The organism is Enterococcus sp. DIV1206 (assembly GCF_051712485.1).
Lineage (GTDB): Bacteria > Bacillota > Bacilli > Lactobacillales > Enterococcaceae > Enterococcus > Enterococcus faecalis.
The window spans coordinates 1,077,202-1,192,544 of record NZ_JBIOOZ010000001.1; the positions used below are offsets into that span (position 1 = coordinate 1,077,202).

The window sequence follows — 115,343 nt, forward strand, 5'->3', positions numbered from 1 at the left end:
ATTTAGTTTAGCTGGAGGGATTATTTTTGGTGTTGGCCCAGCACTCCAAATGATGACTGATTTCATTTTGGAAGAGGGCATGAATTATCAAGCAATCACCGTTAAACGAGCATTTGAATCATGGAAAGCACATTTTAAAAGAAGTAACTGTTATTTTTTACTTTTTCTCTTCACTTTAGGATTTGTTTTTTATAATATTTATTTAGCCGTTCAATTTACCGGAATAATGTGGTTAATTATTACATTTATTTTATTTTTTGTTTCCCTAATACTCGTTATTTTTTACATTTATATGCTACTATATGAAGGAAGCTATTTTATCTCAACTATTGATTTAATGAAGCTTTCATTTATCAGTATCTTTTTAAACCTCGGTGTATTTTTTAAAGTCTTATTCGGTGTAATTAGTATCGTTGCTTTAACTTGGAAAATGAAAGGACTGCTACTATTTGCTTCGTTTGCCTTAATTATGATGTGGTGTGCCTATGTCACGCGCAAAAATCGCCAGTTTATTGATGGAAAGTTGGAACAAAATGAAGCAAATCTTCAAAAAACTGTTTAAAAAAAAATATTTATTAAATCGATTAGTACAAAAATACAGTCTACTGTTAACAAGTATTATTTTGTTAACGGTGGCTGCTTTGTGCGTTTATGTTACTTATACAATTAACTTATCAATTGATTCACAAAAAAATAACGCCGTTTCCCAAATTGACAGCTATGTAACGAATAAAAATAATGCGGCGACGAATATGATTAATGAATTAGCTGGCTCTGCAAGTAAAATTGAAAACATGCGAAAATATATGGAACTTTCTCCTCCTGAGTATTTTGACTATACGTACAGCCAATGGTCGGAAGATCGGGTCAGTACCCACTTTGGAAATAATTTAAGTACATTATTTAGCACCTTTCCTGACTTAGAAGAAGTGATTATTCGCTTAGATGAATTTGATCAGGTTTTGTTCGCCAATCGCACAGCTACAAATGGGAAAAAAATGGATATGTCATCAATTAAAAAACATGGCTTTCAACTAATGCGAATTATCTCCGATCCTTATACAGGACAACCACTGGGAGAATTGTACACTGTGTTTTCAAGTCAAGAATTGCTAGGCAACCAAGCAGACTTATTGAAAAAATCAGGTATTAATGCGTTTATCTATGATAGTGCTGGAAATCAAATTTTTTCTGAAAAAGCACAATTTACCAAAGAAGAAGAGCGGCAACTAGATAAAAGAATGCACACCGATAGTGACATTCAACAGGTTTTTCATAATCGCTACGATATTACGGAAATAGAAAGCAGTGGCCGGAGTACCATTCTCTTATTAACAAGCCGCCGAGTCTTATTTCAGCAATTGTTTATGAATTATGCGGCCATTTTAGGGATTGGGTTACTTTTGATTGTTATTTTATTAGTGGGCTTAAACCGCCTGTTTAAACGCTATTCTCAACAAGTCCAATTAATTTTAGAAGCGACACGAGCCATTGGCGATGGCAATTTAAAAGAACGAATTGACACGAATCAAGTTCAGGAAGAGTTGAATGATATTGCTTCCGCGATTAATTTTATGGTAGACAGTTTAGATCAATACATTCACGATATTTATACTTTAGAAATTAAGCAACGCGATGCTCACATGAGAGCGTTACAGTCGCAAATTAATCCTCATTTTCTTTATAATACGTTGGAATATATTCGTATGTATGCCTTGAGTCGGCAACAAGAAGAACTAGCTGATGTTGTCTATGCTTTTTCAACGTTACTTAGGAATAATATTAACCAAGAAAAAACCACGACCTTGGCAGAGGAAATCTCATTTTGCGAAAAATATGTGTATTTGTATCAAATGCGTTATCCCGACCAATTTGCCTATAAGTTCGAAATAGAAGAAACAATTGCTGATGTTGAAATTCCTAAGTTCATCATTCAGCCGCTTGTCGAAAATTATTTTGTGCATGGAATTGACTATCAACGACAAGACAATGCTATCAAGGTCCATGCCTACCGAGAAGGCGAAAAAATTATTGTGGCTGTTGTGGATAATGGAAAAGGAATTACCGCCAATCGGTTAGAGGAAATTCGCGAACGTTTAAATCAAACAGAAATAGAAACGGAACAATCCATTGGATTAAGAAATGTTCATGAACGTTTACAACGCTTTTTTGGGGAGAGTTATGGTTTAACCATTGAAGGGAAAGAAGGAGAAGGGACGACAATTCGTCTTTCGTTTGTAGCATAAGGGGTGAAAAGATGTATCGAGTGATGTTTGTTGATGATGAATATATGATTTTAGAAGGCTTAAAATGGATTATTCCTTGGCAAGAGTTAGGCTTTGAAATTGTTAAAACAGCGCGTAGTGCGCAAGAAGCATTGGCTTTTTTAGAAACAGAATCCATTGATGTTTTATTAACAGATATTACGATGCCGGAAATGAGTGGGATCGAATTAATTGAGCAAGCAAAGAAAAAAGGACATCAATTTATTAGTTTAATTTTATCAGGTTATCAAGAGTTTGATTACGTCAAAAAAGGCATGGCTTTGCAGGTCCAAGATTATCTTTTGAAACCAGTCAATAAGCAAGAACTATTAGCCAATATCCAAAGAATCAAAACAGAATTGGACCAACAAAAAAAATCCCATGCTCGCGTGCGTCTATATTTAGAAAATGGCTTGATGCGTTGGCTTAATGATGAAATCAGCGAAGGGGAATACGAAGAGTTAATGCAGCAATTTACGACTATAAAACCAGGTGATTTTACCGTTTTATTGGTTGAAGCTGAGATGCCATTTTTAGAAACAATCAAGGAACTATTTATGAAAAAAGGTCAACTGTTATTCATTGAAAGTTGGATGAGTACGTACCACCAATTGTTACTTATCTATAAAGGGGCTAGACAAGAAGCGTTCTTATTTATTCGTGAAATTGAAGCGATTCTAGCTGGTCAAGGTCAGATTTTTGTAGGGGAATCTGTCAATGAATGGGAAACGGTTTATGAAAGTTATGAGAAAGTAAAACAGTTGCAAGCAATTGAAACGTTTTATCAAGAATTTCTGCCAAATAATCAAAAAGAACAAATGAATCGTTCGGCAGAAGATTTTACTTTCCTAGCGTTTAACCAAGCCTTGATGATTGGGGATATGCAGACCATTCAACGGGAATTAGATGCTATTTTCAATCAGTTAAGTCAACAACACGCTACGCCAGAATATGTACGCTATGTAGTCTTCTTACTTTTTTCAGATATTTCCCGTCAGTATCCAACTGTGTTAGAAGAAAACTATGAAAAAATCGTGGAAGAAATTCGAGCCAGCAACAATCTTAATACACTGTATGCGTTAATGCAGCAAGTCTTGGCAGAAGTGAAAAATAAACCTAAAATAAAAAAATATTCAGAAAGTGTTAGCCAAGCTGTAGAAAGAATTGAACAAGGCTATTTAGAAGAATTAAACTTAAAAACGGTGGCGGATGAGCTTCATTTGAACCCTAGTTATTTAGGCCAAATTTTCAAAAAAGAAACCAAGCGGAGTTTTTCTCAATATTTGAATCAAGTGCGTACCAAGCATGCCCAAAAATTATTATTGTACACGGATGATACAATCAACGAAATTTCAGAAAAAGTAGGATTTAACAATACCAACTATTTTTCAAAAATGTTTAAAAAATTAAATGGAATTACCCCAAAAGAATTTCGAGAGCAATACCAATCAAATTACGCAGGTGTAGAAGAATAAAAAGAAAGATGTTCAATTTTTATGAACATCTTTCTTTTTATTATTTTTCCGTACTTAATGAAAACGGTCGTTCTGCTGTGTTTTGTGGATTCGGGACGATCCCTAATTGATAATCTAAAGTCCCGCCATTTAATAGTTCTTGATGAGTAAAATAAGGCGCAGTATGTTTTTCTTGGTTTAACTGAATTTCATGAATAAATTGTTGTTGGACTTTGTTTGGTGATGTCTGAATGGTTAATTGTTTACCATTTGACAGTTTTACTTCCGCCGTCTGGACTAAAGGCATCCCGATTACATATTCACCAGTTCCTGGTGTGACGGGATAAAAGCCTAAGCTATTAAAAATATACCAAGCAGACATGCTACCATTGTCTTCATCACCTGGATAGCCAGTTGGTGAAGCATCAAATGTTTGCATTAGTTGTTTTAAAAGTGGTTGAGCCATCTCTGGTTTGCCGATGTAGCTGAATAGAAACGGATAATGGAAACTTGGTTGATTTGAGATGGCTAATTGACCAAAATCAATTGCGGCCATTTCACTCATTTCATGAATTTCAAAACCATAGCCTTCAACGTTAAAGTTAGGCGCTTGATTGCATAGCTGAATTAATTTTTTTTCGAAAGCTAACTCGCTACCATATAGCTTAATCAAACCTGCAAAATCTTGATAAACCGCAAAACTTGATTGCCAAGCACTTCCTTCGGCGTAATCTTTGCCCCAACGAATATCTAAAAAGTCAGGACGGAAATTGCCTTCAGTATCCTTTGCTTGCATAAAGCCAGTTTCAGGATTAAAAAGTTGTTGATAATTCAAGGCTTGTTGACGATAAAACGTTGCGGTCTCTGAATCATTCAATGTTTTTGCAACTTGTGAAATGCAGAAATCGCTGTACGCATAGTCTAAGGTATGATTGACAGATTCATGATAGGTTGAAGGAACATAGCCATATTTTAGATAATCCAGAGTTCCTTGACGTCCATAATTTTCTCGTTCGCTTTGTTGTGTGGCGCCTTTTTTCATCGCTTCTAGGAACTGAGGCATCAAGTCAGGACGAATCTTTTTCACGGCGGCATCAGCAATGACAGCGTCAATCAAGGTGCCGGGCATTAAACCACGCTCATCTGGCGATAACCATTTTGGCAAGAAACCTGTTTCGTTGTAACTATTTAAAAAGCCTTCTAGCATCTCTTCGTATTTTTCTTGGGCAATTAGTGAGAACAATGGGTAGACCGTTTTATAAGTATCCCAAAAGCCATTATTGGTATATAGTACACCAGGACGAACCGTTTGCGAGAACGTATCATAATGAATCGGCTGCTGATTTTCGTCCAATTCATAAAAGGTTTGCGGAAATAGGAATGTTCGATACAGTGTATGATAAAACGTTTTAGTATGTTCAAGGTTTTCATGCGTTACTTTAAGACGATCGAAATAATTATGCCAATCTGCGATTCCTTGTTGCAGCATCTCAGTAGAACGCATAGAGATTTCTCGTGCTAAATTTAACTGCGCTTGTTTTTCAGAAATAAATGAACTACTAAAATGAACAACTTGTTGAGCAATATTTCCAAAAGAAAGAAGGATTTTGCCATCTTCACCTGAAGAAGGGGCAAACCATTTGGTTAAAGGCTGTTCAAAATGAAGCACGAAATAAAAACTAAAATCTGGATCTTCACAACCAGAATAGTTGATGACTTTTACAGCCACTTGATGGTCATCTAATTGTTTTACTTGATAACGTCCAGGCAGAGTTAGCAGTAAGTGATTATCTTTTTGTTGATAATCAATGGTTAAGATACCACCATACATGCTTGGGATTAATTGAGAAGTTATTTGATAGCGTAATTGAGTTAAGTTAATTTCGACAGGAGAAAAAAGGCTTTCTTCTGGACGATAAGAACTTTGGGCATGGAATAAAGAAAGTTCCGACAATGAACCACTGACAGGGGTCATTAATAAATGGCTAAAATCACCCATCCAAGGACTTGGTTGATGCGTTACTCGATAGCCTTGAAATGTACGATCTTCTGGATGAAACCACCAGCTGCCTTTTTGGTCAGTTGTTTGCGGGGCGTAAAAGTTCATCCCAAATGGCACGCCAGTATAGGGTAGACAATTCCCATTTGAAAAACTATGTTGGTTGGCAGTTCCGTGTCGCGTATCAATCGCTTGAATATTCATGAAAGTAGCTCCTTTGTTTTAAATGATATATCATATAGGCTGATTATAGCACAAAAAACGAGAAATGAAAGCGTATTTATTCGCTTTTTATTTATTTTTAACGAATTGGTATATTCAATTTGAAGAGGGAATTGACAAGCATGTTACAATGGATAAGGAATCGATATTGGAGTGATTGTTATTTATTTTTTTAGTACAAAAAGTCAGCAATTTTTTGCGTATGTTTGGGCCATTTTCCCAGTCATCGCCTTTTTTTTGGTTAGTTTTTATACATTGGATTTTTTATTTTCCCCAAGCTATTTAATTATGGTGCCTGTATTTACTATTATGTTTAAAATTAACTATAAAAAAGATTATTCATTTGTAGCGCTGCTCAAAATGAGTATCAGGCAATTTGTGATCAGTTTTTTAGCATTTATAGCTAGTAGTTCCTTTAGCTGGTCTATTATTTTAAATAGTAGTGTGACATTTTTAATTGTTTATTTATTTTATTCATCTGCGACACCGATGCGGTATCATAGTTATTTGATGATGTTTACGTTTTGTCAGTTAATCCAGGTTAAAGGAAATACATTTTTGATGCAATCTCAAGTTGTGGCCTTTTTAATTGGTCTTTTTTTATTGGCTTTAACATTAAACGCTTGGTGGCAAACAGGATTAAGTCAGTTAACCAGCTTAAAGAGTAGAGGCCATAAAAGCATTCAATTAAATATGAAACAACAAAAATTGGCGGTTATTAATTTCTGGCACGACTTACAACAGACTTTTTTTGGGATCACAAGTTTCAAACAATTTTTAGAAAGTCCTGACGAAAGGGTGCAACGATTTCGTTTAGCTGTTCGTATGAGCTTCACCATTACGCTGAGTTTTATTTTAATGTGGAGTGTAGGAGGCATTAAAATAATTTGGATTCCGATGAATGTTTTTCTACTCTTGCATCCAGTGAAAGCAGAAATGAATACGCGTATTAAGACACGTTTTTGGGGGACTCTTTTAGGATGTTTCCTTAGTCTGTTTGTTGTCAATTGGCTTCAATTGCCACTGACACACCTCGTTGTTTCTAGTTTGATTGGCATTTTTGTTTATTCCCTAAAACCAGGAACCGTGTTACAAGTGACAATGGCAACGATTTTTGGGTTATGTTTGGCAACAATTAGTTTACGAGGGATGTATGCCGCAGAGTTGCGGGTCTCTTTTGTATTATTGGCAATTTTTGTTGTTTGCTTAATTGATTTAGGTTTATTTGTTTATCAGCGTATTTTACGTTTTTAAAAAGTGTGGCACAGAGGGTGATTTACCCGTTGTGCCACACTTTTTAATTTTCTAAATTCGTTAATTTTTCCAAGTAATGATTTTCTATTTGCGGAAAATCTATTTTTTCTGGTGCTGCATCAGGGGTTTCAAGTACTTGCTTCAAGCGGTTGAGAACAATTGACCAACCAGCGATATCTTTATGGCGAGGTGTTGTAAAATTTTCTGGGAGAGATTCTGAGAAGACTAACAGGGTCTGATGAGGTGCTTGTTCTTTTAAGTCAAAATAGATGATACCAGTATCCCAAGTCACGCCCAGATATTTTTCCTCTGCATAATCAGTGAAAGGCATCGTTTCTTCAAAATCGGGCAGAATAAACCGCCAAAACCCGTTAACACCTAATTCACCAATTTCTAATTCTGGAAACCATTGTTTTAGCTTGTCTGTCTCAGTCAGGTAGCGCCAAATCGTTTGAGGGCTGGCTGAAATTGCTCGTTCTGTACCAAAATAAATCGTCTGGTTTTCTAAGCGAAAGGTATCTTTCATTTTGTTTCTCTCCTTTATTTATTATTCATGAAGTTCTAAAGGTAGTCCATCTGGATCAAAAAAGAAGGTCATTTTTTCACCCGTAAAATCATCTACTCGTAGCGGTTCTGTTTCAATTCCTTGCTCATTTAAAAAAGCAATCACTTCTTCAATATGTTCAACTTTAAAAGCTAAATGACGTAATCCTAAAGCTTCAGGATAAGAGGGGCGAGCGGGAAATTGATCAGAAATAAAAATTTCCAATTCTTGGCTGCCTAATTTTAAATCTAATTTAATATCGTTTTTTTCGGGACGATGATTTTCGCGAAGAACTTCAAAGCCCAACTTTTCGACATAAAAATTTTTAGTTACTTGATAATTTGAGGCATTGATTGCCACATGATGAATTTCTTTAAAAAACATTTTTCATACTCCTTTTCGTTTTTTCCCTCTGTAGTATAGCAATAAAGAAGCAGCTAAAAAAGCGTTCTGTTTGACTCTTTAAGAAAAGACAAGGGATTTGTAAAAAAATAAAATTATTTTTTTGAAAGAAAGCGCTTGCCAAAAAAAGAATAATCAAGTATGATGTATATACAACTTAATTGTATATACAAGTTTGAGAGGAGAATGTAAAATGGGTAAGTTTCAAAGCGATGCACAACAGTTGTTGAAAGCAGTAGGAGGCAAAGAAAATATTTCAGCTGTTTCTCATTGTGCAACTCGAATGCGTTTTGTATTAAAAGATCCAAAAAAAGCGGATGTACCTGTGATTGAAGATATTCCTTCTGTAAAAGGAACCTTTACCAATGCTGGACAGTTTCAAGTAATTATTGGGAATGAAGTCCCACAATTTTATAATGATTTTTCTGCAATTTCCGGTTTAGAAGGGGTTTCAAAAGAAGAAGGGAAAGCAGCTGCCAAAAGTAATTTGAGTCCTGTTCAACGAGTTGTTTCTGTTTTAGCTGAGATTTTTACACCATTAATTCCTGCACTTGTTATCGGGGGATTGATTTTAGGATTCCGCAATATTTTGGAAGGGGTTCCATTTGGCTTTCTTGATGGTCAAACAATCGTGGAAGTTTCTCAATTTTGGAATGGAGTCAATTCATTCTTATGGTTAATCGGCGAAGCAATTTTCCACTTCTTGCCAGTTGGGATTACGTGGAGTATTACGAAGAAAATGGGAACCACACAAATTTTGGGGATTGTCCTAGGGATTACATTAGTCTCACCACAACTTCTGAATGCTTATTCAGTTGCGACGACTAAAGCAGCAGAAATTCCTTTCTGGGATTTTGGGTTTGCTCAAGTTAACATGATTGGTTATCAAGCGCAAGTTATCCCAGCTATGTTAGCCGGCTTCTTGCTTGCCTATCTTGAAATTTTCTTTAGAAAAGTGATTCCTCAAGCAATTTCAATGATTTTTGTCCCATTGTTTGCTTTAGTACCAACAGTATTGGCTGCACATGTCATTTTAGGACCAATCGGTTGGACGATTGGTAGTTGGGTTTCTGATATCGTAAATGCAGGATTAACGTCAACATTTAATTGGTTATTTGGCGCCGTCTTTGGCTTTATGTACGCACCATTAGTCATCACTGGGTTGCATCATATGAGTAATGCGATTGATTTACAGTTGATTGCTGACTTTCAGTCAACCAACTTATGGCCAATGATTGCTCTATCAAACATTGCACAAGGTTCAGCGGTTTTAGCAGTTATCTTTATGCATCGTGGAAACAAAAAAGAAGAACAAGTTTCGATTCCAGCAATGATTTCTTGTTACCTAGGTGTGACTGAACCAGCGATGTTTGGGATCAACTTAAAATATGTTTATCCATTTGTTGCGGGCATGATTGGTTCGGCAATGGCAGGAATGTTTGCCACTTTAATGGGCGTTCGTGCGACCAGTATCGGCGTCGGTGGCTTGCCAGGAATTTTATCTATTGTGCCACAATATTACTTGCCGTTTTTAGGCGCAATGGTGATTGCGATTATCGTACCAATGGGCTTAACTTATATTTTCAGAAAGAAAGGCATCTTTAATAAAGTCGATCCAGTTGATGAAGCAACAGGGATGTTATACAGCGAAGAAGGGTAATCGCTTTTTGAAGTAAAGAAGAATTCGTAGACATTTGTCTACGAATTCTTCTTCTTTTTATAGAAACTATTGGCTTTTTTCTCTCTTTCAGTTAGACTAAAAAGGTTGAGAAAAGGAGAGCGTAAAAATGGATATTTATTTAAAAAAAGCAATTTTACACATTATTGATCGAGAAACTGGGACGCCGGTTTTCTCTGAAAAGGAACTAGATTTAACGACCGAGTATATTCGAACGTATTTAACTGCAAAAATTTCAAAACTTTCGACTGCACAAACAAAGACTGGAACATTGGCGGAAAATAGTTCCTTTGTTGACACGTTACGTGGGATTCCTAGTGATTTTGTGAAGAAAAGCCAAGAAGTTACCCAACATTGGTATGATGTTTATTCAGGAAGCGAAGATGCGCCTAGTGCTGATATTTTGTTCATTTTATATGAATTAGATACGGTGTTACATGTCGCAATGATTAAATTAAACTATAAAGAAAGTTATACGCATTACGTCGACTATGAAGAAGAATCCGTTTATAACAAACTGATTATCAATCGAGCAATTTTGTCTTCAAAATCACAAAAACCAGATGAAGGAATTACAGTTGACTTAGATACATTAGCGTTTGAATTACTAGAGAAAAGATATGAATTTTCAGGAGAAAAAATCTGGTATTTCTCTGAAAAAGTGATTGAGACGCAAGCGGCACCTTCCATGGAAGAAAATATCAAAGAAATTAAAAAAGCAGTCAAACGTATTGGAAAGAAATTTAACGAAGATGAGTTTGAACTAATGGCTTCTGTAAAAGAAGCGGTATATGATAGCATTGAGGAAACGGGAACGATTGACAATGAGCAAATTGCTGAGCAAGTGTTTAAAGAAAATGTATCAGCTAAATTAGCTTACCAAGAAGAAGTGAATGAGTCGAAGTTTGTCGACAAAACACCGCCAGTCAGAGAATCTCGCGAAATTTCTGAAAAGAAATTTGGCAAACAGAAGTTAAAAATGGATAACGGTATTGAATTAATTGTTCCGTTAGATGTTTACCGCAATGGCGATTTAATTGAATTTGTTAATAATCCAGATGGCACAGTGTCCATTATGCTAAAAAATATCGAAAAAATTAGTAATCAATTATAAAGAAAAAACCGTTGGTCGCTTGCCAACGGTTTTTTCTTTATTTTAATTTTTCTAAAGCTTTTTCAGGGACTTCTTTTTCTGTCACTTCATTCCAGCTGATCACGCCTTTACGGGGATTAACTTTCAATTTTAGATAGGCTTTCATACGCAAAGGTTGATCACGGGATTCGTTTAATTCCACGGTTTTTTCTTCACCGTTTTTATTAAACGCAGGTTGTTGATAGTAATAAATGGTCATTGCTTCACCAGAATTTGTTTTTTCATCTTTCTTTTCACCAGATGTTGTGATTTGTGTATAATAGGCTTCTCCACCGTAATAGTAATTATAAACGCCCCAGCTACCACCGGCTAAAATGACTATGGGAATTAATATTTTTAGTAATGTTTTCACTTTCCTCACCTCAAGGAATAGTATGCCTTTTTTTTAGGAAATTTGCCATATTTTTTTCCGTTAATTGAGTGACAATTTTGTTAGTTTCGGCACTTTCTTGAAAAATTCATCATTTTTTTAAACAAAAGACAACGTTTGTCGCTCCCTTTTTTTCACTATCATGCTACAATAAAGAAAAAAAGATGGAGGTAGAGGACAATGATGCCCTTTTATTTTGGAATCGATCCAACCTATATATTGGTAATTATCGGAATTGCGATTTCTGGTGCGGCCTCCGCATATGTTAACAGTACCTTTCGTAAATATGATCAAGTACGAAGCAGTAAACATGTTACAGGCACGCAGGCAGCACAATATATTTTACAAAAAGAACAAATTAATGATGTTGGAGTTCAGCAAATTGCTGGTGATTTAACTGACAATTATAATTCTGGAAACAAAATGTTGAGCTTATCCGAAGCCACTGCTCAATCGACATCGGTTGCGGCTATTGGCGTGGCGGCTCATGAATGCGGACATGCGGTACAAGATCATACGAACTATGTGCCTTTACGTCTTCGTGCAGCTATTGTTCCAGTTGCCAACATCGGTTCAACCATTTCCTTTCCACTAATTTTGATTGGTGTTTTATTTAGTTGGAATCAAACATTAATCAACATTGGAATTTTGGCTTTTTCATTAGCTTTGATTTTCCAATTGGTGACTTTACCGGTGGAGTTTAATGCGTCTAGACGTGCATTAAGTATTCTTTCTGAAGGTGGGTTATTAACAGAAGAAGAAGTCCCAATGGCCAGAAAAGTTCTTTTTGCAGCTGCACTTACCTACGTAGCAGCGGCGCTTTCGACCTTTTTACAACTTTTACGTTTGGTTATTTTATTTGGTGGTAACAACCGACGAGACTAAGTGCTAGTAAAGGTCTTTCTATTACGCATAAAAGTAATAATATGTTATGATTAAAGTAGAAAATAACAGAGGAGCTGAAGGAAATGAAAGCATCAACAAAAATTGGTATCGGTTTAAGCATTGCTGCAGTTGCAAGTGTCTCTGTTGCAGTCATCGCTTCTGAGAAAATTATTAAGAAGGTATCTCATGTTTCCAATCGTTATAAAGTTAAAAAGTTTGTAGACGATAAATTTGATGGAAACCAAAAATTATTATCGATTGTCGATGATTTATCCGATGATGAATTAGATTCTGTTTTAAATGTTGTTGATCGTGTGAAAGATGGCGGTTCAAAATTAGCTGAATATGGCGAAAAAGTTAAAGACAATACAGATTCTTTAAAAGAACGCTTTTTCACATTTATTGAAGATGCAATGAAGTAAAAAAGATGGCCTAGGCCATCTTTTTTTTATAAAAATAATTCTTTTGTTTCAACATAATAGCCTCTGCCACCAACTAGAACTTGATCAATTGTCTTTTGGGATGTAGTGTTCAAACGCACTAAGACTTCTGAAGGAGCGTTTAAGGTATAACCTTGGGCAAAGGTGTAATTGGTTTTTTGTAAAATTTGGTGATGGTACAGATAACAAGCTAACGCACCATTTGATGTACCAGTAGCGGCTTCTTCATCGATGTAATAAAGGGGTGCAAAATTCCTACAAATGATATTTTCTTCAGACAAAGCAAAAAGATGCATCCCAATAACTCCATACTTTTGACTAAGTAACTTGATTTTTTCAAAGTTTGGTTGTAAATCCTGTAATAATTGCGCATTTTTAATGGGAACCAAAATATCTTTTAGGCCCGTTGACACAATCTGGATAGGAAAAGCAGTTGCCACTGCGTTTAAATCAAAGCAGCCGCTCAATTCTTCTAAAGTGAGCGTATCATAAAAAGTTGGGACAGTTTGTTCCATAAATAGTTGTTCACCGTTCGCCGTGATTGCGAGCAAACCGCTGTTCGTTTCGATTGTATATGCTGTTTGCAATAATTTATTTAAGTGCTTCATAATGGTAAAAGCGCCAATTGTCGCGTGGCCACATAAGTCGACTTCTTCTTTTGGTGTAAAATATTCAAGGCGGAAATCAGCAATCTTTGAGTCTGAAATAAAAGCAGTTTCTGCAAATCCTAGTTCTTTGGCGATGGCCATTTTTTGGGTTCTCGTTAAGGGCTGTGTCATAAAAACAACGCCTGCTTTGTTGCCACCTTCGTGGTTTTTACTAAATGCACTAGCGACATATGCGGTAATTTTCATTGGAACGCCTACTTTCTAATTGGGAATAAAAAACATACGAGTAAAAAATGGACGTACTACTTTCTTAATAACAAATAACAAAAGATTAAATCATCCATTTTTTTTAAAGATAAGCCAGTTTGTTCAAAAAACTTTTCCAACCGATAGTGTAAAGTATTTCGATGCATAAATAAATCTTTTGCAGTGGAGCTGATATTGCCTTGATTTTTCCACAAAGCGCTGATGATTGGCTGAATATCGGTGTCTTTATTTAATAAACGACGATAATACTCAACAAGTACATTTTGGCTCATGGCTTCTTTGGTAAAATAGTGGAGGGCAACATCAGTTAAACTAAAAACAGTCGTCCGACTAGAGGAATTAAGTTCTTCTGAAAAAATACGTTGTTCTTCATGGAAACAACGCCGGAGAATGTCTTCAGAGGAATAAAAATTGCCAACAAATACAGCACTAGTGCAATCAAAGTCTGTATCTAATGTTAAAAAGATCCCTTGAATTTCTTCTTGTTGAAAGGTCTTTTTTGACTGTTCTTCAACTAAAATATACATATTATTACTTGGACTGAAACAATCAACTATATCTGGAAACATCTTTGTTAAATTAAATTGCCATTCAGCTTGTAATTCTTTTGTGACATTCGTTTGAATTTGCAACATACGAAAGGTCCCTTCGGCAGGTAATTTTGCCTGTTGAAATAAGTAACTGAACCAAGGATGGTTACCAGTAATTGTTGGGTTTTCAGAAATCGGGAAAAGCGCTTCCAACAAATGCTGTTCTTTAATACTTAAGAAAGCTTTATTCACAATGAAAAATTGGTCGTCAACAGGAATTGAATAGGTGGCTTCGGAACCAATTGTTTTTGATAAATAGCCTTTGGGATAAAGCTGAGATAAATTTTCAATAATCATAGACACACCTCACTGATTTATTGTACCATGAAGCAAGACAGAAGTTTAGTGGGAAAAAGCCGAAAGGTGGAAATTAATTGGGAAAAAAAGAAACAACGTTAACACAAGAAGAAAAAGAATTTTTTATGCGAGAAGCCATTGCAGAAGCGAAAAAAGCAGAAGGTTTGGCTGAGGTGCCTATTGGAGCTGTAATTGTTCGGCAAGGGGAAATTATTGGCCGCGGGCATAATCTGAGAGAAGCACGGCAAGAAGCAACGGCGCATGCAGAAATGTATGCAATCCAAGAAGCGTGTCGCGGGATAGAAAATTGGCGTCTAGAAGAAACCCAATTATTTGTAACTTTAGAACCTTGTCCAATGTGTAGTGGGGCGATGCTTTTGGCACGAATTCCAGAAGTTTATTATGGCGCAACCGATCCTAAAGCAGGCACTGCTGGGACTTTGATGAATTTATTAGAAGATGAACGCTTCAATCATGTAGCCTATGTCGAAGCAGGCGTTTTAGAAGAAGAGTGTCGCTTATTGCTAGTTCAGTTCTTTAAAAAGTTACGGGCAAAGAAAAAAGAAGAGAAACTTTTAAAAAATCAAAAGAAAGACTAGTCAAAAGAATAAAAATACGTTATACTAGGTTTTGCCGAAAGGCTAGGACAATGGCGGGCTAGTGAATTGTGTCAGATCCGGAAGGAAGCAGCACTAAGCAAGTGCCGCCATGTGTCTGATTGAATAAGGAACGTATCAAGGCTGAGAAGCCTTTTTTTATTTTATCTAAAATTAAAAAGACAGGAAAGTTGGTCGCTTTCCTGTCTTTTTTTGTGGATTCAAGATAACACAGCAGCTGCTAAGGCTTGTTGAATAGCAACAATATCTTTATCTTTTCTAAATTGAAGACTTACTGAAGGTAACTCAGCACTTGAAATCCATATCTTTAGTTCTGCATCTAGGTCGAAATGTCCACTAGTTTCAACAGAAAAGCGTGAAATAGATTTGTAGGGAATCGATTTATAATCAACTTTTTTACCTGTAATTCCTTGTTTATCGACTAAAATTAAGCGTTTATCTGTAAAGACAATTAAATCTCTTACTAAAGTGAAGGCCATATCTACTTTTTCGTTAGGGATTAAAACATCCCGTAATTCTTTTTCAGCTGTTTCATTGTTATTTTGTGTTGCATTCCCTAATAATCCATCAAATAATCCCATGTTAATTCTCCAATTCTACTTTTTTGAAAAAAATTCTTTTATTTAAAAGTAAACTTATATCGTGTAAAAGAATCCGCTTTCAATTTGATTATAACGTTAAAGGTCCTTCGAATGCAATTGATTTTTTAGCATAAGAAAGTGAGGCCTAAATCGCTGCAACGTAGGCCTCACTTTCTAAATTTTAAAAGAACCTACTGAATAAAAGCAGTTTCTTCTTATTTCTTGGAGCTAAAAACTTTGGTTTCAACATTTGGTAGGACTATGCCCAATCGCCATTTCTAAAAACTGGAACAATCGTCCCGTCTTCCTTAATGCCGTCAATATTCATTTTGTCAGATCCTACCATAAAGTCCACATGTGTTTGGCTACGATTTAAACCAGCTTCAGCTAATTCTTCTTCGCTCATCTCCGTGCCGCCTTGTAAGTTGAAGGCATAGGCTGAACCAAAGGCTAAATGATTAGAGGCGTTTTCATCGAACAATGTATTATAAAAAATCAAACCGGATTGTGAAATTGGTGAAGGGTCTGGTACTAAAGCAACTTCTCCTAAGTGTTTGGCACCTTCATCAATAGCTAAGAGATTTTTCAATGCTTCTTCGCCTTGTTCAGCTGAGAAGTCAACAACTTTTCCATCTTTAAATGTAAATTTCATTCCCGAAATGATTGTGCCAGCATAACTTAGTGGTTTTGTACTAGAAACATAACCATCAACGCGGCGACTATCTGGGGCGGTGAAAACTTCTTCTGTTGGCATATTAGCCATGAATTCTTCCCCACGCGCGTTATAACTACCAGCGCCTTCCCATAAATGGTTTTTAGGCAAACCAATCGTTAAATCTGTCCCAGGAGCTGTGTAGTGTAAAGCAGTAAATTGTTGTTCGTTTAATTCAGCCGCTTTTTCTTGTAATTTTTTATCATGGATATCCCAAGCAATGACTGGGTTTTCTTCATAAATTCGTGTTGTTTTGAAAATTTCATTCCAAAGTGCATCAACTTGTTCTTCACTTGTTGCTAATTCTGGAAAGACTTTAGCTGCCCAGCCTTCACTAGCAGCAGCTACAACAGTCCAACTTACTTTGTTGGCTTGCGTTGCTTTTCGTAGGTTGACCAATGCTTTCCCATTAGCCGCTTGGAAAGCTGCTACACGTTGTGCATCCACGCCAGCTAATGCATCAGGATTAGAAGAAACCACGCTAATTCGGCTTGCGCCTTTGGCAATCCAATCATCGGTTTGATCAATTTTATATTGAGGAACATTTTCAATACGATCAGTTGCAGCATGAGATAAAAATTCACGTTGAATGGTTTCGTCGCTCCATTGAACAATTACTTCGGCCGCGCCTAAGCGATAAGCTTCTTCCGTAATTAAGCGGGCAAGGGGCGCTTGATCGACACTGATTTGTAAAACAACCGTATGATTGTCCTGAACATTGACACCCGTTTCAGCAATTAAACGTGCATATTTCTTTAGATTTTCATTAAAATTCTCTAAGGTCATTCGTGATTCCTCCTTCATTTTGATGGGTAATGACTGTTCATATCATAACACGGAAGAGCAGGGAACTCAACGAAATAAAGCCTTTATCAACTGTTATTTTAAGTCGGGGTAAAAGTTGTCGTGCTCCCGCTCAGTGAACTTTTGTACAAAGAGTTGTTCTAATTTTGCATAATAGAAAAATCGTGTTACAATAACCATAAGCATTTATTTGGAAGCGTTGTATATGAATGAATAAAGGGGATAGGGAATTATGGCAAGAAAAAAAACCATTACGAAAGAGCAGATTTTAACAGCTGCCTATGAAGTAGTCGCCACTGAAGGATTTTCGAAGTTCACTGCACGTAATATTGCTAATAAAATGAAATGTTCCACCCAACCGATTTATTTGGAATTTAAAAACATGGATGATTTACGCGATGCTTTATTCCAAAAAATTCATAAATACTTAGCGAAAGAAGTCTTTCCAGTAAAACATACCGGGAATACAATTGTTGATTTGGCTTTAAACTATATTCATTTTGCGACAAGTGAAAGTAAGTTATACCGTGCGCTTTATTTAGAAGAATATGGTGGCGGCAAAAAAATGCAAGAATTCTCTTATCACTATTTTACTGAAGCGGTAAAAGCTGATCCTGAGTATGCTAATTTAAACGATGTTCAAATTGACTCTTTACACATGGGAACATGGGTGGTCGCTACTGGTGTGGCTGCATTGATGACTTCTGGAATTATCCATCCTTCAGAAGAACAAATCATTCATTTAATGAAAGATAGTATTGAAGCAATTCTTGAACGAGATGAACCAATTGATATTGACCTATAAAAATTAAAAAAAGTGTAACCTCATGCTGATAACTTCTGTGAGGTTACAGCAAAAGACTGTTTCTTAAAAGAACGGTCTTTTTTTGTTAAGTGTATTAATGGTAGATTATTCGCAACCATGCTACAGTAAAGAAGAGAAATAGAAAGGGGCAAAAAACATGAACCGAGTGAAAGATAAGCGTTTATGGCTAAGTATTGTAGGAATTACCGGACTAGGGCTCTTGTCGGGCTTATTTTCAGTAAATGCGAGAGAATATTATCAAGCGTTGAGATTACCAAGTTTTGCTCCGCCAGGCTGGTTATTTGGACCGGTGTGGTTGGTGTTGTATATTTTTATGGGCATTACTTTTTATTTCATCTTAGTTCATCCAAATAAACAACAGAAAAAACGGATGATTACGCTATTTATTTTACAATTTATTGCAAACTTTTTCTGGACATTTTTCTTTTTTTCTTTACAAAATAATTTATTATCTGTGATTGATATCTCATTGTTATGGCTATTATTAATAGTTCAACAGTGGGACTACTTGCGTTATAAATTAATAACGCGTGGCTGGTTGATGATTCCTTATATTCTTTGGGTTACTTTTGCGGCAGCTTTAAATTACAGTATTTTATTTTTAAATTAGGAATATCAAAACACCAGAGAAAAATGGGAACTAGCCATTTTTTTCTGGTGTTTATTTTATTTATTTCAACGTAGTTATTCTGCGGCAGTTGCTAATTTTTTCGCAAATTCTTCTAAACGTTGGATGTCGTCTTCTTCAGCGGCTAAATCAACTTTAACGCTGTCGGCGCCTTTTTTTGCCCCAATTTGAGTAAAGACTGCTTCGAAGTCGTCCACCGATTTACAAAAATCATCATAAAACGTGTCTCCTGAACCACAAACGCCGAAGATTTTTCCTGATAAATCAATCTCTTGTAAGTCTTCATAAAAGTCGACAATTTCATCAGGTAAATCGCCATCGCCATACGTATATGTAGCTACTACACAGATATCGGCCTCTTCAAAATCAGCGGCATCGACTTGCGTACACTCATCAATTTCGACCTCTAATTCTAAATCTTCAAATGCTTCTGCAACAATGTCGGCAATTTCTTCTGTATTCCCAGTCATGCTTGCATACACAATTTTAGCTAACGTCATAAACTTTCTTCCCCCTCATACAATTCTGTCACTTATTATAGCAGATGCGCATTTCTTATAAAAGACTAGCGAGTGCTTTTATTAAGGGACTTTTTGAAAATTGGTGTTTGAACAATCTTTTTTGCAAAAAATGTGATAAAATAATTTGAATGAAACAAGTTTAGGAGAGATAGTATGATTACATTAAAATCACCACGAGAAATTGAAATGATGGATGAATCAGGGGAATTATTAGCGGATGTTCACCGTCATTTACGGACGTTTATTAAACCTGGCATTACAAGCTGGGATATTGAAGTATTTGTGAGAGACTTTATTGAAAGTCATGGTGGCGTGGCGGCTCAAATTGGCTATGAAGGTTACAAATATGCTACCTGTTGTAGTATCAACGACGAAATTTGCCACGGATTTCCTCGTAAAAAAGTATTAAAAGATGGCGACCTAATCAAAGTAGATATGTGTGTCGACTTAAAGGGCGCAATCTCTGATTCATGCTGGTCTTATGTCGTGGGTGAATCAACACCTGAAATTGACCGCTTGATGGAAGTAACCAAAAAAGCGCTATATCTTGGGATTGAACAAGCACAAGTAGGAAATAGAATTGGCGACATTGGTCATGCAATTCAAACGTATGTAGAAGGAGAAGGCTACGGGGTAGTTCGCGATTTTGTAGGCCACGGCATTGGCCCAACTATCCATGAAAGTCCAATGATTCCTCACTATGGTGAAGCAGGTAAAGGACTACGTTTAAAAGAGGGAATGGTTATTACCATTGAGCCAATGGTTAACACAGGAACTTGGCGCATGAAAATGGACCCAAATGGTTGGACTGCTTATACTGAAGATGGCGGTCTAAGTTGTCAATATGAACATTCATTAGCGATTACGAAAGAAGGTCCAAGAATCTTAACGTCACAAGGCGAAGAATTGACTTATTAATAAGGAGAGTGTGTGATGAAGTTTCTCGACAACATCAAAAAGAATCAATCTTTGATGCGTTTTATTGAGACAACGCAAAGTCACATGGTCACAGCCGAAATAGGCAACAGCTCAGTGGTTGTTGCCTATTATTTATTACTCTCGCTGTTTCCATTACTGATTGCGGTAGGTAATGTCTTACCTTATTTAAGAATCGACCCTAATTCTGTGTTGCCTTATATTGCAGAGGCGATTCCGAAAGATGTTTATAAGAACTTAGAACCAGCGATTCGTTCACTACTGACTCAACGTTCAGGCGGGTTGCTTTCTGTTTCCGCTTTAGCAGCATTTTGGAGTGCCAGTCAAAGTATTAATGCACTACAAAATGCGATGAATAAAGCTTTTGGTGTCGAACAAAGGAAAAATTTTATTCTCGTAAGAGTGGTCTCATTTTTAGTTATTTTATTATTTATGGTAGCGATTGTTGGTGTAGTAGTAATTTTAGGTCTGGGTCAGTACATTATTGAATTACTGCAACCAATTTTCCATTACTCAACGTCTGTGATCGATACTTTCCAAGCGTTAAAATGGCCGTTAACGACCGTTGTTTTATTAGTGATTATGTGTTTGATTTATGCGGTCGTTCCTAATCGGAAATTATCGTTACGTTCTATTTTGCCAGGGGCTATTTTTTCGACAGTCGGTTGGATGCTATTATCACAAATTTTTGGTTTGTACGTAAAATATTTTAGTTCTAGAATCGCAAGTTATCAAATCATCGGGAGTTTTATCATCTTGATGTTATGGCTGAATTTTGCTGCCACGATTATTATTTTAGGAGCAATTGTCAACGCTGTCGTCGATGAATACTTATCTGGAGATAAAGAAAAAAAACAACCAAGTTTTGAACAACGCTTGTTTAGATGGTTTAAAAAGAAAAAATAAATGGATTTCTTTAAAAAAGTCTAAACCGTTGCCAGAACACATGTTTCAGCTTGTAAATGCTTCAGTTTACGGTATAATATACCCTGAACGAGAAGAAAGTGGGTTCGACTATGTCACTATTTATTTATGAAGTTTTGATACGTTTATTTATGACATTTATCTTATCTTTGCTATTAACACCACTTGTTAAGCTTCTAGCGTTTCGGATTGGCGCCTATGATGCACCAGGAGAGCGACGAATCAATACCAAAAATATGCCTACAGCAGGAGGACTTGCAATCTACATTGCTTTTGCTAGTTCATGTTTATTGATTTTTCGTTCGATTATCCCACAAGATTATATTTGGCCGATTATTTTGGCTGGTGGAATGGTTGTTTTGACAGGCCTCATTGATGATATTAAAGAGATTACTCCAATGAAAAAAACAATCGGTATTTTGTTAGCAGCATTAGTTATTTATTTTGTTGCTGGAATTCGGATAGATTTTGTGACGTTGCCAGTTGTTGGAATGATTGATTTGCGCTGGTTTAGTTTACCACTAACTTTATTGTGGATTTTAGCGATTACGAATGCAGTAAATTTAATTGATGGTTTGGATGGTTTAGCATCAGGCGTATCCATTATTGGATTAACCACGATTGGTATTACAGGGTATTTTTTCCTACATGCTAAAACGGTCTATATCCCAATTGTTATTTTTATTTTAGTTGCGAGCATTGCGGGATTTTTCCCATACAATTTTTATCCGGCTAAAATATTTCTAGGAGATACCGGGGCGTTATTCCTCGGGTTTATGATTGCAGTAATGTCGTTACAGGGCTTGAAAAATGCTACGTTTATTACGGTAATTACGCCAATGGTGATTTTAGGTGTGCCAATTACGGATACGGTTTATGCAATTATTCGACGGCTATTGAACAAGAAGCCCATTTCCTCAGCAGATAAAATGCATTTGCATCACCGCTTGTTATCTTTAGGTTTTACCCATAAAGGGGCGGTCATGACTATTTATGCGTTAGCGTTAGTTTTTTCCTTTGTTTCTTTATTGTTCAGCTATTCAAGTACAGTAGCATCAATTTTATTAATTGTCTTTTGTTTAATTGGCTTAGAACTATTCATTGAACTAATCGGTCTAGTTGGCGAAGGACATCAACCGTTGATGTATTTGTTACGGATTTTAGGGAATCGTGAATATCGTCAGGAGCAAATGAAAAAGCGACTTGGCAAGCATTCTAAGAGAAAGTAAAGAAATCTTTAGGTTGCTTTGCGAGAGCGTAAACCTATGATATAATTCCATTAAACTTAAAAAAGTATATGTGTGAAACATATGCTTTTTTTTTAAGACGATGTTTCAGTAGTAAGGAGAAATGAGCATGCAAGAAATGGTAACAATCTCGATTGTCACTTATAATAGTCGTTACATTTTTAATGTACTAGACCAATTAAAAGCTGAACTAGGTACTGATAGTATTTATGATATTCATATCTATGACAATCATTCTGAAACAGCGTATCTTGAAAAATTAACAACATATGAACCATTTATTACTATCCATCGCGCTGAAGAAAATCAAGGGTTTGGTCATGGTCATAATCAAGTGTTATTCAATGCTTCGACAAAATATGCAATTATTTTTAATCCCGATGTTTTGGTTACTAAAGACGTGCTTGATCGTCTATTAGACCGTATCAAAATAGATAAGAACATTGCAGTCGTTAGCCCTAAAGTGTTAAATGAAGATGGCACGACGCAATATTTAGTTCGTCAAAAATTAGATGTCTTCGATTATATGTTACGTTTTATTCCCTTTCAATTTGTAAAGAAAATTTTTGATAAACGTTTGAGTATTTATGAATGTCGCGATTTGTCGGATACAGAAACAACGGATATTAAAATGGGCTCAGGCTGTTTTATGTTGATTGATCGTGAAAAATTCGTTGAAATTGGTGGGTTCGATGAACGTTTCTTCATGTACTTTGAAGACAACGATTTATGTTTACGTTTTGGCAAAGCAGGCTATCGGATTCTCTATACGCCTTTTGAAACGGTTGTTCACATGTATGAAAAGGGCGCCCATAAAAGTCGAAAATTGTTTAAAATCTTTATGCAATCAATGGGGAAATTTTTTAACAAATGGGGCTGGAGGTTCTTTTAATGAGTCAAAGATTAGCGGTAGTCATCGTCTTATATCAAATGAAAATGGCTGATACGCCGAATTATTTGTTATTAAAAGAAGTGGTAAATCATCCCGAATTGCACTTATTTATTTATGACAACAGCCCACTTCCTCAAGAAGATGCATTATTTTTACAACAAAATGTTACTTATCGACATAATCCTGATAATCCAGGCCTAGCGACCGCTTATAATGAAGCGATTGCTTTTAGTCAAGCGAATCAATGTGAATTATTGTTGCTCCTTGACCAAGACACAGAAGTGCCAGCCTCTTATTTTGATACGTTGATCATCATGCCATTAGATCCGACTGTGGCAGTCTATGTTCCAATTGTAGAAGCAAATGGACAACAAATTTCGCCAGTATATAGTGATCAATACGTTGGGCTTAAAGGAGCAAAGCCAGCAGCAGGGATAGCCAACCAACCGTTGATGGCTATCAATTCTGGTACAGTTATTACGGCAGAAACGCTACGCTGGTTGGAAGGATTTTCGGAAGAATTTCCTTTGGACTATTTAGACCATTGGTTCTTTTATCAATTAAATCAAGCCAATAAAAAGATTGAAGTCTTACCAATCCACCTAAAACAAGAATTGTCTGTTTTAGATTATCGTACAATGAGTCCTCAACGTTATCGCTCTATTATTGAAGCAGAAACGTTATTTTATCGTCGATATGATCAAGAAAAGTTTTCCCATCATCGACGCCATTTATTTTTACGCAGTAGTAAGCAATTTTTAACTGTCAAAAATCGCCAAATTTGGCGGCAAACATTGGCAGAATTTCTCAAGTTAATGAAAGGATAATCTATGATCTCAGTTTGTATTGCGACATATAATGGAGAAAAATATCTCGCGGAACAATTAGATAGTATTCTTTTACAAGTCAGTGAAGAAGATGAACTAATTATTTCAGATGATGGTTCTACTGATCATACGTTGGAAATTTTGAGAACGTATGCAGCGAATTATCCCCAAATTCAATTGTTACAAGGTCCAGGGCAAGGAGTGATTGCTAATTTTGCATTTGCGCTTACGCATACGAAAGGCGAAGTAATATTTTTAGCAGATCAAGATGACGTTTGGTTGCCAAATAAAGTAACGACAGTGACAGAATATTTTGAAACGCACCCTGACATCCAAGTGGTTATTAGTGACTTGAAAATTGTTGATGCGGATTTACAAGTTACCAATCCCTCTTATTTTAAGTTTCGAAAAGTCAAACCAGGGTTTTGGCGAAATGCGATAAAAAGTGGCTATATTGGGGCAGGTATGGCCTTTCGTCAAGAGATGAAAAACGTCATTTTACCCATTCCGCCAGAAGTTCCTATGCATGATATGTGGATTGGCTTATTAGCTGCACGGAAAAAGCAAACGGGTCTCATTAAAGAACCATTAGTGCTTTACCGAAGACATGGAGCGAATGTCAGCCCTATTATTACCAAAACAAGTTTCCAACAAAAATTAAATTGGCGTGTGAATTTATTAAAAGCTTTACATCAGCGTTTAAAGGAACAACGCTAAACTTTTACAGATTTGTAAAATTTACGTAAAAAACATGACAAACCCTATGCTTAATGCGATAATAGGGAAGGATATTTGGTTTTATAGAAACTAAAAATAGAAGTATTTAAGGAGATTGTTCATGAAAGGAATTATTTTAGCAGGCGGAAGCGGGACACGCTTATATCCGCTAACAAAAGCAACATCAAAACAATTAATGCCAATTTACGACAAACCAATGATTTATTACCCAATGTCAACGTTAATGTTGGCGGGAATTAATGAAATTTTGATTATCTCTACACCAGAAGATACACCACGTTTTGAAAGCTTATTCGGCGATGGCCATGATTTAGGCATTCATATCGAATACGCGGTACAAGAAAGCCCAGATGGTTTGGCGCAAGCATTTATTATTGGTGAAGAATTTATTGGTGATGATAGTGTCTGCTTAGTTTTAGGGGACAATATTTATTATGGTGGCGGCTTATCAAAAATGTTGCAACGAGCGGCTTCTAAAGAGTCAGGGGCAACAGTCTTTGGCTACCATGTAAATGATCCAGAACGTTTCGGCGTGGTAGAATTTGATGAAGAGATGCGGGCGCTTTCTATTGAAGAAAAACCGGCACAACCGAAGTCAAATTATGCAGTGACAGGTTTGTATTTTTACGACAATGAAGTGGTTGAAATTGCGAAAGGGATCAAACCGTCAGAACGTGGGGAATTAGAAATAACAGACGTTAATAAAGTCTACCTTGAAAAAAATAAACTTTCTGTTGAGGTAATGGGCCGTGGCTTTGCTTGGTTAGATACAGGCACACACGAATCTTTATTAGAAGCGTCAACATTTATTGAAACAATTGAAAAACGTCAAAATTTAAAAGTCGCTTGTTTGGAAGAAATTGCTTATCGAATGGGCTATATTACAAAAGAACAATTGGTAGAATTGGCACAACCATTGAAGAAAAATGGCTACGGCCAATACTTGCTACGTTTAGCAGCAGAATAGGAGCGAAGAAACGTGAAAGTTATTGATACAAAATTACAAGATGTCAAAATTATCGAAATGGATGTTTTCGGTGATCATCGTGGCTTTTTTACAGAAAGTTATTCCAAAGCTAAATTTGCAGAACATGGATTAGACTTTGATTTTGTCCAAGATAATCATTCATTATCAACAGAAGCAGGTGTCTTGCGTGGATTGCATTTTCAAAAAGGCGAAGCTGCGCAAACAAAACTAATTCGCGTTGTAACAGGTGCGGTATTAGATGTGATTGTTGATATTCGTAAAGGGAGTCCAACCTATGGTCAATGGGAAGGCTACATTTTATCAGAACATAATCACCGTCAGCTTTTAGTACCAAAAGGTTTTGCTCATGGTTTTGTCACTTTGACACCGAACGTGAACTTTATGTACAAATGTGACAATTACTACAATGCGGCAGCAGACGGCGGTATTGCTTTTAACGATCCAGCGTTAGCTATTGATTGGCCAATTGCGCCAGAAAAAGCGATTACGTCAGAAAAGGATCAAAAACATCCAACCTTAAAAGAATTTGAAGCGGAAAATCCGTTTATCTATGGCGAAATTTAAGAAAAAAGTAGGAGAGTTTCAATTATGAAAAAAATCATCGTAACAGGTGGAGCTGGTTTTATCGGCTCAAATTTTGTTCATTATGTTGTAAAGAATCATCCAGAAGTTCATGTAACTGTATTAGATAAATTAACGTATGCAGGAAATGAAAAAAATCTTGAAGGTCTACCAAGTGATCGCGTGGAATTAGTCGTAGGAGATATCGCTGATGCTGAATTAGTTAATCGTTTAGTCGCTGAAACAGATGCAGTTGTTCACTATGCTGCTGAATCGCATAACGACAACTCATTAAACGACCCATTCCCATTTGTACAAACCAATCTGATTGGGACGTACACATTGATCGAAGCTTGCCGTAAAAACAATGTTCGTTACCACCACGTATCGACTGATGAAGTTTATGGCGATTTACCTTTAAGAGAAGATTTACCAGGACATGGAGAAGGCGAAGGGGAAAAATTCACTGCCGAAACGCCTTACAATCCTTCAAGTCCTTATTCTTCAACAAAAGCAGGATCTGACTTGTTAGTCAAAGCGTGGGTTCGTTCTTTCAACTTACAAGCAACAATTTCAAATTGTTCAAATAACTATGGGCCATATCAACATATTGAAAAATTTATTCCTCGTCAAATTACCAATGTCTTAAGTGGCATTACACCAAAACTTTATGGTGCTGGTAAAAATGTTCGTGACTGGATTCATACAAACGACCATTCTTCGGCTGTTTGGGCAATTTTAACAAAAGGGCAAATTGGCGAAACATATTTAATTGGAGCCGATGGTGAAGAAGACAATAAAACAGTGATGGAATTAATTTTAGAATTAATGGGACAACCTATTGATGCCTATGAGCATGTCAACGATCGTGCAGGACATGACTTACGTTATGCGATTGATTCAACCAGATTACGCGAAGAATTAGGTTGGGAACCAGAATTCACGAATTTCCGTGAAGGCTTGGCAGAAACAATCAAGTGGTATACAGAAAATGAAGACTGGTGGCGTGCAGATAAAGAAGCTGTTGAAGCAAAATATGCACAAAATGGTCAGTAATTTTTTCTGACATGTGAGATAACAGTCGAAAGGCGATGGCAAAGTACAAAAGCTACTTTGCCCTGCCTTTTTTTCAAGAAGGAGCGAAAAAAATGATTTTAATTACTGGTGGAAATGGCCAATTGGGCACAGAATTACGTCACCTATTAGACGAACAAGGAATTGAGTATATTTCAACGGATTCCACAGAATTAGATATTACTGATGCGGATAGTACGTTGGCAAAAGTGAAAGAAATTCAACCAAACGTCATTTATCATTGTGCTGCTTATACAGCTGTTGATAAAGCAGAAGACGAAGGCAAGGAATTAGATGAAAAAGTGAATGTAGATGGCACACGTCATGTTGCAGAAGCTGCTAAAGCAGTGGGGGCGACACTTGTTTACGTAAGTACAGATTATATTTTTGATGGAACTAAAAAAGAAGGCGTCTATGCGATTGATGATCAACCGAATCCTTTAAATGAGTATGGTCGGACGAAGTTATTAGGTGAACAAGCGGTCCAAGAAATCCTGGACGATTATTATATTATTCGAACATCATGGGTATTTGGTCAATACGGTCATAACTTTGTCTTTACCATGCAAAAATTAGCGGAAACAAGAGACCAACTAACGGTAGTGGACGATCAGTTTGGCCGCCCAACTTGGACAAGAACGTTAGCCGAATTTATGGCATTTGTTATTGCAGAAAAAGCGCCATTTGGTGTTTATCATTTGTCTAATGAAAACAGCTGTAGCTGGTATCAGTTTGCTAAAGAAATTTTAAAAGATACTGAAGTGGAAGTACTGCCAGTGGATTCAACTCAATTTCCACAAAAGGCGCAAAGACCACAATATTCTGTCATGGATTTAAGTAAAACAGAAGCGTTAGGCTTTAAAATTCCTACTTGGCAAGAAGCCTTAGCACAAATGTTAGAAAATGTTCAACAATAAATTGTTTTGTGTAAGTGAGGGGTTTTGTTAGAGAAAAAGTGGAAAGGTGTTTCTCTTTATGAAGGTACTTTTAATCATTCCTGCTTACAATGAGGAAGAAAACATTTTGCGGACGATTGCTTCCATTGAAACATTTAAACAGGAAGTTACGCATTTTCAACATGAATTGGATTATGTGGTAATTAATGATGGCTCGACAGATGGAACCAAACAAATTTTAGAAGTCAACCAAATTAATGCCATTCATTTAGTGTTGAATTTAGGTATTGGCGGGGCGGTACAGACCGGCTATAAATATGCCTTAGAAAATGAGTATGATGTGGCGGTTCAGTTTGATGGTGATGGTCAACATGATATCAATAGTTTACCTATTTTACTGGAACCATTAGCAGAGGGTAAATGTGATTTTTCGATTGGCTCTCGTTTCATTCCTGGAAACGAAGCGGCTTTTCAAAGTACGAAAATGCGCCGTTTTGGTATTCGTTTGTTATCTTTTTGCATTCGAATGGCTTCTGGTAAAACAATTTATGATGTGACTTCTGGTTATCGAGCGGGAAATCGGAAAGTGATTTCTTTTTTTGCAAAGCGTTATCCGACAAATTATCCTGAGCCAGAATCGATTGTTCACTTAATTAAAAAACGTTTTGTGATTGTTGAAAGACCTGTCAATATGATGGAACGGCTTGGTGGTGTTTCTTCGATTCGTGCCTTGGCTTCTGTGAAGTATATGCTAGAAGTCGGCTCAGCAATTCTGATTGCTGCCTTTATGAAGGAGGGAGATTAATGCTACCAACCGTGTTATGGCTAGCTTTATTTTTATTTGCAATTGGCTTTTTCTTATACATTATTCGAGGGATTAATAAAAATATTTTTCTCCTAAAAAATGCTTTGATTTGGTTATTAATCTCAATTGTCTTAATTATTTTTGCTATTTTCCCGCATGTGGCAGAATGGTTAGCAATGGTCTTTGGGTTTGAAACAACATCAAACTTCTTATTATCAGCTGCGGTGATTGTCCTTTTAATCATGGAAATTAAAAATTCTGTGTTGATTTCAAAACACGAAAATCGCATTAAAACATTATTGCAAGAATTATCTATCATGAAATCTGAAGAAAATAAAAAAGATCGCTAATGTGTAGTGACCCTTAAAAGTTGGACCTGAAAGTCTAATATTTAAGGGTCAGCTCAATGAATAGCGATCTTTTTTATTTAAGATTCATAATCACAATGCCGACAATAATAACCACAGCACCAATAAGGGCATTCGTTGTGATTGTCTCTTTTAGAATAAGATTTGAAGCAATTAAAATAGCGATGTTTGTACAGGCAACGCCTAAAGGAACAATGTAAGAAACATCGGAACGACTAATAATTAACATCCATAAAATAAAACTAATTAAATAACAAAATAAACCTAATAAAGATATAAGTGAGATATTCATTGAAAAGATTGTTTGTTGGAGTTGGATGTTCAAACTGCTAGAACCTAGTTTAAATAAGACCAGACCAGCAGAAGACAGAAATACGTAAATAATAAAAAGAACCATAATTTCCCTTCTCTCAAAAATAGTTTCCGTGCAAAAAAATGCAAGACCTCCATTATTGTAGCATAATCTCCTAAAAATTGGACAAGATTTTTTAATATAGCGAAATCAGTTAAATTTTTCTTTATAAAAAGGGGTCTACTATTGAAAAGCTAGGCGTTTATCGATAAAATAGAAATGTTGTTTAAAATGGCATTTTTGTATCCAAAAATTTTAGATAAAAATAGTTTATTACGGAAGGAATAAGTATATGTTTAAAGAAACATTTTCAATTTTCAAGAATATTTTTCAGAACAAAAAATTGTTATTACAATTTTCATTTAATGATTTTAAGGCCAAGTATGCTGGTTCAGCACTAGGAATTGTCTGGGCTTTTTTAACGCCATTAGTAACTGTTTTGACGTATTGGTTTGTCTTTTCTGTAGGCCTTCGTTCTAGAGCTGGCGACAATATGCCATTCATTGTCTATTTAGTAACAGGGATGGTACCTTGGTTCTTCTTTTCAGATTCGTTATTATCAGCCACGAATGTGTTTCGTGAATATAGTTATTTAGTTAAAAAAGTCGTGTTTAATGTACAAATTTTACCAACGTCTAAAATTTTATCGAACTTGTACACCCACTTGTTTTTCATTCTAATTGGTTTTGTAATTACTACAGCTAACGGTTATTATCCAAGTTTGTACAGTTTGCAATTAATTTACTACTTAGCTTGTTTATTAGTCTTTTTAACAGCAATTACGTGGATTACTGCTTCAACACAACCATTTTTACCCGATATTATGCAATTTATCAATATCATTATGCAAACAGTTATGTGGACATTGCCAATTTTATGGCAACCAACTGGAATGATTGCGACAATCTTAAAAATCAATCCATTATATTATATTGTTCAAGGATACCGCGAATCTTATTTAGGCGGTGCATGGTTCTGGGAACATTGGCAATATAGCTTATATTTCTGGGGAGTTACTATTGTTTTACTATTAATTGGCTCAACCGTGTTTAGACGCTTAAAACCACATTTTTCAGATGTACTATAAGGAGAGAACGACATGTCAGAATATGCAATCGATATCCAACATATTACCAAAACATACAACATGTATAAAAAGCCGTCCGATCGGTTTAAAGAAGCGCTTAGTCCAACCAAAAAATCTTACCACGATTTGTTTTATGCGTTAGACGATGTCACGATGCAAATTAAAAAAGGCGAGATGATTGGCTTTGTCGGCGAAAATGGTTCTGGAAAATCAACCATGTTAAAAATTATTACAGGAGTATTAACGCCAACCTCCGGGTCCATGGTGATTAATGGGAAAATTTCAGCGTTGCTTGAATTAGGTTCAGGTTTTAACCCTGAATATTCAGGATATGAAAATATTTTCTTAAATGGAATGGTCTTGGGTTTTTCCCGAGAAGAGATGGAAGAGCGTGTCCAAGATGTCATTGATTTTGCTGACATCGGCGATCATTTGTATCAACCAGTTAAGACATACTCTAGTGGTATGTTTGTCCGCTTGGCTTTTGCGGTAGCCATTAACGTGGATCCCGATATTTTAATTGTCGATGAAGCGTTGGCTGTCGGGGATTTAGAGTTTCAATTAAAATGTATGGAAAAATTTACAGAAATTAAAAATTCTGGTAAAACAATTTTATTTGTTTCTCACGATGTAAACTCCATCCGCCGTTTTTGTGATAGAACTTTTTGGTTGCAACACGGGAAAGTCGTTGAATATGGAGATACGATGGACGTGACTACCAATTACGAAAACTTTTTGAAAAAGAAATCAATTAAAACAGTTGACCGCGAAGCGACCATGAAAGATGAAACCCCAACGCCAGATATTATTGAAGTGGATCATGCGGAACTTTTAAACGCGGATTATGAACCCTTAGAAATGGTAACGCAAGATGAAAAAGTGATTGTAAAAATTGAATATACTGTCAAAAATGACCAAATTAAGAAGCCTGTTTGTGGGGTCGCTATTCGAACAGTGGACAACCATTATGTCTGTGGCTTAAATACGTTATTAGATGGCGTGCAAATTCCTTGGAAAAAAGGACGGAATGTTTTTTATTTAGAATATGAAAAAATGTCATTATTAACAGGTGAATATTATTTTGATATTGCTTTCTTTGAGGAACATGCAACAGTCCCATTAGTCTACAAAACAAAATACGTGACGATGTTTATTACCGGTCGTTATGCCGGAGAAGGAATTGTCATCTTAGATCATAAATGGAAGGATACGACAAAAGATGAAGTATGATTTTGAAATGGAAACAGACGAGAGTACCAGTGTTGGGAAAATCGTAGCACAAATCAAAGAAAATAGTGATGTCTTGGAATTTGGTCCAGGTAATGGGCGAATGACTAGCTATTTGATGGAAGAAAAAAAGTGCCAGGTCTCAATTGTTGAATTAGACAAAGAACTTTATGATCATGTCAGTCAATTTTCAACAGATGCCTTTTATGGCAATATTGATGAAAATGATTGGGTCGAATACTTTGCTGGTAAGACGTTTGATTATATCGTTTTTGCAGATGTGTTGGAACATTTAATGAATCCTCAAAGCGCCTTAGCAAAAGTCAAACCATTTTTAAAACCAGGTGGTCAAATTTTAATCACGTTCCCTAATTTGGCGCATAATTCGGTCTTAATTGATTTATTTAATAATCGTTTAACGTGGAATGAAACTGGGCTGTTGGATGCTACGCATAAATCATTCTATTTACAAGAAGGATTTGAAAAAGTTTTTGCAGAAGTAGGTTTATACATTGCCAAAGAAGATTTTACATTTAATCAAGTTGGCTACAACGAAATTCCTACGACGTATGAAGCGTTACCTGTAGAAGTACAAGCAGCTTTTAAAGCGCGTCCCTTTGGCGAAGTGTATCAGTACTTTTTTGCCTTGACTGCTGAACCAGTAGAACAGCCAGAGCGAGTGACACCAGTAAATTCATACAATGAAAAAAACGTTCATATTTTAATTAATTGCGGCGAAGAAAAAGAGACTGAGTTGGATCAACCAGTTGATTTACAAAAACCTGAAACAAAACAGTTCCAACTGAAGATACCAGAAGACGTCCAACTGATAAAATTATTCCCAAGTTTAACGGGGGCAATTGTCAAATTATCCATGACGATAGACGGCGAGACAGTCCCAGTCGCAGCCACGAATGCTTTTCTGGTACAAGAGAATATCTATTATTTCTTAGATACGCAAGTACCTGTAATCGAAGTAACCGATGCACAAATGGCAGGCAAAGACCTGACAGTGGCCATTGATTATTTCTTTGAAGGCAATTATTCAGAACGTGAAAATACCTTTATTCATGCACTGTTAGATGAAAGAAATCAATTTTTAGAAGAAATGAATAAACAGACGGAGACTGCCCCTATGCCTACTGGAAAATATAAACGAATCACGTTAACTAAATTTGATAAAATGATTAATTTAACCATCGATGATATTGCTCGCGATGTAGAAAATAACGTTTCTGTTATCAGAGGGTGGGCGTATGACAAACAAACAAATTATCCGCTAAGATTCAGCATTGCAGAAGCTAGTGAATCAGTCACTTATACGGTGGAAACAGAATATCGTCGGGATGTTATTGATATGTTTGAATTAGAAGGCGATCAAGATTATGGTTTTGTCATTACGATTAAAGATCCAGAAGATTTACCAGCCTACACGTTAAACATTGACACCAAATCAGGTCAGAAGGTTCAATACGTGGTGGAGCGTCCAAACATGGTTCAACCAGGCACGAAATTTGATCGAGCATGGCGTTCGATTCAGACACGTGGTTTGATGGGCTCAGTGAAGTGGTACTTTAAACGACAAGAAAAAGCAGAAGCCCCTGTTGACGTGGAGGCAGTTTTAGCGGAAATTAAAACGTTCCAATTTCAGCCTAAAATTTCTGTCGCTGTGCCTGTTTATAATGTCGAAGAAAAATGGCTTGCAGCATGTGTCTCTTCTTTACAAAATCAGTACTATGAAAATTGGGAGTTATGTTTAGCAGATGATGCATCGCCAAGCGAACATATTAAGCCCATGCTAGAAAAATATAAAGAACTAGATCAACGAATCAAAGTTATTTATCGCGAAGAAAACGGACATATTTCAGAAGCAACTAACTCAGCTTTGTCGATTGCTACTGGCGATTTTGTTGGTTTCATGGATAACGATGATGAATTAGCGCCACAAGCATTATATGAAGTGGTCAAAGCTTTAAATACAGACCCAACGATTGATTTTCTTTATACTGATGAAGATAAAATTACAGAAAATGGTCGTCGCTTCAACGCGTTTTACAAATCGGACTGGAATCCAGAACTGATTTTAAACCATAATTACATTACACACTTTGTTGTTGTGAAACGTGATTTATTAGAAAAAGTAGGCGGACTGAACTCAGCATATAACGGCGCTCAAGACTATGATTTCGTATTACGAGCAACGGAACAAGCAACGAAAATCAAGCATATTCCTGGTATGATGTATCATTGGCGTGCCATTGAATCATCGACTGCTTTAAACCCTGAAAGCAAAGGTTACGCCTATGTAGCTGGTCAAAAAGCGGTCCAAGCGGCAACGGAACGCCGTGGCTTAAAAGCACAAGTAGAGATTGCCGAATTTTATGGTTCCTATAAAATTAACTATCTTTATGATCATGTGCCGATGGTATCATTGATTATTACGAATGATACAGAGAATATGAGTAGTTACTTACGTCAATTATTAGAAAAAACTGCCTATACAAATTATGAAATTCTATTGCCTGCACGCTTCGAGAATCAAATAAATATCCAAAATGACCGTCTTCGTTATGTTTCAACAGAAACTCGTCATGGCATGATTCAAGCTGCTAAGGGAGAATATGTGGCTTTATTAAATGCTGGATTGGTACCAACGAAAAATGATTGGTTAAAAGAGTTAATGAACATTGGTCAACAAGAGACCTCTGGTTTAGTGACTGGCCGCGTAGTTGACGCACGCTATCGCGTGGAAACAGTGGGAGTATCAGTTGATACAGACAAAGGTCGATTACTTTATCCTGAAAAAGGCACCCCTGGTAAAAGCTTAGGTTACTATTACAGAATTGCTTTACCAAGAAATATTCAAGCAGCAACTGAAGACTGCTTACTATTCAACAAACAACTTTACCTAAATTTAGAAGGAATTAACGAAAACTTAGGTAAAGAGTGGATGGGTGTCGATTTATCGTTACAATTTGCTAGCGCTGGTAAACGAAATGTATATGTGTCTTATGCAATTTTGAAAGCAGACGAAAAAATGCAAAACCATGATAAAAAAGGATCTTATAAAGAACTTGCGGAAAAATGGACCGCGGAAGCTTTAGTTGATCCCTACCGAAATCCGAAACATCTATAAGGAGAATGCACATGAATGAAGACATTAAGGTGATCTTTGATAGTATCTATCGCGACAAAACAACAAATAATTTAACCATTACAGGTTGGGCGTTAGATACAATCACTAAAGAAAGCCCAACTTTCACAATTAATAATGAAAACCAAGTGTCCGCTTATAACATTCAGCGCGTTTTACGTGAAGATGTTAATCAAATTTATCAAACAGAGCCTGCGATTGAAGCTGGCTTTGTTGTTACACTTGAAGGAATTAAACAAAAAAAAGTACTCCCTTTTCATTTTCAATCATCAGCACATGTTGTAACGGTGGATTTTCCCTTGAATAAAAAATATCCAGTGATTCCAGGGACAGAAGATAAAGTAACTCGTCTTTGGATAAAAGCCAAAAAAGGATTTAAGTATATGGCTAAAAATGGTATTTCTCATACCATTCAACGAGCGAAAATTGAGAAACTGAGAAATCAAGCTTCGTATCCTAACTGGTTAGCTAGAAATGAAGTACTAGACATAGAAGCGATGACACAAGAAATCGCAACATTTCATTACCAACCTAAAATTTCCATTGCGATGCCAGTGTATAATGTTGAAGAAAAATGGCTTCGGTTGTGCATTGATTCTATTTTGAATCAAGTCTATACTAATTGGGAATTATGTATGGCCGATGACGCCTCAACAGATCCCAATGTCAAAAAGATTTTAACAGAGTACCAACAATTGGATGAGCGAATTCGGGTCGTCTTTCGTGAACAAAATGGTCATATTTCCGAAGCAACCAACTCTGCTTTAGCGATTGCTACCGGAGAATTTGTCGCCTTACTAGACAACGATGATGAATTAGCGATCAATGCTTTTTATGAAGTGGTTAAAGTGCTGAATGAAAACCCAGAACTGGATTTAATTTATAGTGATGAAGATAAGATTGACATGGATGGAAATCGTTCTGATCCAGCCTTTAAACCAGATTGGTCACCTGATTTACTTTTAGGAACCAATTACATTTCGCATTTAGGCGTGTATCGTCGGAGTATTCTAGAAGAAATTGGTGGCTTTCGAAAAGGTTACGAAGGTTCTCAAGACTACGATTTAGTTTTAAGATTTACTGAAAAAACGACAAAAGAACGCATCAAACATATTCCAAAAGTTCTTTACTATTGGCGGATGCTGCCAACCTCAACAGCAGTGGATCAGGGCTCCAAAGGTTATGCTTTTGAAGCGGGGCTAAGAGCCGTGCAAGATGCGCTCGTTCGTCGAGGAATGAATGGTCATGCAACGCATGGGGCGGCGAATGGCTTATACGATGTTTATTATGACATTGAATCTGAAAAGTTAGTCTCAATTATTATTCCAACTAAAAATGGCTATAAAGACGTACAACGTTGTGTTTCATCGATTATTGAAAAAACAACCTACCAAAATTACGAGATTATTATGGCTGACAATGGAAGTACAGATCCAAAAATGCACGAATTATATGCAGAATTTGAACAACAATTACCTGGTCGCTTTTTCGTTGAATCAATCGATATTCCATTCAATTTCTCAACTATTAACAATCGTGCAGCGAAAAAAGCGCATGGAGAGTATTTATTATTTTTAAATAATGATACCGAAGTGATTACAGAGAATTGGTTAACCTTGATGGTTTCATTTGCTCAGCAAGAACGGATTGGCTGTGTAGGTGCGAAATTATTGTATCCAAATAATACGGTCCAACACGCAGGCGTTATTTTAGGATTAGGTGGTGTCGCTGGACATGGTCATTATGGTTATCCCCATGGTGACTTAGGCTATTTTGGTCGGTTAGCTATTAATGTTAATTATTCAGCAGTAACTGCCGCATGCTTACTTATGAAAAAAGCAGATTTTGATGCAGTTGGTGGTTTTGAAGAAGCGTTTACCGTAGCTTTCAATGATGTTGATTTATGCCTGAAAGTCCAAGCTTTAGGACGTGACAACGTCTGGCTTCATGAAGCAGAGCTTTATCATTTTGAATCTCAAACTCGTGGATATGATGATAAAGGCAAAAAGAAAAAACGTTTTGAACAAGAAAAAGTGATGATGGAAGAAAAATGGGGACCTTTAATTGAAAATGATCCATTTTATAATCCTAATCTGACAAGGGATATTCCCAACTTTTCATTACGAATTGACTAGATGCAATTGCGGATGACGAAATGGAGCGAAAAGATGGAACAACAACTAACTACAAGAAAAGAAAAACAACCATTACGCAACCAAGCTGAGCAGAGCGCTCGCTTGGTTGATCATTTGTTACGCTGGCGCTATCTGCTAGCGGCAGTCATTTTTATTTTACTGGTCGCCTTTAAAGTCCATGGTAGTTCATTAAACATGTGGGATGCGTATGTTTCTGAATATGCGGGTGGTCAAAAAAGTTCATTAATTGCTGGTGAACCAAGAGGTGTTCGCTCGGATGAATGGCTCGTTCAAACCCCATTTAGCCTCTCACAAACACAAACAGGTTTGAAAACACATAATGATGTGATTACGTTAAATGGGCAAGACATGGTGGTAGGTTATAATTCACCAGCGTGGAATTTGGCCACGTTAGCGAAACCTTTTACGTGGGGCTATGTACTATTAGGCAAAGAATATGGCTTATCGTGGTATTGGAATCTTAAATTAATTGGCTTAATTTTATTTTCTTTTGAAATTGGCTTGATCGTCACACGGCGGAATAAATATTTAGCTTTGTTAGCAAGTGTTTGGATTCCGTTTTCTTCGGCCCTTCAATGGTGGTTTGTCTCGCCAGTTGGAGATTTAGTATTTTTTGGCTTAGGTTTTTTAGTGGGAATTTATAATTATTTCTATTATCATAGTAGTGTTCGACGTCGTGTCATTTGTGCGATAACGGCTGTTATTATGGCTTCAGGATTTGTTTTAGTTATTTATCCTGCGTTACAAGTACCACTTGGTTATTTGATTTTATTATTTTTAATTTTATTCTTTTTAGAATTTCGTAAAAAAATTAAGTTGGATAAGTGGGATGGGGTCCTGATAGGTGGGGCACTCTTGATGACGGCGATTATTGTTGGCGGATCGCTATATGGCTCATTGGATTCCTTAAAAGCAGTAATGGATACCGCTTATCCAGGAAAACGGGTAAGTTTAGGTGGCGATATGCCTAAACGCGATATTTTGTTATTTTTAACAAATTGGAAAATGCCGTTTCAAGATGTTCCATATTCAAATAATTCGGAAATCAGTAGTTTTTATCAATTATTTTTTGTTATTTTGCCGCTCTCACCATTTATTTTTTATAAAAAAATCAAAGAAAACATTTACGGTTTTGTCTTATTCGTGTATTGTTTATTTAACTTAGTTTGGATGAGCGTTCAATTTCCAACAATTTTTGCTAAGTTGACATTGTGGTCTTATGTGCCAGAACAACGGGCGATGTTATCCTTCGGGTTTGCCGCTGTGTTGTTAAGTTTATGGTTCATCGATTATTTATGGAATCGCCAAGCAAAAATTCCAATGATGGCCTGGTTAGGGGCGCTAGGATTAAATGTTGTTCTGTATTTCTTTGTTTTATATACGGGCAATTTACGGTTATACGTTACACGAATGGACATCATTGGTGTCTTAGTTGTCGCTACCGTTTTAATTGTTGCTTTATTTAAACGTTGGCGCACGTTATTTGTCCTTGTCTTATTAGGAATCATTATGGTTTCTGGTGCCTTTGTTAATCCAATTTCTCGAGGCGTTTCTGCTGTCTATGGTAAAAAATTAGCGGTAGAAGTGGAAGAAATTAACAAAAAAGACCCCAACCAATTGTGGGTGGGCGAACGCTTGATGTATGGCTATTTGCCGATGTTAGGTGTGCATACATTTAACGGTGTTGCTTTTACACCTGACTTAGAGGCTTGGAAACCATTAGATCCAAAAGGAAAAGACACATTTATTTATAATCGCTATGCGCACATCAATGTTGAAGTAGGAAATCAGACCCCTGTTTTAGAGTTGATGCAAAAAGATGCGATTATTGCTCGTTTATCTCCAGAAAAATTAAAAGAATATGGGATTAAATATGCGGTCGTTTATAAACCATTAGAACCGTTAGACACACCAACGATTCATTTTGAAAAATTATATGGACCTGATCAGAACGGGGCATATATTTATCGAATAAACGACTAGTGATTCATTCATGGAATGAGGTTTGAATATGGGAAAAGTATTGAATAGAATCGGTCGACTTATTTTATTAGTTACAATGATCGGCTCGTATACGATGTGGGTCGTAGGAATTGATGCGCCAGTCACAAAATATATGTATGCCAATAGTTCAATTTTATTATTAATAGCAGTAATACTTGTACTGCTATTAAATTGTACGAAATTAAAATTTATTGACTGGCTGACCGTAGCGTTGGCGCTAGCCACCTGGCTCTTGTTTCACTTTACGGAATCAATCCGTCATAGCACGATGCAAACAGATACAATGATTCCTTTAATTATTTTGTTGGTCCTTTGTTTTAAAGTTTGTGTCTTTGATCGTTTGGATCAAACATTTTTATTAATTGTCTCTTTAGTTGCTTTGAGTGCGACTTTGTATCGGATGTCCGTGGAGTTGCCTCAGTTGATTCCAACAGACGAAATTTTTAAAGAATCAAATAAACTAGAAAGTATTTGGATTAATACCAATACGATTGGTGCAACGTTGATGTTTTCAACAATGATGGCCAGTAGTTTGATCAAAGCATATAGAAATAAGGTCTTTAACCTGCTGCTTTTACCTGTATACATTGGTGGTGTTTTAGGTACATGGGTCAGTCAATCCAAAACCTCTTTTGCCATTTTAGTTGGTTTTATTCTGGTGGATAATCTTTTACCAAAACGTTTCTTGCAACGTTCGAAAGTTTGGCTGTTTGGTTTTGTCGGAGTAGCTGCATTGGGACCATTGTTATTTTACTTATGTGCGGAAACAGATACTGTTGATTTATTTACAGGAAGAGAACGAATTTGGCATGAGTTTTTTGCTAAATGGTTATCTGATCCTCAACATATTAAAGTCGGTATGGAGCCTTTTGTGGCCTCATGGAAACCGCTGGGGACACATAATGCTTTTCTATTTACGTTAAGTAATTTTGGTGTCATTGGCTATCTGATTTTATTTGTTTTTTTAGTCAGTTTGATTTTATTGATTGGTTTCCGCAAAAAAACATTGGATCGTTTGCAAGTTAGTTTACTTTTAGGCTTCCTTTTAATCTGGATTCATTCATTTATGGAAGATATTTTATTAGCGCCTCATTGGATGCCAATTGTTTATAGTTTCCTTGGGCTAGCCTTCTACTTCCGGCCAGAGAAAAAACGAGGAAGACATGAAAGACCAACGACACCTAAAAGAAGAAAACGAGTGAAACAAACAAGTCCTGTTAGCAATGAAGAGCGCCCGATAGCACCTGTTGACGAAGAGGGCTGGGACCAACCTGAAGAATTAAGTCGTGTCCAAAGACATCGCAGATAATTTTCATCCTATAGAACTTTCTTGTCCGCTGACATTATGGTAATATAGGGGTTGCATGTTATTACAAATAATGTAATTACTGGAAGTGAAGAGAGGAAGTTTTTAATGACATCAAAAAGTGAATGGAGTAATGCAAGACGAATTGTAATTATTTTAGCAGACGTTTTGCTCTATAATTTATCAATCATCTTAGGGTTTATGGTGAAATTTGGCCGAGAAATTCCTTCATTTAACTTTGTGGCTTATGAAAAATCTGCAATTTACATTTCAATCTTTTTTATCTTTTTGAATTTGTTGTTAGGTGCGTATATTTTTTATAATCGCAAAATTAGTGACATCATTTTTGTCACGGTGATTGGTCAAATTTTAATGACTTTAACGATTATGATTGTGACATTTGCCGGACGTTGGTTTACGTTCCCGCGTTCTGTTTTAGGATATTCCTTTATAATCGGAATTATTGTTCTAAGTCTTTGGCGAATTCTTGTTTATTATCTTTACTTAAAGGTCAGCAATGAGCGAAAAGTTGTTTTACTAGGTAAAGAAAATCAAGTCATGCGTTCAATTCAAAACTTTATGTCTGATAAAAATAACAAGCATAAAGTAACGAGCGTTGTTGTCAGCAATTACTATGAAAACTTAAAAAAAATTATCGATGAAATCGATATTGTTTATATTTCAAGTAATGTTGATGAGAACGAAAAAGTAAAATTGTATCAATTAATTGTCAAACACAAGAAAAAAATCTTTTTAGATACAAGTTTTGAAAATCTAATTATGTTAAAACCAAACATGATGAACTTTGAAGATGAAAGTATTATCGAAGTCTCAAATTTTGAAATCCAACCAGAAGAGAATTTTATTAAACGTTTATTCGATATTTTAGTCTCTGTTTGCCTATTTGTGATTACCTCCCCCTTAATGCTTATTGCAGCGATTTTAGTCAAAGCAACCTCACCGGGACCAGTGATTTACAAACAAACTCGGATTACATTAGATCAACGTGAGTTCTCGATTTTAAAATTTAGAACGATGTCGGCAACAGCGGAAGCAAAATCAGGTCCAGTCTTATCTACAAGTAACGACAGTCGCGTCACTACAGTTGGTAAATACTTGCGCGCTTTACGTATTGATGAGTTGCCACAACTAATCAATGTTATTCGCGGGGATATGTCCATTGTCGGACCACGTCCTGAACGACCATTCTTTGTTGATCAATTTAATCAGGAAAACCCGAATTACTATTTACGTCACAATGTACGTGCGGGGATTACTGGCTATGCCCAAGTTTATGGGAAGTATGCTTCTGACTACAATAGTAAATTGAACTTTGATTTACTGTACATCAAGAATTATTCATTGCTATTGGATATGAAAATCCTGCTTCAAACCATCAAAATTCTCTTTGATAAAGTATCATCAAGAGGATTGGATGAGTCTGAAGAACGTGAAACGATTACTTGTTCTTATTTAAAAGAACGAAATATAAAGTTATTGAAATGAGGATTTTATTGTGGAGACTGTGCCTATAAGTATTCTAATGTCAATTTACAAAAATGAAAAACCAGAGTATTTAATTGACACAATGGAGAGTATTTTAAGACAAACTATTCAACCTGAAGAAATTTTTTTAGTAAAAGATGGCCCTTTAACGTTAGAACTAGATGAAGTTATTGATGAATATAAACGAAAATTAGGCAATCAACTAAGTCTTTACTCGTTATCAGAAAATAAAGGATTAGGTATAGCGTTGGCAGAGGGAGTTTTAAATTGCCGAAATGAGTTAATTGCAAGAATGGACACAGACGATATTATGGTAGAGGACAGATTGGAAGTTCAGTATAAATTATTTAAAGAAAACTCAAGTTTAGCGATTGTTGGTGGTAATATTATAGAATTTGAGGGGAATGTTACCAATATTTTGGGAAGACGTATAGTACCAGAAAGTAACGAGGAAATTCGCCGCTTTTCGAAAAGAAGAAATCCATTTAATCATATGACAGTTATGTATAAAAAAGAGGATATTATTCAGGTTGGTAACTATAAACCTTTGAAGGGGTTTGAAGATTATTATCTTTGGATAAGGCTGTTGAAACAAGATAAAAAAGCGGCAAATATAAATAAGATTTTGGTTTATGCTAGAGGCGGAAAAGATATGTATTCTAGGCGTGGCGGGATTAAATACCTAGTACCAGGATTAAAAGCGCGTAAAGTAATATATCGGGAAGGTTTAGGATCTTTTTCTGATTTTATATTTGTTTCTGCAGTACATTCAATTATTAGTTTACTTCCTAATGGTATACGTGGAGTGATTTATCAAAAAAGGTTGAGAAATAAATAATATTCAAGGAGAGAATAATGAAAAAAATTTTATTACTGTTGTTACTTCCTATTTGTTTTTGGAGCCAAACGGTTTTTGCTTCAGATAAGCTTCAGGAATCATATTTTACAGAAAACAATAAAATGGGGGATTACATTAAAGCATCAGAAGAAACAATTAATCTAGTTGCAATGAGATCTTTACAAAATTTATCACCAGTAAATGTTAATGCTGGTGATAAGAATACCCCTAGACAAGATTTTATTGATGTTTCTTCATGGAATGAGTATATATCTATTGAACAATATTCATTAATGAAAAATAAATATGGAATTAAAGGTGTGGTAGTAAAATTAACGGATGGTACATCCTATATAAATCCATACGCAGAAAGTCAAATTAGAAATGCCCAAAGTGCAGGCCTAGTAGTTTCTGTGTATCATTTTAGTAGATATACGACTTCTGAGGAAGCAATTCAAGAAGCAAATTATTTCGTAAATTATATGAAAAAATTGAAACTGAACTCAAGTACTATTGCAGTTAACGATGCTGAAGCAACGGAATTATTGCAGGGGGATGTAACTGAAAATAGTAAATCTTTTATAAATCAAGTTAAAGCACATGGATACAATTATTCACTTTTATATACAGGGAAAAATTGGTTAAATAGTGGTTATATTGATCCTAACCAATTTGGATATAAAAATATTTGGGTTGCTCAGTATCCCTTCTATCCCGCTGCAGATTCAATTTGGAATCAAGAATATGGGGCTTGGCAATGGAGCTCGCAGTTTTATTTTCCAGGTATTGCTCATCCTTTTGATATTTCTATGAGCTTTACTGACTATTTTGTGAAATCGCTTAGCGGTTATGATATCATTACAGAAGAGAAATCATTAATTAAGGACGGAAATATTTTATCTACTCCTTTTGATGAATATGGTAATAGACCATGGGGGACAGAAGGTTATCAAAAATTAGGATCTGTAACTCAGTTTTTAAACAAAGACATAAAAGTTAAAAAAGAAGCGGTAACGACATCTAACAATAAGTATTATCAGTTTGAATCTGATGGAAATAATTATTGGACTGACTACAGAAATATCAAACTATTTGACCAAATCGTTTCAGAAAAGCCAATAGATGCAGATGGGACTATCCAATATTTTGAGTATTCAGAGTATGGAAGTGTTCCGTGGGGAACAAGAGGGTACCAATCATTAGGCGTATTGAAGAATTCTATCGGAAAAACAGTAGAAATAACTAAAGAAGTGACAACCTCAGGGAACAATACGTACTATGAATTTGAGCTGAATGGACAGAAGTATTATGGGGATGTCCGGAACTTTAAGTTAAAACAATACGATCAAATCGTTTCAGAAAAACCGCTAGACGCAGATGGTACCATTCAATATTTTGAGTATTCAGAGTATGGAACTGTTCCGTGGGGAACAAGAGAGTACCAATCATTAGGCGTATTGAAAAATTCTATTGGAAAAACAGTAGAAATAACTAAAGAAGTGACAACCTCAGGGAACAATACGTACTATGAATTTGAGCTGAATGGACAGAAGTATTATGGGGATGTCCGGAACTTTAAGTTAAAACAATACGATCAAATCGTTTCAGAAAAACCGCTAGACGCAGATGGTACCATTCAATATTTTGAGTATTCAGAGTATGGAAGTGTTCCGTGGGGAACAAGAGGGTACCAATCATTAGGCGTATTGAAGAATTCTATCGGAAAAACAGTAGAAATAACTAAAGAAGTGACAACCTCAGGGAACAACACGTACTATGAATTTGAGCTGAATGGACAGAAGTATTATGGAGATGTCCGGAACTTTAAGTTAAAACAATACGATCAAATCGTTTCAGAAAAACCGCTAGACGCAGATGGTACCATTCAATATTTTGAGTATTCAGAGTATGGAAGTGTTCCGTGGGGAACAAGAGGGTATCAATCATTAGGCGTATTGAAAAATTCTATTGGAAAAACAGTAGAAATAACTAAAGAAGTGACAACCTCAGGGAACAATATGTACTATGAATTTGAGCTGAATGGACAGAAGTATTATGGGGATGTCCGGAACTTTAAGTTAAAACAATACGATCAAATCGTTTCAGAAAAGCAAATAGATGCAGATGGGACTATCCAATATTTTGAGTATTCAGAGTATGGAAGTGTTCCGTGGGGAACAAGAGAGTACCAATCATTAGGCGTATTGAAGAATTCTATTGGAAAAACAGTAGAAATAACTAAAGAAGTGACAACCTCAGGGAACAATACGTACTATGAATTTGAGCTGAATGGACAGAAGTATTATGGAGATGTCCGGAACTTTAAGTTGAAACAATACGATCAAATCGTTTCAGAAAAACCACTAGACGTAGATGGCACCATTCAATATTTTGAGTATTCAGAGTATGGAAGTGTTCCATGGGGAACAAGAGGGTACCAATCATTAGGCGTATTGAAGAATTCTATCGGAAAAACAGTAGAAATAACTAAAGAAGTGACAACCTCAGGGAACAATACGTACTATGAATTTGAGCTGAATGGACAGAAGTATTATGGAGATGTCCGGAATTTTAAGTTGAAACAATACGATCAAATCGTTTCAGAAAAATCGCTAGACGCAGATGGTACCATTCAATATTTTGAGTATTCAGAGTATGGAAGTGTTCCGTGGGGAACAAGAGGGTATCAATCATTAGGCGTATTGAAGAATTCTATCGGAAAAACAGTAGAAATAACTAAAGAAGTGACAACCTCAGGGAACAATACGTACTATGAATTTGAGCTGAATGGACAGAAGTATTATGGGGATGTCCGGAACTTTAAGTTGAAACAATACGATCAAATCGTTTCAGAAAAACCACTAGATGCAGATGGCACCATTCAATATTTTGAGTATTCAGAGTATGGAAGTGTTCCGTGGGGAACAAGAGGGTACCAATCATTAGGCGTATTGAAGAATTCTATCGGAAAAACAGTAGAAATAACTAAAGAAGTGACAACCTCAGGGAACAATACGTACTATGAATTTGAGCTGAATGAACAGATGTATTATGGGGATATCCGTAACTTTGAGTTGAAACAATAGTAAAAAAGGTGTACGTAAAAGTTTATGTACACCTTTTTAAGTAAAATCGTAATTTTTTTGACTTTCCAGCATAGAAAAGTGTATCATAGAATGAATTAGTTTAAAAGAAATGAGTTAGGAGATAAGATGAAATTAGTCAGTGTAGTCATACCCGTATATAATGTAGAAAAATATGTAGAAAAATGTTTAGACTCAGTTATTAATCAAACCTATCAAAATTTAGAAATTATCATTGTTAATGATGGATCCACCGATAATTCTTTAAGTGTTTGTCAAAAAAAGAAACTATCAGATTCCAGAATAAAATTAATTAACAAGGAGAATGGAGGACTCTCTTCTGCTAGAAATGCTGGGATTGAATGTGCACAAGGTGAATTTATCTGTTTTATCGATAGTGATGACTGGATCGAGCTGGATTATATTGAAGTGTTATTGAACGGAATGGAAAATACGAATGTGGATATATCGGTTATTCAGATGATTAAAGTAAAGGATTTTAATAAAATTGCCTTTCAAAGTGAAAGCCAAACTAAGTGGGACATATTCGAACGAGAAACTGCAATGAGAGAACTATTCTCAAGTAATTTAATTGGTTATTCGGCAAATAATAAGTTATATAGAATTAGTTTGTTTAAAAGCATAAGATACCCAGAAGGGATGTTAATGGAAGATAAAGGAACTACGTATCGTTTAATTGATAGTTCAACCAAAGTTGCTGTTAATGGTTCTACTAAGTATCACTACTATTTACGAGATAATAGTATTTTAAGAACAGATTTTAATCAAAAAAATTTTGATTCTTTTATTATCCATGAAGAAATTTTAAATTTTATGGATGAACATTATCCGAGTATAAGTCCTAAAGTAAAGTCTAGATATGTCTATGAAGCAATTAGAATGATGATGAGAATGATTGAAAGTAATTATACCTCAAAATTAGATTATACTAAATGTATGGATATTGTAGAAAAATATCAAAGTGAAGTACTAAATGATAATAAGATATCTGTTAAGCTTAAATTAATCACAAAACTATTAGTTAAGTTTCCTAGTTTACCAAGTCGCATCTCTAAGAATAAATTAATCGCTAAAATATTTAAAAAAATGGAAGGGATTAACCGATGATAATAAAGATAAAAAAATTTCTTTCACGCTATATTTATCCTGTGTTTTTTTTACTGTTGCCTATTCAAAATAAAAAAATATTTTTTTCTAGTTTTGGTGGGAGAAACTATTCAGGTAATCCGCGAAGAATATCTGAAGAGCTTTATAAATTGAATCCTAAACTAAAGTATATATGGTGCATTAATAAAGATGTTTCTGTTAAAAACCTGCCACCATATATAAAACGTGTTGACAATAATTCGCTTTTGGCTACTTTTCATCTATATACAAGTAAAGTTTGGATTGATGACTCAAGAAAAACAATTTTTTTTAAAAAACGTAAAAATCAGATTTACTTTCAAACATGGCATGGAACTCCCTTGAAAAAAATAGAGTTTGATGCCGTGGATAAACTCCCAAATAGTTATTTAAACTATGCTCTAAAAGATTCAGAAAGCTTAGACTATCTACTTTCTGGTAATAAGTATAGTAGTGATATCTATGCTTCTGCTTTTAGAATAGATGAAAATAAAATTGCTAATGTTGGAACGCCGAGAAATGATCAATTATGCCTAAAAATTGATAAAGAAGTTTCGTTGTTTGAAAAAGAAACTTTTAAGTTGCTATTTGCACCAACTTTTAGAAATAATAAAGCTGATAATGGTCAAAAGCAACTAGATATTTTAGGTATTCCGTACCTAGTTAAATATTTTGAATCACTCAATAAAAAAGTAGAAATTTATTTGAAATTTCATCCTAATGTAAATCAAAGCCTAATTAAGCAGGTAGAAATACGAGATTTGATAAAAAAATATTCAGTTCACTTAATCGATAATAATGTAAGTTCAGAAGATACGTTTCTTGATATGGATTTACTGATTACCGACTACTCGTCTATTTTCTTTGATTTTGCATTATTAAATAAGCCGATTATTCTTTTAAACTATGATGAAGATGAGTATAAGAAGGAAAGAGGATTTTATATTGATTTAGATTATTTACCTTTGCCGAAAGCAAAAAGTTACCAAGAAATTTTGGCTATTTTCGAACATGATAGAGAAACGTTGATAGAAGGTCCTAAAATGTTACTGAAAAAAATAGGTAATTTTGAAACCGGAAAAGCAACAAATTTTGTCACTGAAAAAATATTAGAAAATATTGAGAGATGATAGAGAAATATGAAAAAATTCATTAGTGATGTTTTGTTTAATGCAACTTACCAAGTATTATTAATTATACTGCCAATTATAACAATGCCTATACTTAGTCGTCGGCTGGGAACAGAAGGATTAGGGATATACAGTTATGTATTCTCTATCGCTCAGTTTTTAATGATCTTGATATCAGTTGGGATGAATCCCCTTAGAATTAGAAGAATAGCACAAAATAAATTTAATAAAGATGAATTAAATAAAGAATTTTGGAATCTTTTTATCATGCAAGCATTAATTGGATTAGTGATCACAACTATATATTTTTTCGCAATTTTTTTATTTAAAATTGAGTATAAAGAATTATATTATATACAATTAATTTTTTTAATAGGTACAACCTTTGATATTGCTTGGTTTTTTCAAGGTATTGAACAATTTGCTCAGGTAGTTATTAGAAATGTGATCATAAAATTGTTATCAGTATTGTTGATTATCTTGTTAGTGAAAAACGATAAAGATTTACCTTTGTATGTTTTAATTACATCTGCATCTACTGTAGTTGGAAGTTTAATTTTTTGGCTGAGTCTAAAAAATAAAATTTCTAAACCTAACTTTTCTATGCCTATTTTTAAATCTTTATGGAAACCTAGTTTGATTATCCTTTTGCCACAAGTGTTTATGCAAGTTTATACGACTTTGGATAAAACGGTAGTGGGATCTTTAACTACCAATACAGAGCTTTCTTACTATGATCAGTCTCAAAAAATTGCAAGAATTCTACTAACATTACTCTCATCTTTAACTATTGTTATGTTACCTAAAATGACTGGAGCTATCAAAAATGGGGATAATGATAAGGTATATATGTATACTAAAAAGGCATTTAATTATACGTTGACTTTTTCATTAATTTTGTTTTCTATTATTTTTGCTAATACGAAAGAGTTTGTTGTATGGTTTTTTGGACCTAAATTTGTTCCTATGACCGCAAATATGATGATTGTCTCATTTATTATTATATTAAATCCGATTGGAGGGATTTTCTCTAATCAGTTTGCTTTGGCTATGGAAAAAGACAAAGAATATGGAATCCCATTAATAATTGGTTCAATTGTTAGTTTACTTGGCAATTATATTCTTGTTCCAATTTATAATGCATTAGGTGCGACTATTGTACTAGTTTTTGTAGAACTCATCGTTTGCATATTAAGAATAGTATTGATTAAAGATTTTATTAATTTACAATTTTTAATTACCAAACAGATACTTATTGAATTGGGCTTAACAATAGCAATTACAATTACTGGGCTTCTATTACCTTCAATTTTTGCTAATTCTTTTTTTAACATTGCATATAAATCAATGGTCATGTTATTATTGTTTGGTATCATATTATTTACGACTAAAAGTGAAGTTGTGTTAGATGTAAAAAAAATACTAAAAGGAACTAAAAATTAATGAAAAAACATGTTTACTTAATCATGGCGCATGACAATTTCGATATGTTAAGCTTATTGTTAAAAGAGTTAGATGATATTAGAAATGATATTGTAATTCATATTGATAAAAAATCTAGTAATGTTAATATAGCTGATTTAAAAACACATTGTCAGTATTCGGAAGTTTCTTTTATTGAAAGTATTTCTGTAACATGGGGGGCTTATTCACAAATTGAATGTGAACTGGCATTACTTAAAGCTGCTGTGAAAAGAAATTATAATTATTATCATTTGATTTCTGGGCTTGATTTTCCTCTTAAAAGTCAAGATTATATTCATGAATTTTTTGATAAAAATGATGGAAAAGAATATATACAATTTCAGCAGCCAAAAATTAAACAAAGAAATTTAGAGCGTGTTATGTATTACTACCCATTTCAAGAAAAAGTTGGTAAGAAAAAAAATTTTTTATGGTTTTTAGGTAAACTGTATAAAATTATTCAAAAATTTTTAAATAGTAATAGAATAAAATCAGATAAATATACATTTCAAATGGGGGCAAATTGGTTTAGCATAACTAACGATTTGGCCAAATATGTGTTAGAGCAGGAAAAGTTTATTAATGATTATTTTAAAGATACGATTAACGGAGATGAATTATTTCTACAAACGATTGTTTATAACTCTAAATTTTTAGAAAAAGTAAATACACCCAATTTTGATAATTCTTGTCATTCAAATATGCGTTATGTAGTATGGGAAAATGATACACCAAAATATTTTTGTGACAGCGATTATGATATGCTGATTAACAGAGAAGAATTATTTGCTAGAAAATTTAATGTATCATATTCTGGTCAGTTAGTAAATAAATTAAAAAATGCGAAAGAGAGGAGATATAAATGAGAAAGATAATAACATATGGTACCTTCGATTTGTTACATTATGGACATATTAATCTTTTAAGAAGAGCGAAAGAAAGAGGAGACTATTTAATCGTTGGACTATCTACAGATGAATTCAATTGGGAAGAAAAAGGAAAGAAAACCTATTTTTCTTTTGATAAGAGGAAAAAATTATTAGAAGCTATCAGATATGTAGATTTAGTTATTCCGGAAAATAGCTGGCAACAAAAGATTCAAGATATTAAAGAATTTCATGTCGCTGAATTTGTGATAGGTGATGATTGGTCAGGGAAATTTGACTTTATCGCTAATGAAACTAATGCGGAGGTTATTTATTTACCAAGAACACCTGAAATATCAACAACTCAGATAAAAAAAGATTTAGAAAATAAAACATTTTAAGTTTTTAGGTATCATAATATTTGTATTTAAAGCGTAAATTTGTATGAGGAAGTGGATAACTAGATGCTAAAACCAAATAGCACACTAAAGAATATAAAAGGAATATATATCTTATATTTTGAGCTGATATTAATTTTTCGTACAATCGGGCCATTAATATTAATGCCCAACTTGTTGGATAAACTATTCTTTGTATCATCTGGTCTTATAGGATTAACAATTATTTTTATTGATGCAATTGATTCTATTAAAAAGAGTAATCAAAAAAAATTTGACATATGGCTCATATTATTTATTGCTATTATGTTGATATCTAGTTTAGTCAATATAAAGTATGGATTGGTTGGTAATTTAAAATTAATTATGTGGCAAGCTATATACTTTTTTGTAATATTTCAATATGGCAAAGATTATGGTAAAAAAGATAAGATTTTTGATTATTTTTTTGTTATATTAATAATCTTCTGGTTCTTTTCTGCTATTATTTCTTTATGGATGTTTTTTACGCAATTTGGCGTTAAAATTCCTATGGATAACCGTTATTATCCATTACGTATGGGATTTCTAGGAAATAGACTTTTCGGAGTGTTTCCAGACCCAAATTTTGGAGCTACTATATCCGTTGTTGTAATTTTACTTTCTGTTTATTATATTAAAACAAATTCTAATAGAACGTTTACTTTATTTAATAGCCTTAATATTTTGTTACAGTTAATGTTTATATCGCTATCAGGGTCTAGAACTGCATTAATTGTGTTATTAACAGTAACTGCTGTAGGTATGTTTTTTGTTAGCTATCATAGCAAAAAGATAGATTCTCAGAAATTATTTTTACGTTGGATTCTATCTATAATTAGTTCGCTCCTCACTATTGCGGTCTTGTACTTGATAATTGATGCTCTTAAAACAGGTTTATCATATATTCCAAGCCTTTTGCAAATGAAAGAAGCTTCGCTTCCTACGATTGATACTAAGAATAATTTGAATAAAGTAAACTTAGACAGACCAGATGTTTCTAATGGCGGTGATATATCTAATTTACGATTTTCTCTTTGGAGTAGTGCTGTTGAGATATTTAAATCAAGTTGGTTAGTAGGAGCTTCAGCTGCTAACTATATCCCATACGCACATGATGTTTTACCTGATTCATTTATAGGGCAAAATACATTAACAACACATAATTTTGTGTTCTTAATCATGGCTTCTACAGGAGCTTCTGGATTATTAGTTTTCTTTATATTCTTTATAAATAAAATATACATTTCTTTAAAATATTTATTTGGTAACAGTAGTTTGATTCAAGATATGAATTTTTACGTAATACTTAGTGTTTTAGCTATTACAATATCAGCATTGTTTATTACCGAGCTAGTGTTAGTGAGTACAATTGGTGCTGTTGTGATTTGGCTCTTTTTAGGTAAAATTACATCTTTAGAAAATAAAAAATAAAGATTCTTTGTCAAAATAATGTTGACAAAGAGAAATTATAGAATAGAGTCAAGCCCAGAGGAGAAATTTTTCTGGGCTTTTTTCATTTGGTTCGTATTGCGTGTGTATACTTGATAGACGACAATTGGCAATTTGAAATTATAAAAGTTACAAAACATAGGAATTTCATTTAAACTGTTGATTCCTCAATTGCAGATATGTTTTGAATTTTGTGACTTCATTAAGAAACAATCGAGTGTTTGTAATCCCATAGCGAATGATAATTAAATGATTTGTGCAATGTTAAAGTAAGTGGAGTATGTTGATTTTCCTATATAAATGGTGCATTTAGTTTACAAGTAAAAAATAAACATTTAGTTATACTAATTTTTCAACAAAACTATTAAAAAGTAGATATGCCCAGTTATTTATGAATTTCCTTTGCGAACAATAATTACTAGAAAGTACCAGGATATTAAATTTTAACTTATTAATATAAATCTTCTATTTATTAATGGAAATATATCAAGTTTTAAAACTTGATATTTCATGATAATCTTGTATTGCAAACAATAAGTGTTTAGGTTATCATTTGTTATGTTAATATAGAGTTAATAACTATTTAAGGGGTTAAATAAATGAAATCATTTCTAATCACAGGCGGCGCCGGCTTTATCGGCTCAACCTTAGCAAATTATTATAGTAAAGACAATCAAGTTGTGGTCATTGATGATTTATCAATGGGCCAAACTGAAAATTTAAACGCATCTGAAAATATCACGTTCATTGAAGGTAGCGTGACTGATCAACAATTAATGGAAAAAGTACTACAAGAGTATCAGTTCGATTACATTTTTCACTTAGCAGCGATTGCTAGTGTAGCAGATTCAGTAGCACGTCCAGTGGAAACACACCAAGTGAATTTTGAGAGTGTGTTACAATTACTGGAATTAATTCGGAAATACCAGAAAGATTTAAAACGTTTGGTGTTTGCTTCTTCTGCAGCGGTTTACGGCGATGAGCCAACTTTACCAAAACAGGAAGAGTCAGTAATTCGTCCGTTAACGCCTTATGCTGTGGATAAATTTGCTTCTGAAAAATATGTTTTAAACTATTGTCATTTATATGATGTTCCAACAAGCGCTGTTCGCTTCTTTAACGTTTATGGGCCAAACCAAAATCCTAATTCGCCTTATTCTGGCGTTATTTCGATTGTGATGGACTCTTACAAACGCTTATTAGCCAATCAAGAAGTGACATTCAATATCTTTGGCGATGGAAAACAATCCCGTGATTTTGTCTTTGTTGAGGACGTGGTTCAAGCGTTGAATCTTGTCGCTCATTCTGACCAATCACTTGGGGAAGTGTATAATGTCGGAACAGGGAAAGCAACCGATTTAAATGAGTTAATTTCTTCTTTAAATGATATTATGAAAGTCACTTTGCCAGTTGAATACAAAGAAGCACGAGCTGGGGACATCAAAGATTCCTTAGCGGATATATCTAAATTACGTGCCATTGGTTATGAACCGAAATATAGTATTCAATCTGGTTTGGATAAATATGTTAAGTATGAATTAAAAGAATAAATAAAACTTCTTGAGAGCTGATAGTTCTCAAGAAGTTTTCAGGTAATTTATACGAAGTCGTCATAGATAAAAAAAGTTTAATATGGTATGCTAAAACTTGTATGTAAGTATTAAATTTGGGGGATTTAACCTGTGAAAAAGAAAATTTTAATTTCAATACCCGCGTATAATGAAGCAAATAATATACGTCCTCTATATAAAAAATTAAATGAAACTTTAGAAGAAAAAAGAGATGAAGTTGATTTTGAAATACTATTCATTAATGATGGAAGCAAAGATAACACAGTAAGCGAAGTTTTATCATTAATTGAACAAACGGATAATGTTTCTTTAATTGATTTGTCCAGAAATTATGGAAAAGAGATAGCAATGAGTGCGGGATTTGATTATTCTACACATGATGCTGTTATTACAATGGATGCTGATTTACAACATCCACCAGCTACAATTATTGATATGATTGATCTTTGGCAGCAAGGCTATGAAGATGTCTATGCTAAAAGAAATCAACGCAAAGGGGAGTCATGGTTCAAAAAAACATCCTCTAAATGGTTTTATAAAGTATTAGGAAAACTAGCCAATACGCCTGTTTTACCAGATGCAGGAGATTACCGGTTACTTGATCGTAAGGTAGTAGAGGCGCTGAAGCAAATGAGAGAATCTCAACGTTATACGAAGGGGTTATATAATTGGGTAGGCTTCAAAAAGGTTGCGATTGAATTTGATGCGGATGAAAGATTACATGGTGAAACAAAATGGAGTTTTGGCGCATTATTGAAATTGGCAATTGAAGGAATTACTTCTTATACAACGGCTCCTTTAAAGATTTCAATGTATTTTGGCTTTTTAGTTTCTTTTGTTGCGTTTATTTACATGATATATGTATTAATTAAAACATTGATATTTGGAGCGGATACTTCAGGCTTCCCATCGCTGATGATTATGATGTTGTTTTTGGGTGGATGTCAATTGATTTCTGTAGGTATTTTAGGAGAGTATGTAGGACGTATTTTTTTGGAAACAAAAGACCGTCCATTATACTTTATTGGTAATAAATATAAGCCTAAAAGTAAAATTAAAGGAGAAAAAAGTAAATGAAGGTTATTAACTCAAAGAAGTTTTTTTTTAGTGTATTTTTTTTAATATATGTAGTACTATTGGTTTTAAATTTTTTAACACCGTTGATTGCAGATGATTTTGCATATATTTATAAAACAGAGGGATTTCATACCATATTTCATGATGAGTATTTACAATATATCACACAAAATGGTCGTTCAGTAGCCCATATTCTAGTAAGATTTTTTTTACTACTTCCGAAATTTATCTTTAACTTTTTGAATCCACTGGTATTTTTAATTATTTCATATCTTATATATATAATGACTAACTTTTCTAACCAAAAATGGAACACCGTTAGATTCTTGTTGATTATAATATTGATATTTTTGTTTATTCCTCAATTTGGCGAGACAATTCTTTGGGAGACTGGTTCTTTTAATTATCTATGGACTTTTGGAATTATGTTATTGTTTGTATCTAAATTCCATTTTGCTGTGATAAATAATGATAAAATGAAGAGTAGCTGGCAAATAATATATATGTTTTTTTTAGGAATTGTTGCAGGATGGTGTAACGAAAATACCTCAGCGGGAATCATTCTCATAGCTAGTGGTTATATGTTGGTATATAAATTTGTAAACAGAGCGAAAATAGAAAAGTGGATGAAAACAGGAGTTTTAGGATTAACTATAGGTTTTATTATTATGATGAGTTCCCCTGGTAATAAAATTAGAAGTTCATGGTTTGAAAGAAGTTCATGGTCATTGCCTAAGAAACTTTTATATGGCTTAAGAGATGTATCAAATACTATGTCTGAACATGCATATGTAATGATTTTTATAGCTGTTATATCAATAATATTTTGTATATTTTTATACAAAACAAAATATAATTATTTATTTGGAATAATTTATTTATTTGTAGGTGGGGCTGTATGCTATTCTTTGGCATTATCGCCTTCTGGTTATACTTGGGGTCGTTCATTTTTTGGCGGAGTAATGTTTATTATTATAGCAATAATGATGTGCTTTCCAACATTCGAAGTTCATAAAATTGGACATATAATTAACCCTATATTTACAACACTTTATATAATGTTAATATTTTCTGCTTTTTTTACAAGTACAAACGCATTATATGATACTTATTATTCCTACAGTGAGGTAACTAAACGTTATAAAGTTATTGAGAAAGAAAAACAAAACGGTAATTTGAATCCAGTTGTCCCAGATTTTAATTTTCAGCCGAATACTGGTTATCCAGCTTATTCAAATAAATTATCGCATATCAATGAAGATATTAATTATAAATATAATATTTATACGGCAGATTATTTTGATGTAAATACAGTAAAAGCTATTCCCATGAAAGAATGGGAAGAAAAATATGGTAGATGGTAAGTGGTTTCTAAAAATATATTAAAAATAAAGAGGGAATCTAGCCCCTTTATCAAATAATGTTGGTAAAGAGAAACTATAGAATTGCATCACGTCCACACGTCCGGAGGAGAAAATCCTCTGGATTTTTTTATTTGGTCTGTACGGCTTGTTCTTATTGGACGAAAATCCGCAATTTGAAATTATAAAAGTTACGAAAACCATAGGCATTCCGCTTTAACACTTTGATATGATTATTTAGACATTCCAATTGTCTATTTGAATAATAATAACTCAAGGCATGATGAAACTGTTTTTGATTTTTTTAAAGGTTCGTAAAGTGGTTTGATAAAGTACTTGGCAAGTGAAAAACACTTTGCGTAAGCAAGCATCAAAATACGTTTAATTTCGTTTATGAACAGCATACAAGAAATCTTGGTACAACGTGTAGCCTTATGCTAATTCAACGCTATAGAAAAAGCAGGCTGTCCACAAGCTCTATTTCAGCCAAATAAGTTTTAAACGAAGGGTGCCAACAGTGGTTTAAACTATCCAACTTTTCTTGATTTTTTTTAATAACTTCCAGTGTTTTTTGAGTTGTTTTCCTTGGCGTTTTTCAGCCAAACTTGAACTTTTTAATAGGCGGTTTGCCTAAGTGATTCTATGGTTTCGAAAGGTCCAGCTGATGTGTTGAACGATATAGAAGCAAACAATGATGAGCTACGCGTTAGGAAAGTATTTATTCACTAGAGAAACAAAAGGTGCGTACATATCAATGACAATAAATTGGACGTTTTTCCTATATTTGAACCCACCTCACTCCAATGGTACAATAAACAAGATTGGAGTGAGATCATGACAGATATTATTGCACATCGAGGAAGTAAAGGCACCCATCCTGAAAATACGTGTATTGCTTTCAGAGAGGCTGTTCGTGTTGGTGCTGAAGGAATTGAATTAGACGTTCACTTATCTAAAGATGGTTATTTAATCGTTATGCACGATGAAACGGTTGATCGTACGACAGATGGTCATGGTGAAATCCAACAGTTAACATTAAACGAATTAAAACAACTAGATGCTGGAAGCTGGTTTCAGAAAAATCCTTCTGTTCAATGTGTTCCAACATTGGAAGATGTTTTAAATTGTCTTGTAGAAGAACAATTCAATGGTTTTTTGAATATTGAACTTAAAACGGATATTATCCATTATGAAGGAATTGAGAAAAAAGTCGTCCAACAAATGAAGCAAAAAAAATGGCCGTTTCGTTATTTATATTCCAGTTTTTATTTTCCAAGTTTAGTTAAATTAAAAAAAGCTGATCCTAAGACAGAAATTGCCTTTATTTATGAATCTGCAGAGGATTTAAGTCAAGCGGGACCGGCATTCGCGCTTGTCGATAGTTTACATCCAAAAATGTCTTGGGTGTTGGCTCATGAAAAAGAACTTATCGCAATTGGCAAACCGCTGCGGCCGTGGACTGTTAATCGGATGGAAGAAATGGAAAATTGTTTTCAGCTAAAATTGGCAGGCGTTCATACAGATTTTCCTGAGGAAGCAAAATTTGCTCGTCAAAATTGGCAAGAAGAAGGAGAAACATAATTGGAGAAAGTATTAGTTATTGTAGGACCCACTGCGGTGGGGAAAACAGCATTAAGTATTGCTTTAGCAAAAAAATTTAATGGTGAAATTATTAGCGGTGACTCCATGCAAGTTTATCGCTCGTTAGACATTGGCACCGCTAAAGTCACAGAAACAGAAAAAGAAGGAATTCCTCACTATTTAATTGATTGCCGTGAAGTCAGCGAAACATATTCTGCCGCTGATTTTCAGAAAGAGGGTCGTCAAAAAATCAAAGAAATTACTGAAAAAGGGAAACTACCAATTATCGTTGGAGGAACAGGTTTGTATATTCAATCACTCCTTTATGATTTTCAACTAGGAAGTCGTGAGATAGATGACTCGCCTGAAATTAGAGAAACGTACAATTTATTTGCGGAAGAAAAAGGGAACCAAGCCTTATGGCAGTTATTACAACAAAAGGATCCTCTAGCGGCTGACAGCATTCATTTTAATAATCGCAAAAAAGTCATTCGTGCGTTAGAGGTCTTTGATAAAACCGGTTATAGTATTTTGACCCCGAAGGAAAAACCAGCTCGTCTCTATGATTATTATTTGTTAGGTTTGGAAACAGATCGCGCTTTATTATATGAGCGTATTAATCAGCGGGTGGATCAAATGATGACAGAAGGACTGTTGGAAGAAGCAAAACAGATGTTTCAGCAACCACATGCACAAGCAGCTCAAGGTATTGGCTATAAAGAATTTTTCCCGTATTTTTCCGGTGAACAATCATTAGAGATGGCGGTTGAAACAGTCAAACAGCAATCGCGGCGATATGCCAAACGTCAATTGACTTGGTTTAGAAATCGAATGGCTGCGCATTGGTGGAATTTGGTTCAGCAGCCAACAGATTTGCCCAAGTTGGAAAAAGAAGTAGCGGAATGGCTACGACAGAAGGAGAGTGAGTAGGCGATGACCACTCATGAAAAAGTGATTCTAGTAGGAGTTGAGACGGAAAAAAATTATCAGACATTTTCTGCATCAATGGAAGAACTGGCGAATTTAACGGAAACCGCTAATGGAGAAGTGGTGTTTGTTTTAACACAAAAACGACCACAAGTCGATCGACAAACCGTAATCGGTAAGGGGAAATTGGAAGAATTAATTCAATTAACAGATGCCTATGAAGCGGATCTTGTTATTTTTAATCATGAGCTCACACCGCGCCAAAATCAACTGTTATCTGAAGCGTTAGCTGTGCGAGTAATTGATCGTGTACAATTAATTTTGGATATCTTTGCTTTGCGTGCGCGCTCCAAAGAAGGAAAGTTACAAGTTGAATTAGCACAATTGGATTATTTATTGCCTCGCTTGGCTGGTCAAGGAAAACAGTTGTCACGACTTGGAGGAGGTATTGGGACACGCGGGCCTGGTGAAACGAAATTAGAGTCGGACCGCCGACACATTCGGAATAAAATCTTAGGCATCCGTCGTGAGTTAAAAGAAGTCACTGCTCATCGTGAACGAAGCCGCCAGAAAAGACAAAATTCAGAACTATTTCAAATTGGCTTGATTGGTTATACCAATGCTGGCAAATCAACCATTCTCAACATGTTGACAACAGCAGGAACTTATTCAGAGGATCAATTGTTTGCAACGTTAGATCCTTTAACTAAAAAATGGCAATTGCCTCAAGGCATGGAAGTTACGCTGACCGATACGGTTGGCTTCATTCAAGATTTACCAACACAGCTGATTGAAGCCTTTCAGTCGACATTGGAAGAAAGTCGGACGATGGATTTACTGCTCCATGTGGTGGATGCAAGTGCGCCAGATCGTTTACAACATGAACGCACAGTTCAAACATTGATGAAAGAATTAGCGTTGGAAAATATTCCGTGCTTGACGGTTTATAATAAAAGAGATCAAGTGGACAGCAAAGAATTTGTCCCAACCTTATTTCCCAATGTATTGATCTCAACTAAAATTTCTGAAGATAAAGAACGACTGGTTCAAGCTATCCGTGCCCAAATGATGGAATTACTCGAGCCTTATCAATTAGAAATTAGCCCAACTGACGGACAACTATTAAGTGAACTTCGCCGGATGACACTAATGATTTCAGAAGAATATGCTGAAAATGAAAATCGGTATATCGTGAAAGGCTTTGCGAAAAAAAAGTCTAAATGGTTGGCTGAATCCGAAAAAGAATAAAAAATGGTAAGTTGATTAGAAATGATTTGTAAAAACAAATCATTTCTATTTTTTTGATTAGTAGGAGAAAATCAGCCGTGAAAAGATGGAAAAGTCCATATTTATCAGGTTTTTTGTTTTATGTTAGAAAATCTAACATAAGTTCTTGACAATTTGTCATTCTATTGTTATTCTAAGAAATAACTAAGAGAGGAGGATGGAGATGAGAGAAAAAGAGTTACGCCGTTCCATGTCAGTTTTTCCAATTGGTACAGTTATGAAACTAACGGATTTGACCGCTCGACAAATTCGCTACTATGAAGAACAGGGATTGATTCATCCAGAACGTAGTGAGGGCAACCGACGCATGTATTCTTTAAATGATATTGATGTTTTGTTAGAAATTAAAGATTATTTATCTGATGGATTGAACATGGCAGGGATTAAGCGTGTGTATGAAATGAAATTAGAGGAACAAAAAAACACCGCCGAGGCAACTCGTCCGTTAACCGATGCAGATGTTCGTCAGATTTTATACGACGAAATCCTTTCGCAAGGAGGACTTACTCAGCAAAATCCGTTCCAATCGAATGTACCAAGGCTTTAACGTTTCAGCAGCCAATAAAAATGAAGGATGGGGATCAGACCGATGACAAGAAAAGCCAAAACGGCAGAAGAGATTAAACATATTGCAGAAGAAGAAAACGTACGTTTTTTACGACTAATGTTTACCGACATTATGGGAACAATTAAAAATGTTGAAGTTCCTGTGAGTCAGCTAGATAAAGTATTAGATAATAAAATGATGTTTGATGGGTCATCCATTGAAGGATTCGTTCGTATCGAAGAAAGTGACATGTATTTATACCCTGATCTATCTACATGGATGATTTTTCCGTGGGAAAGCGACCATGGAAAAGTTGCGCGCTTAATTTGTGATATTTACAATCCTGATGGTACCCCTTTTGCCGGAGATCCCCGCGGTAATTTAAAACGCGCCTTAGCAGATATGAAAGAATTAGGCTTTACTTCGTTTAACTTAGGACCAGAACCAGAATTTTTCCTATTTAAATTAGATGAGAATGGTGAAATTACCACTGATTTGAATGATAAAGGTGGCTATTTTGATTTTGCGCCAACCGATTTAGGTGAAAATTGTCGCCGTGATATTGTTTTAGAGTTAGAAAGTTTAGGCTTTGAAGTGGAAGCTTCGCATCATGAAGTAGCACCTGGTCAACATGAAATTGACTTTAAATATGCTGATGTAGTTGATGCTTGTGACAATATTCAAACGTTCAAATTAGTTGTGAAAACTATTGCGCGCAAACATGGCTTGCATGCAACATTTATGCCAAAACCTTTGTTTGGAATTAATGGTTCTGGTATGCACTGCAATATGTCATTATTTAATGAAGAAGGTAATGTTTTTTATGACGAGTCAGGAGAGATGGGCTTAAGCCAAACTGCGTATCATTTCTTAGGTGGTTTATTAAAACATGCCCGTGCCTATACTGCGGTATGTAACCCAACAGTGAACTCTTATAAACGCTTGGTACCAGGTTATGAAGCACCTGTTTATGTAGCTTGGAGCGGCAGAAATCGTTCACCACTCATTCGAGTTCCTGAGTCTCGTGGTTTATCGACTCGTTTAGAGTTACGTTCTGTCGATCCTTCAGCGAATCCGTATTTAACAATGGCAGTCTTATTACAAGCAGGTTTGGATGGTATTCGTAATGAACTTACGCCACCGCCAGCGGTTGATCGTAACATTTATGTGATGAATGAGGAAGAACGTCAACATGCACAAATTGAAGATTTGCCATCAACCTTACACAATGCCATCAAAGAATTACGTAAAGATCAAGTAATGATTGATGCATTAGGTCGTCACATTTTTGCCAATTTTGTAGAAGCGAAACGAATGGAATGGGCAGCCTTCCGTCAAACCGTTTCTGAATGGGAAAGAGAACAATATTTGGAGTTGTACTAAAAGCTGTTACTTTTAATAATCTTAATGTTTAGAAAGAGGGAGATAAGTCGAAACGCTTATCTCCCTCTTTCATTCTTTAGTTTGTGAACGAATGGATAATTTCTATTTCACAAAATAAAGTAATTTTAATTCAGTGAAATAGTTTGTTTATAGGGGATAAAGTGGTTTTTTCTCAATTTCTCTTTTATTTTTAAGCAAAAAAATTGACAAAATCTTTCATAATTTGTGAAATTCCGCTATAATAAACAAGAATATGCGTGCAACTATTCTATTTTTTAGATATAAAGGATGAGAAAAACATGCGGAAAATGAAAACAATGGATGGAAATGCTGCAGCAGCTTATATTTCCTACGCCTTTACAGAATTAGCAGCCATTTATCCAATAACACCAAGTTCAACAATGGCTGAACTTGTTGATCAGTGGTCGGCCGAAGGTAAGAAAAATATCTTTGGTCAACCTGTGAAAGTAGTCGAAATGCAATCGGAAGCTGGTGCTGCCGGCGTGGTCCATGGCTCTTTAAAAACAGGCGCGCTTACCACGACCTATACGGCTTCACAAGGGTTACTTTTAATGATTCCTAATATGTACAAAATAGCTGGAGAACTATTACCATCTGTTTTTCATGTGGCGAGCCGAGCTTTAACCACGAATGCTTTAAATATTTTTGGTGATCAAGGAGACGTAATGGCCGCACGCCAAACAGGCTTTGCTATGTTGTCAGAAAGCAGTGTGCAAGAAGTGATGGATTTGGCACCAGTGGCTCACTTGGCTTCGATTGAAGCGAGTGTTCCATTTATGAACTTTTTTGATGGCTTTAGAACAAGTCATGAAATTCAAAAAGTGGCAGTTCTTGACTATGAAGAATTAGCACCCTTAGTAAACCAAGAAAAATTAGCCGAATTCCGTCGTCGGAGCATGAATCCGAATCACCCTTCCGTTAGTGGAATGAACCAAAATCCAGATATTCACTTTCAACAACGAGAAACAATAAATCCTTATTATGAAAAATTACCTGGTATTGTTCAAAAATATATGACAGAAATTAACCGGTTACGGGGAACCAATTATGATTTGGTGACGTATTATGGCGCAGAAGATGCAGAAGAAGTGATTGTCACAATGGGTTCAGTTGCACAAACAATTGAACAGACGGTTGATTATTTACAAGAACAAGGAAGAAAAGTTGGTTTTCTTAATGTCCATCTTTATCGGCCATTTCCAGTTGAAACATTTCTTGAAAAAATACCACAATCAGTTAAAGCAATTGCTGTCTTGGATCGGACGAAAGAGCCCGGTGCTGGTGGCGAACCGTTATTATTGGATGTCCAAAGTGCGATGTATGAAGCGGACATTCGCCCAACAATTATTGGTGGGCGCTATGGTTTAGGTTCTAAAGATGTGCTGCCAAATCAAATTGTTGCGGTTTTTGATGAATTAATGAAAGAACGTTCTGCCATGAAGAAGCGTTTTACAATTGGGATTGATGATGATTTAACTTATACTTCATTAGAAGTTGGCAAACCACTTGATTTGACGAATCCGAAAACCTATCAAGCTAAATTTTGGGGCTTTGGTTCTGATGGGACAGTAGGGGCGAACAAGTCAGCAATTAAGATTATCGGTGATCATACAGACAAGTATGCACAAGGATTTTTCTATTATGATTCAAAAAAATCAGGCGGGTTGACCGTTTCTCATTTACGTTTTGGCGAGACGCCTATTCGTTCAACGTACCTCATTGAACATTCTGATTTTGTGGCTTGTCATACAGCCGCTTATTTGCATACCTATGATTTAGTAAAAGGGTTAAAAAAGGGCGGTACTTTCCTCTTAAATACCATTTGGAATGATGAACAACTAGCACGATTTTTACCCAATCAATTAAAACGGTATCTAGCTGAAAATGAGATTCAGTTTTATACAATCAATGCAGTAAAATTAGCTAGTGAAGTCGGACTAGGCGGGCGAATTAATACCGCGATGGAAACAGCTTTCTTCAAATTAGCGGAAATTATGCCTTTTGAGCAAGTGTTGCCAATTTTAAAAGAAGAAGCACTGAAAAGTTATGGTCATAAGTCCATGAAAGTTGTCGAAAAAAATATTCAAGCAATCGATAAGACCGTTGAATTGTTGCATCAGGTACCTGTTCCAGCAGAGTGGAAAACGCTTGAAGTTCAACCGCGAAAACGTTCAGAAAATGTTAGTGATTTTGTTCATGAAATTGTTGAACCGATTAATCGTCAAGAAGGCAATGCGTTATCTGTTGCGACACTAGCGAAAAATGGGATGACAGATGGGCGGATGCCTTTGGGAACTGCGGCAGTTGAAAAACGTGGGGTGGCATTAGAAGTACCTGAATGGATTAGCGATCGGTGTACCATGTGTAATGAGTGTGCCTTTGTATGTCCCCATGCGGCGATAAGACCATTCTTAGCCGATGAAGAAGAAATGACTGAAGCTCCAGAAGGATTCATTGTGCGTGATCTACGTGGTGCCGACGGCTTGAAATATCGTATCCAAGTCTCAGTCAAAGATTGTACTGGCTGTGGACTTTGTGTTGAAGCCTGTCCAGCTAAAGGCAAAGCTTTAGTAATGAAACCTTATGAAGAAGAAAAAGAGCAGGCTATGAATTGGGCGTTTGCTATGACGTTACGTCAAAAGGAAAACCCAGCAAAACCGAATACTGTTTTAGGTTCGCAATTTAATAAACCTTTATTAGAGTTTTCTGGTGCTTGTTCTGGTTGCGGCGAAACGCCTTATGTTAAATTATTGACGCAAATGTTTGGTGACCGAATGCTGATTGCTAATGCAACAGGTTGCTCATCGATTTGGGGTGCTGCAGCGGGTGTGACACCTTACACTACTAATGAACAAGGACAAGGTCCAGCTTGGTCAAATTCTCTTTTAGAGGATAATGCCGAGTTTGGTTACGGCATGTTGTTAGCAACGCAAGCGCGTCGCGAACGTTTAGCTAGTAAAATGACCAAAGCTTTTTCTGTAGCCAGTGATTCTTTACGTTTATTGATGGAAGATTGGATAGCACATCTGTCCGAAAGTGAAGGTACGCAACAACGTGCAGCTAAATTACGTGCAGCTTTGCTTGAAGAAAAAACGAATCAACCTTTATTGGAAGCAATTTATGACGATCAAGATCTTTTTGTCAAACCAAGTCAGTGGATGATTGGTGGGGACGGCTGGGCTTACGATATTGGCTACGGCGGTATTGACCACGTGTTAGCTAGTGGCGCGGATGTAAATATGTTAGTTTTAGATAATGAAGTCTATTCCAATACAGGTGGCCAAACTTCCAAAGCAACTCCTGCATCAGCGATTGCGAAATTTGCTGCCAGTGGGAAGTATGCCTCTAAAAAAGATTTAGGGATGATGGCAATGACTTATGAAAATGTCTATGTCGCTCAAATTGCCTCAGGTGCAAACCAAATGCAGACGATTAAAGCTTTTGAAGAAGCAGAAAAATTCCCTGGACCATCGATTATTATTGCTTATACACCATGTATTACACATGGTTTAGCAGGTGGGATGAGTCAAACGTTGAAAGAAGCGAAAGACGCGGTTCATTCAGGTTACTGGTCTTTATATCGCTATAATCCATTATTGCGAGAAAAGGGCAAAGAACCAATGACATTGGATTTCAAAAAACCAGATTTTTCATTAATGAAAGAGTTTATGCGCCAACAAGTTCGCTTTGCATCCTTAGAATCTAGTCAACCAGATACAGCGGAATTGTTATTTAATAAAACAATTAATGATGCTAAGAGACGGTTCTATAATTATGCTCGTTTAGCTGGTCAAGAAGAAAAAATTCGAGCAAAACTAGAAAAACAAAGTGAACCAGAAATAACTGCGCTAGAGAACGAGAAGCCACGAGTGAAAAAAGAACGCGTAGTTGATCCGGAAGCGGAAGCAAGAAGGGCTGCCCGCCGCGCAGAACGAGCAGCCAAGAGAAAACAACGTGAGCAAGATTAAATAGAAATCAAAAAAACGTGTCTGAGCTTTTTGCTTGGACACGTTTTTTAGTTAGAAATGCGATTTTTTGATGAAAAATTTCAAGTTATTTGAAAAAGTTCCTAAATTTTTTTGATGTTTCCGCTTGCGTTCTGTGATGAAAGAAAATAATGTGGTATACTTGTTAGGAAATCTTGAGAGAGAAGTGAGGGGTATGATGTCGTTTCAATTGAATCAATTATTAGATTTGAATTATTGGCAGCAAGTCATCTCAACGGATTTCTTATCTAAGGATTTTGTTATCAATATCATAGATATCCTAGTCGTATGGTACCTCGTTTACAAATTAATCATGCTTGTTCGTGGAACAAAAGCAGTCCAACTATTAAAAGGTGTCGCTGTTTTTATCATTATCCGCATTCTAAGTGAGATAATTGGTCTACATACATTATCTTGGTTAATGAATCAAGTCATCATGTATGGTGTAATCGCCGCGGTTGTTATTTTTCAACCAGAAGTGCGAAGAGGGCTGGAACATCTAGGGAGAAGTTCGTTTTTCCGCCCGAATAAAGGTGCGCAACAAGAAGATGAGCGTATTATTCAGGCCTTTGACAAAGCCATTCAGTACATGTCAAAACGGAAAATTGGTGCTTTGATAACCATTGAACGCAATACTGGTTTAGATGAATACATTGAGACAGGTATTGATTTGGATGCCGATATTACTGGTGAATTACTGATTAATATTTTCATTCCAAATACACCACTACATGATGGTGCAGTGATTATCAAAAATGAAAAAATTGCTGTTGCTAGTGCGTATTTACCGCTATCAGAAAGCAATTTAATTCCAAAAGAATTTGGAACGCGCCATAGAGCCGCAGTCGGTATCAGTGAAGTCAGTGATGCCATTACGATTGTTGTTTCTGAAGAAACTGGTGACGTTAGTTTGACGTTGAACAATGAATTAATTCCTGGTCTAACGCAAGAAGAGTATTTAACAATTTTGCGTAAGGAGTTAATTTCGGAATCATCGGAAGATAAAAAAAGTGCTTTACAGCATTTTATCGATGATGTAACAAAGGGGGTTAAACGCAAATGAGAAAAGCCTCCCAAAAAAGCTGGTTTAATGGTTTGCTTTCATTGCTGTTTGCATTGTTGTTATTTTTTAATGCCAATGCAACAGGCAATAATCCCTCCAATTCAGGTTCAAGCCAAACGTATAGTGAAACATTGAATAATATTCCGGTCCAAGTCCAATACGATAAAGACAAATATTATGTCTCTGGATTTGAAGAGAGTGTAAATGTTCATTTACGTAGTGCGAACCGCATTCAATTAAACATGGAATCAAATGCTGACACACGAAATTTCCAAGTGGTCGCAGACTTAACCAAATTGCCATTAGGGACTTCGGAAGTGCCTTTGACAGTTCGGGGACTAAGTTCAGCTGTTACAGCTGAAATTGAACCGAAAACAGTGACTGTAACGATTGAAAAGAGAGTAACAAAAAAATTCGATGTAGAAGCACAACTTTCTGATAACATTGAAAAAGAAGGCTACAAAGTAAAAAATATTTCTGTAGATCCAAAAACTGTAGAAGTAACAACTGGAGAAGAAACAGCGAAAGCAATTGACAAAGTGATTGCGCCAGTCTCAAGTGCCAAACAAACAATTGATACGATTAAACAAACGGTAAATGTCCAAGCGCTAGATGCCAAAGGTCAAGTCCTAAGTATCGAAAATCCAGCACCACAAGTCAAAGTAACAGTAGGCTTAACTGCGCCAACAAAAGATGTACCACTGAATGTTAGTATGACAGGTACGCCACCAGCTGGGATCGCTCATTACAATTATAGTTTATCAACGTACCAAGTTAGGGTCAGTGGCCCGCAATCAATTTTAGATACGCTAGAATCAATTGAAGTACCGGTAGATATTTCTGATATTCGCAAAGAAACAAAACAATCAGTGACTATTCCCGTTAATGGAGAATACGTAGTTACACCAGATGAGGTTGACGTTTCTTTGAGCCCCGTGTACAATCAACAACAGTCATCAAATACAAATGAAACTTCAGGGGAACCTGCAAGTTCAACAACGGTTGGCTCAGGTAGCCAAGCAGTACAACCAAGTACATCCAGTCAAGTAGAATCAAATACTTCTGAAACAACAAGTGAGGGATCAACAGTAGAAAGTACAACTGCTGGTTCAACTGAAAATACAGAGAATCAAGTGACTAAGGAGAATCAAAATGGGTAAATATTTTGGAACAGATGGTGTAAGAGGAATTGCAAATAAGGAGTTAACACCTGAATTAGCTTTTAAATTAGGACGTTACGGTGGTTATGTGTTGAGTCAACATGAAGATAGTTCAAGAAAACCTCGTGTTCTCGTAGGCCGCGATACACGTATTTCAGGTGAGATGTTGGAACAAGCATTGATTGCTGGACTATTATCAGTCGGAATTGAAGTTTTCCAATTAGGGGTGATTTCAACACCTGGTGTAGCATATCTTACTCGTTTACAAAAAGCATCCGCTGGCGTAATGATTTCAGCTTCACATAATCCTGCGGAAGACAATGGGATTAAGTTTTTTGGGGCAGATGGCTTCAAATTAGTAGACGATCAGGAAGCAGAAATTGAAGCATTGTTAGATGCAGAAGAAGACACCTTACCAAGACCTTCTGCAGAAGGCTTAGGCTCATTAGATGAATTTCCAGAAGGCTTACTAAAATATTCGCAATTTTTAGTTCAAAGTATTCCTGGCGATTTAGCAGATATGACTGTTTGTTTAGATGCTGCCAACGGAGCAACTGCAACAGCAGTCAATCGTGTCTTCGCGGATTTAGAGACAGATTTCTATACAATGGGAACAAGTCCTAATGGATTGAATATCAATGATGGTGTGGGTTCCACTCATCCTGAAGCTTTGGCAGAAATGGTTGTTGAAAAAGGCGCGGATGCTGGTTTGGCTTTCGATGGCGACGGTGATAGAATTATTGCAGTCGATGAATTAGGACGAATTATCGATGGTGATAAAATCATGTATATTTGTGCTAAATATTTAGCTGAGAAAAAACGTTTGAAAAAAGATACAATCGTTACAACAGTGATGAGTAATCTAGGTTTCCATAAAGCTGTAGAAGAAATTGGCTTAAAAGATGTGGTAACGCAAGTGGGTGATCGTTATGTTGTAGAAGAAATGCGTAAAAATGATTACAATTTTGGTGGCGAACAATCTGGTCACATGATCTTTTTAGATTACAACACAACAGGTGATGGTATGCTTTCAGGGATTCAATTGTTGAATGTTATGAAGCAAACGGGAAAAAAATTATCTGAATTAGCGGATGAAGTGACGATTTATCCACAAAAATTAGTCAATATTCGTGTCACAGATAAAAATGGTGCAATGGAAGTTCCAGCAATCAAAGCAGTTGTCGAACAAGCAGAAGCAGAAATGAATGGCGAAGGTCGTATTTTAGTTCGTCCTTCTGGAACAGAACCATTGTTACGTGTGATGGCTGAAGCGCCGACACAAGAAAAAGTTGATTATTACGTTGATAAAATTGCCGAAGTAGTACGTGCAGAAATCGGCGTTGAATAAGAACCAATTAGAAACCAGACACTTAATGCTAGCTTGCGTTAAGTGTCTGGTTTCTTTGTTGGAAATCAAAAAAAGAAAATAGCTAATAAGCTCCGTCTATCATTGACATAGAGCGGTTAAAAGGGTACTATTTTAGAAGTAAGATGCACCGCGTATCTTCTTTTTTTATTTGATAAAATCAAGAAGGGAGCGGCTGTAAATCAATGGAGTTATAGAATGGAGGAGCGAAATGAAAGAAAAAATGTCCGTCAAGACAATTGTAGCAATTGGAATTGGCTCTGCAGTTTTTGTTATTTTAGGTCGATTCGTTGTAATTCCAACTGGGATTCCTAATACGAACTTAGAAACGTCGTATCCATTTCTTGCTTTAATGTCAGTTGTTTTTGGACCAGTAGCTGGAGGGCTAATTGGTTTGATCGGTCACACGTTAAAAGATTTTACCACGTATGGTAGCGCTTGGTGGAGCTGGATTATTTGTTCAGGAATTATTGGTATTATTTTTGGCTTCGCTGGTCGTAAAATGGATCTTCAACATGGTGAATTTACAACAAATGACATGGTGCGTTTCAATATTTTCCAAGCCTTTGGCAATATCGTCGTTTGGGGCTTAATCGCGCCTAGTTTGGATATTTTGATTTATAGTGAACCCGCAAGTAAAGTATTTACACAAGGCGTATTCGCGACTGTTTCAAATATTGTCGCTGTGGGGATTATTGGAACATTGTTGATGAAAGCTTATGCATCAACAAGAACAAAGAAAGGCAGTTTATCGAAAGATTAAGAAACTGTCGAAATAATTTAAATGGTTAAGGGTCTGCCCTAGTAATTACTTTGCTAATGCTCAGACCCTTTCTTTTATGGAGAAACTGAGGTGAGGCCGAATGAAAAAACCAATCATTACTTTTAATAATTTTTCCTTTCAATATCATAGCCAATCTGAACCGACATTAAAGGGGATTCAATTAACCATCTATGAAGGAGAAAAGGTTTTAATCGTTGGGCCTAGTGGTAGTGGCAAATCAACATTGGCGCAATGTATCAACGGGTTAATTCCCAATATTTATGAAGGTGAGATTCAAGGAACAGCTACGGTTGCTGGTAAAAATATCCAAGAAACAAGTCTATTTGATTTGTCTTTTGATGTAGGAACTGTTTTGCAAGATACCGATGGGCAGTTTATCGGTTTAACGGTTGCTGAGGATATTGCTTTTGCTTTAGAAAACGATGCAGTTGAACAAGCAGAAATGAAAAAAGCGGTCCACAAATGGTCCGAGATTGTTGAGCTGAATCAGTTATTGCAACACCGTCCACAAGATTTGTCAGGTGGTCAAAAACAACGTGTATCTATGGCGGGCGTTCTAATTAACCAATCAAAAATTTTACTTTTTGATGAACCTTTGGCTAATCTTGACCCACGAGCGGGACAAGAAACAATGACTTTGATTGACACCATTCAACAAGAAACAAAAGCAACTGTTTTAATAATAGAACATCGCTTAGAGGACGTTCTTTGCGAATCAGTTGATCGAATTATTGTCATGAATGAGGGCGCAATTATTTCTGATACAACGCCAGATGAATTGTTACGTCAAGATACGTTGACCCAGCAAGGGATTCGTGAACCTTTGTACGTTACAGCCATGAAATATGCTGGGATTGATTTAACACAAGTTAGTCATTTAGACAAATTAGCCGAAGTATCAGGCGAAACGGTTTTGCCCAAAATGACACAGTGGTCTGTCCAACCTAGTTCAGTTAGTGCGGTCAAAGGAGCTGAACTATTACGTTTGGAACAAGTGTCCTATCAATATGATCGTCATGGTGAAAAAGTGTTAGATGACTTCTCAGTAACTATTCATCATGGAGAAATGATCAGCATTGTAGGAAAAAATGGTGCCGGGAAGTCTACACTTTCTAAAATAATTTGCGGGTTCATCACGCCTCAATCGGGCAAGATTTTATGGGAGGGACAGGATTTTTCCAATTATTCAATCAAAGAACGTGCAGATAAAATTGGTTATGTGATGCAAAACCCCAATCAAATGATTTCTAAAAAAATGATTTTTGAAGAAGTAGCTTTAGGATTAGTTTTACGAGATGTGCCACAAGCAGAAATTGAGGAACGTGTGACGAATATTTTACATATTTGTGGGCTGTATCCCTTCCGGAACTGGCCGATTTCCGCATTGAGTTTTGGGCAGAAAAAACGGGTAACTATTGCATCGATCTTAGTTTTAGAACCTGAATTATTAATTTTAGATGAACCAACAGCTGGGCAAGATTTTAAACATTATACAGAAATGATGACATTTTTAGAAGAATTGAACCGCTTAGGTGTGACTATTTTAATGATCACTCACGATATGCATTTAATGTTGGAATATACAACACGTGCGTTAGTAGTTTGTGATGGACGTTTACTAGCAGATGCGACTCCAGTTGCTGTTTTAACAGATGAAAAATTAATTCAAGCGGCTTCTTTAAAAGAAACGAGCTTGTTTACCTTTGCTAAAGCGTTAGGCTTGGAAAATCCCTTGCTATTTACGGAAAAATTTGTTGCTTACGATCGTGAGGTGCGTTTTGGATGAGTGAACGACAAATGTTAGGCTATCATCCTGATTCAACCTGGATTCATCGCTTAAACGGCACAAGCAAATTAGTCTTTTTAATCGTTGTCTCTGTGGCTTGTATGACCACGTATGATACTCGTTATCTGTTAGGAATGTCTGTGGTTTCGCTTGTTTTGTTAAAATTATCAAATATTAAATGGCATCAAATATCTTTTGTTATTAAATTTATTGCTATTTTTTCTTTGTTAAATATCTTAACGGTTTACCTTTTTGCACCTGAATATGGGGTTGATTTATATCAATCACGTACCGTGATTTGGGAAGGAATCGGACGGTTTACTTTGACACAAGAAGAATTATTTTATGAATTTAATTTAGTTTTAAAATATTTCTGTACGATTCCGTTGGCATTAATCTTTTTATTAACAACAAATCCTAGTGAATTTGCCTCCAGCTTGAATCGAATTGGTGTGAGTTATCGGATTAGTTATGCAGTAGCGCTGGCTATTCGTTATATTCCCGATATCCAAGAAGATTTTTTTAATATTTCTTTAGCACAACAAGCGCGAGGCTATGAGATGTCTAAAAAGGGACGGTTAGGCCAACGAATCAAAGGCGTAGCACAAATCGTTTTACCCTTAATTCTATCTAGTTTAGATCGAATTGAAACTGTGAGTACCGCTATGGAATTAAGGCGTTTTGGTCAAAAGAAAAATAGAACGTGGTATGCGCAACAACCTTTTCATCTGCGTGATTTTTCGGTAATGATACTTGCCTTATGCTTATTAGGAATCAGTTTCTGGTTGTTCCATGTGAATGGTGGCCGGTTTTATAATCCATTCCAATAAATAACAAATTGATAAGGTTCTATAAATAGAACGGATATTTTTTTATTATTAAGAATCTAGTACTTTCTCTTACTATGAGTGTACTAGATTCTTTTTTTGCAACTTTAAAGAACTAGACCAATTTTTGGTTTTTAGATTTTTGTTGACAAGTACCTACTTTTAATTGTATGATTATTTATGTTTCTACGGAATATATTTACAAAGGAGGTATATAGACCAATATCGGATAGCGCCAGACCTGAACGTTCAGGTGACGAGGAGAGAGCTTATCGAAGATTCGGCGGGTGGCTCTAGGGACTGCACTCTACAGATAACAAAGAAAAACTAATTGTGAAGTTAGAACAAAGCGGTTATCACGCAGGTAGAAACATATAATGGGATTTGCTAGTTAAACAGGACCTAGTAAATACAGAATTTCAATTGGAAAGTAGGAATTAGCATTATGTGTGGAATTGTCGGAATGATTGGAAAAGAAAATGTCACGGAAAGTTTGATTCAAGGATTAACAAAATTGGAATATAGAGGTTATGATTCTGCTGGGATTTGTGTGAATGATCAAAGCCAACAGCCCCATGTAGTTAAGGCAGTTGGGGGCATTGCCGATTTAGCAGCAAAATTAACGCCAGAAATCGATGGAACAGTTGGTATTGGTCATACTCGTTGGGCCACTCATGGCGAACCAACTGTCGCCAATGCACATCCCCATGTTTCAAGCGATCAACGCTTTGCATTAGTGCATAATGGTGTCATTGAAAACTTTGAAGAATTAAAAGAACAATTTTTAAGTGGTGCTCACTTAATTGGTGATACAGATACTGAAATCGTCGTTCAATTAATTGCTCATTTTGCTGAAAATGGTTTTTCAACAAAAGATGCTTTTAAAGCGGCTTTAGCCGAAATTAAAGGTTCATACGCTTTTGCATTAATGGATAAAATGGACCCCAATACTATCTACGTAGCGAAAAATAAAAGCCCGTTACTTATCGGTCTAGGTGAAGGCTTTAATGTTATTTGTAGTGATGCGATGGCGATGATTAAAGAAACCAATCAATTTGTTGAGATTGTTGATGGTGAAATTGTAACTGTTACAGCGGACAAAGTAGTAATCGAAACGCCAGAAGGACAAGTAATCAACCGAGAACCTTTTGAAGCGCAATTAGATTTAAATGACATTGAAAAAGGAACATATCCGTTTTATATGCTCAAAGAAATTGATGAACAACCTGCAGTGATGCGCAAAATTGTTCAAGCGTATACTCAAGGTGAAAAAGTGACTTTAGATGAGGCGTTACTTGAAAAAATTAATCAATGTGACCGAATTTACATTATTGCTTGTGGGACAAGTTATAATGCAGGTTGGGTCGGAAAATCTTTAATTGAAACGATTGCCAGTATTCCTGTGGAAGTTCATTTATCAAGCGAATTTGGCTACAACATGCCTATTTTATCTGAAAAACCGTTCTTCATTTTCTTAAGTCAAAGTGGTGAAACGGCAGATAGCCGCCAAGTACTGGTACAGGTTAATGAATTAGGGCATCCATCACTTACATTAACAAATGTTGCTGGCTCAACATTATCACGTGAAGCGGACGATACCTTGTTATTACACGCAGGACCAGAAATTGCTGTTGCTTCCACCAAAGCTTATACTGCTCAAATCGCTGTCTTAGCTATTTTAGCAAAAGCAATTGGTGAAGAACGCCAAACATTAGCGGCCGTCTCATTTGATGTGGCTCACGAATTGAGCGTGGTAGCAGCTGTCATGGAAACCTTGATTGATGAAAAACAACAAATGAAAGCCTTGGTGGAAGATTATCTGACGTATACTCGAAATGCCTTCTATATCGGGCGAGGAGTCGACTATTATGTGTCGATGGAAGCGGCCTTGAAGTTGAAAGAAATTTCCTACATTCAAGCAGAAGGCTTTGCGGCAGGTGAATTGAAGCATGGAACGATTGCCTTAATTGAAGAAGGAACACCTGTGATTGGGATTGTGACAGATGCCAAAGTCGCAGCCCATACAAGAGGCAATTTAAAGGAAGTCGAAAGTCGTGGAGCAAGAAATATTGTGATTGCTTTGGAATCCTTGGCAAAACCACAGGACCAACTGATTATTCCAGATGTTCATCCGTTACTTTCTGCCTTAGTTAGCATTGTTCCAGGCCAATTATTAGCGTACTATGCAACCTTACAAAGAGGCTACGATGTTGATAAACCAAGGAACTTAGCCAAAAGTGTAACTGTTGAGTAAATCAAGAACCTGAGAGAAAGATGTTCAACAGGTTTTCATAAGTTTTAATATCTGAGACAAAAATCTAAAGTGATTCTTGTCTCAGATATTTTTTATAAAAGAAAGATATTCAGTCAAAAATGAAAGATTCCAAAGAAATTCTTTTTTTCCGTTGAAAACTGTTTGCATTTTAGCAAAATTAGATATAATTAATAAGAACCGAAAAATAAGAATTAGCCAGTGAGGTAACTTTGTTTGAAAGAAAGCAAAAAGTAGGTTAAGCTGAAAAGTGCTAATTTATTTAACAAAAAAAGATTGTGAGTTGTTTGATATGGATCAGTTTAGTACATTAACTGAACAAGAATTTACTACCTTTGCAATGACACATCCTGCAGGTAACTTTTTAGAAACACCCGAAATGAAACATTTATTGGAACGACGTGGCTGGCATTGTGAATACGTTGGCGTCAAACGAGAAGGCCAACTAATTGCTGCGTGTATCCTAAGCAAGAAAAAAGTCAAAATTGGTTATGCTTTCGACATTGACGGCGGAATTTTGATGGATTATACAGATAAAAAATGTGTAGAAGCCTTTTTCACAGGCTTAAAAAAATATGTGAAAAAAAATGATGGCCTTTATTTAACCTTTACTCCAAATAAACAAATTTGTTTACGTGATTTTAATGGCGGTGAAGTTGAAAAGGTCAATCAAGAAACATTTGACTATTTCACATCAATTGGTTTTGAACACCAAGGATTTGATGTGCACAATTTTGATGGCGCGCCACGTTGGCTGTTTGTCAAAGATATGGCTGGATTAACAGAAGAAGAGCTTTGGAAATCTTATGGAAAAGATGCTAAATATGATATCAAGAAAACATGGGAATACGGAGTAACAACCCGAGAACTTCGTTACGAAGAGCTACCTCTCTTTAAGAAATTAACGGAAGAAACAAGTGCACGGCGTAATTTTGAAGATAAGGATTTAGCTTATTACCAAGCTGTTTATGAAGAGTTTGGCGAACGAGCGAAATTTATGGTGGCGGAACTAAACTTTGCTACTTATTTAGAAAATCTTCATGAGAAATTACGCAAATTACAAGAGACGCTCAACGAAGTCAATGAAGCGTTAATTGCCAATCCTAAAAGCCGTAAAAAAAATAACCAGAAACGTGAATTTGAAGATGAAGTTCGTACCGTGCGCAAACGGATTGACGAGGCTAAAGAAATGAAAACATCAGATGAACCTGAAATTTTAGCAGGTGCCTTATTCATTGTTCATCCACAAGAAGTTGTTTACTTGTTTAGTGGTACGTATGAAAAATATAAACAATACTATGCACCGTATTTAATTCAACATAAAATGTTAACTTACACAGTAGAAAATAACATTCCCAAATATAATTTTTATGGCGTTGACGGTGTCTTTGATGGAAGTGATGGGGTTCTTAAATTCAAACAATCCTTTGGCGGTCATGTCGAAGAATTAATGGGCAATTTCCAATGGAAAGCCAAACCAATGAAATATGCCTTATATCACGCATTAAAAACAATTAAAGAAAAAGTCTAAAATTAAAACCCAATCCTTAAAAAGGAATGGCAAAGTGAGGCGTTTAAATGGAAAATCAAGTTGAGGTTATGACGTATGCACAGTTAAAAGAAATTATGCAGGCGTTAGAAGCAAACGAAGCGATTACAGAAGATACAAAGGTCTTTATTGATACAGGCTGGGATAGCGTGCAAGAAGTAGCACCAGATGCAGTCAGTATTGAAAAAGTTGCTAAATTCACAGTAGCAGATGTTTTAACAAACGAAAGTTTTGCTGGGTATAGTTTAGAGGAAAAGGCGGAGAAGATGAACGCTGAGGGCGACCTAGAAACGGCAATTATTATTCGTAATCTTTACTAAAAAAGTCCGTTTGAATAGTTAAAATCGAGGTCGGGACAGAACCGTTTAGCTCCGAGCAACGCGTAGTGTTGGTTCTGTTCCCGCCGGTTATCAGGTTTTGAGCCTGGAGCAAAAATCCAAAGTGATTTTTGTCCCAGGCTCATCTGCTTTAAATAAGAAATAAAGGAGGTTAGATATGAGTACCATTCATGAATTTCCCAAAAACTATGAACGTTTTATTGCACAAGGAGAAGAAGCACTTGTAGAACATAATCAGATCGCCGCTTTAGAAAATTTTCAACAAGCCTATCAGCTACAACAAACGCCGCCAGTAAACCAAAAAATTGTCCAATTATTGTTGGAAATGGGTGAAGCTGACGAAGCACTAGCATTGGCAGAAGCGTTCCAAGAGTCTTATTTTGAGAACCTTGAAACAGCGGCAATTTATATGCAAATTTATAGTCAAAGTCGTCGCTTTATTGAAGGGTATATTTTATTGAAGCAATTACTTCAAACTAAAAAAATAACGCTAGCACAACAAAAAACGTTAGAACAGCAATTAATGCAAGTGGAAGAGGCGTATCAACAATTAGAAACGCAGCAAATTCAAGCAATTAAAAGGAACTTGTTAGTAAGCGATCAATTGCCCGTTTATCAACAATTAGCGAACATTAAAACCAGTTTATATTTGCCTAAACCAGTATTTGTGGAAGTCGCAAAAGATTTAGTTATGAACCAAGCACTTAGTTATTTTGCTCGGGAATGGTTCATTGAAGAATTAGCACTGTTGCAATTTTCAGAACCACTGACTTTTCTTTGGTATGACAATCAGCCTCAGACAGTCTTACTAGAAGGAAAAACTGGACCGTTAAATACGCCGATCTATTCCGAAATTTGTACTGAACTTAGGAATCGTTTAGAAAATGATGATCCAATTATGTTGCAGCATTTGGAAGAAGAAATTCGGTTGCATCTTGCCTATTTGTATCCATTAGCAGAGACGGTTATTTCAGATCCAACTATCTGGGTCTTGGGTTATTTGGCAACCTACTATCCTGAATATATTGAAAAAGAATTGACTGAAGCAAAAGGCCATCAAATCGCTGCTGTTCAAAAAGTTCAACAGGCGATACGAACGGCTTTTACACAAATAATGCTTTAAAAAATGGCACGTCCTAAAAACGAGGACGTGCCATTTTTTCGGTTTCAGAAATTTGCTGAATCTGCTCTAATTGCTTTTCTTGACTGATTATTGCGGATAATAGAAAAAAGCAAGACAGAAATAAGTAAAAAGGATTCCTTGAATCAAGCAAATCACAACGAACAATGGCGTTGCTCCTGGAAAAGAATCAGAAATCCGTGTAATTAAAAATTCAACTAACCATAAAATCATTGAAAATAAAAATAATTTTTTCTGACGAGTTCTCATAGTCCGCAACAACCTTTCTGGTGATTTTCACTTCTCTATCATAACATAGAAAACGAGCTGTTTTTTCTCAAAAATTTTGTTACTTCATAAGAAAAATGGGAAAGAAACAAGTTTCAGGAAGTAATAAATGTACCCGAAAAGAATACTTAATCCATCTTAATCAAACCATACAGTCACGTTTATTGCAAAAGAAGTGTTTTTGGATGGAACAAATTATTTCATAAATACAAATATTTCTTTGTTGTTTGTATAAATGTCATAAAAGTGATTACTTACTACTTTTTGATTTTTAGACATATCCGTATCGGTCAGTGGTGCCATCTCTACTCCTAAATTCGATGAAGTATTGAACCAAACATAATTAGGGAAGTATAGACCGTCATTTGGTGGCACAATTTTTGAAAGAATTGGGTAGTTTCGACTTGTATTAGCATAAACAGTTGAATTTTTGAAAAACGTATTTAAATAAACTTTTTTTCGTTCGTTTGTTACAACATTTTTTAAATCATCTGTTAAAACAGCTGATTGGCGGTTGAATGCTTCTTTTTGATAGTTTAATGTGGAAGAATACACCAAAACAAATGATAAAATATAATAAGATAACAAGCTGGCCACAAGTAACGAAGTTAGATAAATTGCTTTCACTTGTCGATTGTTAAATAAACTTAACATGCTGATTGTAACGAAAACAGCAAATCCGTAAATATAGCGAGGCGCATCACCTGCGATATTTCTTGAATAGACAATAAAAATACCAAAACTTAAGAGAGAAGCAAGTCCTAAATACAAGATACAATAAAGGAAACTTAAGCCTAAGTTGATTTTGCTATTTGATAGATGACTAATAAAAAATAAAACAAGCAGTAGGAGCAGTAATAAAAGCCATAAACGATTACTCTGGTTCAATAGCTCTGAAAAATAATGGTAACTATTTTGATAAGCCACACTGGGAATATCGTGGAAACTTGGTAAGGCCTGACTGCCCCCAATGTTGTTTGTTGCGGAAGGTACAAATTTTAACTCGATAAGGTAGCTGACTATAGAAAGTAGATAAGCGATAGCAGCAAGTGCGACTTTTTTACAAAGAGCAATGAAATTTTCTCCAGCAAGTAACTGCTTGAAAGTAAGGAATAAGACGATAACTATATAAATTCCTGACGAGGCTTGGTAAGTATTAAACATAACAAACAGTGAAAAGACAGAAACCAAGAAAAACGTAAAAGAATTACGCTGCCACCAATAAAAAGGAAGAAACGAACAAAAAATACTCAATGCCATATAGGGACTATCAAACCTGAAACTAAGACATTGGAGGAACCAAGGATTGAGGCCAATTAAAGTAGCTACTAAAGAGGAACCCCAGCTAATTTTTTGGTCATTGATGATATAAATTGCCAGTATGCTTGTGAGAGATAAGATAAGACCTGTTAGAATCGGTGTGGTCAAGCCCAGATCTGTCAAATGACGACTTCCTTGAACAAACCATGAGAGAAATTCACTGCCCCAACGTGCGTAAGTCGTACCAAAATCTGTCATTCCAGCGACTTGGCGAGCATTATCATCTAAGTAAGGGAAATTGATAATGCCGATGGATAAAACTGCCACTTGATAAATTAAAATGATCAATAGAAGATAGGCTTTATTTTCAATACACCAATTCTTTAAATCAAATTTTTTTGATTCTGTAGGTAATTGTTTCATCATTGTACTCCACTCCAATAATTATTTAACAATTAAAATATACCATAACGAGTGGAATGAAGAAATTGCTTTTGTTATTTTCTCATCTTGACAGAACACTAAGGGTAGGCAAAACAAAAAAATCCCAACTCTTTATTAAAGAGTTGGGATTTTACCAAAAAGCCACCTGCCGGGCTTGAACCGGCGACCCCCACCTTACCATGGTGGTGCTCTACCAACTGAGCTAAGGCGGCACTTTCAAAGGCTAAACTAACTCGGGGATTGCAACGAAGTGAAACCCATAGAGTTCATTTTCAAAGGCTACACTGCGACGAGTAATCGTCAAAGTTCCTTTTGAAAAATCGTACAAATCTCGTGCACAAGAAATAGAATAACGTATAGACGAAAGTTTGTCAATTGCTCTTTCGTAAAAAAAGAAAAATGATTTTTTTCTAAGAAAAACTGTTGACAATCTCTTTTTTCTCTAGTAAAGTGTAAATCAACATCACAGATAACTATTCATTCGTTGAAGAGAAGAGTAAATTTTGATGACCTTCAAAAGAGAGTCCTGATTGGTGAAAAGGGACAAGGTTCAGAAAAGTTGAAGATGGCCTCTGAGAATAAATTGCTGATAAGTAAGCAATTTCGGCTAAGCACCCGTTACCATGTGCACCAAGTTAATAAAGACTTGGATAAGAGATGAGATATAAAGAATCAGTTATATTTCGAAAAAAGGTGGTACCGCGAATCATTCGCCCTTTACTAGCAAAACGCTAGTGAAGGGCTTTTTGCTGTGAATCACTACGACTGGCGCGAAGCGACAGAGTAGATGCTGTCTGCGATTACTCGACGCAGTATGGCCTTTGTAAGTGATGAACAGTACAAGATGACCGGAGGGCAGGTTGTGTCATTTGCACGAAAGTGTTCCTACGATTCTCGCCAAGGCTGTGATTCTCGTCACAGTCAAATCCTGTTGAGCACTACGACTGGCGCGAAGCGACAAAGTAGATGCTGTCTGCGGTTACTCGACACAGTATGGCCTTTGTAAGTGATGAACAGTACAAGATGCTTGAAGGGGTAGGAACTCTAGTCTGTTTGATTTTGAAAATAAACGAAAATCAGTTTAAAATGAATAGAAATAAAAAAGCAGTGATATAGTAAGTACAAGACTTGATTTGTCTAACAGAGAGCCTAGGTAGCTGAGAATAGGTGACAAAGACGTTTTGGAAAATGGCTATTGAGCAAGCGCTCCGAGTGTTAAACACAAGGCGGCGACGGGTGCTCCCGTTATCGAGCTAGGGTATCGAACATATTGTTCCGTACTTGAAAAGGGAATTTGTGTGAGCAAATTCTGAACATGAGGTGGTAACACGCAAAAAAGCGTCCTCAACGATACAACTCGAGTTGTGTCGTTGAGGATGCTTTTTTCTTTTTTATGAAAAAAATGCAGGTTGGTAAGAATGAAGGGGGATAAAGAATGATTGAACTAAAAAATATCAGTGTGACATTTCAACAAAAAAAACAAGAAATTCAGGCTGTCCAAGATGTTTCTTTGACAATTGATAAAGGGGATATCTACGGAATCGTTGGTTATTCCGGTGCTGGAAAAAGTACGTTAGTACGGGTAATTAATTTATTGCAACGACCAACAGCGGGCACCGTTATTATTAACAAAGAAAATATTTTAACTTTTTCTAAAAAGGAATTACGACAACAACGAAAAAAGATTGGAATGATTTTTCAACATTTTAATTTGATGAAAGAGCGGACCATATTTAGTAATATCGATTTTTCATTAAAATATTCTGGGCTAAGTAAAAGTGAACGGCGTCAAAAAATCAGCCATTTATTAGAGCTAGTTGGACTAAGTGAAAAACGGGACGCTTACCCCAGTCAACTATCAGGAGGGCAAAAACAGCGGGTTGCGATTGCCCGCGCTTTAGCAAATGATCCTGAAATTTTACTTTGTGATGAAGCGACGAGTGCGTTAGATCCAAAAACAACGGGACAGATTTTAGCTTTGTTAAAAAAGTTAAATCAAGAACTGAACTTGACGATTGTCTTAATCACCCATGAAATGCAAGTGGTTAAAGAAATTTGTAATAAAGTCGCGGTGATGGAAAATGGCTGCGTTGTCGAATCAAACGATATTGTTTCGATTTTTAGTCAACCCCAACAACCTTTAACCAAAGATTTTATTCGGACAGCAACTCATATTGATCAAGCATTAACCACGATTCTTGAACATCCTAAATTAGCTGACTTAGATAAAAATCAAGAATTAATTGAGTTTTCTTATGTGGGAGATCAAACGAACGAGCCATTAATTGCACAATTGTATAGCCAATATCAGGTGTATACGAATATCCTTTATGGCAATGTCGAAATTGTTCAAAATGTTCCTATTGGCCATTTAATTGTGGTGCTTTCTGGTGATGAGGCCCAGCGTCAACAAGCCCTTGCTTATTTAGCGAAACAAGGCGTGCGAACCAATGTTTTGAAAACCTATCAGCAAACGAAGAAAAAGCAGAATTTACAGGTGATTTAAAAAAGGAGTGAACTGAGAATGTATCAATTATTTGAGAAATATTTTCCGAATGTTGTCCAATTAAAACAAGAGTTTCTTCAAAGTACATGGGAAACAGTATACATGGTTTTTTGGACAGCCTTGATTGCTGGTGTGTTAGGAGTCTTGTTGGGTGTCGTGCTTGTCAGTACTGGCCCCAGTGGTGTTTTGAAAAATCCACCCCTGTATAGTGTCTTAGAAAAAATTATTAATGTTTGCCGCTCTATTCCTTTCATCATTATGCTCGCACTGATTCAACCATTAACACGAATTTTGGCAGGAACGACAATTGGTACAACCGCAGCGTTAGTCCCATTAGTTATTGGCGTAATCCCGTTCTTCGCGCGCCAAATTGAAAATGCGTTATTAGAAGTGGATCCTGGCGTTATCGAAGCGGCAGAAGCTATGGGGACGAGTCCCTTAGGGATTATTTTTCGGGTTTATCTAATTGAAGGGTTACCAAGTATTATTCGTGTTTCAGCGGTGACAATTATTAATTTAATTGGATTAACAGCCATGGCAGGAGCGATTGGGGCTGGTGGTCTGGGCAACTTAGCGATTACTCGAGGCTACAATCGCTTTCAAACCGATGTGACATTTATGGCCACGTTAATTATTTTAATTATGGTATTTATCAGTCAAGCCATTAGTAATCAATTAATCAAAAAAACATCACATTAGAAAAAGGAGAAATGACAAATGAAAAAATTTAGTAAATTAATTGGACTTATTGGGGTATTAGCTTTTACGATTGCAGGTTGTGCATCGGGGACTGCGAAGGATACTAAGACAGAAACTGTTAAACTAGGCGTTGTAGGAACAAAAAACGATGAATGGGAATCGGTCAAAGAGCGTTTGAAAAAGAAAAATATTGATCTACAATTGGTAGAATTTACAGACTATACGCAACCAAACGCAGCATTAGCAGAAAAAGAAATTGATTTAAATGCCTTTCAGCATCAAATCTTTTTAGACAATTACAATAAAGAACATGGGACGAAATTAGTATCAATTGGCAATACAGTCAATGCACCATTGGGAATTTACGCTAATAAATTGAAAGATATCACGAAAATTAAAGACGGCGGAGAAATTGCTATTCCTAATGACCCAACGAATGGTGGGCGGGCGTTAATTTTATTACAAACTGCAGGACTGATAAAAGTTGATCCTGCGAAACAGCAACTACCGACTGTCAGTGATATTACTGAAAATAAACGCCAATTGAAAATAACTGAATTAGATGCTACGCAAACAGCGCGTGCTTTACAAGATGTCGATGCTTCAGTGATCAATAGCGGCATGGCTGTCGATGCTGGGTATACACCAGATAAAGATGCAATTTTCTTAGAACCTGTAAACGAAAAAGCGAAACCTTATGTGAACATTGTCGTGGCCAGAGAAGAAGATCAAGAGAATAAACTTTATCAAAAAGTTGTAGAAGAATATCAACAAGAAGAAACGAAAAAGGTCATTGCAGAAACATCAAAAGGCGCCAATGTTCCAGCCTGGGAAACATTTGGTAAAAAATAAAGGAGGCATTTATAATGAGTACAACAACGATTCAAACAATCCAAGAAGCTATTGCTACAGAAAAGGAATGGATAATCCATTTAAGACGTCATTTTCATCAATACCCTGAAGCAAGTTTAAAAGAATATGAAACGATTAAGCGAATTAAAGAAGAACTACTAGCCTTAGCTATTCCTTTTGTAGAAGTAGGGGAAACGGGTGTTTTAGCAACCATTGAAGGAGGTCTTGGCGCTGGCAAAACGATTTTGTTACGTGCAGATATTGATGCGTTGGAATTGCCAGATGCAACAGGTGCTGCCTATGCTTCTAAAAATCCAGGACTCAATCATGCTTGTGGACACGATGGTCATGCGGCAGCATTGCTAGGTGCAGCTAAAGTGCTCAAAAAACATCAGGATACCTTTTCAGGAACGGTTAAACTGGCCTTCCAGCCAGCTGAAGAAATTGGTGCAGGCGCTCGACAATTTGTGGAAGGAAATTATTTAGAAGCAATCGACCAAGTGTTTGGGATTCATTTAGATTCCAGTGTGCCGGTCGGAAAATTAGTCGCTACCAAAGGTGCCACCAACGCCTCTTGTGATATTTTTAAAATTGAAGTCAGTGGTCAAAGTAGTCACGTCGCCCAACCACAGAATGGCCGGGATGCTGTTTTAGCAGCGGCCAGTATCGTTGTGGAATTACAAAAAATTGTAGCTCGCGAGATTGATCCTTTAGATTCTGTCGTAGTAGGAATTGGCGTTTTACAAGCAGGAACACGCTATAATATTGTAGCAAACCAGGCAACCATTGAAGGTACTGTTCGAACATTTAGTCAGGAAACGCGCCAATTTGTTTTACAACGAGTCGAAGAAATTGCCCATGAAATTGCCCAGTCTCATCGCACAGAAATTGCTGATTTTTCTGTTTATGCGGCAGCGAATCCATTAATTAATGAAGAACAAGCAACCAACCGTGCACAGCAGGTAGCCAGTGAAATTGTTGGTTTTGAAAATGTTGTGACCGATCATCCTAAAAGTTTAGGGGCGGATGATTTTGCTGATTACTTAGCGGTAATTCCTGGTATCTATGGACGGGTCGGTTCACGAAACCCTGAAAATCCTGCTACCCATTTTGGACACCATCATGAACAATTTGATATTGATGAACGTGCCTTACTTTTAGCAGCAGAGTACCACGTACGCTATGCATTAAACTATTTATCAGAATAATAGGGATAGGGAGCCGACAAAATGATGGTTTGTGGGCTCCTTTCGTTATAAACCAACGTGGCTTGCTTTCTTGTCATTCTATGGTAGAATACAAGCATAAGAAAGGTGATTCACATGTTTTTTGTTTTAACTGATAAATTAACAAGAAAAGTAGCTCCCGATAGTTTAAGAACAGATGAAGCACTGTTGTGGAGCCGAGCAATTAATTTCTTCATCGCTTGATAGGACATTTTTTGACTAGAAAAGCTAGTCTTATTTGAGTGTACGTACAAGCGGTTGTCGGGATTTCTGTCAGGATGGACGACGTGCAGACGTGGTTCTTTTTTTGTTGTCCCAAAATAATCAGTTAACAAGAAAGAAGTGACGAAAATGAGTATTTTAACTATTGAACATTTAACGCATCGATTTGGCGAAAAGGTCTTGTATGAAGAGACTTCATTGCAAGTGAATAAAGGGGATCATTTAGGCTTAACTGGCCAAAATGGTGTCGGCAAATCCACCTTAATTAAAATTTTAACGGGGGAAGTATTGCCAGACGAAGGAACGATTCAGTGGCAAAAAAATTGTAAGATTGGGTACTTGGATCAGCACGTTTCTGTAGAACAATCACTAACGATGGTTGATTTTTTGAAACAAGCCTTTCAAGAACTTTTTGATAAAGAAGCGAAACTGACAAAACTTTATGAAGAATACAGTCAAACGGCTTCGGAAAAACTTTTAGAACAAGCAGGCAAGTTACAAACAGATTTAGATGAAAGTAATTTTTACCAAATCGACACGATTATTCAGGATTTAGCCAATGGGTTAGGACTACAAGCAATTGGTTTGGATAAAAAGTTAGGGGAGCTAAGCGGTGGTCAACGTTCAAAAGTGATTTTAGCAAAATTATTGTTAGAGGCCCCTGATGTGTTACTTTTAGATGAACCCACCAACTATTTAGATGATACACATATTCAATGGCTTGTTCGCTATCTGAATAATTTTGAAGGAAGCTTTCTATTAGTCTCCCATGATTATCAATTTTTAAATGAAGTGACGAATTGCATCGCAGATATTGAGTTTGGCAAATTAACCAAATATACTGGAAATGTAGAAAAATCTTTTGCACAAAAAGAGCAGAATAAACAAACCTATTTGAAACAGTATCAGGCCCAACAAGAAAAAATTGAAAAAATGGAAGCCTATATTCGTAAATACAAAGCTGGAAATCGAGCAACGATGGCTAAAAGTCGACAAAAACAATTGGACCGGTTGGAACGATTGACTCCGCCAGGTTCCTTGACTAAGCCAGCGATTGAATTTCCTTATCAAGGGTTAGTTGCAACGCAAGCACTAACGACCCAGAAGTTAGTTGTCGGCTATCGGGAACCTTTGTTAGAACCGTTAGATTTAATGGTTCATGTCGGTGAAAAAGTCGCATTGAAAGGCTTTAATGGGATTGGCAAATCAACATTAATTAAAACATTGACGAAAGTGATTCCTTCATTAGATGGAGAATTTCATTATCCGCTGAATACAAAAATTGCTTATTTTACCCAAGACTTAGCGTGGCCTAATGAGCAGTTAACGCCGCTAGACTATTTATCAGATCGTTTTCCAGATACAACGATTAAAGAGCGAAGAAGTCATTTGGCTAGAGCAGGTTTACCAGATAAGTTAGCAATGCAGTCGTTAGCCCTGTTAAGTGGTGGTGAGCAAACAAAAGTAAAACTAGCGGAACTAATGATGCAAACAAGTAATTTGTTATTTTTAGATGAGCCAACCAATCATATTGATGAAGCGGCCAAAAAAAGTTTACAAGAAGCAATTCACGTTTACCCAGGAACGGTTTTTCTGGTTTCCCATGAAGCAGATTTTTATGAGGAAATTGTGGATCGAGTAATTGATATTGAGGAATTAGTTAAATAAAGAAGAAAGAACCAAGTTGAGGGGGAGTCAACTTGGTTCTTTCTTCTTTATTATTTATTTACTCATTAAGCCATCATGGATTTTTGTTAAATTCCAGTTCATCATGCTGTAGTACGTATCGCCTTCTGTTCCTTCTTTGGCAAGAGAGTCTGTGAAAAGTGTATCGTAAATTGGTCGTTTCACTTCTTTTGAGACCCGTTCCATACTACGTTTATCGACACTGGTTTCAACAAATAACACAGGTGCTTTTGATTTCTTAATGGTATCAATAATCGTGGTCATTTGTTCAGGTGTTCCTTGACTTTCTGTGTTAATTTCCCAAATATAAGCGGCATTTAAATCATAAGCTTTGGAGAAATATTTAAAGGCACCTTCACTTGTAACTAATAATTTTTTATCATCAGGAATATCAGCGAATTTAGCTTTGGCTTCCTCATGTAGTTTGCTAAGTTTTTCGGTATAATTTTTCGCGTTTTCTGTATAGAAATCTTTATTTTTTGGATCTTTTTCTACTAACACGTCACGAATGTTTTCTACATATTTAATGCCATTTTCAATGTCTAACCAAGCATGCGGATCTTCTGTTTGTTCTTGACCGGCACTTGTTAAATATTGTGGCGTAACATTTTTGCTTGTAGAAAAGTAATCTTTATTCTCAACTTTTTTGGCCGTTTTCATTAATTTGTTAAACCAGCCATTTCCGCCTGTTTCTAAGTTCAAGCCGTTAAAGAATAAAATGTCCGCTTCAGAAGCTTTCGCAATGTCTTCTGGTAACGGTTCATATTCGTGAGGGTCTGTCCCAATTGGCACAATACTATGCAGCTCAATTTTGTCTTGCCCAACATTTTTCACTAAATCGGATAAGATCGAGTTCGTTGTCACAATTGCTAATTTTTCTTTCTTTTCAGCGGCTTGATTCCCGCAAGCAGCTAACGTTAACCCTGCTAAAAATGTTAAAAAAAATAAACTAAATTTTTTCATTCGTTGATTCCTCCATTTCTTTCTCACGGTTTACAAATACTAGGCCTTTCTTTGGTGAGAAAAAGAAAGCCAATAAAAAGAATAAGGCGGCGGTTAAAACAATCGTCGCACCAGAAGCTAAGTTATAAGAATAACTAAAGAATAGGCCAATCACTGAACTTAAAATCCCAAAAGTAGAGGCTAAGCCAATCATTGTCGGTAAGTGATTTGTTAATAGATAAGCTGTTGCCGCTGGCGTAATCAGCATGGCAATGACTAAAATAGTTCCGACGGTTTGCAAAGAAGAAACAGCGACTAATGTTAGTAAAAACATCAATGCATAGTGGAAAAATTGAATATTTAAACCATAGGCCTGAGCCATTGTGGGATCAAAAGAAGTGAGTTGCAACTCTTTATAAAACAATGCCACAAAAATCAAAACAATCACGCCGACGACACAAGTAATTAAAATATCGGTATCTGCGACCGCTAATACATTTCCAAACAGAATATGATATAAATCGGTGGAACTTTTTGCAAAAGAGATAAAAATAATCCCTAAAGCAAAAAAAGAGCTAAAGACAACACCAATGGCAGTATCATTTTTTAGTGGACTTTTTTGGGTAATAAAGCCGATTGATAATGCAGCTAATAAGCCAAAAATAGAAGCGCCAAAAATATAATTGAAACCAAACATATAAGAAACAGCGACCCCTGGTAAAACAGCATGTGAAATCGCATCACCCATCAAAGACATCCCACGTAAAATAATGAATGAACCAATTACCCCTGAAATGAGTCCGACAATTACAGACGTCAAAAGGGCATTTTGTAAAAATTGATAACGGAATAAACCATCAATAAATGCAGCAATCATTTTGCAACCCCCTGTATTAATAAATCACCTAACAAATCACCGTATGCTTCTTGGAGCGTTTCTGCAGTAAATGTTTGTTCAACAGGACCCGCAGCAATTAGCCGGTTTTTCAAAACGATTAATTCATCAAAATAGTGGGACACTTTGTGCAAATCATGGTGAACAATGATAATCATTTTACCTTGATTTTTTAATGATTTGAGAATATCCATAATCACTTTTTCACTAGACATATCAATGCCGACGAAAGGTTCATCTAAAAAAATCACCTCAGCACCTTGGGCCAAAACACGAGCGATAAACACACGTTGTAATTGGCCACCAGAAAGTTCGCCAATCTGGCGTTGCGCATAGTCTTCTAATTGCACCATTTTTAATGCAGCCATGGCTGCTTGCTTTTCTTTCTTTCCTGGGCGTTTTAATAGTCCCAAGTTTGGATAGGTTCCTAGCAAGACCGTTTCAAAAACGCTAATTGGGAAACTAAGATCCAAGGCGCTACGTTGTTCTACATAGGCAATGGTTGTTTTTTGTTGGTCAATCGCTTGATTATTTAACAAAACATCACGTTCCTTTGTTTTAATCAAGCCTAATAACCCTTTAATAAATGTTGACTTTCCAGCACCATTTGGTCCGATAATTCCAGTAATTTTACCGGAGGGAATAGTAACGTGGATATTATTTAAAGCGGTCCGTCCTTGATATTGAACGGTTAACGCTTGAACAGCTAAGTTAAAGCTTTTTCTCATGAAATTCCTCCTTTTTAGGTTTGCCTTAAAATCAGTATAAGGGATAGTTTAAGAAAATGCAAATAATTTTTAGGCGCACCTAAATACAAGCGCTTTTTTCACAAAGAAAACCGTTTCTTTCAATAAATTAAGGAGGATTCCATGATTTTTATGACAAAAAATGGTAGAATATGAATGAAAACGACTATTATTTTATATTGACGGAGGATATCATGACCGAAAACTATCAAGATGACACCTTACGCATCTTCAGTTTAAATGCAAATCGACCACTTGCTGAAAAAATCGCAGCATCAGTAGGAACAGAATTAGGAAAAAGCACCGTGCGCCAATTTAGTGATGGCGAAATTCAAATTAATATTGAAGAAAGTATTCGTGGCGATCATGTCTACATCATCCAAGCAACGAATGCTCCTGTAAATGATCATTTGATGGAATTGCTTATTTTAATTGATGCATTAAAACGTGCTAGCGCAAAAACAATTAATGTTATTTTGCCTTACTATGGTTATGCTCGCCAAGACCGCACAGCGAAACCAAGAGAACCCATTACTGCGAAATTAGTTGCTAATATGTTGGTAGAGGCAGGCGCAACACGTTTGTTGACATTAGACTTGCATACTGTTCAAGTCCAAGGATTTTTTGATATCCCAGTAGATAATTTATTTACAATGCCTTTGTTTGCTCATTATTATCGTCAACAAGCATTAGTAGGGGAAGAAATTGTGATTGTTTCGCCTAAAAACAGTGGCGTTCAACGCGCACGTAGTTTATCGGAGTACTTAGATGCGACCTTAGCAATTGTCGACCATGAAGAGATTGATGGGGTGCGCCAAGAAGGTTACGTTATTGGGAATGTCGCTGGGAAAAAATGTATTCTTGTTGATGACATTTTGAATACTGGTCAAACGTTAGCCACAGCGGCGGAAGTTTTAATGAAAAATGGTGCGCAAGAAGTGTATGCTTGCGCCTCGCATGGTTTGTTATCAGAAGGCGCAAAAGCAACCTTAGAAAATGCGCCGATTAAGGAAATTAGTATTACTGACTCTGTTTATACGACAGCAGACCGCCAACCAGCAACCTTGAATATTATTTCTTGCGCTGAGTTAATGGGGGAAGCGTTACTTCGTATTCATGAAAATAAACCAATGAGTCCATTATTCCGTTTAGAACCAAAAGGAGAATAAGTGATTCCTTAAACTAGAAATAGGTCTAACAACTTTAATAGTGTTGGGCCTATTTTTCTTATCTCTTTAATAAATAGAAGAGAAAGTATTCTGATTTTGTGTTTTAAGCTTTTTATGCTAGAATAACGCCAGAACATAAGGAAAGGGACGAGTCATTTGGAACCCATTTATTTAGATCATGCGGCAACAACACCGCTTCATCCAACGGTCATTCAAGCGATGACTGAAAATATGCAAACGACTTTTGGCAATCCATCAAGTATTCATCAGTTTGGACGAAAGGCACACGGTCTTCTGGAAGAAGTGCGTCAAACGATTGCCGAGAGCTTACAAGCCAAACCCCACGAAATTATTTTTAATAGTGGTGGCACAGAAGGGGATAACACAGCCATCTTGGCAGTTGCTTTTTCTCGTCAAAAGGAAGGAAAACATATTATTACTACGGCAATTGAACATCCCGCTGTGTTACGAACGATGGAATACTTAGAAACGTTAGGCTTTGAAGTGACTTACTTGCCTGTGAATGAAAATGGTCAGATTTCAATGGATCAATTCAAAAAGTCTTTACACGAAGAAACGATCTTGGTTTCAATGATGTATGGCAATAATGAAATTGGAAATCGATTACCGATTGCTGAAGTTGGTGCAATTCTTAAAAATCATTCGGCGATTTTTCATACAGATGCCGTCCAAGCTTATGGAAGTGAAGTCATTTTACCTCATGAATTAGGGATCGACTTATTAAGTATTTCCGCTCATAAAATCAATGGTCCAAAAGGCGTAGGTTTTTTATTTAAAAGCGATGCAATCCAATTACCACCTCTTTTACATGGTGGGGAACAAGAAGAAAAACGACGTGCGGGCACGGAAAACTTAGCTGGAATTATTGGCATGGGTACTGCCGTTTCATTACTAACTTCTGCAGAAAAGCAAGCAAGAAAAACAGCCTATCAAAGTTTTCAAACGATTATTTTAAAAGCGTTAGAAGAAGCCAATATTGATTTTTCAATTAATGGTGAACCAACGAATCGTTTAGCGCATGTCTTAAATCTTCATTTAAAAGGAATTCCCAGTGATTTGCTCTTAATGCATTTGGACTTAAGGGGTATTGCGATTTCAACTGGCTCGGCTTGTACAGCGGGAACTGTGGATCCTTCGCACGTGTTGACAGCGATGTATGGAGAAAATTCCTCAGCTATTAAAGAATCAATCCGGATTAGTTTTGGCTACGGGAACACACCAGAAGAAATTGCGACTTTTTCTGAAGTACTAGTTGCAGTGATTCAACAATTGAAAAAATAATCTGATTGCGGCAGCTACAGGTTTTCGCTATAATGAAGATAACAATGAAAATAACGAGGTGGAACCCATGGCATTTACAACAACGGCTGCTGTTGAAGGCTCAACAGTTTTTTACAAAGTACATCCTAGTGCAAAACGCTATACATTAAAAGATAACGGCTTTACTGAAACAAAATCAGGGAACTTTCAATTGATTCGTTCCTTAGATCCAACGCCTCAGAGAAATGAAGGCTTCAAATTGAAAATTACGATCACTGCTGATCTAAAAGAGTTGAAAATGTCCATTACAACGGCAAATGGTTTAAAACCAATGAATATTTTCAAGAATGAACAACATGAAATGAGTAAAGAAAAATACTTTTTCTTAATGGATGGCTTAATTAGCCGTGGTGTATTAGAGAAAGTAGAATAATTTAGAGAAACCTGAAGAAACAAGTGAAAGTAGCTTGTTCCTTCAGGTTTTCTGTTTATTTGAAAGCAATAGCTTGTTGGCTGTGTCTTTGTTCCAAGTATTTTCTCATTATACGCCCGGCTTGCTTTACTTATTTCAAAAAAATAGTATAATGAAAAGCACTGAAAAGTTACGACCTTCAAATCGTGGATGATTTCAGAATCTAATTGAAATGATGGTGATAAAATGGCAGATAACAGCAAAACGCGTGTCGTGGTAGGCATGAGTGGCGGTGTCGATTCATCTGTCACAGCGTTGCTTTTAAAAGAGCAAGGCTATGATGTAATTGGGATCTTTATGAAAAATTGGGACGATACAGACGAAAATGGTGTCTGTACCGCAACTGAGGATTATAAAGATGTCGCAAAAGTAGCGGATCAAATTGGGATTCCGTATTATTCGGTCAATTTTGAAAAAGAATATTGGGACCGTGTGTTTGAATATTTTTTAGCAGAATATCGGTTAGGACGGACACCAAATCCAGATGTCATGTGTAATAAAGAAATTAAATTTAAAGCATTCCTAGATTATGCTATGCAACTAGGCGCTGACTATGTTGCAACTGGCCACTATGCGCAAGTAGAAACGGATGAAAATGGCGTAGTGCATATGTTACGTGGAATTGACAATAATAAAGACCAAACCTATTTTTTAAGCCAATTATCACAAGCCCAATTGGCAAAAACAATGTTTCCATTGGGTGGTATGGAAAAATCAGAAGTTCGTGCAATTGCTGAACGTGCTGGATTAGCCACAGCCAAGAAAAAAGACTCAACGGGCGTTTGTTTTATTGGTGAAAAGAATTTCAAAGAATTTTTGAGTAATTATTTACCAGCTAAAAAAGGCAACATGGTGACAGAAGATGGCGAAATCAAAGGACAACATGATGGTCTGATGTATTATACTATCGGTCAACGCCAAGGCTTAGGAATTGGTGGCGGCGGTAAAACACAAGAACCATGGTTTGTAATTGGGAAAGATTTAACCACCAATACATTATATGTGGGACAAGGATTTCACCATGAAAAACTATATGCAACACATTTAGAAGCCAGTGAGGTTCATTTTACTGTTGATACACCAATGCCAAAAGAGTTTGACTGTACGGCTAAATTCCGTTATCGTCAAGCAGATATTCCAGTGCATGTTTCCTTATCTGAAGATGGCACAAAAGCAACCGTTACGTTTAAGGAACCAGCCCGCGCAGTCACTCCAGGTCAAGCTGTTGTTTTTTATGATGGAATGGAATGCTTAGGGGGCGGCTTAATTGATCGCGCCTACCAAGATGAAAAAGAACTACAATACGTCTAAAAAAGTTTCACGAGTTGTGAAACAAAAAGGATGAAGTTAACCAAAAGAAAAGCGGATATGCTGGTCGTAAAACCAGTAAATATCCGCTTTTCTTTTTTGTTTTATATGCCTATTTTTTTTAAAATAAGAAAAAGAGAAAAATTAAAAATTCAAATTGTGGATAACTTTTCTGTGTATAACTTAGTCATCATTTTTCTCTTTTTTTAATTCGGCGGTGCTTCGACGAACCCATAGAAGGTTAATGAGAACCAGACAAGAAGTGGAAATAAAGACCCCACGATAACCGAAAGCGGCAGATACGCTTGAACCAATCATAGGACCAATCACATTTCCTGTCGCTTGGAAAGATTGATTGTAACTGAAAATACGACCTGCAGCGTCACTTGGGGAATAACGAGTGATCAACGTTTGAACAGCTGGTAGTAAACAGGCATCGGAAATCCCAACTAAGAAACGAAGCATGGCAAGCTGCCAGACATTTTGAACAAAGGCCATTGGTAGGTAAACGAAAATGGCTAAAATTAAGCCAATTGTCAAGATGCGTTCACTGCCAATACGATCGCCTAACCGGCCGAAACGAGGGGCGGCTATTAACGTTGCAATCCCTGGAATAGAAGCAATGACTCCGCTAATTAAGGTGACATTTCCGTGACCACCCAACAATTGTTGAATATATAAACTGATGATGGGACTAATTGAATTATTGGAAGCTTGAATGATTAATGTCGTAATAAACATTCCAAGAATCACGTGGGGATGTTCTAGTTTTTTTAAAATTTGTTTCCCAGATGCGGCTTGATTTTTTTCAATTGGCACAAACTCTTCATGGACAAAGACGAGACTCAAAACAAAAACGAGTAATAAAATCGTACCAGTAATGAAAAAGGTTGGCCGATAACCGAAAATAGAAGCAGTGACACCGCCCAAAAGAGGACCAAGCAACGTGCCGGTAACAGAACCAGTGGCTAAAGTACCAAGCACTTGACCGCTTTTTTCCTTAGGTGTGCCTGTAGCAACTAACGCAGTCGCATTACTGATATAACCAGAAAAAACACCTTGTAATAAGCGTAAGCCAATCAATTGATAAACACTTGTGACTGCGCCCATTAAACTAATGACGATAGCCATCCCTAATGAAGCGCGTAATAACATTAACTTGCGTCCTTTTCGGTCGGCTAAACGGCCCCACCAAGGTGAAACAATGGTCGTGACTAAAAAAGTGGAGGAGAACGTGATTCCGCTCCAAAAATTCAATTGTTGGTGGGTAAAAGTACCTAATGTGTTGATATAAAGAGGCATAAATGGCATCACTAAGCTAAAGCCAATACCAGCCATAAATGTGCCAAACCATAAAACAAGCAGATTTTTTTCCCAAGGTTGTCTTGGACGGAAAATTTTACTTTTAATTAATTCATACATTCTATTTCCTCACTTTCTAGTAAAGAAATTCAAATTTGGCTTTGGCGAGTCGTTGATCATTCAATGCTTGATGCAATTCATTCGCAAAAAAGCCTTCTTTTAAATTTAGTGGATTTTTTGTAGCGTATACATATAACGTATAGGTGTGCACACCAGAGCGAGGACTTAACCCCAGATAACGTTCGGTTAACTCAGGTAACGTTTCAGTGGCAAGCGCTGGAATCATCTGTTTCCCCAAAGGAGAAGCAAGACTATTTTTTCCTTGAATGGTAGGCTTGAGTGCTGTTCGACTAAAGTCTTCAGGAATCTCATTGGTTACAGGAACATTGGCAGCTAACCAATGAATAAAAGGGAAACCGATTAGAGGAATCGTGTCATAATCAATTAATTCCCAGGATAAATAGCGGGCTTCTTTAGGAATGGCCGCTAAAGAAATAGGAAAAGATAAAATAGGACGTTCGTGTAATAAAAATTCTGCACTGGTTCGTTTGCCATAACGATCGGCCAAATGAGAACGGTTGGTAATATGCATGCCAAACAGCCTTCTTTCAAAAATGATGTTTACAAATTATTATTATAAACTATAATTTATAGTTTAAAAAGAGTCAATAGATATGATAAACTAATACTTGTCCAAAATTTAAGAATTGGAGGCGTCAGAAAGATGGCAAAAAAACGGAATTTAACGAAAGCCAAAATCCTTGAAAGTGCCCGCAACCTAGCGGAAGAATTGGGCGTTCAACAATTAACCTTTCAAAATTTAGCCGTTGATTTAGGCATCAAGTATCCTTCACTCTATAATCACTTTAAAAATATTGCTGAAGTAAAAAATGCTCTAGTGGACTTGTTAATTCAAGAATTAAATGATGCATTGCGAAGAGCCTTAGTGGGTAAGAGTGGCGCAGAAGCAATTCGGATATATGCTGAAACGTACCAACAATTTGCTTTTGAAAATTCTGCAGTCTATGAATTACTTATCAGTGTGCCGAAAACGCAAAACCAACAATTAATTGAAGGCATCCATGAAACCAATCAAATTATCTTACAACTTTTAGCTTTTTATCCATTTAATAATGAAGAACGACTGCATAAAAGTCGAGAATTACGTAGCTTAATCCATGGTTATATTACCTTACGTTTTTTAGGTTATTTTCAACGCGAAGAAGCCACGCCAGAAGAAAGTTATCGTCGCATGATTGAAGATTTTATTGTTTCTTTAGAAGTGGCAGGATAAAATAAATTTCAAAAATTTCTCAGTCCGAAACCAAATCCTTGCAACTTTTTCAGAAAGTGACTATGATACCTACAGTAGCAAAAAAAGGAGCGGTTCAATGTATCAAGTAATTACAATGTATGGCGACAATGAACCTTGGTGGTTTTTTGATGATTGGCAAGAGGACATTGTTCAAGAAAAAACCTTCGATAACTTGACCGATGCAGAGACATATTATGTGGAAGTTTGGCAAAAACTTTCTCAGAATTATACATACGTCAACACAAAGCCTAATTATTTAACGGCTTTCTGGAATGATGGGGAAGAACGCTGGTGTGAAGAATGCGATGAAGATTTACAACAATACTTCGGTTTAGCATTACTAGAAAATCATCATGCAGTTACTTTTGAAAATAAAGCTGAGTTTACCACAATATCCAATCATTTTGGCAAAACAAAATTCTGCAAACGGAAAGTTATTTGAAACGCATGAGTTTAAAGAAAAACCTCAGGGAATTTTCTTTAAACTCTTTTTCTATTCTCGGAATTTAGAGAAAATCGAACCAATATTTGGTATAATACGAAAAGATAGCACTCAAAAAGGAGCGAAACTAGTGGTTGCAAAACAATTAATTATTGCTGAAAAACCTAGCGTAGCAAAAGATTTAAGCCGCGTTTTAGGAGCAAATCAAAAAAATAAGAATTATTATGAAGGACCCAACGTGATTGTCACCTGGGCTTTAGGCCATCTCTTAGGACTAAAAATGCCAGAAGATTTAAACAAAGAATGGCAAACGTGGCAAATGGAAACTTTACCGATGATTCCTAAGAATTTAGGGATTAAACCGTTACCGAAAACGGGACATCAATTAAAAGCGATTAAACAATTAGCTAATCGTAAAGATGTTTCTGAAGCCGTGATTGCCACTGATGCTGGTCGTGAAGGTGAATTAGTGGCCCGCTGGATTTTAGAATATGTCCGTTTTAACAAACCAGTCAAACGCTTATGGATTTCATCTCAAACAGACAAAGCCATTAAAGACGGGTTTAAGAAAATTCGCCCAGCGAAAGACTACGATAATTTGTATTACTCTGCCTTGGCGCGCGCAAAAGCTGACTGGTTAGTTGGGCTAAACGTCACACGAGCCTTGACAGTGAAATATCAAGATAACTTATCCGCAGGTCGTGTTCAAACACCAACTTTAGCAATGGTACGCCAACAAGAAAAAACGATTGAACAATTTAAGCCTCAAACTTATTTTACTATCTCGTTAACTGTTGAATCAGAAAAAGCAAAGATGACCCAAAAAAATCCATACGCTTTAAAAGAACGGCAGGAAGCAGAACAATTAGTCAAAGAACTCTCAAAACAAAAGGGCTTAGTTACCGATATCCAAGAAAAAGTTAAAACAGAAAATGCGCCGTTACCATATGATTTAACCGAAATCCAGCGTGAAGCCAACCAGCGATTCCAATTTTCTGCAAAGAAAACGTTGTCTCTTGTACAAAGTTTATACGAAACCCATAAAATTGTTTCCTATCCTCGAACTGACAGCAAATATCTAACGACGGATATGAAAGGAACGATGAAAGAGCGCCTTCAAGCTATTGCTGATTTTTCACCAGAAGTGAAAGGCTACCTTAAAAATGGGGCCGTTGTTAAACAACAAAAAGTTTTCCAAAATGCAAAAGTCACGGATCACCATGGGTTGATTCCAACTGAACAACGTCCTCGTTATGAAAAACTAAGCAATGATGAACAAAAAATCTATCAAATGATTGTTCAACGATTCTTAGGTTTGTTTGCTGAGCCAAATCAAACCAAACAAACAAAAGTTACAGTCGCTTTTGGAAAAGAAACATTTGTCTTTCATCAAAATAAAGTAGTTGTTGCTGGTTGGAAAACAACAGCCGAACAGCCGCTATCCACTGTCCAATGGCAAAAAGGCATGACCGTTGCGCCAAACTTTACCATTAACAAAGAATTAACGTCGCCGCCAAAACCATTAACCGAAGGAACGTTGTTAGGAAAAATGGAGAAACACAGTTTAGGCACACCGGCAACGCGAGCTGAAATCATTGAAAAACTGATTAAATCAGAATTGATGGAACGAACCAATAGCGGTTTAAGTGTCTCTGCCAAAGGAAAGCAACTATTAGACTTGGTGAATCCATCACTTGTGACACCTGAACTAACGGAAAAATGGGAAAAGTCGCTCGAAGCAATCGCTTCGGGTCAACAAAAGAGTCAACTTTTCTTAAAGGATATTGAAGAGGATACGAAAAAATTAGTCCGTGAAATTAAACAAAGCGAGAAAAAATATCAAGATTTTTCCATTACGCAAAAAAAATGTCCAGATTGTGGCTCAAACTTACGGGAAAAAAATACGAAAGATGGGAAGATTTACGTTTGTACAAACCAAGAATGTTCTTATCGTCGGCGAAAAGATCCTAAAGTATCCAATCACCGTTGCCCACAATGCCATAAAAAAATGGTTATCATAGAAGGAAAAAATGGTCGTTCTTTCAAATGTAAATTCTGTTCGATTACTGAAAAAATTCCCGATAAAAAAGAACGAAAACAAAAAATGACTAAACATGAAGAACGTCGTTTGATGAAAAAATATTCACAACCAGACGAACCAGAAGAAAGTGCTTTAGCGCAGGCCTTAAAAGCCGCTATGAATCAAGAGTAGCGACTTGACGAATGTTGGCTCTAAATAATCAAGTCATCCTTGTTGGTCTTTAGTAAACTTTCAAATAGAAAGAGAGGGACACGGATGCTCGCAAATTTAAATCAAGCAATGGATTATATTGAAGAACATTTAACGGAAGAAGTATCCTTCGATGAATTGGCAAAAAAGACAGGGATTTCTGTTTACCATTTTAAACGAACTTTTTCGTTTATTGCGGGTATGAGTCTGGCTGAATATATTAAAAAGAGACGTTTGGCGGAAGCAAATTTAGCATTACTTGCTGGTGAAAAAGTGACAGATGTAGCTTTTAAATATGGTTATCAAAGTATTGAAGGATTCTCAAGAGCCTTTCGCGATTGGTCAGGACAAGCCCCTTCTGAAGTAATGAAAACACAAATCCAAAAAACGTTCCCTAAATTCTCTTTCTATATTGATATTAAAGGAGGACAATCAATGGATGTTAAATTGATTGAAAAACCAGCGTTTCAAATAGTCGGAGTTAGTCAGAAGGTTCCCTTGCAGTATCAAGGGGAAAATCAAGCAATCATGGAATTAGCACAGCGCATTACACCACAACAACGAGCGGAAATGCATACATTTGATGACATATATCCTCATCAAGTAGTAAATGCTTCTTTTGACTTTCAAGAGGGACGAACAACAGAAGGTGGAGAAATGACACACATGATTGGCTTTGCCACTTTGCAAGAAAATACCTATGAAGATTTGGAGCAACTAAGCGTACCTGCTCATACATGGGCGGTTTTTCCAAATGAAGGTCCTTTCCCACAAACTTTACAAGAAACCTGGGCAAGGATATTCTCTGAATGGTTGCCTTCATCTGGTTACCAAGTCGTTGCAGCACCAGAAATTTCGTTTACGCAATATCAAGGACCAGCAGAAGCTAAGTATAGTGAAATCTGGCTCGCTGTTACAGCTACTAAATAAAGAAAAACCACCATTGAAAAATGGTGGGTTTTTCCGCCAAGAAGGAGAAAGTTTGGTATAATAAACGTGAAGAAAAAAATCAGACCTTCTAAACTGAAATCTAGCTATGGATAAGTGATGCGAATACGGAATCATGGAGAAAAAATAATTCTCCGAGGTTTTAGAGTCATGTTGTTTAGAATGGTACCAAAACATGTTTTCATTGAAACGTGTTTCTCTTTGTGTTTTAGAGTCATGTTGTTTAGAATGGTACCAAAACTAAGTTCAACAGATTCCGATGGAGATGTAAGTTTTAGAGTCATGTTGTTTAGAATGGTACCAAAACGTTGGTACATTATCAATAACGAAGGTAGTCGTTTTAGAGTCATGTTGTTTGGAATGGTACCAAAACTGATCGTGGATTTTCTGACAGGTTGGATCAGTTTTAGAGTCATGTTGTTTAGAATGGTGCCAAAACATTACTTGTTAAGGCTTCAATTATCAATTCGTTTTAGAGTCATGTTGTTTAGAATGGTACCAAAACAAACTTTTTTGATTTGGCTTTTTCTCCCCTGTTTTATAGTCATGTTGTTTAAAAACAAACTATCACTACAAGCAATCCGTAATTTTCATCACAAGATTAGAATTTTTATCATCAAAGACGAGCTGCTTCAATTTTCGAAAACTAATCAAGTGATAAGTCAAAATGTTGATAGATTGAGATTAGTTCTTCCTTTTTTTAGGAAGGGCTTTTTTTATTGATAGAAGAAAGGGAAGAAATCTTGGTAGCACCTAAAAAAATTGTGAGAAATGCTTCTGTATTGTTTGGTTTCTGCCTCAGAAAGTTGTATACTTAGATTGGAATTATTCTATATTACATGCATTTTCACACTTTTTGGAAAAGTTCACTTGAATTTTCTTTTAGTTTCGTAGATAAAAGGAGTCATCGCTAATGGAAATGAACAATTCAGGTAAGCTTGTTTCTTTGTGTGGAGGCAAATCAGGGAGGAAATAATATGTTTGATATTGTAACATTGGCGAGAATCCAATTTGCGATGACAACAGTTTTCCACTTTTTCTTCGTACCGTTTTCAATAGGATTAGCACTTGTTGTAGCAATTATGGAAACAATGTACGTTGTGAAAAAAGAGGAACGTTATCGTAAAATGGCCAAGTTTTGGGGAAATATATTCCTATTAAGCTTCGCTGTTGGGGTTGTAACCGGGATTATTCAAGAATTTCAGTTTGGGATGAACTGGTCTGATTATTCTCGATTCGTCGGAGATATTTTTGGGGCACCGTTGGCGGTAGAAGCGCTCTTAGCTTTCTTCTTAGAGTCAACATTCTTAGGTTTGTGGATCTTTACTTGGGATAAAATGAATCCAAAAGTTCACGTAACGTTTATCTGGTTAGTCGTATTCGGTTCAATGATGTCTGCTTTCTGGATTTTAGTTGCCAATAGTTTTATGCAACATCCAGTAGGTTATGTCATCAATAATGGCCGTGCTGAAATGGTGGACTTTGTAGCTGTCATCAGCAATCCAAAAGTTTGGTATGAATTTTCACACGTTATCATGGGCGCCTTTACATTGGGCGGCATGGCAGTAGCTGGTATGGCTGCTTTCCAATTGTTGAAAAAACGGGATATTTCATTCCACAAAGCATCTATGCGCATTGGCTTATGGGTTACTTTGTTCGGTTCAATCGGCGTTTTATTAGCTGGCGACTTGCAAATGAAAGCTCTAATTGAAGGACAACCAATGAAATTTGCGGCGATGGAGGGGGCCTATGAAGACTCTGATGATCCTGCTGCTTGGACATTGATTGCTTGGGCAGATGAACGAGAACATAAACAAGTTTTTGGTATCGATATTCCATATATGCTAAGTATTTTATCGTATAACAAATTATCAGGTTCGGTTGATGGAATGGATACAGTCAACAAGCGTTTGGTAGAAAAATATGGGGATGATAAAAATTATTATCCACCAGTTAACACTTTATTCTGGAGCTTCCGTATCATGGCTGGTTTTGGTGCCTTAATGTTATTGGTTGCTGCCTTAGGACTATTCTTTACAAGGAAGAAAAAACCATCGCTGTACGAGAAGAAATGGATGCTGTGGATTGTTGCTTTATGTACATTCGCACCATTCCTTGCCAATACAACAGGTTGGTTAGTCACTGAATTAGGTCGTTATCCGTGGACTGTCTATGGATTATTTACGATTGAACAAAGTGTTTCACCAAATGTATCGGTTGCTTCATTAATTACGTCAAATGTCATTTATTTCTTATTATTTGCTGGTTTAGGTAGTGTCATGGTTTACTTGGTCATTTTAGAATTACGTAAAGGACCAGACTATGAAGCGAAAAAATTAGCGAAAGAAAATGAACCAGCGTTGGATCCATTTGATAAGGGGGTATTTGGCGAATGAGTACACTACAATTATTATGGTTTGTCCTTATCGGCGTCTTGTTCTCAGGTTTCTTCTTCTTAGAAGGATTTGACTTTGGTGTTGGAATGGCCGTTCAAACGTTGGCACACAATGACGACGAAAAAGATCAAGTCGTTGCAACAATTGGACCTGTTTGGGACGGAAACGAAGTTTGGCTATTAACAGCGGGCGGCGCAATGTTTGCCTCTTTCCCATATTGGTATGCTTCATTATTTAGTGGCTACTATTTAATTCTATTTACGATTTTATTTGGCTTAATTATTCGCGGAGTTTCCTTTGAATTCCGCCACAACATGCCGGAAGGTAAACGTCGTCGGATGTGGAACTGGACGCTATCAATTGGTAGTTTCCTTGTACCGTTCTTCTTTGGTATTTTGTTTATCAGCTTAGTCCAAGGGATGCCTTTAGATGCAAACGGCAATATGCATGCACAATTTACGGATTATTTTAATCTGTTTTCAATTGTTGGTGGAGTAGCCTTAACATTACTTTGCTACTTACACGGCATGAACTATATTGCTTTAAAAACAGAAGGCCCAATTCGTGAACGTGCTCGAAATTATGCAGAAATCTTATACGGCGTTTTATATGTCGGTTTAGTTGTTTTTGCAGTGTTGATGTACTTCAAAACGGACTTTTATGAAAAGAACTTTGCGGTCACTTTAATTTTAACGTTAGCAATTGTGGTCTTAACGGTCATTGCTAATGTTGGGGTGTTTAAACGCAAAGAGATGTTAGCTTTTCTAGCGAGTGGTTTAACATTAGTTGTACTAGTTGCTCTCTTGTTCAGTGGCTTGTTCCCACGTGTTATGATTGGTAGTGAAGGTTTTGATTTGTTGATTAAAGATGCAACAAGCACACCATATACACTAAAAATTATGACGTGGATTTCTTTAAGCATTTTACCATTCGTGTTAGCTTATACTGCTTGGTCCTATTATATTTTCAGAAAACGTATTTCACAGACAGCCGTACCAGAGGGGTATTAAATCTATGATTGATAAAGACATCTTACAGATGCCTAAAATCAAAAAAATTCTTGTCTTGCTTGCAGGTTTTTCTTTCCTGCAAGCAGTCTTTATAATTGGGCAAGCTTTTTTTCTTTCAAAAGCCATTGTCGGCCTTTGGAGTGGCGGGCATCTTAACCAACAACTACAGAGTATTTTACTCTTTTTTATTTTTTATCTTGGTCGACATGTTATTACGTATTTTCGTGAGAGAATGCTCGATACATTTAGTTATGAACGCTCGAAAGAATTACGCGAACAATTATTAACCAAAATTTTCCGTTTGGGGCCAAATGTTGTTCAAAAAAATGGAACTGGAAATATGGTTACTATGGCTTTAGAAGGCATCAGTCAAACCGAAAATTATTTACAATTGATTTTGACAAAAATGATGAATATGATGATTATTCCTTGGATTATTTTGGCCTTTGTTTTTACACAAGATATTCGTTCAGGCGTAACATTGCTGATTGTTTTTCCGATTATTATTATTTTTATGATTGTGTTAGGTTATGCAGCACAAAGTAAAGCGGACAAGCAATATGCGGCGTTTCAAATGCTTTCCAATCATTTTATTGATTCCTTGCGAGGAATTGACACGCTGAAACTGTTTGGGTTGAGCAAAAAATATGCTGGGAGTATTTATCATACAAGTGAACGATTCAGAAAAGCGACCATGAGTACATTGAAAATTGCTATTTTATCAACCTTTGCGTTAGACTTTTTTACGACATTATCGGTAGCTGTTGTGGCAGTTTTCCTTGGATTAAGTTTATTAAACGGCACGATTTTATTATTTCCTGCCTTGGTTACTTTAATTTTAGCACCTGAGTTCTTTTTACCGATTCGTGATTTTTCAAGTGATTATCACGCAACCTTAGATGGAAAAAACTCTTTTCAAGCGATCCAAGCGGTATTAGCATTGCCAGAAGCAGAACAGACCGATGTGCTCACGTTAGATGATTGGCATCAAGAAAGTCAGTTGTCAGTCACCGCGTTAAATTTTTCCTATGAAGATGCAACGCAAGAAGCGATTCAATCGTTGCAATTCTCTGTTGATGGTCGCAAAAAGATTGGAATTATCGGGGCGAGTGGTTCTGGTAAGTCAACGTTAATTAATTTATTAAGCGGCTTTTTATTACCAACAGAAGAAACGAGTCAATTGGCGATAAATGGCCAAACGATTCCACATTTTTTACAAAAAGACTGGCAAAAACAAATCCTTTATATTCCGCAAGCACCATATATTTTTCAAGATACTTTGGCAAACAATATTCGCTTTTATACACCTGAAGCAACAGATGAGGCGATTCAGCAAGCGATTCAGTTAGTTGGCTTAGAAGAGCTGGTTAAAGACCTTCCCGAAGGAATTCATACCTTGATTGGGGAAAGCGGTCGAATGTTAAGTGGGGGACAAGCGCAACGAGTAGCGTTGGCCCGCGCCTTTGTCGATCAAAAACGCCACGTCTTGCTGTTTGATGAGCCGACAGCGCATTTGGATATTGAAACAGAAGTTGAAATGAAAGAGCGCATGTTGCCATTAATGAACAATCATCTTGTCTTCTTTGCGACACATCGTCTGCATTGGATGGAAGAAATGGATTACATTTTAGTGATGGAAAAAGGTCAATTAGTGGAACAAGGAACGCTAGCAGAGTTGATTGAAAAAGATGGCTACTATGTTCAATTAATGAAGCAAATGAGAGGAGGACGCCAATGATGGAAAAACAGCCGACAACGAAAGACGTTTGGAAAAACGATCAATGGGTTCGTCCTTTTTTAAAACGCTATAAAAAAACCTTGTATTTTGCCTTACTTTTAGGCTTCTTGACGTTCTTTAGCGCAGGGGCATTAATGTTTACGTCTGGTTACTTAATCAGTCGTGCGGCTTCCTTACCAGAGAATATTTTATTAATTTATATTCCCATTGTTTTAACAAGAGCATTTGGGATTGGCCGTCCTGTTTTTCGTTATGTGGAGCGTCTAACGAGTCATAACTGGGTGTTAAAAATGACCTCTGATCTGCGCTTGAAACTTTATAATGTGCTAGAAAAAGATGCGATTTTCTTTAAGACAAAATATCGCACTGGGGATATCTTAGGTTTGCTTTCGGAGGATATTAATCATATCCAAAACTTGTATTTACGAACGATTTTCCCAACTGTTATTGCTTGGATTTTGTATATCTTTTTAGTGATTGCGTTAGGTTTCTTTTCTTGGTGGTTTGCTTTATGCATGTTACTGATGTTAGGAGTGGTTGTTTTTCTATTACCACTTGTTTCAGTTCTAGTGAATGGTGCGCGTCAAGAAAAACATAAATATGCCAAAAATGAGTTATATCAAACACTAACCGACAATATTCTAGGTGTGTCTGATTGGGTGTTTAGCCAACGAGGTGCTGAATTCGTTGCTCGTTATGAAACAGATGAAGCAAACGTTCGTGCATTAGATGAAAAAATGAAGCAATTTAACCGTGGCCGAGACTTTGTTTTACAACTTCTGTTCGGTGTGATTGCGATTGCTGTCTTAGCTTGGACTAGTGTGCGGTTTCCAGGTAATCATGGGGGCGCAGCCAATTGGATTGGTGCCTTTGTTTTAACCGTGTTTCCGTTAATTGATGCTTTTGCTCCGCTTCCTGCTGCAGCACAGGAAACAACGATTTATAAGGATTCCATTCGTCGTTTTAATGAGCTTCCTGAAGGGGAAGATGACTCAACAGAAGCGCCTGTTCAGCCAAATGGCACCAGTTTATCGATAGAACATTTGTCTTTTGCATATGAAAATCAAGAGAAAAAGGTATTAAATGACTTATCGTTAACAATTCCTGAAAAACAAAAATTAGCGATTTTAGGGCGCAGTGGTTCCGGAAAGAGTACGTTGGCTTCGCTCATTCGTGGTGATTTACGACCTACTTCGGGAGAAATCCTTTTAGGAAACATCCCAACTGAGGCATTTGGTGAGACGATGACTGAATATATTGGGGTTATGCACCAAGCGCCGTACCTATTTCGAACAACCATTTTAAATAATATTCGGATTGGTAGAGAAGAAGCGAGCGAAGCAGAAGTTTGGGCGGTTTTAGAAAAAGTTGGCTTAAAAGAAATGGTTACCCAATTACCAGAAGGTTTACAAACAATGGTGGATGAAGCAGGTTTGCGTTTTTCTGGTGGCGAACGACATCGCTTGGCACTAGCGCGGATTCTTTTGCAAGATACACCGATTGTGTTATTAGACGAACCAACTACTGGTTTAGATCCAATTACAGAACAGCAATTGCTGGAAACCTTTTTTGAGGCATTAAAAGATAAAACCGTCATCTGGATTACCCACCATTTGCAAGGCGTAACTTTGATGGATCAAGTGATCTTTATTGAAGATGGCCAATTAGAGATGAGTGGTACACCAGAAGAATTACTTGCAACCAATGCGCATTATCAAAAACTTTACCGAATTGATCGTGGCATTAGTTCTTTCGAGGAATAAAAAAACGACTGGTTGTTGATTAAAGCAAACAATCAGTCGTTTTTCTATTTCAATTAATGGCAATTCTTCCATAAAACGTTTAAAATGAACGATGTAATAAGAGCTCAGTTAAGGAAAGTAAGGTTTCTTTTGCTGTGCCATCAGGCAATTGTTGAATATCAGTGATTGCTTTGTTGGTTACTTTTTTAGCAAAAGCTTGTGCTTCTGTAACGCCATGATAGTCGTTGACTAGCGCCGCAACTTCAGCTGCTTCTTCTAAGGTAATGGCGCGTCCTTTATCCAAATAAGGGCTGAATACGTCAGGTGCTGCTTGGTAAGCGAAGAGAAGGGGTAACGTATAAACACCTTGTGACAAGTCTTCTAAAGCGGGCTTTTTCAAGGTTTCCGTGTCAGCAGTATAATCTAAAATATCGTCATAGACTTGAAAAGCAATGCCAATATGACGGCCAATTCGTTTAGCTAAACGTTGGACTTCTTTTGAACTATGACCGAAATAGGCCCCTTCAAGACAGCTTAGTGAAAAAAGTTCGGCTGTTTTGCCGTTGACACTTCTTAAATAAGCAGGAATCGACATGCGGCGGTCAAATCGATGACTCATTTGATCGAGTTCACCAAGTAATAACCGTTTCATTCCTTGTGCATTGATTTTCATAAATTCAGAGCCATTCATGGCATCTGCAATCAAAGTAAAGAATTCAGTGAATAGTAAATCACCTGTGTAAACAGCCACGTCTTTACCATATTGTGATTGAATAGTCACAGCGCCTCGGCGCAATGGAGAATCGTCAATAATGTCATCGTGAATCAACGTAGCCATATGTAGGATTTCCAAAGATGCAGCTATTTTTAATAATTGTTGTTTCTCTTGTTTTTCTTCATCACCCAGTTGAGCAAAAAGAAAGAAAAAAGCGGGGCGTAATAATTTGCCGCCAGAACGAGCCAAAGTTACTAAGGCTTCTTCAATGTCTTCGTTGCGTGTATGCAACGTTTGTTCAATTAATTCACATGTTTCCGTTAAAGAACGTTCAACGTCAGGAAACGACTTCCAAAATGTGTTCATAAATATACTACGATCCTTTCAGTGGTTCAATACTATTTGATTGTATACGAATTGGCGACAGAAATACAGTAATTAAGTTTTAAAAGTAACAAAGTTTGTAAAAAAGTAGCGGAGGGATAGTTTGAATCGAGAAATATTTTTTGAATTAGTAGAATTAAAAGCAAAAACAGCGAGTGTTTTGCCATTTTTGTTAGGAATTTGTTTTAGTTGGTACCAATATGGGCGGCTCCATGTCGGTTATGTTTTAATTTTTTTCATTGCGATGTTTATTTTTAATATGGCGGTCGATATTTTAGATAATTATAATGATTACCATCATGCCACAGAAGTTCATGATTATAAGGAAAAAACGAATATTATCGGTCGAGAAAATTTATCTTTGCCATTAATACGCAAAATGATTTTTTGGATGATTCTCGTTTCTGCTTTAATGGGGATTGGGTTGTCATTTATTGTCGGCTGGCCGTTATTAATTATGGGTCTGTATTGTTACTTAATTGGTATTTTTTATTCATCAGGACCGAAACCTTTGTCCAGTCTACCATTAGGGGAAGTTTTCTCAGGATTTACAATGGGGTTCATGATTACCCTTATTTGTGTCTACATTAATACGTTTGAAGTTTTCAATTGGTCAGCAGCTAATTTATGGGGGATTTTCTTAGTCGCTTTACCTAATACTTGTTACATTGCTAACTTAATGTTAGCAAATAATATCTGTGACTTAGAGGAAGATGAAAATAACAAGAGATATACATTAGTTCATTACCTTGGCAAAGCAAGTTCTTTGAAATTATTCGTCGGATTAAATACAATAGCAATGTTAGCCATTTTGTTAGCTGTCGGTTTAGGATTAACCCCGCCAACAATGTTACTCATGCTTTTAACTTTACCTTTTGTACGGAAACAAACCCAAGCCTTACTGAAGGAACAAGTGAAGAGTAAAACATTTGTTTGTGCTGTGAAGATCTTAGCTGTGGGAGCAACTGCACAAGTGCTATTTTTTGCCATAGGTTTGTGGTGGCTGTAAATTTTTTATAGAGTGGAAGGGAATCAAAATGAATAAGAAACATGTTGTTATTTTAGGTGCTGGTTACGCAGGCTTAAAAACATTACGCGAATTACAAAAAGGCGCCAAAGACGTCGAAATTACTTTAGTGGATCGTAATAACTATCACTACGAAGCAACGGACTTGCATGAAGTTGCTGCTGGAACACAACCAGCTGAAAAAATCACATACAATATTATGGATGTTGTCGATGAAAAAATGACAACCTTTATCCAAGGAACAGTTAAAACAATTGATGCTGCAACACAAACAGTTGCTTTAGAAGATGGCCAAACAATCAATTATGATTACTTAGTTGTTTCTCTTGGGTTTGAATCAGAATCATTTGGTATCCCTGGTGTGCAAGAACATGCTCTACAAATGGTAGATGTGAAAACGGCTTTAAACGTGTATGAACATATCCAAGAACAAATGCGTCAATACAAAGCAACTCAAAACGAAGAATTCTTAAAAATTGTTGTCTGCGGAGCAGGCTTTACAGGGATTGAATTATTAGGTTCTCTTGTTGAAAATAAACCAAAATTTGCTGAAATCGCAGGTGTCTCAGCAGATCAAATCCAAATTTATTGTGTCGAAGCAGTTACTCGCCTATTGCCGATGTTTAACGAAAAACTTGCGAACTATGGTGTGCAATTATTAAAAGATTCAGCTATTCATTTATTATTAGGTAAACCGATTAAAGAAATCAAACCAGGCGCAGTTGTTTATCAAGATAACGAAGCAGGCGACTTGGCAGAACTTTCTGCTAAAACAATTATTTGGACAACGGGTGTTAGTGGAAGCCACGTTGTAGGCGATTCTGGATTTGAAGCTCGTCGTGGTCGTGTCATGGTTCAACCAGATTTAACAGATGCGAACCATAGCAACGTCTATATTATTGGTGACTGCTCAGCAGTTATGGATACAGAAACTAATCGACCTTACCCAACGACAGCACAAATCGCCTTGAAGATGGGCGCTCATGCTGCTAAAAATATTCAAGCACAATTGAAAGGGGAAGCAACTAAACCTTTCAGCTTTAAATCACAAGGTTCTGTTTGTTCTGTCGGAAATACACGTGCTTTAGGAATTGTTGGTAAAACAGACATTAAAGGATACCCAGCTTCATTCATGAAAAAAATTATCATGAACAAAGCGCTCTTTGAAACAGGTGGTGCCAAAGAAATGATGGCTAAAGGTCGTTTCGACTTATACCATTAAGAATCAGCAAAATAAGAAATAATGAGGTCGGGACAGAACCGTTTAGCTCCGAGAAATAAGAAGAAATTTCCGAAAATTGCTCTTTAATTTTTGGAGAATTTCGGCTTATTTCCGAAGGAGTTGGTTCTGTTCCCGCCGTTTATCAGTTTTTGAGCGTGGAGCAAAAATCCAAAGTGATTTTTGTCCCACGCTCATTTTTCTTAAATGAAAGTTTTTAAAAAATTTCCATGATTTTTCAAGTAAAATGAGGTGGGCACTTTTGTTCGATTCCATTTTTATGTATAATGAGAAGTGATGGAAAGAGGGAAGTTAAATGGCACAAAAAAGAGCAACAAATAAGAAAAAAAGTACGACAAAGAAAAAGACCAAAAAACAACAGCAACAACAAGAACGTTTAAATTATATGTTTCTTGGCCTGATTTTTATTTTATTCGGTGTCTTTGGACTCTTTCGCTTAGGGTTTTTAGGCACGTTATTAGCGAATTGTTTACGCTTAGTTGTAGGTAATACCTTTCCATTTGCAGCGATTTTACTAATCCTGTATGGCTTATTAGTCATGATTTATGGGAAAGATTTTCCGTTAAAAAGAGGGCGCCCTATTTTTGGGGCTGTTCTGATTTATATTAGTGTTTTGTTATTTTTCCATGCCTTTATGTTTCGAAATGTTAGTGGCAGTCAACCTGATATTTTAGGTAACACTTGGGAATTTTTGCAAAGCGATTTAAAAGCCAACCAAGTGACGCAAAACGTAGGGGGCGGTATGATTGGCGCGCTGCTTTATCAAGGAACGTACTTTTTGGTGGCACAATTTGGCAGCTATTTAATTGCCACATTGCTACTGTTAGCGGGTATTTTCTTGATGAGTATGTGGGATTTTCAGCAAATTGTTGATCATTTCCAAAGTATTCAAGATCGCCTAAGTCATGTTTCGGCAAAATCACAGGCGCGACAAGAAGAAAAAGAGGCGAAGCGAGCAGCGAAGAAAGAAGCCAAAGCTGCAGAACGCCAAGCAAAAATTGAAGCCGCTGCCCAACAAAAATTACAAGAGCGGGAACGCATGGAACAAGCGGCAGCCGAGCGCTTAACAAAAACACCAGTTGAAACCCACCAACCAATGGTGGAAGAACCGACTGCACCAACGCCTGTTCAAATTGATTCGTTTCAACAGCAAAATCAGGCGATGCCTGTACCACCAATCGCAGCAACAAAACCGCAACGAGAGCAGGAAGAAGAGGCGGCAGATGAAGCTGGTGTTCTCGAATTTGAAATTTCTGAAGAAGCGGAAGATCGTGATTATCAACTACCACCAACTGATTTGTTAGATACAATTCAAGCAACGGATCAAAGTGGTGAATATGAAAAAATCGAAAAAAATATTGGCGTCTTAGAACAAACCTTCAAGAGTTTTGGTGTTGATGCTAAAGTAGTCAAAGCTAGTTTAGGACCATCTGTCACAAAATTTGAAGTTCAACCCGCTGTTGGGGTAAAAGTTAGCAAAATTGTTAACTTGACGGATGACATTGCTTTAGCGCTTGCGGCCAAAGATGTTCGTATGGAGGCCCCAATCCCTGGCAAATCACTAATCGGGATTGAAGTTCCTAATAGTGCAATTAGTACAGTATCCTTTAGAGATATTGTTGAGGCACAACCAAGTCATCCAGATAAACTATTAGAAGTACCTTTAGGTCGAGATATTTCAGGGATGGTTCAAACTGCGGATCTATCAAAAATGCCGCATTTATTAATTGCGGGATCGACAGGGAGTGGGAAATCGGTTGCTATCAATGGCATCATCACAGGTATTTTGATGCAAGCGAAACCCCATGAAGTAAAATTAATGATGATTGACCCGAAAATGGTAGAATTGAATGTGTATAACGGGATTCCTCATTTATTAACGCCAGTGGTTACTAATCCGAGAAAAGCGGCACAAGCCCTGCAAAAAGTAGTTCAAGAAATGGAATTTCGTTATGAAAAATTTGCAGCAACAGGCGTCCGAAATATCACTGGTTACAATCAACTAATTCAACAGAAAAATGCGGAAGATGGCGAAAATCGTCCGATTCTGCCATTTATTGTTGTCATTGTTGATGAGTTAGCTGATTTAATGATGGTGGCAAGTAACGAAGTAGAAGATGCGATTATCCGCTTAGCCCAAATGGCACGGGCAGCGGGCATTCATATGATTTTAGCGACACAACGGCCAAGTGTGGATGTCATTACAGGAATCATCAAAGCAAATGTCCCTTCTCGAATGGCTTTTGCGGTCTCAAGTGGGACAGACTCGCGTACCATTATTGATACCAACGGGGCGGAGAAACTATTAGGTCGAGGCGATATGCTCTTCTTACCAATGGGAGAAAATAAACCAATTCGTATCCAAGGGGCCTTTATCTCTGATCAAGAAGTCGAACGAGTGGTTGCGTTTGTAACGGACCAACAAGAAGCTGAATATCAAGAAAGCATGATGCCAACAGATGAACCGACCACTTCAGGCGGTGGCGAAGCTCCTCAAGATGAGTTGTTTGAAGAAGCGAAAAACTTGGTGGTTGAAATGCAAACAGCTAGTATTTCATTGCTACAAAGACGTTTTAGAATTGGCTATAATCGTGCGGCTCGCTTAGTAGATGAATTGGAAGCACACGGAGTTATTGGACCATCAGAAGGTAGCAAACCAAGAAAAGTCTTTCTACAAGCGGAATCAGAAGAGGCAGCACCTGAAACACCAGAACAATAAACAAAAAGAACAAAAATAGATAAATTTATCTATTTTTGTTCTTTTTTTATAATTTCAGCAAAGCATCATGTTATAATCATCATTTTCTGGTAAAATAGAAAGGAATAGTGCGGTTGGGAGGGAGCGTATCATGAGAAGAAAGAGCGTGCTTTATTTAGAAGTAGCAGATCAGATTAAAGAAGATATTTTGAGTGGCAAGTATCCAGTAGGAACGTTTTTACCAACAGAAACAGAATTGGAAGAGATGTTTAACGTTAGTAAAATTACGATTCGGCGGGCAATCGAAATGTTAGCAACAGAAGAATTTGTTGAGAAAAAAAGTGGCCGAGGCACAACTGTGTTAAGCAATCGTCCCTATAATAAACTATCAAAAGCAGGGACATTCACTGAATTTTTGAATGAATCAGGTCAGAAAGTCACTAAAAAAGTTTTACAAGTTGAAAACTTGACGTTGTCAAAAGAGATGCCGGCTTATCAATTTTTAGGAGAAGAAGTGGTTCACCTTTCACGGTTATATCTAATCGATGAACAACCCTATATTTATTTTAATTACTATTTGCCAGCTGCCATGAAAGACGTATCATTGACTGAATACAAAGAAGAATCCTTGTATCGTTTGATGGATCGACATGCCATTGAAATTTATAAATTTGAAGACCGTTTTGAAGTTGCAACTTTGACAGAAGCAGAGCAAAAAATGTTGCAAACAACTGAAACAACGGGCTTAAAAAGAATTCGGCGTTCGTTAAGCCCAACAGGTCGTTGCGTAGAATATTCAGAAGCTATTTATAATACGAAGATTCATCCTTATGTGATTGAATATGAAGCATAACTTTTAAAAGAATAACAGTGCACTTACAGTAATGTAAGTTCATTGTTATTCTTTTCTATTGTCGTTTTTTTTCGTTTTCGATACACTAAATGAGTGAGAAGAATAGGAGTGGAAAATATGTTAGAAGTACAAAATTTGAAAAAAGTTTACGGAAACGAAATTAAATATGAAGCTTTAAAAGGGATTAATTTAACTGTCCAAGATGGTGAATTTATTGGTATTATGGGACCTTCTGGAAGTGGGAAAAGTACACTTTTAAATTTGTTGGCAACAATCGATAGTCCAACAGACGGTGAAATACTTTTAAATGGAAAAAATCCAAACAATTTGAATCAAGAACAAATTGCTAAATTCCGTCGTACAGAATTAGGATTTGTTTTTCAAAGCTTTAATTTAATGCCAACATTAACTGTTGAAGAAAATATTATTTTACCATTGACGCTTGATGGAGAAAAAGTCTCTGTAATGAAACGACAATTAGCAGAATTAAGTGAGCGTTTAGGTATCAATCATCTGTTGAAAAAACGAATTGCAGAAATTTCTGGTGGACAAGCACAGCGTGTCGCCGTTGCGCGGGCAATGATTCATCATCCGCAATTATTATTGGCTGATGAACCAACAGGAAACTTAGATACGAAATCATCTAAGGATGTGATGGGCTTGTTACAACAATTAAACGAAG

Annotated in this window: 99 protein-coding genes, 1 tRNA gene, 1 other RNA gene, 1 CRISPR repeat array and 2 other annotated features (2 of these 104 only partly in view); of the genes, 80 read left to right on the forward strand and 21 right to left on the reverse strand. The window is 36.3% G+C overall.

Annotation, left to right across the window (positions count from 1 at the left end):
- The 3 genes in view from IGK86_RS05250 to IGK86_RS05260 are tightly spaced (at most 11 nt apart) and all read left to right on the forward strand, a layout consistent with a single transcriptional unit that may run on beyond the window.
- Nucleotides 1–562, forward strand: partial view of a YesL family protein gene (locus IGK86_RS05250; protein WP_002362905.1) — the 3' portion only. Its footprint begins 74 nt before the window's first position; the window shows 562 of its 636 coding nt (coding positions 75–636); its start codon lies beyond the left edge, outside the window; its stop codon occupies nucleotides 560–562.
- Entirely contained in the window at nucleotides 516–2,246 is a 1,731-nt protein-coding gene (locus tag IGK86_RS05255) for a sensor histidine kinase (RefSeq protein WP_016616597.1), read from the forward strand. Before IGK86_RS05250 ends, IGK86_RS05255 begins: the two co-directional genes overlap by 47 nt.
- An 11-nt stretch (nucleotides 2,247–2,257) precedes the next feature.
- On the forward strand, nucleotides 2,258–3,739 hold the full coding sequence (locus IGK86_RS05260; protein WP_002356858.1) for a response regulator transcription factor: 1,482 nt from the start codon (nucleotides 2,258–2,260) through the stop codon (nucleotides 3,737–3,739).
- Between the two features lie 40 nt (nucleotides 3,740–3,779).
- On the opposite strand, the gene IGK86_RS05265 is transcribed toward IGK86_RS05260, so the two are convergent.
- Nucleotides 3,780–5,921 (reverse strand): GH92 family glycosyl hydrolase, encoded by a 2,142-nt coding sequence (locus IGK86_RS05265; RefSeq protein WP_016616596.1) that lies wholly within the window; start codon nucleotides 5,919–5,921, stop codon nucleotides 3,780–3,782.
- A gap of 171 nt (nucleotides 5,922–6,092) precedes the next feature.
- On the opposite strand from IGK86_RS05265, the gene IGK86_RS05270 reads away from it, so the two are divergent.
- Nucleotides 6,093–7,193, forward strand: a complete 1,101-nt coding sequence (locus tag IGK86_RS05270; RefSeq protein WP_010775975.1) for an FUSC family protein — start codon at nucleotides 6,093–6,095, stop codon at nucleotides 7,191–7,193.
- A gap of 43 nt (nucleotides 7,194–7,236) precedes the next feature.
- Here IGK86_RS05270 and IGK86_RS05275 read toward each other — a convergent pair whose 3' ends face one another.
- The gene (locus tag IGK86_RS05275) at nucleotides 7,237–7,719 is read right to left on the reverse strand and encodes an SRPBCC family protein (protein WP_010713246.1); all 483 of its coding nucleotides are present in this window, start codon (nucleotides 7,717–7,719) and stop codon (nucleotides 7,237–7,239) included.
- 21 nt (nucleotides 7,720–7,740) lie between these two features.
- Complete coding sequence (gene gloA2 / locus IGK86_RS05280) at nucleotides 7,741–8,121, reverse strand: SMU1112c/YaeR family gloxylase I-like metalloprotein (RefSeq protein ID WP_002366964.1); 381 nt, start codon at nucleotides 8,119–8,121, stop codon at nucleotides 7,741–7,743.
- Nucleotides 8,122–8,332: 211 nt separating this feature from the next.
- On the opposite strand from gloA2, the gene treP reads away from it, so the two are divergent.
- Nucleotides 8,333–9,799 (forward strand): PTS system trehalose-specific EIIBC component, encoded by a 1,467-nt coding sequence (gene treP / locus IGK86_RS05285; protein WP_002383776.1) that lies wholly within the window; start codon nucleotides 8,333–8,335, stop codon nucleotides 9,797–9,799.
- A gap of 127 nt (nucleotides 9,800–9,926) precedes the next feature.
- On the forward strand, nucleotides 9,927–10,931 hold the full coding sequence (locus IGK86_RS05290) for a nucleoid-associated protein (protein ID WP_002356866.1): 1,005 nt from the start codon (nucleotides 9,927–9,929) through the stop codon (nucleotides 10,929–10,931).
- A 37-nt stretch (nucleotides 10,932–10,968) separates the two neighbouring features.
- Here the strand turns inward: IGK86_RS05290 and IGK86_RS05295 are convergent, their stop codons facing one another.
- Nucleotides 10,969–11,322 (reverse strand): YxeA family protein, encoded by a 354-nt coding sequence (locus tag IGK86_RS05295; protein WP_002387247.1) that lies wholly within the window; start codon nucleotides 11,320–11,322, stop codon nucleotides 10,969–10,971.
- 198 nt (nucleotides 11,323–11,520) lie between these two features.
- Here IGK86_RS05295 and IGK86_RS05300 point away from each other — a divergent pair, with 198 nt between their 5' ends.
- A complete protein-coding gene (locus IGK86_RS05300; protein WP_002384290.1) occupies nucleotides 11,521–12,225 on the forward strand; it encodes a zinc metallopeptidase in 705 nt (234 codons plus the stop codon).
- Nucleotides 12,226–12,308: 83 nt separating this feature from the next.
- Nucleotides 12,309–12,647 carry a hypothetical protein gene (locus IGK86_RS05305; RefSeq protein ID WP_002356871.1) on the forward strand — a complete coding sequence of 113 codons (339 nt, stop codon included), beginning with the start codon at nucleotides 12,309–12,311 and terminating at the stop codon, nucleotides 12,645–12,647.
- A 26-nt stretch (nucleotides 12,648–12,673) separates the two neighbouring features.
- Here IGK86_RS05305 and IGK86_RS05310 read toward each other — a convergent pair whose 3' ends face one another.
- Both IGK86_RS05310 and IGK86_RS05315 read right to left on the reverse strand, forming a co-directional pair.
- Nucleotides 12,674–13,519, reverse strand: coding sequence for a PhzF family phenazine biosynthesis protein (locus IGK86_RS05310; protein WP_016616595.1), 846 nt, complete (start codon nucleotides 13,517–13,519; stop codon nucleotides 12,674–12,676).
- Between the two features lie 56 nt (nucleotides 13,520–13,575).
- The gene (locus IGK86_RS05315) at nucleotides 13,576–14,427 is read right to left on the reverse strand and encodes a PucR family transcriptional regulator (protein WP_016616594.1); all 852 of its coding nucleotides are present in this window, start codon (nucleotides 14,425–14,427) and stop codon (nucleotides 13,576–13,578) included.
- 77 nt (nucleotides 14,428–14,504) lie between these two features.
- Here IGK86_RS05315 and tadA point away from each other — a divergent pair, with 77 nt between their 5' ends.
- Complete coding sequence (tadA, locus tag IGK86_RS05320) at nucleotides 14,505–15,026, forward strand: tRNA adenosine(34) deaminase TadA (RefSeq protein WP_002362126.1); 522 nt, start codon at nucleotides 14,505–14,507, stop codon at nucleotides 15,024–15,026.
- Nucleotides 15,027–15,065: 39 nt separating this feature from the next.
- Nucleotides 15,066–15,152, forward strand: an RNA gene (gene ffs / locus IGK86_RS05325) — signal recognition particle sRNA small type.
- A 92-nt stretch (nucleotides 15,153–15,244) separates the two neighbouring features.
- Here ffs and IGK86_RS05330 read toward each other — a convergent pair.
- Both IGK86_RS05330 and IGK86_RS05335 read right to left on the reverse strand, forming a co-directional pair.
- Nucleotides 15,245–15,625, reverse strand: a complete 381-nt coding sequence (locus tag IGK86_RS05330; protein ID WP_002356881.1) for a PH domain-containing protein — start codon at nucleotides 15,623–15,625, stop codon at nucleotides 15,245–15,247.
- Nucleotides 15,626–15,884: 259 nt separating this feature from the next.
- On the reverse strand, nucleotides 15,885–17,123 hold the full coding sequence (locus IGK86_RS05335) for an aminopeptidase (protein ID WP_010708839.1): 1,239 nt from the start codon (nucleotides 17,121–17,123) through the stop codon (nucleotides 15,885–15,887).
- 250 nt (nucleotides 17,124–17,373) lie between these two features.
- On the opposite strand from IGK86_RS05335, the gene IGK86_RS05340 reads away from it, so the two are divergent.
- Nucleotides 17,374–17,946 (forward strand): TetR/AcrR family transcriptional regulator, encoded by a 573-nt coding sequence (locus tag IGK86_RS05340; protein WP_002356883.1) that lies wholly within the window; start codon nucleotides 17,374–17,376, stop codon nucleotides 17,944–17,946.
- Nucleotides 17,947–18,103: 157 nt separating this feature from the next.
- Entirely contained in the window at nucleotides 18,104–18,577 is a 474-nt protein-coding gene (locus IGK86_RS05345; RefSeq protein ID WP_002356884.1) for a TspO/MBR family protein, read from the forward strand.
- 74 nt (nucleotides 18,578–18,651) lie between these two features.
- On the opposite strand, the gene IGK86_RS05350 is transcribed toward IGK86_RS05345, so the two are convergent.
- Nucleotides 18,652–19,095 carry a flavodoxin gene (locus IGK86_RS05350; protein WP_002356885.1) on the reverse strand — a complete coding sequence of 148 codons (444 nt, stop codon included), beginning with the start codon at nucleotides 19,093–19,095 and terminating at the stop codon, nucleotides 18,652–18,654.
- A 174-nt stretch (nucleotides 19,096–19,269) separates the two neighbouring features.
- Between IGK86_RS05350 and map the strand changes: the two genes are divergently transcribed.
- The 12 genes from map (at nucleotide 19,270) to IGK86_RS05410 (ending at nucleotide 29,354) form a co-directional block, all read left to right on the forward strand.
- The gene (map, locus tag IGK86_RS05355; RefSeq protein WP_002356886.1) at nucleotides 19,270–20,034 is read left to right on the forward strand and encodes a type I methionyl aminopeptidase; all 765 of its coding nucleotides are present in this window, start codon (nucleotides 19,270–19,272) and stop codon (nucleotides 20,032–20,034) included.
- Between the two features lie 15 nt (nucleotides 20,035–20,049).
- On the forward strand, nucleotides 20,050–20,958 hold the full coding sequence (locus IGK86_RS05360; protein ID WP_002383768.1) for a YihY/virulence factor BrkB family protein: 909 nt from the start codon (nucleotides 20,050–20,052) through the stop codon (nucleotides 20,956–20,958).
- 110 nt (nucleotides 20,959–21,068) lie between these two features.
- Complete coding sequence (locus tag IGK86_RS05365; protein WP_002366956.1) at nucleotides 21,069–22,205, forward strand: MraY family glycosyltransferase; 1,137 nt, start codon at nucleotides 21,069–21,071, stop codon at nucleotides 22,203–22,205.
- A gap of 121 nt (nucleotides 22,206–22,326) precedes the next feature.
- Entirely contained in the window at nucleotides 22,327–23,115 is a 789-nt protein-coding gene (locus IGK86_RS05370; RefSeq protein WP_002359892.1) for a glycosyltransferase family 2 protein, read from the forward strand.
- Entirely contained in the window at nucleotides 23,115–23,942 is an 828-nt protein-coding gene (locus IGK86_RS05375) for a glycosyltransferase (protein WP_010713251.1), read from the forward strand. The genes IGK86_RS05370 and IGK86_RS05375 overlap by 1 nt, the downstream gene beginning before the upstream one ends.
- A 3-nt stretch (nucleotides 23,943–23,945) precedes the next feature.
- A complete protein-coding gene (locus IGK86_RS05380) occupies nucleotides 23,946–24,659 on the forward strand; it encodes a glycosyltransferase family 2 protein (protein ID WP_002362119.1) in 714 nt (237 codons plus the stop codon).
- A 121-nt stretch (nucleotides 24,660–24,780) separates the two neighbouring features.
- Nucleotides 24,781–25,647: a glucose-1-phosphate thymidylyltransferase RfbA gene (rfbA, locus tag IGK86_RS05385; RefSeq protein ID WP_002364387.1), complete on the forward strand. Its 867-nt coding sequence runs from the start codon at nucleotides 24,781–24,783 to the stop codon at nucleotides 25,645–25,647.
- Between the two features lie 12 nt (nucleotides 25,648–25,659).
- A complete protein-coding gene (gene rfbC, locus IGK86_RS05390; protein WP_002356893.1) occupies nucleotides 25,660–26,232 on the forward strand; it encodes a dTDP-4-dehydrorhamnose 3,5-epimerase in 573 nt (190 codons plus the stop codon).
- Between the two features lie 24 nt (nucleotides 26,233–26,256).
- Nucleotides 26,257–27,285, forward strand: coding sequence for a dTDP-glucose 4,6-dehydratase (gene rfbB, locus IGK86_RS05395; RefSeq protein WP_002378515.1), 1,029 nt, complete (start codon nucleotides 26,257–26,259; stop codon nucleotides 27,283–27,285).
- Nucleotides 27,286–27,377: 92 nt separating this feature from the next.
- Nucleotides 27,378–28,220 carry a dTDP-4-dehydrorhamnose reductase gene (gene rfbD / locus IGK86_RS05400; RefSeq protein ID WP_025193932.1) on the forward strand — a complete coding sequence of 281 codons (843 nt, stop codon included), beginning with the start codon at nucleotides 27,378–27,380 and terminating at the stop codon, nucleotides 28,218–28,220.
- A gap of 58 nt (nucleotides 28,221–28,278) precedes the next feature.
- On the forward strand, nucleotides 28,279–29,004 hold the full coding sequence (locus tag IGK86_RS05405; protein WP_016616592.1) for a glycosyltransferase family 2 protein: 726 nt from the start codon (nucleotides 28,279–28,281) through the stop codon (nucleotides 29,002–29,004).
- Nucleotides 29,004–29,354, forward strand: coding sequence for a DUF2304 domain-containing protein (locus IGK86_RS05410; RefSeq protein ID WP_002370376.1), 351 nt, complete (start codon nucleotides 29,004–29,006; stop codon nucleotides 29,352–29,354). Before IGK86_RS05405 ends, IGK86_RS05410 begins: the two co-directional genes overlap by 1 nt.
- A 73-nt stretch (nucleotides 29,355–29,427) precedes the next feature.
- On the opposite strand, the gene IGK86_RS05415 is transcribed toward IGK86_RS05410, so the two are convergent.
- Complete coding sequence (locus tag IGK86_RS05415; RefSeq protein WP_002356899.1) at nucleotides 29,428–29,769, reverse strand: EamA family transporter; 342 nt, start codon at nucleotides 29,767–29,769, stop codon at nucleotides 29,428–29,430.
- Between the two features lie 247 nt (nucleotides 29,770–30,016).
- On the opposite strand from IGK86_RS05415, the gene IGK86_RS05420 reads away from it, so the two are divergent.
- The 18 genes from IGK86_RS05420 to IGK86_RS05505 all read left to right on the forward strand — a co-directional run bounded on the left by IGK86_RS05420 (nucleotide 30,017) and on the right by IGK86_RS05505 (nucleotide 56,571).
- Entirely contained in the window at nucleotides 30,017–30,811 is a 795-nt protein-coding gene (locus IGK86_RS05420; RefSeq protein ID WP_002356900.1) for an ABC transporter permease, read from the forward strand.
- A gap of 12 nt (nucleotides 30,812–30,823) precedes the next feature.
- Nucleotides 30,824–32,041 (forward strand): ABC transporter ATP-binding protein, encoded by a 1,218-nt coding sequence (locus IGK86_RS05425; protein ID WP_002356901.1) that lies wholly within the window; start codon nucleotides 30,824–30,826, stop codon nucleotides 32,039–32,041.
- Nucleotides 32,031–35,174 (forward strand): glycosyltransferase, encoded by a 3,144-nt coding sequence (locus IGK86_RS05430; protein WP_010828888.1) that lies wholly within the window; start codon nucleotides 32,031–32,033, stop codon nucleotides 35,172–35,174. Before IGK86_RS05425 ends, IGK86_RS05430 begins: the two co-directional genes overlap by 11 nt.
- A gap of 11 nt (nucleotides 35,175–35,185) precedes the next feature.
- On the forward strand, nucleotides 35,186–37,327 hold the full coding sequence (locus IGK86_RS05435) for a glycosyltransferase family 2 protein (RefSeq protein WP_016616591.1): 2,142 nt from the start codon (nucleotides 35,186–35,188) through the stop codon (nucleotides 37,325–37,327).
- Entirely contained in the window at nucleotides 37,328–39,331 is a 2,004-nt protein-coding gene (locus tag IGK86_RS05440; protein WP_002409623.1) for a DUF7657 domain-containing protein, read from the forward strand. It abuts the gene before it with no gap.
- A 28-nt stretch (nucleotides 39,332–39,359) separates the two neighbouring features.
- Nucleotides 39,360–40,661 (forward strand): EpaQ family protein, encoded by a 1,302-nt coding sequence (locus tag IGK86_RS05445; protein ID WP_002362923.1) that lies wholly within the window; start codon nucleotides 39,360–39,362, stop codon nucleotides 40,659–40,661.
- Between the two features lie 105 nt (nucleotides 40,662–40,766).
- The gene (locus IGK86_RS05450) at nucleotides 40,767–42,164 is read left to right on the forward strand and encodes a sugar transferase (protein ID WP_002362924.1); all 1,398 of its coding nucleotides are present in this window, start codon (nucleotides 40,767–40,769) and stop codon (nucleotides 42,162–42,164) included.
- A gap of 10 nt (nucleotides 42,165–42,174) precedes the next feature.
- The gene (locus IGK86_RS05455; RefSeq protein WP_002404148.1) at nucleotides 42,175–43,002 is read left to right on the forward strand and encodes a glycosyltransferase; all 828 of its coding nucleotides are present in this window, start codon (nucleotides 42,175–42,177) and stop codon (nucleotides 43,000–43,002) included.
- Nucleotides 43,003–43,019: 17 nt separating this feature from the next.
- Nucleotides 43,020–46,088 (forward strand): GW dipeptide domain-containing protein, encoded by a 3,069-nt coding sequence (locus IGK86_RS05460; RefSeq protein WP_438742137.1) that lies wholly within the window; start codon nucleotides 43,020–43,022, stop codon nucleotides 46,086–46,088.
- Nucleotides 46,089–46,214: 126 nt separating this feature from the next.
- Entirely contained in the window at nucleotides 46,215–47,213 is a 999-nt protein-coding gene (locus tag IGK86_RS05465; protein WP_002359913.1) for a glycosyltransferase family 2 protein, read from the forward strand.
- The gene (locus tag IGK86_RS05470; RefSeq protein ID WP_002364275.1) at nucleotides 47,210–48,361 is read left to right on the forward strand and encodes a CDP-glycerol glycerophosphotransferase family protein; all 1,152 of its coding nucleotides are present in this window, start codon (nucleotides 47,210–47,212) and stop codon (nucleotides 48,359–48,361) included. Before IGK86_RS05465 ends, IGK86_RS05470 begins: the two co-directional genes overlap by 4 nt.
- A gap of 9 nt (nucleotides 48,362–48,370) precedes the next feature.
- Entirely contained in the window at nucleotides 48,371–49,804 is a 1,434-nt protein-coding gene (locus IGK86_RS05475; protein WP_002364274.1) for an oligosaccharide flippase family protein, read from the forward strand.
- On the forward strand, nucleotides 49,804–50,691 hold the full coding sequence (locus IGK86_RS05480) for a beta-1,6-N-acetylglucosaminyltransferase (protein ID WP_002370370.1): 888 nt from the start codon (nucleotides 49,804–49,806) through the stop codon (nucleotides 50,689–50,691). Before IGK86_RS05475 ends, IGK86_RS05480 begins: the two co-directional genes overlap by 1 nt.
- Entirely contained in the window at nucleotides 50,688–51,092 is a 405-nt protein-coding gene (tagD, locus tag IGK86_RS05485) for a glycerol-3-phosphate cytidylyltransferase (protein WP_002359917.1), read from the forward strand. The genes IGK86_RS05480 and tagD overlap by 4 nt, the downstream gene beginning before the upstream one ends.
- Before the next feature lie 63 nt (nucleotides 51,093–51,155).
- Nucleotides 51,156–52,541, forward strand: coding sequence for an O-antigen ligase family protein (locus tag IGK86_RS05490; RefSeq protein ID WP_016617561.1), 1,386 nt, complete (start codon nucleotides 51,156–51,158; stop codon nucleotides 52,539–52,541).
- Nucleotides 52,542–53,158: 617 nt separating this feature from the next.
- Nucleotides 53,159–54,109, forward strand: a complete 951-nt coding sequence (locus IGK86_RS05495) for a GDP-mannose 4,6-dehydratase (RefSeq protein WP_002409811.1) — start codon at nucleotides 53,159–53,161, stop codon at nucleotides 54,107–54,109.
- A gap of 132 nt (nucleotides 54,110–54,241) precedes the next feature.
- Entirely contained in the window at nucleotides 54,242–55,207 is a 966-nt protein-coding gene (locus IGK86_RS05500; RefSeq protein ID WP_002364269.1) for a glycosyltransferase family 2 protein, read from the forward strand.
- Nucleotides 55,204–56,571 (forward strand): DUF3329 domain-containing protein, encoded by a 1,368-nt coding sequence (locus IGK86_RS05505; protein WP_016617562.1) that lies wholly within the window; start codon nucleotides 55,204–55,206, stop codon nucleotides 56,569–56,571. Before IGK86_RS05500 ends, IGK86_RS05505 begins: the two co-directional genes overlap by 4 nt.
- Nucleotides 56,572–56,722: 151 nt before the next feature.
- Here the strand turns inward: IGK86_RS05505 and IGK86_RS05510 are convergent, their stop codons facing one another.
- Nucleotides 56,723–56,845 carry a transposase gene (locus IGK86_RS05510; RefSeq protein ID WP_077497567.1) on the reverse strand — a complete coding sequence of 41 codons (123 nt, stop codon included), beginning with the start codon at nucleotides 56,843–56,845 and terminating at the stop codon, nucleotides 56,723–56,725.
- A gap of 422 nt (nucleotides 56,846–57,267) precedes the next feature.
- Entirely contained in the window at nucleotides 57,268–57,318 is a 51-nt protein-coding gene (locus tag IGK86_RS05515) for a transposase (RefSeq protein WP_229208093.1), read from the reverse strand.
- A gap of 84 nt (nucleotides 57,319–57,402) precedes the next feature.
- Between IGK86_RS05515 and IGK86_RS05520 the strand changes: the two genes are divergently transcribed.
- The 16 genes from IGK86_RS05520 to IGK86_RS05595 all read left to right on the forward strand — a co-directional run bounded on the left by IGK86_RS05520 (nucleotide 57,403) and on the right by IGK86_RS05595 (nucleotide 78,568).
- Nucleotides 57,403–58,149, forward strand: a complete 747-nt coding sequence (locus tag IGK86_RS05520) for a glycerophosphodiester phosphodiesterase (RefSeq protein WP_002388242.1) — start codon at nucleotides 57,403–57,405, stop codon at nucleotides 58,147–58,149.
- Nucleotides 58,150–59,079 (forward strand): tRNA (adenosine(37)-N6)-dimethylallyltransferase MiaA, encoded by a 930-nt coding sequence (gene miaA, locus IGK86_RS05525; protein WP_002409808.1) that lies wholly within the window; start codon nucleotides 58,150–58,152, stop codon nucleotides 59,077–59,079. It begins immediately after the preceding gene.
- 3 nt (nucleotides 59,080–59,082) lie between these two features.
- On the forward strand, nucleotides 59,083–60,324 hold the full coding sequence (gene hflX, locus IGK86_RS05530) for a GTPase HflX (protein WP_002379600.1): 1,242 nt from the start codon (nucleotides 59,083–59,085) through the stop codon (nucleotides 60,322–60,324).
- 202 nt (nucleotides 60,325–60,526) lie between these two features.
- Nucleotides 60,527–60,910 (forward strand): MerR family transcriptional regulator, encoded by a 384-nt coding sequence (locus tag IGK86_RS05535; RefSeq protein ID WP_002388239.1) that lies wholly within the window; start codon nucleotides 60,527–60,529, stop codon nucleotides 60,908–60,910.
- A 42-nt stretch (nucleotides 60,911–60,952) separates the two neighbouring features.
- Nucleotides 60,953–62,293, forward strand: a complete 1,341-nt coding sequence (gene glnA / locus IGK86_RS05540) for a type I glutamate--ammonia ligase (protein WP_002356929.1) — start codon at nucleotides 60,953–60,955, stop codon at nucleotides 62,291–62,293.
- A gap of 257 nt (nucleotides 62,294–62,550) precedes the next feature.
- Nucleotides 62,551–66,282, forward strand: a complete 3,732-nt coding sequence (gene nifJ / locus IGK86_RS05545; protein WP_016617563.1) for a pyruvate:ferredoxin (flavodoxin) oxidoreductase — start codon at nucleotides 62,551–62,553, stop codon at nucleotides 66,280–66,282.
- Between the two features lie 196 nt (nucleotides 66,283–66,478).
- Nucleotides 66,479–67,363 (forward strand): diadenylate cyclase CdaA, encoded by an 885-nt coding sequence (gene cdaA, locus IGK86_RS05550; protein ID WP_002389035.1) that lies wholly within the window; start codon nucleotides 66,479–66,481, stop codon nucleotides 67,361–67,363.
- Complete coding sequence (locus IGK86_RS05555; protein WP_002374494.1) at nucleotides 67,360–68,523, forward strand: CdaR family protein; 1,164 nt, start codon at nucleotides 67,360–67,362, stop codon at nucleotides 68,521–68,523. The genes cdaA and IGK86_RS05555 overlap by 4 nt, the downstream gene beginning before the upstream one ends.
- Nucleotides 68,516–69,871 (forward strand): phosphoglucosamine mutase, encoded by a 1,356-nt coding sequence (gene glmM / locus IGK86_RS05560; RefSeq protein ID WP_002356936.1) that lies wholly within the window; start codon nucleotides 68,516–68,518, stop codon nucleotides 69,869–69,871. Before IGK86_RS05555 ends, glmM begins: the two co-directional genes overlap by 8 nt.
- A gap of 229 nt (nucleotides 69,872–70,100) precedes the next feature.
- Entirely contained in the window at nucleotides 70,101–70,652 is a 552-nt protein-coding gene (locus IGK86_RS05565; RefSeq protein WP_002356937.1) for an ECF-type riboflavin transporter substrate-binding protein, read from the forward strand.
- Nucleotides 70,653–70,752: 100 nt separating this feature from the next.
- Complete coding sequence (locus IGK86_RS05570; RefSeq protein WP_002356938.1) at nucleotides 70,753–72,459, forward strand: ABC transporter ATP-binding protein; 1,707 nt, start codon at nucleotides 70,753–70,755, stop codon at nucleotides 72,457–72,459.
- On the forward strand, nucleotides 72,456–73,289 hold the full coding sequence (locus tag IGK86_RS05575) for an energy-coupling factor transporter transmembrane component T family protein (protein ID WP_002356939.1): 834 nt from the start codon (nucleotides 72,456–72,458) through the stop codon (nucleotides 73,287–73,289). The genes IGK86_RS05570 and IGK86_RS05575 overlap by 4 nt, the downstream gene beginning before the upstream one ends.
- Before the next feature lie 442 nt (nucleotides 73,290–73,731).
- On the forward strand, nucleotides 73,732–75,540 hold the full coding sequence (glmS, locus tag IGK86_RS05580; protein WP_002356940.1) for a glutamine--fructose-6-phosphate transaminase (isomerizing): 1,809 nt from the start codon (nucleotides 73,732–73,734) through the stop codon (nucleotides 75,538–75,540).
- A gap of 310 nt (nucleotides 75,541–75,850) precedes the next feature.
- Nucleotides 75,851–77,089, forward strand: coding sequence for an aminoacyltransferase (locus tag IGK86_RS05585; RefSeq protein WP_002362084.1), 1,239 nt, complete (start codon nucleotides 75,851–75,853; stop codon nucleotides 77,087–77,089).
- 47 nt (nucleotides 77,090–77,136) lie between these two features.
- Nucleotides 77,137–77,427, forward strand: coding sequence for a hypothetical protein (locus IGK86_RS05590; protein ID WP_002359936.1), 291 nt, complete (start codon nucleotides 77,137–77,139; stop codon nucleotides 77,425–77,427).
- Between the two features lie 175 nt (nucleotides 77,428–77,602).
- The gene (locus tag IGK86_RS05595; protein WP_016617564.1) at nucleotides 77,603–78,568 is read left to right on the forward strand and encodes a hypothetical protein; all 966 of its coding nucleotides are present in this window, start codon (nucleotides 77,603–77,605) and stop codon (nucleotides 78,566–78,568) included.
- A gap of 87 nt (nucleotides 78,569–78,655) precedes the next feature.
- Here IGK86_RS05595 and IGK86_RS05600 read toward each other — a convergent pair whose 3' ends face one another.
- The 3 genes from IGK86_RS05600 to IGK86_RS05610 all read right to left on the reverse strand — a co-directional run bounded on the left by IGK86_RS05600 (nucleotide 78,656) and on the right by IGK86_RS05610 (nucleotide 80,769).
- Nucleotides 78,656–78,835: a hypothetical protein gene (locus tag IGK86_RS05600; protein ID WP_002383739.1), complete on the reverse strand. Its 180-nt coding sequence runs from the start codon at nucleotides 78,833–78,835 to the stop codon at nucleotides 78,656–78,658.
- 213 nt (nucleotides 78,836–79,048) lie between these two features.
- Nucleotides 79,049–80,539 (reverse strand): glucosyltransferase domain-containing protein, encoded by a 1,491-nt coding sequence (locus tag IGK86_RS05605; RefSeq protein ID WP_438742143.1) that lies wholly within the window; start codon nucleotides 80,537–80,539, stop codon nucleotides 79,049–79,051.
- Nucleotides 80,540–80,696: 157 nt separating this feature from the next.
- Nucleotides 80,697–80,769 (reverse strand) — tRNA-Thr (locus IGK86_RS05610).
- A 263-nt stretch (nucleotides 80,770–81,032) separates the two neighbouring features.
- Nucleotides 81,033–81,278: a binding site (T-box leader), on the forward strand.
- Between the two features lie 377 nt (nucleotides 81,279–81,655).
- Nucleotides 81,656–81,906 (forward strand) — a binding site (T-box leader).
- Between the two features lie 86 nt (nucleotides 81,907–81,992).
- Here IGK86_RS05610 and IGK86_RS05615 point away from each other — a divergent pair.
- The 5 genes from IGK86_RS05615 to IGK86_RS05635 all read left to right on the forward strand — a co-directional run bounded on the left by IGK86_RS05615 (nucleotide 81,993) and on the right by IGK86_RS05635 (nucleotide 87,730).
- Nucleotides 81,993–83,063 carry a methionine ABC transporter ATP-binding protein gene (locus IGK86_RS05615; protein WP_010823798.1) on the forward strand — a complete coding sequence of 357 codons (1,071 nt, stop codon included), beginning with the start codon at nucleotides 81,993–81,995 and terminating at the stop codon, nucleotides 83,061–83,063.
- An 18-nt stretch (nucleotides 83,064–83,081) separates the two neighbouring features.
- Nucleotides 83,082–83,762, forward strand: coding sequence for a methionine ABC transporter permease (locus IGK86_RS05620; protein WP_002366918.1), 681 nt, complete (start codon nucleotides 83,082–83,084; stop codon nucleotides 83,760–83,762).
- A gap of 18 nt (nucleotides 83,763–83,780) precedes the next feature.
- The gene (locus tag IGK86_RS05625; protein ID WP_002401303.1) at nucleotides 83,781–84,614 is read left to right on the forward strand and encodes a MetQ/NlpA family ABC transporter substrate-binding protein; all 834 of its coding nucleotides are present in this window, start codon (nucleotides 83,781–83,783) and stop codon (nucleotides 84,612–84,614) included.
- Nucleotides 84,615–84,628: 14 nt separating this feature from the next.
- Nucleotides 84,629–85,822: an amidohydrolase gene (locus tag IGK86_RS05630; RefSeq protein WP_002364258.1), complete on the forward strand. Its 1,194-nt coding sequence runs from the start codon at nucleotides 84,629–84,631 to the stop codon at nucleotides 85,820–85,822.
- A 369-nt stretch (nucleotides 85,823–86,191) separates the two neighbouring features.
- Nucleotides 86,192–87,730: an ABC-F family ATP-binding cassette domain-containing protein gene (locus tag IGK86_RS05635; protein ID WP_002401305.1), complete on the forward strand. Its 1,539-nt coding sequence runs from the start codon at nucleotides 86,192–86,194 to the stop codon at nucleotides 87,728–87,730.
- A 54-nt stretch (nucleotides 87,731–87,784) separates the two neighbouring features.
- Here IGK86_RS05635 and IGK86_RS05640 read toward each other — a convergent pair whose 3' ends face one another.
- From IGK86_RS05640 to IGK86_RS05650, 3 genes are read right to left on the reverse strand one after another with little or no spacing between them, the layout of a single operon-like run.
- A complete protein-coding gene (locus IGK86_RS05640) occupies nucleotides 87,785–88,711 on the reverse strand; it encodes a metal ABC transporter substrate-binding protein (protein WP_002425954.1) in 927 nt (308 codons plus the stop codon).
- Nucleotides 88,698–89,567: a metal ABC transporter permease gene (locus IGK86_RS05645; RefSeq protein WP_002369145.1), complete on the reverse strand. Its 870-nt coding sequence runs from the start codon at nucleotides 89,565–89,567 to the stop codon at nucleotides 88,698–88,700. Before IGK86_RS05645 ends, IGK86_RS05640 begins: the two co-directional genes overlap by 14 nt.
- A complete protein-coding gene (locus IGK86_RS05650) occupies nucleotides 89,564–90,313 on the reverse strand; it encodes a metal ABC transporter ATP-binding protein (RefSeq protein ID WP_002360005.1) in 750 nt (249 codons plus the stop codon). The genes IGK86_RS05645 and IGK86_RS05650 overlap by 4 nt, the downstream gene beginning before the upstream one ends.
- A 212-nt stretch (nucleotides 90,314–90,525) precedes the next feature.
- Here IGK86_RS05650 and IGK86_RS05655 point away from each other — a divergent pair, with 212 nt between their 5' ends.
- From IGK86_RS05655 to mnmA, 4 genes are all read left to right on the forward strand, one after another.
- Nucleotides 90,526–91,500 (forward strand): ribose-phosphate diphosphokinase, encoded by a 975-nt coding sequence (locus IGK86_RS05655; protein WP_002362076.1) that lies wholly within the window; start codon nucleotides 90,526–90,528, stop codon nucleotides 91,498–91,500.
- Nucleotides 91,501–91,656: 156 nt separating this feature from the next.
- Nucleotides 91,657–92,802: a cysteine desulfurase family protein gene (locus IGK86_RS05660; protein ID WP_016617566.1), complete on the forward strand. Its 1,146-nt coding sequence runs from the start codon at nucleotides 91,657–91,659 to the stop codon at nucleotides 92,800–92,802.
- 67 nt (nucleotides 92,803–92,869) lie between these two features.
- Entirely contained in the window at nucleotides 92,870–93,214 is a 345-nt protein-coding gene (locus IGK86_RS05665; RefSeq protein WP_002356959.1) for a DUF1831 domain-containing protein, read from the forward strand.
- A 225-nt stretch (nucleotides 93,215–93,439) separates the two neighbouring features.
- Nucleotides 93,440–94,564, forward strand: a complete 1,125-nt coding sequence (gene mnmA, locus IGK86_RS05670; RefSeq protein ID WP_002362075.1) for a tRNA 2-thiouridine(34) synthase MnmA — start codon at nucleotides 93,440–93,442, stop codon at nucleotides 94,562–94,564.
- Between the two features lie 180 nt (nucleotides 94,565–94,744).
- Here the strand turns inward: mnmA and IGK86_RS05675 are convergent, their stop codons facing one another.
- Together IGK86_RS05675 and IGK86_RS05680 are read right to left on the reverse strand one after the other, a co-directional pair.
- Nucleotides 94,745–95,983: a multidrug efflux MFS transporter gene (locus IGK86_RS05675; RefSeq protein ID WP_002356962.1), complete on the reverse strand. Its 1,239-nt coding sequence runs from the start codon at nucleotides 95,981–95,983 to the stop codon at nucleotides 94,745–94,747.
- 16 nt (nucleotides 95,984–95,999) lie between these two features.
- Nucleotides 96,000–96,515, reverse strand: a complete 516-nt coding sequence (locus IGK86_RS05680; protein ID WP_002362073.1) for a YbhB/YbcL family Raf kinase inhibitor-like protein — start codon at nucleotides 96,513–96,515, stop codon at nucleotides 96,000–96,002.
- 132 nt (nucleotides 96,516–96,647) lie between these two features.
- Here IGK86_RS05680 and IGK86_RS05685 point away from each other — a divergent pair, with 132 nt between their 5' ends.
- From IGK86_RS05685 to cydC, 8 genes are all read left to right on the forward strand, one after another.
- On the forward strand, nucleotides 96,648–97,217 hold the full coding sequence (locus IGK86_RS05685) for a TetR/AcrR family transcriptional regulator (protein ID WP_002379584.1): 570 nt from the start codon (nucleotides 96,648–96,650) through the stop codon (nucleotides 97,215–97,217).
- A 97-nt stretch (nucleotides 97,218–97,314) separates the two neighbouring features.
- On the forward strand, nucleotides 97,315–97,680 hold the full coding sequence (locus IGK86_RS05690) for a DUF1033 family protein (protein WP_002356966.1): 366 nt from the start codon (nucleotides 97,315–97,317) through the stop codon (nucleotides 97,678–97,680).
- A 130-nt stretch (nucleotides 97,681–97,810) separates the two neighbouring features.
- Nucleotides 97,811–99,892: a DNA topoisomerase III gene (locus IGK86_RS05695; protein ID WP_002388224.1), complete on the forward strand. Its 2,082-nt coding sequence runs from the start codon at nucleotides 97,811–97,813 to the stop codon at nucleotides 99,890–99,892.
- Between the two features lie 84 nt (nucleotides 99,893–99,976).
- Complete coding sequence (locus IGK86_RS05700) at nucleotides 99,977–100,840, forward strand: AraC family transcriptional regulator (RefSeq protein WP_010775958.1); 864 nt, start codon at nucleotides 99,977–99,979, stop codon at nucleotides 100,838–100,840.
- Between the two features lie 157 nt (nucleotides 100,841–100,997).
- A CRISPR array of direct repeats spans nucleotides 100,998–101,363; the repeat unit is 36 nt; unit sequence GTTTTAGAGTCATGTTGTTTAGAATGGTACCAAAAC.
- 472 nt (nucleotides 101,364–101,835) lie between these two features.
- On the forward strand, nucleotides 101,836–103,254 hold the full coding sequence (locus IGK86_RS05705) for a cytochrome ubiquinol oxidase subunit I (RefSeq protein WP_002356974.1): 1,419 nt from the start codon (nucleotides 101,836–101,838) through the stop codon (nucleotides 103,252–103,254).
- Nucleotides 103,251–104,264, forward strand: a complete 1,014-nt coding sequence (gene cydB / locus IGK86_RS05710; protein ID WP_002356976.1) for a cytochrome d ubiquinol oxidase subunit II — start codon at nucleotides 103,251–103,253, stop codon at nucleotides 104,262–104,264. The genes IGK86_RS05705 and cydB overlap by 4 nt, the downstream gene beginning before the upstream one ends.
- A gap of 4 nt (nucleotides 104,265–104,268) precedes the next feature.
- Nucleotides 104,269–106,002: a thiol reductant ABC exporter subunit CydD gene (cydD, locus tag IGK86_RS05715; RefSeq protein ID WP_010775957.1), complete on the forward strand. Its 1,734-nt coding sequence runs from the start codon at nucleotides 104,269–104,271 to the stop codon at nucleotides 106,000–106,002.
- Nucleotides 105,999–107,765 carry a thiol reductant ABC exporter subunit CydC gene (cydC, locus tag IGK86_RS05720; protein WP_016617570.1) on the forward strand — a complete coding sequence of 589 codons (1,767 nt, stop codon included), beginning with the start codon at nucleotides 105,999–106,001 and terminating at the stop codon, nucleotides 107,763–107,765. Before cydD ends, cydC begins: the two co-directional genes overlap by 4 nt.
- A 79-nt stretch (nucleotides 107,766–107,844) precedes the next feature.
- Here cydC and IGK86_RS05725 read toward each other — a convergent pair whose 3' ends face one another.
- The gene (locus IGK86_RS05725; RefSeq protein ID WP_002360015.1) at nucleotides 107,845–108,825 is read right to left on the reverse strand and encodes a polyprenyl synthetase family protein; all 981 of its coding nucleotides are present in this window, start codon (nucleotides 108,823–108,825) and stop codon (nucleotides 107,845–107,847) included.
- A 121-nt stretch (nucleotides 108,826–108,946) separates the two neighbouring features.
- On the opposite strand from IGK86_RS05725, the gene IGK86_RS05730 reads away from it, so the two are divergent.
- The 5 genes from IGK86_RS05730 to IGK86_RS05750 all read left to right on the forward strand — a co-directional run.
- A complete protein-coding gene (locus tag IGK86_RS05730) occupies nucleotides 108,947–109,852 on the forward strand; it encodes a prenyltransferase (RefSeq protein WP_002360016.1) in 906 nt (301 codons plus the stop codon).
- Nucleotides 109,853–109,880: 28 nt separating this feature from the next.
- Entirely contained in the window at nucleotides 109,881–111,092 is a 1,212-nt protein-coding gene (locus IGK86_RS05735) for an NAD(P)/FAD-dependent oxidoreductase (protein ID WP_016617571.1), read from the forward strand.
- 313 nt (nucleotides 111,093–111,405) lie between these two features.
- Nucleotides 111,406–113,829 (forward strand): DNA translocase FtsK, encoded by a 2,424-nt coding sequence (locus tag IGK86_RS05740; protein WP_010823794.1) that lies wholly within the window; start codon nucleotides 111,406–111,408, stop codon nucleotides 113,827–113,829.
- Between the two features lie 130 nt (nucleotides 113,830–113,959).
- A complete protein-coding gene (locus IGK86_RS05745; protein ID WP_002356983.1) occupies nucleotides 113,960–114,661 on the forward strand; it encodes a GntR family transcriptional regulator in 702 nt (233 codons plus the stop codon).
- Nucleotides 114,662–114,778: 117 nt separating this feature from the next.
- A protein-coding gene (locus tag IGK86_RS05750; RefSeq protein ID WP_002384339.1) for an ABC transporter ATP-binding protein crosses the window boundary here: on the forward strand, nucleotides 114,779–115,343 show its 5' portion. 185 nt of this gene lie beyond the right edge of the window; only the first 565 of its 750 coding nucleotides appear in the window; its start codon is at nucleotides 114,779–114,781; its stop codon lies beyond the right edge, outside the window.

What these genes read in the sequence shown, in the direction of transcription:
- IGK86_RS05490 (WP_016617561.1), top strand. Translation starts at nt 51,156, where the DNA reads ATGCTAAAACCAAATAGCACACTAAAGAATATAAAAGGAATATATATC.
- glmS (WP_002356940.1), top strand. Translation starts at nt 73,732, where the DNA reads ATGTGTGGAATTGTCGGAATGATTGGAAAAGAAAATGTCACGGAAAGT.
- IGK86_RS05630 (WP_002364258.1), top strand. Translation starts at nt 84,629, where the DNA reads ATGAGTACAACAACGATTCAAACAATCCAAGAAGCTATTGCTACAGAA.
- map (WP_002356886.1), top strand. Translation starts at nt 19,270, where the DNA reads ATGATTACATTAAAATCACCACGAGAAATTGAAATGATGGATGAATCA.
- IGK86_RS05350 (WP_002356885.1), bottom strand. Translation starts at nt 19,095, where the DNA reads ATGACGTTAGCTAAAATTGTGTATGCAAGCATGACTGGGAATACAGAA.
- IGK86_RS05675 (WP_002356962.1), bottom strand. Translation starts at nt 95,983, where the DNA reads ATGTATGAATTAATTAAAAGTAAAATTTTCCGTCCAAGACAACCTTGG.
- IGK86_RS05635 (WP_002401305.1), top strand. Translation starts at nt 86,192, where the DNA reads ATGAGTATTTTAACTATTGAACATTTAACGCATCGATTTGGCGAAAAG.
- IGK86_RS05605 (WP_438742143.1), bottom strand. Translation starts at nt 80,539, where the DNA reads ATGATGAAACAATTACCTACAGAATCAAAAAAATTTGATTTAAAGAAT.
- IGK86_RS05420 (WP_002356900.1), top strand. Translation starts at nt 30,017, where the DNA reads ATGTTTAAAGAAACATTTTCAATTTTCAAGAATATTTTTCAGAACAAA.
- IGK86_RS05375 (WP_010713251.1), top strand. Translation starts at nt 23,115, where the DNA reads ATGAGTCAAAGATTAGCGGTAGTCATCGTCTTATATCAAATGAAAATG.
- IGK86_RS05305 (WP_002356871.1), top strand. Translation starts at nt 12,309, where the DNA reads ATGAAAGCATCAACAAAAATTGGTATCGGTTTAAGCATTGCTGCAGTT.
- rfbB (WP_002378515.1), top strand. Translation starts at nt 26,257, where the DNA reads ATGAAAAAAATCATCGTAACAGGTGGAGCTGGTTTTATCGGCTCAAAT.
- rfbA (WP_002364387.1), top strand. Translation starts at nt 24,781, where the DNA reads ATGAAAGGAATTATTTTAGCAGGCGGAAGCGGGACACGCTTATATCCG.
- IGK86_RS05340 (WP_002356883.1), top strand. Translation starts at nt 17,374, where the DNA reads ATGGCAAGAAAAAAAACCATTACGAAAGAGCAGATTTTAACAGCTGCC.
- IGK86_RS05665 (WP_002356959.1), top strand. Translation starts at nt 92,870, where the DNA reads ATGGCATTTACAACAACGGCTGCTGTTGAAGGCTCAACAGTTTTTTAC.
- cydC (WP_016617570.1), top strand. Translation starts at nt 105,999, where the DNA reads ATGATGGAAAAACAGCCGACAACGAAAGACGTTTGGAAAAACGATCAA.
- IGK86_RS05275 (WP_010713246.1), bottom strand. Translation starts at nt 7,719, where the DNA reads ATGAAAGATACCTTTCGCTTAGAAAACCAGACGATTTATTTTGGTACA.
- IGK86_RS05460 (WP_438742137.1), top strand. Translation starts at nt 43,020, where the DNA reads ATGAAAAAAATTTTATTACTGTTGTTACTTCCTATTTGTTTTTGGAGC.
- IGK86_RS05585 (WP_002362084.1), top strand. Translation starts at nt 75,851, where the DNA reads ATGGATCAGTTTAGTACATTAACTGAACAAGAATTTACTACCTTTGCA.
- IGK86_RS05565 (WP_002356937.1), top strand. Translation starts at nt 70,101, where the DNA reads ATGAAAGAAAAAATGTCCGTCAAGACAATTGTAGCAATTGGAATTGGC.
- IGK86_RS05425 (WP_002356901.1), top strand. Translation starts at nt 30,824, where the DNA reads ATGTCAGAATATGCAATCGATATCCAACATATTACCAAAACATACAAC.
- IGK86_RS05415 (WP_002356899.1), bottom strand. Translation starts at nt 29,769, where the DNA reads ATGGTTCTTTTTATTATTTACGTATTTCTGTCTTCTGCTGGTCTGGTC.
- IGK86_RS05335 (WP_010708839.1), bottom strand. Translation starts at nt 17,123, where the DNA reads ATGACCTTAGAGAATTTTAATGAAAATCTAAAGAAATATGCACGTTTA.
- IGK86_RS05405 (WP_016616592.1), top strand. Translation starts at nt 28,279, where the DNA reads ATGAAGGTACTTTTAATCATTCCTGCTTACAATGAGGAAGAAAACATT.
- IGK86_RS05735 (WP_016617571.1), top strand. Translation starts at nt 109,881, where the DNA reads ATGAATAAGAAACATGTTGTTATTTTAGGTGCTGGTTACGCAGGCTTA.
- IGK86_RS05345 (WP_002356884.1), top strand. Translation starts at nt 18,104, where the DNA reads ATGAACCGAGTGAAAGATAAGCGTTTATGGCTAAGTATTGTAGGAATT.
- IGK86_RS05575 (WP_002356939.1), top strand. Translation starts at nt 72,456, where the DNA reads ATGAGTGAACGACAAATGTTAGGCTATCATCCTGATTCAACCTGGATT.
- IGK86_RS05450 (WP_002362924.1), top strand. Translation starts at nt 40,767, where the DNA reads ATGACATCAAAAAGTGAATGGAGTAATGCAAGACGAATTGTAATTATT.
- IGK86_RS05380 (WP_002362119.1), top strand. Translation starts at nt 23,946, where the DNA reads ATGATCTCAGTTTGTATTGCGACATATAATGGAGAAAAATATCTCGCG.
- IGK86_RS05475 (WP_002364274.1), top strand. Translation starts at nt 48,371, where the DNA reads ATGAAAAAATTCATTAGTGATGTTTTGTTTAATGCAACTTACCAAGTA.
- IGK86_RS05650 (WP_002360005.1), bottom strand. Translation starts at nt 90,313, where the DNA reads ATGAGAAAAAGCTTTAACTTAGCTGTTCAAGCGTTAACCGTTCAATAT.
- gloA2 (WP_002366964.1), bottom strand. Translation starts at nt 8,121, where the DNA reads ATGTTTTTTAAAGAAATTCATCATGTGGCAATCAATGCCTCAAATTAT.
- IGK86_RS05310 (WP_016616595.1), bottom strand. Translation starts at nt 13,519, where the DNA reads ATGAAAATTACCGCATATGTCGCTAGTGCATTTAGTAAAAACCACGAA.
- IGK86_RS05620 (WP_002366918.1), top strand. Translation starts at nt 83,082, where the DNA reads ATGTATCAATTATTTGAGAAATATTTTCCGAATGTTGTCCAATTAAAA.
- IGK86_RS05535 (WP_002388239.1), top strand. Translation starts at nt 60,527, where the DNA reads ATGAGAGAAAAAGAGTTACGCCGTTCCATGTCAGTTTTTCCAATTGGT.
- cydB (WP_002356976.1), top strand. Translation starts at nt 103,251, where the DNA reads ATGAGTACACTACAATTATTATGGTTTGTCCTTATCGGCGTCTTGTTC.
- IGK86_RS05595 (WP_016617564.1), top strand. Translation starts at nt 77,603, where the DNA reads ATGAGTACCATTCATGAATTTCCCAAAAACTATGAACGTTTTATTGCA.
- IGK86_RS05480 (WP_002370370.1), top strand. Translation starts at nt 49,804, where the DNA reads ATGAAAAAACATGTTTACTTAATCATGGCGCATGACAATTTCGATATG.
- IGK86_RS05570 (WP_002356938.1), top strand. Translation starts at nt 70,753, where the DNA reads ATGAAAAAACCAATCATTACTTTTAATAATTTTTCCTTTCAATATCAT.
- treP (WP_002383776.1), top strand. Translation starts at nt 8,333, where the DNA reads ATGGGTAAGTTTCAAAGCGATGCACAACAGTTGTTGAAAGCAGTAGGA.
- IGK86_RS05700 (WP_010775958.1), top strand. Translation starts at nt 99,977, where the DNA reads ATGCTCGCAAATTTAAATCAAGCAATGGATTATATTGAAGAACATTTA.
- IGK86_RS05520 (WP_002388242.1), top strand. Translation starts at nt 57,403, where the DNA reads ATGACAGATATTATTGCACATCGAGGAAGTAAAGGCACCCATCCTGAA.
- IGK86_RS05680 (WP_002362073.1), bottom strand. Translation starts at nt 96,515, where the DNA reads ATGCATATTACCAACCGTTCTCATTTGGCCGATCGTTATGGCAAACGA.
- glnA (WP_002356929.1), top strand. Translation starts at nt 60,953, where the DNA reads ATGACAAGAAAAGCCAAAACGGCAGAAGAGATTAAACATATTGCAGAA.
- mnmA (WP_002362075.1), top strand. Translation starts at nt 93,440, where the DNA reads ATGGCAGATAACAGCAAAACGCGTGTCGTGGTAGGCATGAGTGGCGGT.
- IGK86_RS05365 (WP_002366956.1), top strand. Translation starts at nt 21,069, where the DNA reads ATGTCACTATTTATTTATGAAGTTTTGATACGTTTATTTATGACATTT.
- cydD (WP_010775957.1), top strand. Translation starts at nt 104,269, where the DNA reads ATGATTGATAAAGACATCTTACAGATGCCTAAAATCAAAAAAATTCTT.
- tagD (WP_002359917.1), top strand. Translation starts at nt 50,688, where the DNA reads ATGAGAAAGATAATAACATATGGTACCTTCGATTTGTTACATTATGGA.
- IGK86_RS05315 (WP_016616594.1), bottom strand. Translation starts at nt 14,427, where the DNA reads ATGATTATTGAAAATTTATCTCAGCTTTATCCCAAAGGCTATTTATCA.
- IGK86_RS05625 (WP_002401303.1), top strand. Translation starts at nt 83,781, where the DNA reads ATGAAAAAATTTAGTAAATTAATTGGACTTATTGGGGTATTAGCTTTT.
- IGK86_RS05410 (WP_002370376.1), top strand. Translation starts at nt 29,004, where the DNA reads ATGCTACCAACCGTGTTATGGCTAGCTTTATTTTTATTTGCAATTGGC.
- IGK86_RS05690 (WP_002356966.1), top strand. Translation starts at nt 97,315, where the DNA reads ATGTATCAAGTAATTACAATGTATGGCGACAATGAACCTTGGTGGTTT.
- IGK86_RS05705 (WP_002356974.1), top strand. Translation starts at nt 101,836, where the DNA reads ATGTTTGATATTGTAACATTGGCGAGAATCCAATTTGCGATGACAACA.
- IGK86_RS05255 (WP_016616597.1), top strand. Translation starts at nt 516, where the DNA reads ATGGAAAGTTGGAACAAAATGAAGCAAATCTTCAAAAAACTGTTTAAA.
- IGK86_RS05330 (WP_002356881.1), bottom strand. Translation starts at nt 15,625, where the DNA reads ATGGGATTATTTGATGGATTATTAGGGAATGCAACACAAAATAACAAT.
- IGK86_RS05655 (WP_002362076.1), top strand. Translation starts at nt 90,526, where the DNA reads ATGACCGAAAACTATCAAGATGACACCTTACGCATCTTCAGTTTAAAT.
- IGK86_RS05615 (WP_010823798.1), top strand. Translation starts at nt 81,993, where the DNA reads ATGATTGAACTAAAAAATATCAGTGTGACATTTCAACAAAAAAAACAA.
- glmM (WP_002356936.1), top strand. Translation starts at nt 68,516, where the DNA reads ATGGGTAAATATTTTGGAACAGATGGTGTAAGAGGAATTGCAAATAAG.
- IGK86_RS05555 (WP_002374494.1), top strand. Translation starts at nt 67,360, where the DNA reads ATGAGAAAAGCCTCCCAAAAAAGCTGGTTTAATGGTTTGCTTTCATTG.
- hflX (WP_002379600.1), top strand. Translation starts at nt 59,083, where the DNA reads ATGACCACTCATGAAAAAGTGATTCTAGTAGGAGTTGAGACGGAAAAA.
- IGK86_RS05465 (WP_002359913.1), top strand. Translation starts at nt 46,215, where the DNA reads ATGAAATTAGTCAGTGTAGTCATACCCGTATATAATGTAGAAAAATAT.
- IGK86_RS05260 (WP_002356858.1), top strand. Translation starts at nt 2,258, where the DNA reads ATGTATCGAGTGATGTTTGTTGATGATGAATATATGATTTTAGAAGGC.
- IGK86_RS05645 (WP_002369145.1), bottom strand. Translation starts at nt 89,567, where the DNA reads ATGATTGCTGCATTTATTGATGGTTTATTCCGTTATCAATTTTTACAA.
- IGK86_RS05430 (WP_010828888.1), top strand. Translation starts at nt 32,031, where the DNA reads ATGAAGTATGATTTTGAAATGGAAACAGACGAGAGTACCAGTGTTGGG.
- IGK86_RS05725 (WP_002360015.1), bottom strand. Translation starts at nt 108,825, where the DNA reads ATGAACACATTTTGGAAGTCGTTTCCTGACGTTGAACGTTCTTTAACG.
- cdaA (WP_002389035.1), top strand. Translation starts at nt 66,479, where the DNA reads ATGTCGTTTCAATTGAATCAATTATTAGATTTGAATTATTGGCAGCAA.
- IGK86_RS05290 (WP_002356866.1), top strand. Translation starts at nt 9,927, where the DNA reads ATGGATATTTATTTAAAAAAAGCAATTTTACACATTATTGATCGAGAA.
- IGK86_RS05685 (WP_002379584.1), top strand. Translation starts at nt 96,648, where the DNA reads ATGGCAAAAAAACGGAATTTAACGAAAGCCAAAATCCTTGAAAGTGCC.
- IGK86_RS05440 (WP_002409623.1), top strand. Translation starts at nt 37,328, where the DNA reads ATGCAATTGCGGATGACGAAATGGAGCGAAAAGATGGAACAACAACTA.
- IGK86_RS05505 (WP_016617562.1), top strand. Translation starts at nt 55,204, where the DNA reads ATGAAGGTTATTAACTCAAAGAAGTTTTTTTTTAGTGTATTTTTTTTA.
- IGK86_RS05740 (WP_010823794.1), top strand. Translation starts at nt 111,406, where the DNA reads ATGGCACAAAAAAGAGCAACAAATAAGAAAAAAAGTACGACAAAGAAA.
- IGK86_RS05265 (WP_016616596.1), bottom strand. Translation starts at nt 5,921, where the DNA reads ATGAATATTCAAGCGATTGATACGCGACACGGAACTGCCAACCAACAT.
- IGK86_RS05745 (WP_002356983.1), top strand. Translation starts at nt 113,960, where the DNA reads ATGAGAAGAAAGAGCGTGCTTTATTTAGAAGTAGCAGATCAGATTAAA.
- IGK86_RS05300 (WP_002384290.1), top strand. Translation starts at nt 11,521, where the DNA reads ATGATGCCCTTTTATTTTGGAATCGATCCAACCTATATATTGGTAATT.
- IGK86_RS05360 (WP_002383768.1), top strand. Translation starts at nt 20,050, where the DNA reads ATGAAGTTTCTCGACAACATCAAAAAGAATCAATCTTTGATGCGTTTT.
- IGK86_RS05445 (WP_002362923.1), top strand. Translation starts at nt 39,360, where the DNA reads ATGGGAAAAGTATTGAATAGAATCGGTCGACTTATTTTATTAGTTACA.
- IGK86_RS05470 (WP_002364275.1), top strand. Translation starts at nt 47,210, where the DNA reads ATGATAATAAAGATAAAAAAATTTCTTTCACGCTATATTTATCCTGTG.
- rfbD (WP_025193932.1), top strand. Translation starts at nt 27,378, where the DNA reads ATGATTTTAATTACTGGTGGAAATGGCCAATTGGGCACAGAATTACGT.
- IGK86_RS05435 (WP_016616591.1), top strand. Translation starts at nt 35,186, where the DNA reads ATGAATGAAGACATTAAGGTGATCTTTGATAGTATCTATCGCGACAAA.
- IGK86_RS05600 (WP_002383739.1), bottom strand. Translation starts at nt 78,835, where the DNA reads ATGAGAACTCGTCAGAAAAAATTATTTTTATTTTCAATGATTTTATGG.
- IGK86_RS05370 (WP_002359892.1), top strand. Translation starts at nt 22,327, where the DNA reads ATGAGCATGCAAGAAATGGTAACAATCTCGATTGTCACTTATAATAGT.
- IGK86_RS05640 (WP_002425954.1), bottom strand. Translation starts at nt 88,711, where the DNA reads ATGAAAAAATTTAGTTTATTTTTTTTAACATTTTTAGCAGGGTTAACG.
- IGK86_RS05590 (WP_002359936.1), top strand. Translation starts at nt 77,137, where the DNA reads ATGGAAAATCAAGTTGAGGTTATGACGTATGCACAGTTAAAAGAAATT.
- IGK86_RS05495 (WP_002409811.1), top strand. Translation starts at nt 53,159, where the DNA reads ATGAAATCATTTCTAATCACAGGCGGCGCCGGCTTTATCGGCTCAACC.